At 43.6% G+C, this 115,343-nt stretch carries 92 protein-coding genes and 1 pseudogene (1 of these 93 running past the window's edge); 55 read left to right on the forward strand and 38 right to left on the reverse strand.

Going from position 1 to position 115,343, the window contains the following annotated elements:
- Nucleotides 1-144 precede the first annotated feature (144 nt).
- The 6 genes and pseudogenes from L1D31_RS07120 to L1D31_RS07145 form a co-directional block, all read right to left on the reverse strand.
- Nucleotides 145-1,220, reverse strand: a pseudogene (locus tag L1D31_RS07120) (IS3 family transposase); the annotation flags it as partial.
- 402 nt (nucleotides 1,221-1,622) lie between these two features.
- Nucleotides 1,623-2,141 carry an adenylate kinase gene (locus L1D31_RS07125; protein ID WP_239836403.1) on the reverse strand — a complete coding sequence of 173 codons (519 nt, stop codon included), beginning with the start codon at nucleotides 2,139-2,141 and terminating at the stop codon, nucleotides 1,623-1,625.
- A gap of 207 nt (nucleotides 2,142-2,348) precedes the next feature.
- Nucleotides 2,349-4,745, reverse strand: a complete 2,397-nt coding sequence (locus L1D31_RS07130; protein ID WP_239836404.1) for a hypothetical protein — start codon at nucleotides 4,743-4,745, stop codon at nucleotides 2,349-2,351.
- 86 nt (nucleotides 4,746-4,831) lie between these two features.
- Complete coding sequence (locus tag L1D31_RS07135) at nucleotides 4,832-5,119, reverse strand: hypothetical protein (RefSeq protein ID WP_239836405.1); 288 nt, start codon at nucleotides 5,117-5,119, stop codon at nucleotides 4,832-4,834.
- A 189-nt stretch (nucleotides 5,120-5,308) separates the two neighbouring features.
- Nucleotides 5,309-6,526, reverse strand: a complete 1,218-nt coding sequence (gene alr / locus L1D31_RS07140; protein WP_239836406.1) for an alanine racemase — start codon at nucleotides 6,524-6,526, stop codon at nucleotides 5,309-5,311.
- 37 nt (nucleotides 6,527-6,563) lie between these two features.
- Nucleotides 6,564-8,195: a methyl-accepting chemotaxis protein gene (locus L1D31_RS07145; RefSeq protein ID WP_239836407.1), complete on the reverse strand. Its 1,632-nt coding sequence runs from the start codon at nucleotides 8,193-8,195 to the stop codon at nucleotides 6,564-6,566.
- Nucleotides 8,196-8,622: 427 nt separating this feature from the next.
- Between L1D31_RS07145 and L1D31_RS07150 the strand changes: the two genes are divergently transcribed.
- The 6 genes from L1D31_RS07150 (at nucleotide 8,623) to L1D31_RS07175 (ending at nucleotide 16,595) form a co-directional block, all read left to right on the forward strand.
- Nucleotides 8,623-10,464 (forward strand): carotenoid oxygenase family protein, encoded by a 1,842-nt coding sequence (locus L1D31_RS07150; RefSeq protein WP_239836408.1) that lies wholly within the window; start codon nucleotides 8,623-8,625, stop codon nucleotides 10,462-10,464.
- Nucleotides 10,465-10,528: 64 nt separating this feature from the next.
- Entirely contained in the window at nucleotides 10,529-12,139 is a 1,611-nt protein-coding gene (locus tag L1D31_RS07155) for an FAD-binding protein (RefSeq protein ID WP_239836409.1), read from the forward strand.
- 107 nt (nucleotides 12,140-12,246) lie between these two features.
- Nucleotides 12,247-13,296 carry a hypothetical protein gene (locus L1D31_RS07160; RefSeq protein ID WP_345772833.1) on the forward strand — a complete coding sequence of 350 codons (1,050 nt, stop codon included), beginning with the start codon at nucleotides 12,247-12,249 and terminating at the stop codon, nucleotides 13,294-13,296.
- Between the two features lie 831 nt (nucleotides 13,297-14,127).
- A complete protein-coding gene (locus L1D31_RS07165; protein WP_239836411.1) occupies nucleotides 14,128-14,634 on the forward strand; it encodes a cytolysin secretion protein in 507 nt (168 codons plus the stop codon).
- A 1-nt stretch (nucleotide 14,635) separates the two neighbouring features.
- The gene (locus tag L1D31_RS07170) at nucleotides 14,636-16,051 is read left to right on the forward strand and encodes a leukocidin family pore-forming toxin (RefSeq protein WP_239836412.1); all 1,416 of its coding nucleotides are present in this window, start codon (nucleotides 14,636-14,638) and stop codon (nucleotides 16,049-16,051) included.
- A 361-nt stretch (nucleotides 16,052-16,412) separates the two neighbouring features.
- On the forward strand, nucleotides 16,413-16,595 hold the full coding sequence (locus L1D31_RS07175; protein WP_239836413.1) for a hypothetical protein: 183 nt from the start codon (nucleotides 16,413-16,415) through the stop codon (nucleotides 16,593-16,595).
- A 204-nt stretch (nucleotides 16,596-16,799) separates the two neighbouring features.
- Here L1D31_RS07175 and L1D31_RS07180 read toward each other — a convergent pair whose 3' ends face one another.
- The 3 genes from L1D31_RS07180 to matP form a co-directional block, all read right to left on the reverse strand.
- Nucleotides 16,800-18,044 (reverse strand): HDOD domain-containing protein, encoded by a 1,245-nt coding sequence (locus L1D31_RS07180; RefSeq protein WP_239836414.1) that lies wholly within the window; start codon nucleotides 18,042-18,044, stop codon nucleotides 16,800-16,802.
- Nucleotides 18,045-18,156: 112 nt separating this feature from the next.
- Entirely contained in the window at nucleotides 18,157-18,468 is a 312-nt protein-coding gene (locus tag L1D31_RS07185) for a DUF3634 family protein (RefSeq protein WP_239836415.1), read from the reverse strand.
- A 9-nt stretch (nucleotides 18,469-18,477) separates the two neighbouring features.
- A complete protein-coding gene (gene matP, locus L1D31_RS07190) occupies nucleotides 18,478-18,924 on the reverse strand; it encodes a macrodomain Ter protein MatP (protein WP_239836416.1) in 447 nt (148 codons plus the stop codon).
- A 166-nt stretch (nucleotides 18,925-19,090) separates the two neighbouring features.
- Between matP and L1D31_RS07195 the strand changes: the two genes are divergently transcribed.
- Both L1D31_RS07195 and fabA read left to right on the forward strand, forming a co-directional pair.
- Entirely contained in the window at nucleotides 19,091-20,734 is a 1,644-nt protein-coding gene (locus L1D31_RS07195; protein WP_239836417.1) for a Lon protease family protein, read from the forward strand.
- Nucleotides 20,735-20,825: 91 nt separating this feature from the next.
- Nucleotides 20,826-21,344, forward strand: coding sequence for a bifunctional 3-hydroxydecanoyl-ACP dehydratase/trans-2-decenoyl-ACP isomerase (gene fabA, locus L1D31_RS07200; RefSeq protein WP_004743352.1), 519 nt, complete (start codon nucleotides 20,826-20,828; stop codon nucleotides 21,342-21,344).
- Between the two features lie 138 nt (nucleotides 21,345-21,482).
- Here the strand turns inward: fabA and rmf are convergent, their stop codons facing one another.
- From rmf to L1D31_RS07270, 14 genes are all read right to left on the reverse strand, one after another.
- Nucleotides 21,483-21,656, reverse strand: a complete 174-nt coding sequence (gene rmf / locus L1D31_RS07205; protein ID WP_006962151.1) for a ribosome modulation factor — start codon at nucleotides 21,654-21,656, stop codon at nucleotides 21,483-21,485.
- Nucleotides 21,657-21,820: 164 nt separating this feature from the next.
- Nucleotides 21,821-23,458 (reverse strand): DUF3466 family protein, encoded by a 1,638-nt coding sequence (locus L1D31_RS07210; RefSeq protein WP_239836418.1) that lies wholly within the window; start codon nucleotides 23,456-23,458, stop codon nucleotides 21,821-21,823.
- Nucleotides 23,459-23,464: 6 nt separating this feature from the next.
- Nucleotides 23,465-25,381: an ABC transporter ATP-binding protein gene (locus L1D31_RS07215; RefSeq protein WP_239836419.1), complete on the reverse strand. Its 1,917-nt coding sequence runs from the start codon at nucleotides 25,379-25,381 to the stop codon at nucleotides 23,465-23,467.
- The gene (locus L1D31_RS07220; RefSeq protein ID WP_239836420.1) at nucleotides 25,359-25,601 is read right to left on the reverse strand and encodes a glutaredoxin family protein; all 243 of its coding nucleotides are present in this window, start codon (nucleotides 25,599-25,601) and stop codon (nucleotides 25,359-25,361) included. The genes L1D31_RS07215 and L1D31_RS07220 overlap by 23 nt, the downstream gene beginning before the upstream one ends.
- Before the next feature lie 11 nt (nucleotides 25,602-25,612).
- On the reverse strand, nucleotides 25,613-27,736 hold the full coding sequence (gene rlmKL / locus L1D31_RS07225) for a bifunctional 23S rRNA (guanine(2069)-N(7))-methyltransferase RlmK/23S rRNA (guanine(2445)-N(2))-methyltransferase RlmL (protein WP_239836421.1): 2,124 nt from the start codon (nucleotides 27,734-27,736) through the stop codon (nucleotides 25,613-25,615).
- A gap of 462 nt (nucleotides 27,737-28,198) precedes the next feature.
- Nucleotides 28,199-28,750, reverse strand: coding sequence for a cell division protein ZapC (locus L1D31_RS07230; protein ID WP_239836893.1), 552 nt, complete (start codon nucleotides 28,748-28,750; stop codon nucleotides 28,199-28,201).
- Between the two features lie 174 nt (nucleotides 28,751-28,924).
- A complete protein-coding gene (gene pyrD, locus L1D31_RS07235) occupies nucleotides 28,925-29,935 on the reverse strand; it encodes a quinone-dependent dihydroorotate dehydrogenase (protein ID WP_239836422.1) in 1,011 nt (336 codons plus the stop codon).
- Between the two features lie 85 nt (nucleotides 29,936-30,020).
- A complete protein-coding gene (locus L1D31_RS07240) occupies nucleotides 30,021-34,862 on the reverse strand; it encodes an NAD-glutamate dehydrogenase (RefSeq protein WP_239836423.1) in 4,842 nt (1,613 codons plus the stop codon).
- Nucleotides 34,863-35,050: 188 nt separating this feature from the next.
- On the reverse strand, nucleotides 35,051-35,269 hold the full coding sequence (locus L1D31_RS07245; RefSeq protein ID WP_239836424.1) for a DUF2835 domain-containing protein: 219 nt from the start codon (nucleotides 35,267-35,269) through the stop codon (nucleotides 35,051-35,053).
- 97 nt (nucleotides 35,270-35,366) lie between these two features.
- Nucleotides 35,367-37,973 (reverse strand): aminopeptidase N, encoded by a 2,607-nt coding sequence (pepN, locus tag L1D31_RS07250; protein ID WP_239836425.1) that lies wholly within the window; start codon nucleotides 37,971-37,973, stop codon nucleotides 35,367-35,369.
- A 225-nt stretch (nucleotides 37,974-38,198) separates the two neighbouring features.
- On the reverse strand, nucleotides 38,199-38,861 hold the full coding sequence (locus tag L1D31_RS07255; protein WP_239836426.1) for a hypothetical protein: 663 nt from the start codon (nucleotides 38,859-38,861) through the stop codon (nucleotides 38,199-38,201).
- A gap of 137 nt (nucleotides 38,862-38,998) precedes the next feature.
- Complete coding sequence (prc, locus tag L1D31_RS07260) at nucleotides 38,999-40,993, reverse strand: carboxy terminal-processing peptidase (RefSeq protein ID WP_239836427.1); 1,995 nt, start codon at nucleotides 40,991-40,993, stop codon at nucleotides 38,999-39,001.
- A gap of 17 nt (nucleotides 40,994-41,010) precedes the next feature.
- On the reverse strand, nucleotides 41,011-41,640 hold the full coding sequence (gene proQ / locus L1D31_RS07265; RefSeq protein ID WP_239836428.1) for an RNA chaperone ProQ: 630 nt from the start codon (nucleotides 41,638-41,640) through the stop codon (nucleotides 41,011-41,013).
- A gap of 98 nt (nucleotides 41,641-41,738) precedes the next feature.
- A complete protein-coding gene (locus L1D31_RS07270) occupies nucleotides 41,739-42,212 on the reverse strand; it encodes a GAF domain-containing protein (protein WP_239836429.1) in 474 nt (157 codons plus the stop codon).
- Nucleotides 42,213-42,300: 88 nt separating this feature from the next.
- On the opposite strand from L1D31_RS07270, the gene L1D31_RS07275 reads away from it, so the two are divergent.
- From L1D31_RS07275 to rsmF, 4 genes are all read left to right on the forward strand, one after another.
- A complete protein-coding gene (locus L1D31_RS07275; protein WP_239836430.1) occupies nucleotides 42,301-44,097 on the forward strand; it encodes an ABC transporter ATP-binding protein in 1,797 nt (598 codons plus the stop codon).
- Nucleotides 44,098-44,130: 33 nt separating this feature from the next.
- A complete protein-coding gene (locus L1D31_RS07280) occupies nucleotides 44,131-45,405 on the forward strand; it encodes a paraquat-inducible protein A (RefSeq protein WP_239836431.1) in 1,275 nt (424 codons plus the stop codon).
- Nucleotides 45,398-48,031, forward strand: coding sequence for an MlaD family protein (locus tag L1D31_RS07285; RefSeq protein ID WP_239836432.1), 2,634 nt, complete (start codon nucleotides 45,398-45,400; stop codon nucleotides 48,029-48,031). The genes L1D31_RS07280 and L1D31_RS07285 overlap by 8 nt, the downstream gene beginning before the upstream one ends.
- A gap of 93 nt (nucleotides 48,032-48,124) precedes the next feature.
- Nucleotides 48,125-49,546 (forward strand): 16S rRNA (cytosine(1407)-C(5))-methyltransferase RsmF, encoded by a 1,422-nt coding sequence (gene rsmF / locus L1D31_RS07290; protein WP_239836433.1) that lies wholly within the window; start codon nucleotides 48,125-48,127, stop codon nucleotides 49,544-49,546.
- 169 nt (nucleotides 49,547-49,715) lie between these two features.
- On the opposite strand, the gene L1D31_RS07295 is transcribed toward rsmF, so the two are convergent.
- Complete coding sequence (locus L1D31_RS07295) at nucleotides 49,716-50,552, reverse strand: S1-like domain-containing RNA-binding protein (protein WP_239836434.1); 837 nt, start codon at nucleotides 50,550-50,552, stop codon at nucleotides 49,716-49,718.
- Between the two features lie 89 nt (nucleotides 50,553-50,641).
- Here L1D31_RS07295 and L1D31_RS07300 point away from each other — a divergent pair, with 89 nt between their 5' ends.
- Complete coding sequence (locus tag L1D31_RS07300; RefSeq protein ID WP_239836435.1) at nucleotides 50,642-52,027, forward strand: hypothetical protein; 1,386 nt, start codon at nucleotides 50,642-50,644, stop codon at nucleotides 52,025-52,027.
- Here the strand turns inward: L1D31_RS07300 and L1D31_RS07305 are convergent.
- Together L1D31_RS07305 and L1D31_RS07310 are read right to left on the reverse strand one after the other, a co-directional pair.
- Nucleotides 51,996-52,475 carry a DUF4442 domain-containing protein gene (locus L1D31_RS07305; RefSeq protein WP_239836436.1) on the reverse strand — a complete coding sequence of 160 codons (480 nt, stop codon included), beginning with the start codon at nucleotides 52,473-52,475 and terminating at the stop codon, nucleotides 51,996-51,998. The genes L1D31_RS07300 and L1D31_RS07305 overlap by 32 nt on opposite strands.
- Before the next feature lie 116 nt (nucleotides 52,476-52,591).
- Nucleotides 52,592-53,479: a putative PEP-binding protein gene (locus L1D31_RS07310; protein WP_239836437.1), complete on the reverse strand. Its 888-nt coding sequence runs from the start codon at nucleotides 53,477-53,479 to the stop codon at nucleotides 52,592-52,594.
- 209 nt (nucleotides 53,480-53,688) lie between these two features.
- On the opposite strand from L1D31_RS07310, the gene L1D31_RS07315 reads away from it, so the two are divergent.
- Nucleotides 53,689-54,741: a 3-deoxy-7-phosphoheptulonate synthase gene (locus L1D31_RS07315; protein ID WP_239836894.1), complete on the forward strand. Its 1,053-nt coding sequence runs from the start codon at nucleotides 53,689-53,691 to the stop codon at nucleotides 54,739-54,741.
- Nucleotides 54,742-54,758: 17 nt separating this feature from the next.
- Nucleotides 54,759-55,244 carry a YajQ family cyclic di-GMP-binding protein gene (locus tag L1D31_RS07320; RefSeq protein ID WP_239836438.1) on the forward strand — a complete coding sequence of 162 codons (486 nt, stop codon included), beginning with the start codon at nucleotides 54,759-54,761 and terminating at the stop codon, nucleotides 55,242-55,244.
- A gap of 58 nt (nucleotides 55,245-55,302) precedes the next feature.
- On the opposite strand, the gene L1D31_RS07325 is transcribed toward L1D31_RS07320, so the two are convergent.
- Nucleotides 55,303-56,238 carry a siroheme synthase gene (locus L1D31_RS07325; RefSeq protein WP_239836439.1) on the reverse strand — a complete coding sequence of 312 codons (936 nt, stop codon included), beginning with the start codon at nucleotides 56,236-56,238 and terminating at the stop codon, nucleotides 55,303-55,305.
- 462 nt (nucleotides 56,239-56,700) lie between these two features.
- Here L1D31_RS07325 and L1D31_RS07330 point away from each other — a divergent pair, with 462 nt between their 5' ends.
- From L1D31_RS07330 to L1D31_RS07355, 6 genes are all read left to right on the forward strand, one after another.
- Complete coding sequence (locus L1D31_RS07330) at nucleotides 56,701-57,729, forward strand: amino acid ABC transporter substrate-binding protein (protein WP_099609250.1); 1,029 nt, start codon at nucleotides 56,701-56,703, stop codon at nucleotides 57,727-57,729.
- Between the two features lie 71 nt (nucleotides 57,730-57,800).
- Nucleotides 57,801-59,006, forward strand: coding sequence for an amino acid ABC transporter permease (locus L1D31_RS07335; protein ID WP_239836440.1), 1,206 nt, complete (start codon nucleotides 57,801-57,803; stop codon nucleotides 59,004-59,006).
- Between the two features lies 1 nt (nucleotide 59,007).
- Nucleotides 59,008-60,105, forward strand: coding sequence for an amino acid ABC transporter permease (locus tag L1D31_RS07340; RefSeq protein WP_239836441.1), 1,098 nt, complete (start codon nucleotides 59,008-59,010; stop codon nucleotides 60,103-60,105).
- Between the two features lie 22 nt (nucleotides 60,106-60,127).
- Nucleotides 60,128-60,877: an amino acid ABC transporter ATP-binding protein gene (locus L1D31_RS07345; protein ID WP_239836442.1), complete on the forward strand. Its 750-nt coding sequence runs from the start codon at nucleotides 60,128-60,130 to the stop codon at nucleotides 60,875-60,877.
- A 194-nt stretch (nucleotides 60,878-61,071) separates the two neighbouring features.
- Nucleotides 61,072-61,740, forward strand: coding sequence for a Bax inhibitor-1/YccA family protein (locus tag L1D31_RS07350; protein ID WP_239836443.1), 669 nt, complete (start codon nucleotides 61,072-61,074; stop codon nucleotides 61,738-61,740).
- A 130-nt stretch (nucleotides 61,741-61,870) separates the two neighbouring features.
- A complete protein-coding gene (locus L1D31_RS07355; RefSeq protein ID WP_006962117.1) occupies nucleotides 61,871-62,200 on the forward strand; it encodes a TusE/DsrC/DsvC family sulfur relay protein in 330 nt (109 codons plus the stop codon).
- A gap of 3 nt (nucleotides 62,201-62,203) precedes the next feature.
- Here L1D31_RS07355 and yccX read toward each other — a convergent pair whose 3' ends face one another.
- Nucleotides 62,204-62,476 carry an acylphosphatase gene (yccX, locus tag L1D31_RS07360; protein ID WP_239836444.1) on the reverse strand — a complete coding sequence of 91 codons (273 nt, stop codon included), beginning with the start codon at nucleotides 62,474-62,476 and terminating at the stop codon, nucleotides 62,204-62,206.
- Nucleotides 62,477-62,568: 92 nt separating this feature from the next.
- Between yccX and L1D31_RS07365 the strand changes: the two genes are divergently transcribed.
- From L1D31_RS07365 to L1D31_RS07385, 5 genes are all read left to right on the forward strand, one after another.
- Complete coding sequence (locus L1D31_RS07365; protein ID WP_239836445.1) at nucleotides 62,569-63,972, forward strand: methyl-accepting chemotaxis protein; 1,404 nt, start codon at nucleotides 62,569-62,571, stop codon at nucleotides 63,970-63,972.
- A 98-nt stretch (nucleotides 63,973-64,070) separates the two neighbouring features.
- The gene (locus L1D31_RS07370; protein WP_239836446.1) at nucleotides 64,071-65,264 is read left to right on the forward strand and encodes a class I SAM-dependent methyltransferase; all 1,194 of its coding nucleotides are present in this window, start codon (nucleotides 64,071-64,073) and stop codon (nucleotides 65,262-65,264) included.
- Nucleotides 65,265-65,595: 331 nt separating this feature from the next.
- A complete protein-coding gene (locus tag L1D31_RS07375; RefSeq protein ID WP_239836447.1) occupies nucleotides 65,596-66,900 on the forward strand; it encodes a TolC family outer membrane protein in 1,305 nt (434 codons plus the stop codon).
- A 1-nt stretch (nucleotide 66,901) separates the two neighbouring features.
- Entirely contained in the window at nucleotides 66,902-67,513 is a 612-nt protein-coding gene (locus tag L1D31_RS07380; protein ID WP_239836448.1) for an OmpA family protein, read from the forward strand.
- Nucleotides 67,514-67,619: 106 nt separating this feature from the next.
- Nucleotides 67,620-67,973 (forward strand): DUF2750 domain-containing protein, encoded by a 354-nt coding sequence (locus L1D31_RS07385; protein ID WP_239836449.1) that lies wholly within the window; start codon nucleotides 67,620-67,622, stop codon nucleotides 67,971-67,973.
- Between the two features lie 64 nt (nucleotides 67,974-68,037).
- Here L1D31_RS07385 and queC read toward each other — a convergent pair whose 3' ends face one another.
- Both queC and queE read right to left on the reverse strand, forming a co-directional pair.
- Nucleotides 68,038-68,733, reverse strand: a complete 696-nt coding sequence (gene queC, locus L1D31_RS07390; RefSeq protein WP_239836450.1) for a 7-cyano-7-deazaguanine synthase QueC — start codon at nucleotides 68,731-68,733, stop codon at nucleotides 68,038-68,040.
- A 10-nt stretch (nucleotides 68,734-68,743) separates the two neighbouring features.
- Nucleotides 68,744-69,394: a 7-carboxy-7-deazaguanine synthase QueE gene (gene queE / locus L1D31_RS07395; protein ID WP_239836895.1), complete on the reverse strand. Its 651-nt coding sequence runs from the start codon at nucleotides 69,392-69,394 to the stop codon at nucleotides 68,744-68,746.
- A 175-nt stretch (nucleotides 69,395-69,569) separates the two neighbouring features.
- On the opposite strand from queE, the gene L1D31_RS07400 reads away from it, so the two are divergent.
- Nucleotides 69,570-70,379 carry a Cof-type HAD-IIB family hydrolase gene (locus L1D31_RS07400; protein ID WP_239836451.1) on the forward strand — a complete coding sequence of 270 codons (810 nt, stop codon included), beginning with the start codon at nucleotides 69,570-69,572 and terminating at the stop codon, nucleotides 70,377-70,379.
- A gap of 21 nt (nucleotides 70,380-70,400) precedes the next feature.
- Here the strand turns inward: L1D31_RS07400 and L1D31_RS07405 are convergent, their stop codons facing one another.
- The 8 genes from L1D31_RS07405 to L1D31_RS07440 all read right to left on the reverse strand — a co-directional run bounded on the left by L1D31_RS07405 (nucleotide 70,401) and on the right by L1D31_RS07440 (nucleotide 81,118).
- On the reverse strand, nucleotides 70,401-71,828 hold the full coding sequence (locus tag L1D31_RS07405; RefSeq protein ID WP_239836452.1) for a bifunctional NUDIX hydrolase/phosphatase PAP2 family protein: 1,428 nt from the start codon (nucleotides 71,826-71,828) through the stop codon (nucleotides 70,401-70,403).
- Between the two features lie 15 nt (nucleotides 71,829-71,843).
- On the reverse strand, nucleotides 71,844-72,320 hold the full coding sequence (locus L1D31_RS07410; RefSeq protein WP_239836453.1) for a GNAT family N-acetyltransferase: 477 nt from the start codon (nucleotides 72,318-72,320) through the stop codon (nucleotides 71,844-71,846).
- Between the two features lie 112 nt (nucleotides 72,321-72,432).
- The gene (locus tag L1D31_RS07415; protein ID WP_239836454.1) at nucleotides 72,433-74,310 is read right to left on the reverse strand and encodes a propionyl-CoA synthetase; all 1,878 of its coding nucleotides are present in this window, start codon (nucleotides 74,308-74,310) and stop codon (nucleotides 72,433-72,435) included.
- Between the two features lie 57 nt (nucleotides 74,311-74,367).
- Nucleotides 74,368-75,558: a 2-methylaconitate cis-trans isomerase PrpF gene (prpF, locus tag L1D31_RS07420; protein WP_239836455.1), complete on the reverse strand. Its 1,191-nt coding sequence runs from the start codon at nucleotides 75,556-75,558 to the stop codon at nucleotides 74,368-74,370.
- Nucleotides 75,559-75,567: 9 nt separating this feature from the next.
- Nucleotides 75,568-78,159 carry a Fe/S-dependent 2-methylisocitrate dehydratase AcnD gene (acnD, locus tag L1D31_RS07425; RefSeq protein ID WP_239836456.1) on the reverse strand — a complete coding sequence of 864 codons (2,592 nt, stop codon included), beginning with the start codon at nucleotides 78,157-78,159 and terminating at the stop codon, nucleotides 75,568-75,570.
- Between the two features lie 80 nt (nucleotides 78,160-78,239).
- Nucleotides 78,240-79,382: a 2-methylcitrate synthase gene (prpC, locus tag L1D31_RS07430; RefSeq protein WP_239836457.1), complete on the reverse strand. Its 1,143-nt coding sequence runs from the start codon at nucleotides 79,380-79,382 to the stop codon at nucleotides 78,240-78,242.
- 122 nt (nucleotides 79,383-79,504) lie between these two features.
- Nucleotides 79,505-80,401, reverse strand: a complete 897-nt coding sequence (gene prpB, locus L1D31_RS07435; protein ID WP_239836458.1) for a methylisocitrate lyase — start codon at nucleotides 80,399-80,401, stop codon at nucleotides 79,505-79,507.
- 12 nt (nucleotides 80,402-80,413) lie between these two features.
- Nucleotides 80,414-81,118 (reverse strand): GntR family transcriptional regulator, encoded by a 705-nt coding sequence (locus L1D31_RS07440; protein ID WP_239836459.1) that lies wholly within the window; start codon nucleotides 81,116-81,118, stop codon nucleotides 80,414-80,416.
- Nucleotides 81,119-81,390: 272 nt separating this feature from the next.
- Here L1D31_RS07440 and L1D31_RS07445 point away from each other — a divergent pair, with 272 nt between their 5' ends.
- The 28 genes from L1D31_RS07445 to L1D31_RS07580 all read left to right on the forward strand — a co-directional run.
- Entirely contained in the window at nucleotides 81,391-82,197 is an 807-nt protein-coding gene (locus tag L1D31_RS07445; protein WP_239836460.1) for a hypothetical protein, read from the forward strand.
- Between the two features lie 191 nt (nucleotides 82,198-82,388).
- Nucleotides 82,389-84,371, forward strand: a complete 1,983-nt coding sequence (gene tssI, locus L1D31_RS07450) for a type VI secretion system tip protein TssI/VgrG (RefSeq protein ID WP_239836461.1) — start codon at nucleotides 82,389-82,391, stop codon at nucleotides 84,369-84,371.
- Nucleotides 84,372-84,375: 4 nt separating this feature from the next.
- On the forward strand, nucleotides 84,376-84,945 hold the full coding sequence (locus L1D31_RS07455) for a hypothetical protein (protein WP_239836462.1): 570 nt from the start codon (nucleotides 84,376-84,378) through the stop codon (nucleotides 84,943-84,945).
- Nucleotides 84,942-85,244, forward strand: a complete 303-nt coding sequence (locus tag L1D31_RS07460) for a PAAR domain-containing protein (protein ID WP_239836463.1) — start codon at nucleotides 84,942-84,944, stop codon at nucleotides 85,242-85,244. Before L1D31_RS07455 ends, L1D31_RS07460 begins: the two co-directional genes overlap by 4 nt.
- A 402-nt stretch (nucleotides 85,245-85,646) precedes the next feature.
- Nucleotides 85,647-87,053 (forward strand): type VI secretion system ImpA family N-terminal domain-containing protein, encoded by a 1,407-nt coding sequence (locus L1D31_RS07465; protein ID WP_239836464.1) that lies wholly within the window; start codon nucleotides 85,647-85,649, stop codon nucleotides 87,051-87,053.
- A 35-nt stretch (nucleotides 87,054-87,088) separates the two neighbouring features.
- The gene (locus L1D31_RS07470) at nucleotides 87,089-87,610 is read left to right on the forward strand and encodes a type VI secretion system tube protein Hcp (protein ID WP_239836465.1); all 522 of its coding nucleotides are present in this window, start codon (nucleotides 87,089-87,091) and stop codon (nucleotides 87,608-87,610) included.
- Between the two features lie 19 nt (nucleotides 87,611-87,629).
- Entirely contained in the window at nucleotides 87,630-88,133 is a 504-nt protein-coding gene (tssB, locus tag L1D31_RS07475; protein WP_239836466.1) for a type VI secretion system contractile sheath small subunit, read from the forward strand.
- A complete protein-coding gene (gene tssC / locus L1D31_RS07480; protein ID WP_239836467.1) occupies nucleotides 88,133-89,611 on the forward strand; it encodes a type VI secretion system contractile sheath large subunit in 1,479 nt (492 codons plus the stop codon). The genes tssB and tssC overlap by 1 nt, the downstream gene beginning before the upstream one ends.
- A 60-nt stretch (nucleotides 89,612-89,671) precedes the next feature.
- Nucleotides 89,672-91,066: a type VI secretion system contractile sheath large subunit gene (locus tag L1D31_RS07485; protein ID WP_239836468.1), complete on the forward strand. Its 1,395-nt coding sequence runs from the start codon at nucleotides 89,672-89,674 to the stop codon at nucleotides 91,064-91,066.
- Nucleotides 91,066-91,488: a type VI secretion system baseplate subunit TssE gene (gene tssE, locus L1D31_RS07490; protein ID WP_239836469.1), complete on the forward strand. Its 423-nt coding sequence runs from the start codon at nucleotides 91,066-91,068 to the stop codon at nucleotides 91,486-91,488. The genes L1D31_RS07485 and tssE overlap by 1 nt, the downstream gene beginning before the upstream one ends.
- Entirely contained in the window at nucleotides 91,481-93,232 is a 1,752-nt protein-coding gene (gene tssF / locus L1D31_RS07495) for a type VI secretion system baseplate subunit TssF (protein WP_239836470.1), read from the forward strand. Before tssE ends, tssF begins: the two co-directional genes overlap by 8 nt.
- 20 nt (nucleotides 93,233-93,252) lie before the next feature.
- On the forward strand, nucleotides 93,253-94,182 hold the full coding sequence (locus tag L1D31_RS07500) for a type VI secretion system baseplate subunit TssG (RefSeq protein ID WP_239836471.1): 930 nt from the start codon (nucleotides 93,253-93,255) through the stop codon (nucleotides 94,180-94,182).
- A 73-nt stretch (nucleotides 94,183-94,255) separates the two neighbouring features.
- Nucleotides 94,256-96,868: a type VI secretion system ATPase TssH gene (gene tssH / locus L1D31_RS07505; protein ID WP_239836472.1), complete on the forward strand. Its 2,613-nt coding sequence runs from the start codon at nucleotides 94,256-94,258 to the stop codon at nucleotides 96,866-96,868.
- Nucleotides 96,869-96,889: 21 nt separating this feature from the next.
- Nucleotides 96,890-99,439, forward strand: coding sequence for an MFS transporter (locus L1D31_RS07510; protein WP_239836473.1), 2,550 nt, complete (start codon nucleotides 96,890-96,892; stop codon nucleotides 99,437-99,439).
- Nucleotides 99,436-100,437 (forward strand): ABC transporter substrate-binding protein, encoded by a 1,002-nt coding sequence (locus L1D31_RS07515; RefSeq protein ID WP_239836474.1) that lies wholly within the window; start codon nucleotides 99,436-99,438, stop codon nucleotides 100,435-100,437. The genes L1D31_RS07510 and L1D31_RS07515 overlap by 4 nt, the downstream gene beginning before the upstream one ends.
- Nucleotides 100,434-101,147 (forward strand): transporter substrate-binding domain-containing protein, encoded by a 714-nt coding sequence (locus L1D31_RS07520; RefSeq protein ID WP_239836896.1) that lies wholly within the window; start codon nucleotides 100,434-100,436, stop codon nucleotides 101,145-101,147. The genes L1D31_RS07515 and L1D31_RS07520 overlap by 4 nt, the downstream gene beginning before the upstream one ends.
- A 3-nt stretch (nucleotides 101,148-101,150) precedes the next feature.
- Nucleotides 101,151-102,089: an FHA domain-containing protein gene (locus L1D31_RS07525; protein ID WP_239836475.1), complete on the forward strand. Its 939-nt coding sequence runs from the start codon at nucleotides 101,151-101,153 to the stop codon at nucleotides 102,087-102,089.
- Nucleotides 102,089-102,571: a type VI secretion system lipoprotein TssJ gene (gene tssJ / locus L1D31_RS07530; protein ID WP_239836476.1), complete on the forward strand. Its 483-nt coding sequence runs from the start codon at nucleotides 102,089-102,091 to the stop codon at nucleotides 102,569-102,571. The genes L1D31_RS07525 and tssJ overlap by 1 nt, the downstream gene beginning before the upstream one ends.
- Nucleotides 102,572-102,591: 20 nt before the next feature.
- A complete protein-coding gene (gene tssK / locus L1D31_RS07535; protein WP_239836477.1) occupies nucleotides 102,592-103,923 on the forward strand; it encodes a type VI secretion system baseplate subunit TssK in 1,332 nt (443 codons plus the stop codon).
- 5 nt (nucleotides 103,924-103,928) lie between these two features.
- A complete protein-coding gene (gene icmH / locus L1D31_RS07540) occupies nucleotides 103,929-105,134 on the forward strand; it encodes a type IVB secretion system protein IcmH/DotU (RefSeq protein ID WP_239836478.1) in 1,206 nt (401 codons plus the stop codon).
- Nucleotides 105,135-105,136: 2 nt separating this feature from the next.
- On the forward strand, nucleotides 105,137-108,520 hold the full coding sequence (gene tssM, locus L1D31_RS07545) for a type VI secretion system membrane subunit TssM (protein ID WP_239836479.1): 3,384 nt from the start codon (nucleotides 105,137-105,139) through the stop codon (nucleotides 108,518-108,520).
- Between the two features lie 9 nt (nucleotides 108,521-108,529).
- Nucleotides 108,530-109,270, forward strand: coding sequence for a protein kinase (locus L1D31_RS07550; RefSeq protein ID WP_239836480.1), 741 nt, complete (start codon nucleotides 108,530-108,532; stop codon nucleotides 109,268-109,270).
- A gap of 211 nt (nucleotides 109,271-109,481) precedes the next feature.
- Nucleotides 109,482-110,453, forward strand: a complete 972-nt coding sequence (locus L1D31_RS07555; RefSeq protein WP_239836481.1) for a tripartite tricarboxylate transporter substrate binding protein — start codon at nucleotides 109,482-109,484, stop codon at nucleotides 110,451-110,453.
- A gap of 188 nt (nucleotides 110,454-110,641) precedes the next feature.
- The gene (locus tag L1D31_RS07560) at nucleotides 110,642-111,172 is read left to right on the forward strand and encodes a tripartite tricarboxylate transporter TctB family protein (protein WP_239836482.1); all 531 of its coding nucleotides are present in this window, start codon (nucleotides 110,642-110,644) and stop codon (nucleotides 111,170-111,172) included.
- A gap of 17 nt (nucleotides 111,173-111,189) precedes the next feature.
- Nucleotides 111,190-112,716 carry a tripartite tricarboxylate transporter permease gene (locus L1D31_RS07565; RefSeq protein ID WP_239836483.1) on the forward strand — a complete coding sequence of 509 codons (1,527 nt, stop codon included), beginning with the start codon at nucleotides 111,190-111,192 and terminating at the stop codon, nucleotides 112,714-112,716.
- Between the two features lie 108 nt (nucleotides 112,717-112,824).
- Nucleotides 112,825-114,252: a TolC family protein gene (locus L1D31_RS07570; RefSeq protein WP_239836484.1), complete on the forward strand. Its 1,428-nt coding sequence runs from the start codon at nucleotides 112,825-112,827 to the stop codon at nucleotides 114,250-114,252.
- A gap of 9 nt (nucleotides 114,253-114,261) precedes the next feature.
- Nucleotides 114,262-115,236, forward strand: a complete 975-nt coding sequence (locus L1D31_RS07575) for an efflux RND transporter periplasmic adaptor subunit (RefSeq protein ID WP_239836485.1) — start codon at nucleotides 114,262-114,264, stop codon at nucleotides 115,234-115,236.
- Between the two features lies 1 nt (nucleotide 115,237).
- On the forward strand, nucleotides 115,238-115,343 hold the 5' portion of the coding sequence (locus L1D31_RS07580; protein ID WP_239836486.1) for an ABC transporter permease. It continues 1,052 nt past the right edge of the window; the window shows 106 of its 1,158 coding nt (coding positions 1-106); its start codon is at nucleotides 115,238-115,240; the stop codon falls past the right edge of the window.

The following is a 115,343-nucleotide window of genomic DNA, read 5'->3' on the forward strand; positions in this document are numbered from 1 at the left end:
TACAATGGACAAGTAGGTGAAATATTGGCTAACGTAAAGGCGTTGAACAAACTCACTAGCCTTGGCATGCCTGTTCGTCAGAGACTGAGCTAATAGGCAGCAGCTCAGCGGGTTTCATCGCTCCCAAGGCTGAATTGATCAACAACGCCGTTTAGAGTTATAAAACATCTCGATGTAGTCGAAAATATCTGACCGCGCTTTTTCTCGTGTTGGATAGATCTTTTTACGAATACGCTCACGTTTTAATAACTGGAAGAAGCTTTCTGCCACGGCATTATCATGACAGTTACCCCTTCGACTCATGCTGGCATAGAGATTGTGTTTTTCAAGAAAACTCTGCCATTCATATCCTGTAAATTGACTACCTTGGTCTGAGTGAATCAATACAGGTTCTACTGGCTTACGACGCCAAACTGCTGCCAACAATGCCTGTGTGACCAGTTCTGACTCCATTCTTGAACTCATTGACCATCCGACTACTGCTCGGGAATAGAGATCTAATACAACGGCTAGATAGAGCCAGCCTTCGTGAGTTTTGATGTACGTGATATCGGTAACCCAGGACACATTAGGTTTGGGTGGTGAGAACGCTCTGTTCAATCTGTTAGCGGCAATGATTGCAGGTTGGCCTTTGTACATACCGCGGCGTTTTCTATAACCCACTTGCGCTTGTAACCCTTCATGGCGCATCAGACGCGCAACCTTATGGCGACTGCAGCTTTCTCCTAGGTCCCTCAAGTCTCGATGAACTTTGCGATATCCATATACACATCCGCTTTCCAGCCATGAATGTTTTATGAGCCCAAGTAGTCGGCGATCCTCAATAGTTCTTTGGGAGTCGGGATTTTTTAACCATACGTAGTAACCACTGCGCTCAATATTTAGAACTTGGCACATCAATTTCACGGAGTATTTATGGAGTCGAGACTTTATAAACGTGTATTTTTCTTTGACTCGTCCATGAAAAATACGGCCGCTTCCTTTAGTATATCCCTCTCTTGAGTGACCCGTTTCAGCTGTTTCTCTAGCTCTCTAATACGAGCATTCTGCTCACTCTCAGCAGCGAATTGTGGACTGTTATCACCAAACTGCTTAATCCAGTAGTAGATGCTGTTTGTAGATACACCAAGGCGTTCAGCCACACTAGCTACAGAGTATCCTTCTGCAGTGACTTGCTTAACGGCTTGGATCTTAAATTCATCAGTAAAACGCTTGTTCATAGCTCCTCCTTGGAACACATAATTGTAAAGCAATTAGGTGTTTAGAAAAGCTTGGTCGATTCATTAGAGGCGCCTCCTTGTACATGTACAAAAGTCGTCACAACTGTACATTTAAGGGAAAATATTGACTATACATGTACAAAATACGTACAGAAAACGTTAGTTAAGCCTCTAATTATCTGTAATTCAATGGAATTTATTCAGGTTACTATACGTGTACAAGGTCTAATTCATAGATAAGTTAAATGGTGTGTTTATCTACGCGAAATCTGACTCTGTTATTGCCATTACTCCTCTCTTTTTCGAAATCCATTCAACATAATTGTATTTACCATAAAATACCTAATATACAACTTAACCATCTATCGATGATTAAGCTGTACATTACGAATCTTCTTAAACTCATTGCTTGATGTGGTCACGCGCAAAACTGTTTAACTCGGAAATGGATCGGATGACGTGTAGAGATTTGTTTGTCGAAATAGATTCTAACCTATGCATGAACTTATCATTCCAAAACTTTGGGCTGAGTTTTAAGAATCGATAACTTTGGATTGTGCCATTCCAAACTGAGCTTCCATCTGGCCAACCTTCAGGTTTAACTATTAATCCTTTTAAAAGCCGCTTGGTGACTAGCCAATAACTCGTGATGTACGGAAGATCGATGTAAACCAAGGTGTCGGCTTCATCTAGTCTTTGGTTAAACGACTCTATTGGCCCAAGTCCGTCGATTATCCAACTTTCGGTTTCGAGGATATTGTTATGGGCTTCTTTGAACTTTTCTGCATCAATCTGCTCACCATTTTTCTTGTAGACGATCGAATCAAGTTGATGCAATTCAATGCCTGTCTCGTGTGCCAATTGTTTGCTCAGCGTTGATTTACCGCTTCCTGGCTTGCCGAAAACTGCGATTCTCTTCATGTTACCTCCTTATTGTAGGACTGAACCCACGAGGCAGATACAGAAAACCCACCTCGATTCGGTGGGTTTTAAAAATCTAATGCGTACTGCTTCCCACCATTCCTATGGAATGATGGTAATTCGGTTTGAGTGGCGCTTAAGATCTCTATTCATACTTTCATCCTCGTATACACTCTGAGCAATGTCAATTTGTTCGTTATTCAAAAATTAAGCTTTGTCTAAAGGTCCAAAACTACTTTGATACAAGCCCGAGAAGGTTTCTAATATTAGGCTTTGCTCGCTACACATTGCTTTATATGATGAAACGTAGGCTCCCTCTGCTATTTTTCTAAGTAACTTGGCGCCGTCACAAGGGGCATATAAATTATTTGAACACTCGACTAATTCTTTTCCAGAGGAATGGTAGTCCGTTTTTAGACCGCTTTCTTGAGGAAGAATGACATAGTTGACACTAAACTCTTGAGCTATTGATATCGAACCTTTTCCTTCAGCTAAAACCAAGTTAACTTTCTTTATCAGGTAGTTATTTACACTAGCCGGCAATCTACCTACTGTTACAAATAGAGCCCTATTTGAAGGCCTGTTGAGAGTTTCAATCAGATCAGGACTGTCAATAGAGATAGAGTCGTAAGAGCCCAAATCAGGGATGTGTTTGTCTCCCACAACGAGTACTACGGCTTTCTTATTCAAGTTTTCGAATGCGTAGTGTTGTGTTTCAATCAGATCTTGACGATGCTCTGCTGGTACCTGATGGTAACCATAGTTGTAAACGAGGTAGAGTTGATCGTTATTTAGTATCGAGTTAAGTCCATGCTGAACATCTTGAGGTAACTCAGACTCTTTTATCGCATTGTCGGAAATCAGTGTTCGATAAATTGCGTTGTCATCTATGCCACACGGGTAGTCTTTTTCTTTGCCATTTTCATAGATTGTACGTTTATCGGGCTTGTGATCCTTATCCCTCATGTGTACCTCAATTACCTCACCGGAATCATAGTCTGCAACCTGTGCATAAGAATCCCTTGCACCAGACAATAATAGGGTTTTACCTTGATGAGTTCTTTTATCGATAAGCCTTTCAAAGTCAAACGACTGCTGTTCCCAGTCAGGGCAAAGCTTTTTAAACTTATCTTGTGCGGTATCTTTACCTTCTTGAGTGAGAACGAAAGTAAAAGTGCCTTCAAGTGGGTATTCCGAATAGTTTTCAAACAACCCGGTCTTTTCTGGGCCGTGAGTATCATCGGACATTGTGTAAACTACCGCTTGACCTTCACTAAATGCAGTTAGCGCCTCACCTAGCTCAGACGCATTGGTTGGACAACCTTCAATGTTAGATGCGAGCTTAAGTACGGTTTGTTTTTTTGCGTTTTTCTCGACTATGGCCCCCTCACCGCCAAACTCTTGATAAAACGATTGTAGTTGACTGTCTATTTTGTAGTCGTCTTTCCATTTGGCTTTGAAGCTCACCGTCTGAGTAAAGCCTGTACTTTCCTCGTCATCGTCCGTGAGGATTATAAATCTTGGTGGCTTATTGAAGTAACTTTTGAATTCGTTAATAGCTCTAAGGTTAATTCCTTGCTCACCAAAGTTAGGGGAGTTTGGAAAAAAGAAAATAAAGTTGTCAAACTTTGTACAGTATTGGCGTATCTGTTCCTCTTTCGTGACTGGGAGGATCAATACTGGAACATTGTCAGGAATAGAATGACTCTGCATGACATTAACCATGGTTTCACTGAGCTGATGTTGTTTGAATTGACCCCATATATCGCCAAATGGGTGAACGGCTTTAAACTGCTTTAAAGGGGGCCATACTTCAGCGCCCTGCTCTGTTTCAGGTCGTTTCTCTAATGCTGACGTTCTTGCGGCAACTATGCCGTCCATTTCCAGTTTAAGTGCGTGTTCGTCGAGCCATTGAGTGGTCACTGCATTTAGCTGATCTTGGCTAAGTTTTTCCAAGCGATATAGAAAATGCTGATCAGGTACAGGGGCATCTTCTCGTTTGTATGGAAGCAAAACACTCGTTAATTGATTTTTAGATAACAGCTCATCATCCAGTTTTGATGCTTCAGACAAGGTTGGCTGAAACGTTGAACGCCCTTCTCCAGCTATACGATACTCACGGCTTAGCTTTCCACTAACAAAGTGATAAAAGTAACCCTTTGTCGGAAATGCCAATTTACTCTCGTGTGCTTTAATTGCTAACTTTACCGGTATAAATTCGGCGTTAATGTGTTTGGTACCTTTGGGTTTAGGTATAACGTCGAAGCAAGTCGTATGATGTTTGGCGAAGAGTTCATGGTGGAGCACCTTTTCTTCACTTTGAAAGCAATGAGCGGTCAGAACGCTTGTTTTCTCATGTGCCTCCTCTTTTGACCATTGTGACACTGGCGTTTCAGCCTCAGTGCGGCCCAATGACCATTGGCCAGCCTGGAGAAAATTAAGTTCCTCTTTCGTGCAATGGATTTTTACATTGATTTCATATTCTGGTTCGGGATCGGGTGTCTCTTGTACAGGTTGTTGAGGTTGGACATTGGCGCCATCTTGTTCTTCTTCAACTGGGGCGTACCCCGCTCTCACGACTTTCTTATTATTCTCGTAATACATGCTAATTAGCCTATGATGTTGTGGTTATTTATTGTTGTAATATTTCTTTTATCAGGCGGTTAACGGCCTTGCTTAATTAAACTGAGTTAAATGCCTGTACTTCTGATTTCTCGTAGTTCGTCTCTTAGTCTCAACTGATTGTTGCACTTGGCAAGTTCTTTAAGGTGGGTGATCTTCGCTTGATAAGCCGGCATGCGCTCCGCAGTGATTTTAGAACAGATTGCCCCGAGCTCAGAATTAGCCAACTTCATGAGCTCAGAACGCATAGGGCCTTTACAGAATTTCTTGATGGTGTTTTTGAGAACTACTAACTCGCCAGTCGCGATTTGTTGAGGTGAGCTTTTAGCAATAATTGCAGCTGCTTCATTTTCCATATTTGTCTCCCTGACAATAGGTTTAAAGAAGCATTATTCTCATATCAAAATGATTGAGTATAAAATGAAAAAGTCTAAAAAGAAGTAATGATGTCGCCAACCCTATATATAGCCAGAGTTTATAGCCAATTTGAAGTTTATCTAAATGGCTCACTCACGCTGGCTTTGAACCGCTTTATGTGATCTTGGTTACGGTATGTAAAGCCTTGGATTGGCCGTTCCCCAAACGGTATAAAGCTCTGGGAATATTAATTCGGCATGTTCTTCCATTTCTCCGACACTGATTTTTGCATTCGCTTGTTGGCCAAACAGTGTTACTTCTTGTCCCGTAATTACACCTTTAACATCAGTAACATCGACCATCGTCGTGTTCATCGATGTTTTCCCTACAACCGGAGCACGTTGCCCATTCACGATGACATGGGCGCGGTTACCCATTTTTCTCGGGTAACCATCAGAGTACCCTACGGGTAAATTGGCCAATACACTGTCACGTTTGGTCACGTAGCTACTGTCATAGCCGACGGTAGAATTGGCAGGAACATTGTGTAAAGACGCGACTCGAGTTTTGAAGCTGACGATTGAAGGATATTCCGGGTTAGTTGGCAGATCGCCATACAGCACCCCGCCTGGTCTTACCATATCCAGTTGTGCTTCAGGAACGTTCAATGCTGTATAGGAGTTTGATACATGGAGTAAAACATCATCCCTCTTCAAGTTAGCGTTTTCGATCAGCCATGCTGAGCTTTGATTGAAATCTGCAAGTTTGCTTCTCACTTCGTCAGCATCATAATTTGGGAAATGCGTCATGATGCCCACTATATCGATGCCTTGGTGCTTCGCAATATCAAGTGCTTCTTGCTTACCTTTTTCGGTACTCATATCAATCCCATTTCGAGACATGCCGCCATCATTCAAGGCTAAATGGACTTTGATTGTTTTGTCTGTGCTTAGATATTTGATCTGATTCGCCTGCTCCAAGCTGCCGATAAGCTCTTCAATATCAAGATCCATGGCTTGTTTAATTTCCTGAATATCAGCAGATCGAACACGAACTAGCTGGCCTTCAAACCCACTATCTCGAACAGTCCTCGCCTCAGCATTACTTGCGATTGCGATGCAAGGGACATTGAGCTCAAGAATGGTCGGCATTAAGCCGCGTATTCCATTGCCATAGGCATCGGCCTTCATCACTACACAAAGCTTTGTTTGACTGCTGAGATGAGAACGAAACTGTGCCATGTTTTGTTTGAATTGACCTAGGCTAATCTCAAGCCATGCGTTCGATTGCTGTACTTGGTTCATTGCTGGCGGCGTGTCTGGCAACGCTATAGGTGCAGCTATGGAACCCATTGGAAATAGTGCAGATGCGACTGCAAGTGAAACCAGTGTTGTGCGGAAAACCATAAAACCTCCCTATTCCAGACTGTATTCGTCTGACTCACTAATCCAATTTGAATTTATCCATCGCTTGCTGGAGCGAAGCGGATAAACGGCTTAGCTCCTGACAACCCTGCGCGGTGCTTTCAGAACCAGCGGAAACAGACTGAGCAGACATGTTAATACTCTCAATATTTGAGCTGAGTTCCTCAGCTACACTGTCCTGCTGATTACACGCGCTGGCTATTTGCGTTCCCATGTCAGCTATTTCTGAGATGAAGCCACGAATCGCGGTCATAAGTTCTTGAGACTGATTACCTTGCTCGACGCACGTTTCGATCTGCTGACGCGAACGATCGGTTGTTTCTTTTGCCTGGCTGGCAATAGCCTGAAGTTTCTCGATGATTGCGGTGATTTCACTTGTGGAGGCCTGTGTACGCCCGGCGAGTGTACGAACTTCGTCTGCTACAACAGCGAAACCTCGTCCTGACTCACCCGCTCGTGCAGCCTCAATAGCGGCGTTTAGTGCGAGAAGATTGGTTTGATCGGCAATGTCTCGGATCACGTCAACAATGGTATTAACCTGGTTCGATTGTTGTTCAAGCTCGGCAACACTCTCACCCGCTTCCCCCATGATCTGTGCGACATTTTGAATAGAACCGACCATTGCTTTGGTATTGCGTGCCCCTTCCTGAACCTTGCCATTCGCGTCATTGGCTTTTTCAGCAGAGACTTCTGTGGTTTGAGCTACATTTGCCACAGAGGATTTCATTTCCCCCATCGCCGTCGCAACATGGGTGATCTGTGATTGCTGGTCTTGCATTTCACGCGCAGACTTGTTCGATGTATGCGTCATTTCATCGACCGCGCGTCCTAGCTCGCGAACCACTGTCACGCTCTGGTTGATTAATTCTCTGAGGTTGCTTTGCATTCGGGTCGAAGCATCAGCCAATTCTCCCAGTTCATCATTGCCGATCGCTGAGCGATCCAGTGTTCTGGAGAGATCCCCCTCGGCAATCGCATTGGCTTGCTTAACCACGACAACTAGCGGACCGCATATAAGTCGGGTCAGAAACATCGTCATAATCACCATGACGGCGACAATCAAAACATTGATGATCATCGCTGAACGGCTTAAGCCATCGACTGATGATAAAATCGCTTCCCGATTGCTGTTCATTGCACCTTTGAGAATGTCGACCAAGATATTAATGTCAGCCTCGATGCTCTCAAACTCTCCGAGTGAGTTAGCCAATATGGGGTAAGCGGTTTCCTTGTCCATGTTGGACATGGCTTGATTGAATGAGTCCATCGTCGCCAGATAACCTTGCCACTTCTTATCTAGTCGCTTGAAGGTTTGTTCTTCTTCACCAGGCCAAACGGTCTTTCCGTAGGCGCTAAGCCCTTTATTAATTTCCTGACGAATGTTCTCGTTGCTTGAAATGGTGGATTGAACTTTTGCAGGATCACTCATCGCAAAGGCGGCAAACTGAGCTCTTCGCCATAACGACATCTGGTCTCGAATAGAGTCGACTTTCTCGACAGCAGGCAGTGTATCGTCGGTATAGTTGAGGAGTTCGGCTTTAATGTTCCTTAGTTCACTCAGCATTAAAAAGCCGAAGCCCAAATTCATTACGGCGATAACGACAAACGCTAAGGCAATTTTTTTGCCAATCGAAAGGTTCTTCACATGCATACGTTAGGTACCTTACATCTAAGTTAAGAGTGCCCTGTGTATGACATCCTTCTCTCTTCAAAGAATCGAGGTACACGCACTCTTTATTCAGCACGAGTACAGCCAGTCACAGCCGAATACTCATACTGTTTTAATACTCAATAAAGATAGGCAAGGATAATGTGAATAGCGAGCAGTAATAGACAATGGCTTATGAAAAGATAGTAATTACAACAAATTAAGTGACGTTGTAACTTGGTGGTTTGATAATTGAGTAATGATAAAAGTAACAGGTTTTCAGTATGTTATTGATGCTTTACTGTGTAATCTACTAGAGTCATTGCACCACTTATCTGCCACAATTCATAATTTTTAACATTCCTCAATACACTTTATAAATCTCATCTACTTTCCAATATATGTATGCAATTACTTATTGATGATAGCTATGGAAAGACGTACTTTTTTAAAGGGATTAGCGGGTGTCACACTAGTGCCTGGGCAGCTGTTCGCTTCACCGACTGTGAATCATTCACTTTTTCCAGAGTCGATAATGCAAGCCGACTTCACGCCCTCTTCGGGCAACCTAAATCTGCTTTACGGACAATTACCCGATGACATCATGGGCCATGTGTTCTTTGCTGAAGGCATTCCACTTGAGCGGGATCATCTTAGCCCGAGTGGTCGTGGTGCGCTGACCCGCTTGGATTTCTCCCTTGGGCATGTGTCGTTTATGCGCAAAATGATCGACACCCCCTCAGCTATCATGCAACAGCACATCCACTATTGGCCTGATAGATTCAAATTGCTTGGTGGTATGGCGTATTACAGTCCTTCTATGGGATTTGTGAACTACTGTAATACCGCGCCCAACTATCTCGGTGATAACCGTTTCGCTTTAAGTTATGAAGGCGGCGTTCCTTATGAATTTGATGCGACGACATTAGATCTTATTACGCCCATCGGTCATTACGATGAATGGCGTAGCAGTTTACCACCATGGATGGACGCACTGACCCCAGACAAATGGCTATTCCCGCAGGTACGGACCACTGGGCACCCATACTTTGATCTCGAATCAGACGAGTGTTTTACCATCAACTATGGCGGTAACGTTTCAAATACGGGGACCAAGAATGGATTTATCCGGCTCTTGAAGTGGGATAAGAAAAGCGCCCTTCAAGGTTGGGATATCGTCGGACGAGATGGCCGACCAGCATTTATCGCTGCGACTGCGCATTCACTGGGTGTCACCCGCCATCATGTCCTTATCTTTGAAACAGCTGCACAAGTTGAGCCGTTACGAATGATTGGCATCCGCTCAGTCAACGCTCAGCAACATCGTACGCCAGTATGGGTTATTCGCAAGAAAGACTTGCTCTCAAGTCGTGACATTGTCACAGCCGATTACATTGAGCTTAACTTTGATACCTCGGATGTGATGTGCAATTACGATGATCATGAAAACGAAATTACGCTGTATGGGCAGTATCTGGGCGCGATGGATAAATCTGAGCCGCAATATACCAGAGATAGATTGCTATTCGGTGGAAGAGTCAGTGATTCACTCGCAGGTTATCCTGCCGCACCGATGGATGTCGGTGGCCTCGTTCGAGCTCGAATTCAGGTTCAATCTGATTCCGTGCGTGAAATTACAGGTGATTTTCGTTTAATTCGTGATGACCAGCTTTTTTGGGATATGAACGATCCCGCATACCGAGGTCATTTCCAATTCCCAGATCAGTTTGACCATATCTACTGGGCCGCTGTGGGCTATCGCAAAGATCATGTTGTTGAGCGTGTCGCGGATGCATACGAGCAATACCCTAACCGTCTGTTTACTAATGACTCGTTGCCTCAAGAAGACCAACCTTCCGCGCTCGTCCATATGGATTGCCAAAAGATGGCTGTCACCGACGCTTATCAATTTCCTGCTGACTGTGTAATGCGAACGCCTCAGTTTATGTCTAGGCCCGGTAGCCACGCTCAAGATGACGGCTACATCTTTACTGCGGTAGTTCGTAAAGAGCCAACCAACACCATTGGCAACGGTAAAGAAATCTGGATTTTTGATGCGAAAAACCTCTCTCAAGGCCCGCTTGCCATTTTAGGTCATTCCCAACTCAATTTTGCGACAACGAATCATGCGCTTTGGGTTCCAGAGATAGGGCCAAGACCGATTGACGGATACCAAGCCAATGTTGGCGAGTTCTTCCGCAGTCGAGTTCCTCAACATCGACGTGCCGTTCGGGACGTTATCGAACAACAAATATTGCCTCGATTTGGCTGATACCCATTTCTATTTCGAGCTGATGAAGCTCAATGTCACAGTGTTTTTAAATAAGGAATATTTAATGAGAATAAGAACTCTCGCGCTCGGCGCTACTTTAATATCGGCTGCATTAGGAACAGCCTTTGCGCTTCAAACAAGCGAGCCCGAACGTGAAATCTCCAATTATCAAGGGACCTATACTTGTCATCCTGAAGCGGTTTATGACCCACAATCCATTGAAGGCGTTCAGGCTATCATTAAAGATGCACTGATACGCGGTAAAAAAGTGATGACGGGTAACCGTAAGTTTGCCAGCCAGATCGATGCCGCCTGCGCGGGTGATGATCAAGTTCAACTTACGCTGAAGAATATGGATAAGATCGTCCATTTCGACGCCGCGAACAAACGTGTGACGGTTGAAGCGGGTATGAGGTTTAACGATTTAAATGACTTTCTTCGTGAACAAGGTTATGCGATCAACATGGTCACTGAGTTAGCCATCTTCACAGTCGGCGGTATGCTTGGCAGTGGTACACATGGCTCAACATTGGAAAAACCTAGCAATATGCTAGCGGACTATGTGACAGAGCTTAAAGTCGTTGATGGTCAGGGAGATGTTCGTGTGTTAAACGGCGATTTGCTCAACGCTGCTCGCGTCAACTTGGGCGTGTTAGGTGTCGTCGTTGAAGTCACGTTGGCTATCGAGGAAGCGTTTAAAGTCAAAGCAGAAGTGACAGGGTATCGTGACGATTCTGGATTGGAAGATGTTGTTCTGGACATCGCTCGCAACAACTACTCAGCCAATATTGCCTGGTTCCCTGGCCTTGGCCGCTATACCACCACTTTATACAACCCTGTTCCATTGGAGACGCAAGGTGAAGCGTATAATGCTCAGGCGGATGTGTCTGATGCAGAAGAGTTCTTCTTCGGCTTGCTGTTTAATGCCGCTCACGAATTTCCGGGCACGGGATTGCAATGTCTAGCCGCCGTTGCGCGCTATAACGCCAGAGCGAAGTCTTACTTCCGCGATACTCATACTGGCAAGAAAGTGAGTGAACCTATTGGTTACTCTGATCAAATGCAGTACTTCAAATGTAAAGATCCCAACAAATGTATTTGGGACAGGCTACCTATCGCACTTCAGGAAGTGGCCATTGATATTGAGCGTTTGCCAGACTGGATCAGTGACGTACGAGAGATTGTCGCGGCTCACCCAAGAACGTGCTTCCCCCTCAATGGTATTTACTTCCGATTTGGTCAAGCGTCAGACAGCTATATTGGTATGAGTGCTGGTCGCGAAACCGCATTTGTGGGTATCGAGTACACATTACGTCAAGAAGGTAAAAAGGAACCGAAGAATTACTTTGTGAATCTGGAGATAGAACAGATGTCGCTGCGTAAGTATGATGCGCGACCTCACTGGGGAAAGAACTCGGTTGCGATCTTCGAGGATATGCCTTCTCGATTCCCGATGTGGGCTGAGTTCTTACAGGCGAAAGCAGAGCTGGATCCTTACAATATTTTTACCAACCCTTTCTGGGAGCGCGTAAGTGGAGATATCCCTATGGATGACTATTTGACGCCAGGATGTAACGTCCGTGGGGAATGCTACTGTCAGACAGATGAGCACTGTCAGTCTGGAACGCAATGTCAGGCTGGGCTGCATTTCACCGACGCTCGTATTTGTCGCTAGCTAGTGTCAATTGGCCATAGGGAGAACTCCTTGTGGCCGATTCAGCATCAATACTTATTTCCCTTTACTCATCCTCTATTGATTTAAAGGAACACCAGACGATGAATATGAAATCGATTTTGCTTGCCGTCACAGCTTCATTTTCTCTGTTGAGTCTAACTGTGTCTGCGACTACCTTAGATGATATTCGGCCACATGTACCAAGCTCAGATAAAACTTGGGCAGAACAGTGGTTCTATAATGTTGCGGTACCGGACGTGGGTTATTTCAAAATCAGCCTCCAGAGCTATATAGCGCCTGATTTTGATGAGCCAACGCCCAAAGCATACGTTCACCTTGCTTTTACTCCACTCAATGGAAAAACCATTAAGTACGATATCTTCCGTGACGAACTCATTATGAAAGGTTTTGATGATGCGACACTTTTTCACTATGAAATCCCGGGGGTTGTCGTAGCTAATCAAGACTCGGTTGAAGTGACCTACAATGACTTCCATTTCTCGATGCGTTGGGATGGCGAGCATTCTCATTATTGGCGAGGATTAAACCCAGGGCAAACCCCATTTGGTATCATTCCAGAATTGCCCGGTGTCGGAGGCAAATGGTTTCTTTATACTGTAGGAACACCAATTCAATACAGCTTCTCTGATGGTGACGTGTCTTTGTTTGGAAGCGGTTATGCTCAGGTTGATAAAGGCTGGTATGACAAAGAATCGAGTGCAGGTATGGTTTATAGTATGGGGCTCTCCGATGATCTCTACTACATGTTCACAGGTGCTAAAATTGGAAACTCCAACATAGAGTTATGGGCTGGACGCTACATTTCAGACAACTACGACCTTATTTTCTACCCCGCCATTGGAAACCTATCGGTCAAGCGTGAATATGATTCTTGCGCTGGCTACCTAAAAGTTGAAATGAACAAACTCAGATACAAAATGGTGATGGAGGCAAAATCTGATTTAGATGATTTTTATCCTCTTGAATTTCCTTCCGTTATCATTTTTGGTGGTGAACAAAAGTACATGAAGTCTATGAAAGCGGATGTAAAATTCTCTTTGTATGACTTTGGGCAATTGGAAGAATCCATCGAAATTCCGCAAGCATTGCTTGAGTTCAGTGGTCCTTTCTATTGCGATGCCTTGTCTACAGAATAAGCAGCTGGCCTATATAAAATGGTTGGAAAACCCAGCCATTTTATAGGCCTTATACTTTTAATATTTTTATTAAATAACGGTTTCCTACATTAGGAAATTTTAATTTAGAGGTATTTAAAATATAAACCTTAACTGAACATAATTGTTTTAACATTATTCCTTAAAGCCTGCCTGGTTATTATACCGAACGATAAAAATCATAAAAATACCTGAAGTTTCTTATAAGAAACATTTGTGATCTATGTTTTGATTTTAGCTTAAAATTCCATATTATAATTGAATTTTAATTAGAGCAATTACTTTAATTGACATTTTAACATTATCAATATTGAGACATATGACTGAGAGCACTTTAGCAACACCTGAATGAAGAGCTATTCACTGTTATAACGATCACTTAAAAACTAATGTACAACAAAAAATTTTCCTTTTAAACAGATAGTTATATTAAAATCCATCATCTACTCTTTTTATATTTAACTCATTTAATACTGTTTAAATTAAATAACAAAAGTGGCATTAAGATCATTAAAAGAACAAAGTCTGTATCATTTCCGAGCAAGCATATCATAGGCCAATCATGGGTTTAAACTGAATTAATGTCACACTTTGTGCTGATTGATTAGTATAAGAATTCAATTAATTCACCTAAAAAATCTCTTTTCCACAATCCATTGATCGTGGTACTAAATAAAACACGGGGATTGATTTGGAATATAGCTTGATTCCAAGAGGTATTTATTCTCGTTCAAGGATGACAACAAAATATCATGGAAAGTTAACTAACGTTTAAATTGTTATTAAGTAATAACTCTTTACGAGGATTTTTGTATGCAAAATAACAGAACTAAAGTGTTAGGGACGCTTACCCTACTCTCTTCTTTGTTTGCTGCACATGCGTTTGCTGATATTCAGATACTTGGAAGTGAAAGTGAAATTTCTCAGTCAATTACTGAGCACTATCAGCAATCAACTCAGTTTTACAACGGACACTTGGCCAAGACCGATTTACTCTACATCAATGTAGGAACCGCATCTGATGATGATATAGCCCAGGCAAAATCTCATGTTGTGAAAGGTGATACAGTGGTTATCGACCTAAAACAAGTTTCCGGTGACGATGCAAAAATTGAGTTAAGCCAATCGTTAACAGGGCTTGGTAGTGACGCACCTGTAGTAGTCACTGGAATGTATCAAGGCGACAATATCATCAACTCTATTGTGGCGGACGTGCGTGATGAAAACGGTGAGCCAGTAAATAACCCATCGGCTGAATTAGAAAGCATTAATCAATCATTGGTTCATGCACTTGATCGCCTTGGTTTTGGAGGGGAGTAACATGAAAACTTCTACTATTTTCACTCTTTCCTTGCTTGCGGCTTCTGTCAATGCGTTTGCGGATGATTACGTTCCTGTAGTTGAGAAAGTCTACTACATCACTAGTTCCAAGCTGACGTGTAATTTGTATACCAGTAAAGATTTCGATACGAAACGAGATTGGTGTAACGCGGGGGCCTCGGTTGATATTCGCGTTAACGTATCCCAGATGCGTTCGGTTCAGTCTTCAACTTCACAAGGTTTTACACCTGACGCTAAGATCGTGCGCTTTACTGTTGAAGCGGATAAACCTGGCACAGGCTTCCACCTCGTCGATGACCTTCAACAGGATCACAGTTGGTTCCAAAGCTGGGCGAATCGACGTACATATATAGGTCCATTTGCAAGCAGTTACGAGCTATGGGTAAAACCAGTTTCAGGTTACGTCCCAAAGAAAGTCAGCGACTTTCCTCATAACGAAAATAAGAATTATCAGCATCGTGATACACATGGCTACTCTATCGGTATTAATGGCTCCGCTGGTGCGGAGGTTGGCAAAGATGGCCCTAAAGTCAGCGCAGAAGTCAGTGGTTCATTCAGCTATAAGAATGAAAAAACATTGGTGTTTGATACCAAAGACTATCGTGTAAACAACCGTTCTTCACTCAGTGATTTTGAGGTTGCTTTTGAGCGTGAGTTTGATGAGTGTCAAGAGTTACGCCGTGAAGAACTAGGCTGCTACTTTACATCTGCGCACTGGGGAAGCGGATGGGTATTCGATAAATCGAAATTCAACCCAATCTCTTACGCTAACTTCAAACCTAACTACGACGTCATCTACGAAGCTCCAGTCTCTCAGACAGGAACTACGGATTTTGAAATCGGTGCGAAGTTTATTGCTAAAGCACGCTATGGCGACGTTATTCCATCGGCACTCTTCTCCGTCTATGGACCTGGCGGCTGGGCAACAACAGGTTGGTCCATTCCGCGTACAGTTCGTATAGACTGGAGTCACCCACTGTTTGAAGCTGAGGCACACGTGACCTTGCAGTCGTTAAGCAACAACGACTTGTGCCTAGACGTTTATGGTACCAACGGCGATAAAGAAGCCGAGGGTGGTCAAGTGGATGGCTGGAGCTGTCACGGAAGTTGGAATCAGACTTGGGGCCTAGATAGTAATGAGCGTTACCGCAGCCGTGTTGCACCAGATCGTTGTCTGACGGTTTCTGATGATAAGAACCTAACCGTTGAGTCATGCAGCTCTAACCTTGCTCAAAAATGGTTCTGGGAAGGTGACAAGCTGATAAGTCGCTACGTCGATGGTACCAATAAACGTTATGTGCTTAACATTCTAGACGGTCGTAACGTTGGAGTAACGCCTGAAGATCAAGCAACACACGCGAGATGGAAACCAACACTACAAAAAATCAAACTGTAATTTTGTAATGAAGCTAAAACGGAAGACACTGTCTTCCGTTTTTATTTGGAAACACTCTTTTTAGACAGAGAAGCTCGGATAGAAAACCACTCTAACTTGGCTGATTAATAGTTAGCCTGTTCCAGATGTTTGTTCAAATCGTCGCTTTGATTACACAAAAAACCGAGGACTGGGATCGTTCGTAATAGTACGTTTCTCTTATATCTATAATTAATTTCAAGCCAAATAGCGGTGCGATTCTTGTGCCACAAAATTAGGTGGCAGAAGTTAATCTTATGTTTCATTTTTAGCAGGTGCATAACTTAAACGGCCCTATTATTGTTATCAGTAGGTTTACAAACCGTTACATAGTGAGGGCCAGATGAAAGTACTAATCCAATATACTCAAACCGGTAAATATCGCGATCACGCTTGGGAAGCCTATATTCTTAGAGCTAAAGGCGATATTCATGCGGTCACTCCTTCTTACGCAGCACAGCTCATAAAGCAAAATAAAGCCAACTTGTTCACCACAGAAGATTCTGACATCGTCATTGCGCCATAATAGAAAAGTTCTCAACGATTACGCTGAGAACTTCTTTTTGTTTGATTTACAGAAAAGTGCTTATCATCAGTCAATATAGGCGGCCCTTTATTGGTAGGAGTATGAGTTCAACTATGATGAAGTTGGCGATTATCGTTATGATCTTGATAATATTTTGATATTAAAATATTTAGTTATAGTGCGTTAAATGGTGCTCATCTTAACTCAGACACTCAAGTCAATACGACCAGGATTACAATTACGAATAGCTTTTAATGCCTCTGGTGGCATCTGAACGTTGGCGAACCAAAATGGCTTATGCTTATTAACAAAAACACTACTACGATCAAGCGCATCATATATTGAATAGGCTTGAGCTTGGGCTAAAGCAACCCCGTAAGGGCTTCGCTCTAATATGGGAATGTCATCTAAATCTTCTAGTAAAGCATTCTTTAGATGTATATTTCTGGGTGACCACTCAATATGCTCTACCACTTTACGTGTTAGTAAACTTTCTAAACCAAGAATAACGTCTGGAAGCACACTCATAATGGGTTTAATCTCCGCGCAAGCGTAATATTCTTCACGACGATTCTTATCACGATAGAACTGCATTCGTTCTACTAAGGTATCTTCGAACATCATCGGAAAGTTGTTAACAATAGCAAACTGGCTAATAGTCCGTAAAATGCCGATTGCTATTCCCTGCTCAGGTGATTTTACCCCTGCTTCCTCTAGACGAATACGAGTAACATTTGCTGTCAAAATCATATGTTGCCAAAGTTTTGGAGCTATCAGCTTAGTGGTTGGTTCATCCCAACGTAGCAAAGGCTTAACCATTAAGATTGGAAACAAAACACGACTGTTATCAATACCAAGCAAGCCTATTGCCATCTTCGTGTCAGTGAAACTTCTTACCGTCTTACCCAAGCGAGCACAAAATTTGGGATTCCTGCATAGTTCGAAAAGATTATTCTTTAATTGATTGTCGTTGACGGCTAAAACATCGAGCTTGCTATAACTGACTGAGGGCGAATACGCGATGCTTAAAAAATAAGAAAAGTCGGGGAAACGCCCGAATAACTTTAACACCTCTAGCTCCGCAAGCTTTTCTATCATTCCTTCTGTCGCTAACTTAGAAATGTCCCCTATGACACTCTCATGTATCTTCTGCCTTGCTTCTGCAGCTTGGCGCCTCTCCTCGACTTTACTACTTTCACATTCCAGTAGGAGGCGCTGGTTTTTCATTACTCGCTCTTTTTCATTGAGAATCACTGTGTCGCAAAACTCGCTCTGCCGACTGAGCACTGAATCAACGTCTGACTGATCAAGCACATACTTAATACTAACAAGCCATTTGGCGTAACGTTCTCTGGTTGATGCAGCTATTGCTCCAGCCAGCTGATTTGCTTCTTCATTGTATTTTTTGTTGGTAAGTAGCAAACAGAAATACCCCATGGGAAGAATCATTATTTAACATTAGCACAAACAATTACACCTAAGAGTGCAGACTAAAAACCTAATAGCAAAAGCCCCAGTGATTGATGCCAATCACTGGGGCTTAGGTATAAATGATGTTCTGTTAATGCGCTTTTTTCTTACCTTTGGACTGAAAACCTTGATGAGGGAACACATTTCTTATCCGCTGCTGGATCTTCTTCGGAACTTGTTTAGAGAAGACAAGTTTCATTCCTGTCCGTTGCTGATAGACTTTAAATTCGCCATCGAAAGGATCGCGCTCAGCAATATCGAGAACATTATGGCGAAAAGTAGGAGGAAAGTGACCTTTTTCCTTAGTGATCTGCCCCAACTTAAATTGGACTCGCAAGACTGGTCTATCAACAGCTACCAGCCAAAAGATAACAATGGCCGCCACTAAAATTACATAAAGCATATCTACTCCTTAATCTAGTAACTTACTCAGATCCTCTTTGAGAGAGTTGACTGCTCTGCTTGCCTTTTCACTTCTAGAGGCCTCCGAAAGCAGATATTCAATGGCATCAGACAAAGTACAGCCAAGTTCATTTGCCCGCATTGACAGCTTTTCCCAAACTCGATAGTCCAAGTCAATTGACTTCTTCTTGGTGTGTATCTGTTCGGCATTAAAATGGCGCTTACGCTTTGCTCGAATGGCTTGTTTGAGTTTATTGTCTAACTCAAGAGACATGTGAAGTTCTATCCACTCCAGAACTTTTGTTGGCTCATGCTCAAGGTTACGCAACTCATTCACCGCAGCCTCAGCTTCACTAGTGTCAACGTGACGAGTGATCTCCTCACCGTTTTTCCATTTACTAATGAGATAATTCCACTTCCAACCACATTCTAAATTTTCAAGCTGTTGATATTTCATTGTAAGCAGTTCCATTGAATTTGGGTGACAGCGTAACTCAGCGTCACTATAGATACAATCTTTATTGTAGAAAAATCGACCTAGATCATCACATTAAATTGGCTATGTCATACTTAGCGGTTTTTCTATATAATTTCTGACCTTTTCAAGCACATGAATACTGTCGATGAACCAAGAAAGCTGGCATGCCGTCACACCGCAATACTCCCATTATGACGATGTTATATCGCAATTTGAAAGCCTACCCCATGTTAGCTTTCTCGATGTTCAACCTCGATTAAAGCAAGCCTTGTCAACCTTTGCTGAGATTAAAGGCTTTTCCAGAATTCTCGTAATCAATTCACCTGATAATGCTTTCTACCGCACAAGTATTAAAAACGGTTTATCTTCGTTATCTAACAGCCCCATTATTTCATCTGAAAGCATTAATATAAACGAGTTGCTTGGCACTTATTCATGTAACAAGATTGGTGAAATTGTTTCACAAAAACAAGGTCTTTTAGAAAAAGCAAACGGCGGTTATCTTGTAGTATCGGCGAATATTCTTCTGGCGAATCCAAGTAGTTGGCCAATGCTTAAATCTGTCTTTCTTGGCGAACAGGTTAGCCCAGTCAACGTCACACCAAGCAACATTGCAAACGACTGCCCTATTTCAGCTTACAACGTTAAACTCATTGTCGTAGGCAATAGAGATCAGATCGCTGATTTAGAGTACTTGGATGGTGAACTCTATAATGGCTTGGCTTCTTATACCGAGATCGAACACGAAATCACATTAAGTGAACAATCTATCAGACCGTATTTAGGGTATCTGTCTTCCTTGCTAAAGGAATACGGTTTGCCATCGCTTTCTGCAGCATCTATTCATCGCCTAATGGTCGCTGGTGCAAGGTATACCGAAGATCAACGCTATATGCCGATTGAACCACTGTGGTATCTCTCGCTCTTTCAAGAAGCATCCCTCTACTCCGATGGGCAAAAAATTAGTGAAAGCGCACTAGATAAAGCTATAGAAGCAAAATATCAGCGTGAGTCATATCTTCCGGAGCGTGCATTATCTGATATCTTAGATGGTCAAGTGATTATTGAAACTCAGGGTGAGTGTATTGGCCAAGTAAATGGTCTGACAGTCATCGATGTTTCAGGTCATCCTCTTCCTTACGGTGAGCCCGCACGAATTTCATGTGTTATTCATTTTGGTGATGGCGATATTTCCGATGTTGAACGCAAAGCTGAACTAGGTGGCAACCTTCACGCAAAAGGTATGATGATTATGCAAGCTTTCGTTTCGAGTGCGCTTCAATTGGATGAACCTCTCCCATATTCAGCTTCGGTCGTTTTTGAGCAATCTTATTGTGAAGTTGATGGCGACAGCGCAACGCTCGCTGAGTTGTGCTCTTTTGTCAGTGCACTCTCGGCATATCCAATAAATCAACAAATAGCCGTTACTGGTGCCGTAGATCAATTTGGACGAGTGCAAGCAGTCGGTGGCCTTAACGAGAAGATTGAAGGTTTCTACCATGTTTGTAAACACCAAGGCCTCACTGGCCAACAAGGGGTAATTTTACCCAAAACGAATCTAAAACATTTAGCCCTTCATAAAGATGTAGTAGAAAGCATTAAGAATGATGAGTTCCATATTTGGTCGGTGGAAACGGTTGATGAAGCTATTCCTATCATTATGGGTAAACCATTCCGTGGAGATGATGAAACTAGCGTGATTCATAAAATTGCGGAACGAATTGATAACTATGAAAAACATGAACATCCACAGGGAATTGTGGAACGCATCAAAAACTGGTTCTCTTAGAGCAAAGATTAGTCACATTTAGACTGATCGGAGTTGTTTAGCGTACACGTGTTCACTAACATGCTGCTATCAAAATTTGGAGTAATTGATAATGCAAAACAAACGTGATTCTTATAACCGCGAAGATCTATTAGCTTCTAGCCAAGGTGAGCTATTTGGCCCAGGTTACCCCCAGCTACCTGCACCTAACATGCTAATGATGGACCGCGTCACTAAGATGTCTGAAACTGAAGGTGATTTCGGTAAAGGTCTAATTCTAGCAGAACTCGATATTACTCCTGATCTCTGGTTCTTCGATTGTCACTTCCCTGGTGACCCAGTGATGCCTGGCTGTCTAGGCCTTGATGCGATGTGGCAACTTGTTGGCTTCTTCCTTGGTTGGGTTGGTGGCAAAGGTAAAGGCCGAGCTCTAGGTGTGGGTGAAGTGAAATTCACTGGTCAAATCCTACCTACTGCAAAGAAAGTTACTTATGAAATTCATATGAAACGAGTTGTTAACCGTAAGCTTGTAATGGGTCTAGCTGATGGCCGCGTTCTTGTAGATGGAAAAGAAATCTACGTAGCGAAAGACCTTAAAGTAGGCCTTTTCCAAGATACATCTGCGTTTTAAGCAAGTCTTTTGTAAGCGACTCAATCGAGTCGCTTTTTTGTTGTCAATGCATTTAGTTATAGTGCGTTATAAATGCAAACAAAAGCCCCGAATTTTCGGGGCTTTTGTGTTCCTTATGTCGTATGTGGATTGAGTCTGTTATTTGTAGAGACCAGAGTGTTTGTCTTCCCTGGCATCGCGCCAACCACCGAGCCAATAAGATCGAGCATCCATCTGTTGATATGGACATGAGTCCGTTGAGCGGCCATTTAAGCCTGCTTTGTAGCCTTGAGATTGAGCTCTTTCTAAGCGGTCACGCTTTTGTCTCTTCATAGTGTCGTCCTCATACATAAAGTTTTTCTAACGTACTACTATTAACTTTTTGTGGAGCTTTTATGACTCCACCATTAAGAATCGATCAAAATCTGGTCTTTCTCAAGGCATAAAAAAAGCACAGGCTCAAAAATGTGAACCTGTGCCCTAGATGAAAATTTAATCTATTTTCTACGGAACCCTAAGAAAGCAAGTAGAGTCAGAGCTAAGAAACCAAGCGAAGATCCTTTGCGCTCGACTGTCTCAGTGCGGAAACTTCTCGCTTGAATATCATCTTTTCCACTTCCAGTAATAGGCACTAGTTTAACCGCGACCACCTTTTCAACATTAATAGCACCACCTTGACAGTATGAATCGACTTCAGTGGTGTCGTAACCATTTGTACATTTAAGCGCAGTAGCAGCAATGACACCTGCATCATTGATATCTGCTGCATCAATAATTCGGTATTGGTTATTATTTGAGGAAACAGAACCATCGTTAGTGAGGTCATCTAGAATCCAAGCTTTGCTATTAAATATAGATGAACGACGTGTAGAATTTGTGTCAGTAGCGTTGAGGGGATTTATAAATGCTCGCTTAGCTCGCTCCACTCCATCGACTTCAGCCGAGCTACTGATATCAACGCTACCGACCACTTCATTAAAGTTGTTGATCCCGCCCATGGTTCCACCAGCTCCATCAAAGAAGATTCCACCGCTAAAGTAGGTGGCTGTAGGTGAGCTTGTCACATCAGCAATATAAAACAGCCTATTTGAAGCAGCGCGATTCTCTGGCTTATCACCCGCTCGCTTTGCACTACCAACTGCAACAAGATTCGTATTGATTGATGAAACGACTGAATTGCTATAGATATAGTCATCACCGCTTTCTGTCCCTGAAACCTGAACACCAGTGGTATTTATCAGATCTGAAACATCCCGAGAGAACACAGTTGCATCCATTCGTTGGTCTGAATATGTGTTGTAACCTACACCGTAAAAGGTTGTACCTTTCACTATAAAATCTCTGATACTTCCCTGGCCTAAAACATCAGAGTCAATGGTTGTCCCACCATTACCAAAGCCTAACTCTATCGCATTGGCACCATCCCAAATGGCAGCTTGAGAATAAAAGTGTGACCCATTAGTATTATCTTGTTTACGAGAAATACTACCAACGGTATAGGTACCATCCGTTTTCCAAGCACGTGTTTGCACTACAGTTGGGGCATCTGACGGTATAGTTAAATCCGAAGCACCAACAAATGCCACATTTCTTGTACTGTCATCACGTTTATTACCAACCGGATCCGTTCCATCTAGACTATTAATAACTGCGTTGGTTGTCGAAACTGCCGCCGTTTCCCCCTCGACAAAAGCAATCGAATTTAAATAGGTGCTCGATAGCTCTTTAACATAGCCATTCCATTCATCTGTAGACCAAGTGTCACAATCTGCATAACGAAGCTGAGCATTACAATAGCTTTCAAAATCAGCTTGATCATCCACGTAGTTAAAAGCATTATCCATCGCAAACGGAACTTCTTCTCGGTAGCTAATGCCTTCTTTCCAGTTGCGTGTTTCTGCAGCAATTTTGAAATCAGAATCTGCACAAGTGCCACCAAAACACCCTAATGTCGGATCGGGACCTGCCCCTTGCTCAACCGCTGTTCCGTAATATTCCGTGGTATATCCACCAAGACCGTATGTATCGTTAAGAGACTCATCAATCTCAACAACTTTATATATAGCGGCATTCACCCCAAAAGATGTGGCTACAGCCAATGTAACGGATGATAGTTTAAAGATTTTACTACTCATTGTTTGTTAACTTTCCTGTTGCATTGCTTCGAGTTCTTCCCAACGCTCGAAAGCAATTTCAAGTTCCTGCTCTACGGCAGAAAGCTTATCTAAAATCGGTTGTGTCTGCTCTACTGGTTGAGAGAAGAAATCAGGATCATTGACCTGCTCTTGCAGCGATTCCAACTCAGCTTCCAGTGCTTCAAGTTTTGCCGGCAGTGCTTCTAATTCACGCTGCAGTTTATAGGATAACTTCTTCGGCTTACTCTTTACAGACACTGTTTTGGGAGGTGCCTCAACCTGTTTCTCAGCCTTGTTCAGTTTTTCGACCGTACGAGCTTTCTTTGTTTGTTCACGTTGCTGCTGAGCATCATGGTAACCGCCAACAAACTCTTCTATTCTACCTTCACCTTCAAAGATCCAACTCGTCATAACTGTGTTATCTACAAATTGTCGATCGTGGCTTACAAGCAGCAACGTGCCCTGATAATTGGCAAGTAAATCTTCCAAAAGTTCCAACGTTTCGATATCTAAGTCGTTGGTTGGTTCATCTAAAACTAATAAGTTGTTTGGTTTTAGCAAGATACGAGCAAGTAATAAACGGTTTTTTTCGCCACCGGATAGCGCTTTCACTGGCGTCCGCGCTCGCTTAGGTGCAAATAAGAAGTCCTGAAGATAACTCAAGGCATGGCGCTGACGACCACCTACCATCACTTCTTGTTTCCCATCAGCAAGGTTATCGATAACAGACTTCTCAGGATCGAGCATTTCTCGGTATTGATCGAAATAAGCTACTTCCAACTTGGTCCCACAATGAAGTCGCCCCGAATCAGGTTGAAGATCACCAAGTAATAACTTAAGTAAGGTGCTCTTACCGCAGCCATTAGGTCCAATCAAGGCAATGCGGTCTCCACGCATGATATTGAAAGAAAAGTCCTTCACTATCGGCTTGCCATCAATATTGAAGTTGATACTTTCCGCTTCGAAAACGATCTTTCCAGAACGAGCCGCGTCGTCAACCTGAATATTGGCTTTGCCCTGCACTTCACGACGATCTTTACGCTCTTCACGGAGCTTCTTCAGGGCTCTAACTCGCCCTTCATTGCGGGTTCTTCGAGCTTTAATACCTTGACGTATCCACACTTCTTCCTGAGCGAGTTTTTTATCAAACTCCGCATTTTGCATCTCTTCGACACGCAGCATTTCTTCTTTATCAACGAGGTAATTGTCGTAGTTACCTGGGAATGAGGCTAATTTACCGCGATCAAGATCGACAATACGAGTCGCCATGGACTTAATAAAGGCTCGGTCGTGAGAAATAAAGATAATTGAGCCGCGAAAATCTTTCAGGAAGTTCTCTAGCCATTCGATCGTCGTCACGTCTAGATGGTTAGTCGGCTCGTCGAGCAGCAAAACATCAGGGTCTCGTACTAAAGCTCTGGCCAACGCAGCCTTACGCTGCCATCCACCAGATAGATCCGTCAGCTTTGTATGCCCGTCAAGCTTCAACGCACCAAGAACATTTTTAATCCGATCTTCGAAACGCCAAGCACCTGAATGCTCAAGTTGTTCTTGAATCCGTGCAAGTTTATTAATGTTCTGCTCTGTTGGCTGAGTGGCAATCAGATCGAGCTGATCTTGGTAGATCTTTAAATGTTCCCCGATTTCCGCTAGCCCACCAGCCACATAGTCAAAAACCGTTCCTTCTTGATTACGTGGTGGATCTTGCTCAAGGCGAGACACAACGACATCTTGAGTCACCGTCAGTTTGCCGTCATCCAAAGTTACTTCGCCGGCAAGAACTTTCATTAATGTCGATTTACCCGCTCCATTGCGACCGACTAGACAGACACGTTCATTTTCTTGAAGCGCAAAGTCTGCATTATCAAATAGCGGGTGATCACCGTATGCCAGCAATCCATTATTTATGGTAAGTAATGCCATTTTGTTCCAACCAATGTTGTAATTCTTGTAAATCAAATGGCCAGCTCAACTCTTCACCGTTGATATTAAGAACGGGAATAGTGACGCCGTAACGAGAAAATAGCTCATCATCGAATGCAATATCGACAATCTCTACGTCCTGGCTGACCTTTGCTTGTTGGCAAAGGTCATAGGCCATCTCACAGAGATGGCACCCTTCTGTACTGTAAAGTGTGATCAAATCTTGGCCTACTATTCTGTGTGAGTCACAATCCAGCAGTTGTGAATATGTTTATTGCGAGAAAAGTCTAACGGCAAAGTTTGACTCGATATATTTTTCGCATTGAGATTCAATTCACTCATCGCTTCCATGTCCATTTTGAACTGGCGTTTATTGTTCGAGAATACTATGGTGCCACCTGGACGTAGCAGTCGCTTCAGATTTTTCATCAGCTGAATATGGTCTCTTTGAACATCAAAACTTTGCTGCATCCTCTTCGAGTTAGAGAACGTCGGAGGATCAATAAAAATTAGGTCAAACTGTGAATTTGAACTTTCTAGCCACTGCAAGCAGTCTGCCTGTTCAAATTTGTGCTGCCTCCCTACCTGACCATTAAGCTTCATGTTTTCTTTAGCCCACTCAAGATAGGTATTAGACATATCCACTGTTGTTGTCGATTTCGCACCACCACAGGCCGCATGAACAGTACCTGAACCTGTGTAAGCAAACAAGTTCAAGAAGTCTTTACCTTTGGCCATTTCACCCAACTTGCGACGAGTAAGCTTATGATCAAGGAACAAGCCCGTATCGAGGTAGTCATGCAGATTGACAATCAAATTAACACCATATTCGTTAACATGCATGGTTTCAGATTCTTGGGAGAGTTTTTGATACTGTGAGCGTCCCTTTTGCTTCTCTCGGACCTTAAGCACAACCTTATTTGCTTCCGTACCAGTCACTTGAATTGCTGCACGAATGATATCCGTTAAACGGCGCTTAGCCTTCTCTTCTGGGATATTCTTTGGCGCCGCGTATTCTTGGATCACAAGGTGATCAAGGTAAACATCAATCGCAACATTGTATTCTGGCAAGTCTGCATCATAGATTCGGTAGCAATCGAGCTTTTCTTTACGCGCCCATTTACCAATTTTGGCAATGTTCTTCTTCACGCGGTTAGAAAAATCTGGGGCAATTAGTGACATTGTGACATTGTCACCTATATTCTCAACTGGGCGATCACTAATTGAGTAGTTCTTCTGGTGACACGGTAACGCGCCGTTATTCAGTTTGAACTGTTTATCTGCACGCATGCGCAAACAGCTTAAAAGCTCGTCAGAACTAGAGAATATAGATGCTTGGCAGCCACCAAATTCAGATTTTAGCTGGGCACCAAATGCGGTGTACAGAGCAATTAGGCCTGGATGCGTCCCTAAACGCTCACCATATGGCGGGTTTGAAACAATAACGCCTGCTGCAAACTCTTTAGGACGTTTAACTTGAGCGGCATCGCCAAGATTAAATTCAATCAGAGCATCAACACCTGCTCGACGGGCGTTGTCTTTTGCCGTTTTAAGTACTTTTGCATCGTTGTCAAAGCCGAAAAACTTAGTGTCAACTTTTTTGACGCCCTTTCTCGCCTGTACTGCTGCTTCCGATTTAATCTCAGCCCAAAGCTCAGGTTCAAAGTCTTCTAATGACTCAAAGCCCCATTTTTCACGATTGACGCCTGGTGCCATGTTCGCCGCCATCATGGCTGCTTCAATCAATAGCGTGCCTGAACCACACATAGGGTCTAACAGAGGCTTATCAGCACTCCAGCCACTACGTAGAATAATGGCGGCAGCTAGTGTTTCGCGAAGTGGCGCACGACCAGACTCAGGACGATAACCACGTTGGTGCAGGCCGCCCCCCACCATATCCACGCCAAGAATCGCTTTATCGCGATGCAGGCGAACATGGATACGAAGATCTGAACGATCTTTACTGATCGACGGTCTTGGCAAGTTCTTTTTCTCGAAACTATCCACTACGGCATCTTTCACTTTCATTGCGCCGTATTGGCTATTGCGGATTTCTCGGTTAGTACCATTGAAATCAACAACAAACATCTTCGAACTATGGAATTGGTTTACCCAGTTCACTGAAGAGGTTGCTAGATAGAGATCCATATCATCGTTACAAGTGAACTCGGATAACACACGGACGAAACGCGACGCTAAGCGGCTCCATAAGCAACAACGATAAATCTGCTCATTTGATGCTTTAAAGCGTACCCCTGCTTGAACAGGTTTGGCATTAGTGATCCCTAGCTTAGTTAACTCTTCAACCAACAAGTTTTCCAAACCGTTGGACGTAACCGCAAGATATTGATGCATAGTGTTTTTAAATTCTTGATAAATGACCCTTCATTATACCTGTCCCATAACAATTTCGTTAGCCCAATCCGAGTCAATCTCCCACTCAATTCACTTGATTGAGCAAAACATCATCAATGTTGATTTGATCCATAAATTCCAAAGTACTCATTAGTGTCTTTTCAATTTCCTACCTATCTTTTGGCTTAAGGTGATAGTGAATGCTTATTCACGGCAAATATGGACTATACCAATTCATGTTTAATGTGTAATAAAGTTTCATTTTTGGGCTAATTGGGGAATAAGTAACAACTCGCAGCTCTGCTATCATCAATAATAGGAATATTTTATTGATAGTTAAATCGAAAATTTATGGGTTAATTACGGCTGCACCCTCTCAATACACGAAAATGTAGAGGAGCGAGCAGGCAAAAAAAAGTCGGCACACAGGCCGACGGGGAAATGAAACAAAGGAACGAATGGTTAGCTGACCAGAGCCATGGGCTGTGTCTGACCAGCGAAAAGATGGTTAATATTAGCCATACGGTCATGCATCACTTTTATTGCCTGACCGAATGCGAGAGATTTCACGCCATTAAGAACAAAGGCGTCCAAATTAATAGATGCGCATAGACTTGCGTTATCTCCTACTTCCAGGACCAGGAAGCATCCATCACTGTAGCTATTAGATAACTGGACAAAGTCCCCTTCTTTAGGAGTATCAAGACCATTCGAGAGACAATCAAAAAACCAGCTCTTGGGCTGTACTGGTTTATGGAAACGCTTGGCAGCAACACAGTAAAGTGCAAGTTCTGCTTGGCGAGGTTCTGAAAGGTCTAAATGGGCGATTTGCTCTTTATAGGTTTGATAAGCAGATGCGTCATCAACGGAGAACTCATTCACACCTATTGCACAATCTACAATCAACTTTTTGGAAAGATTTGTCTTGAATACCATATCATCACCCAGATCCAGCATTAGGTGCTGCTCTGCGTCATCATAGTACCAAGTCCATTTGTCACTCGGTTTAAGCATCATTCCAATCTCGTGTAAAAGTTAATTCAGGTAAAACACTCAATTACCTTCCCATACATTTACCGAAATTCTATTCGCTAATAAGCAAAAAAAAAGAGGAAATGATAAATCATCCCCTCTTCAGAAACCGAGTAATTTCAAACTATTTTCTCGTGTGACAATGTCACTAATAGATTATAGGTTTTTAACAATATCTCTGACAAGTGCGGGCCCGTGATAGATGAAACCAGAGTAAACTTGTACAAGTTGCGCTCCAGCCATCATCTTTTCTTTTGCAGCCACGTACGAATCAATGCCACCTACCCCTATGACGGGAATTTGCTCTCCCAACTCTTCATGCAAACGACGTACAACTTCCGTGCTACGAGATTGAACTGGTCGGCCACTTAAACCTCCCGCTTCATTTGCGTGCTTCATACCTTCGACAATACTGCGATCCAATGTCGTATTGGTTGCAATAACACCATCGATTTTATTCTTCAGTAAAGAATCACAAATTTGGCTGATCTCATCGTTACTGAGGTCTGGTGCAATCTTTAGTGCAAGCGGAACATATTTATTGTGTTTCTCAGCTAACTCGGCCTGCTTTACTTTTAATTCGGAAAGCAACTCATCTAGAGCCTCACCATATTGAAGTGAGCGTAATCCAGGAGTATTAGGCGATGAGATATTTACCGCGATGTAACCTGCGTGCTCATACACTTTTTCCATACAGATTAGGTAATCTTCGGCACCCTTTTCAATTGGTGTATCTTTGTTCTTACCGATATTGATACCAAGCACACAATCGAAGTTTGCTTTCTTCACATTATCAACTAGATTATCGACACCTAAGTTGTTAAAACCCATTCGGTTGATAATACCTTCCGCTTCCACCAACCGGAAAAGACGCGGCTTGTCATTACCAGCTTGTGGTCTTGGTGTTACAGTTCCAACTTCAACAAAACCAAAGCCCATCGCATCAAAAGCCTCTATGCATTCACCATTTTTATCCAAGCCAGCGGCAAGGCCAACAGGATTACGAAAAGTGAGACCCATACATTCAACAGGACGATTTGGAAGTTGTTGACGATAAAGAAGATCGAGAGGTGTTCCTGTGAAACGTTTGAAGTTTTGAATTGCGAGATCATGTGCCTTTTCGGCATCAAGTTGAAAAAAGCCAGCTCTGGCTAGACGGTAAAGCATTTTGCCTCCGATAGAAAAAAGCCCCGTATAAACGGGGCTGTATTATTGACTGTTTTACCGAATAATTCAACGAAATATGTGTTGATTACTCGTTAGCCGAACAGTTTAAGTTAAGCAGCATCAATTCACGTAAAGCAACGGAGAACTTGGCAAATTCATGCACCGAGCCAACTTTAAACTCATTAAGGATATTCTCCCAACGATGAAGGGAGACTTCATTATTGGCAATCCAATCATCCAGTGCTTTCATCACATCAAGATCTTCCGGTGCACAACTGCAACTCAGAACTTGACCGGTCAACTGGCGTTGCTGCCAGTCTAGATCTTCACGGAAAGCTGCTCTTGCTAGCGCTTGCCAATGATTGTCTACTGCCTGCCCGTTGATCTGTTTCAAGAACCAATGCAGAGACAAACGATCGCCCAAGTTGTAGTACAGCTTAGCGCTCTGCTCGACTGATTTGCCTTTTTCTCTAGCCACTGTGGAAATATCCAGTACTGAGTATAAACTAGACAAGCGAGAAACATAGTTGGCAATCTCTGGACTGATACCTTGTTCAATCCATGCTTGTGCCATTTCATTATGCTCTTCCACTTCTGATGGAACCAGCATATCGTCAAGCTTGGCTTTGATCGTTTCTACATCGCCTTGATAAAGTTCGATCAATGCTTTCACACATTGACGGCCAGTGCGGTTACGTAACAGCCAGCGAGACAGTCGACGTAAAGTCCGACGAACATAAAACATCATATCGTACTGAGCTTCTGTTGAAGCTTGGTTATCTAGTTCGCGCAGTGATTTGAGTACATCACCTAAACCAAAAATTTCGCGAGAAGCTGCATAGGCATTAGCAATATCTACAACGTGAGCACCTGTCTCTTCTTGTAGACGTGTCACGTAGTTACAACCCATTTCGTTAACCATCTGGTTCGCAAGCGCTGTTGCAATAATCTCAGCACGTAGAGGATGGTTGTCCATTTGTTGAGAGTAGTTACGGCGTAACTCAGTAGGGAAATAATTAACTAGCTGCTGAGCATGATAATCATCGTTTGCGATATCATCATGGACTAACTCTTCTTTCAGAACCATCTTGCCATAAGCGACCAAGACGGAGAGTTCTGGTCGAGTTAATGCTTTGCCCAGCTTTTCTCGCTCCAGTAAGGTTTCATCATCAGGGATATACTCAAGCGCACGATCAAGGTGCCCCGCTTTTTCTAAATCGTGAATAAAGCGAATCTGCTCTTTGACTAGAGAAGTACCCTGCTGTTCAGTTACTGAAATAGACTCAGATTGGCAATATGCATCATCAAGTACGATTTCACCGACTTCATCTTCCATCGATTCGAGAATCTTATTACGCTGCTTGACTGTAAGATCACCATTAGCAACAAGACCATTTAAGAAGATCTTAATGTTAACTTCGTTATCCGAACAATCTACACCACCAACGTTATCGACAAAGTCTGTATTTACGCGACCACCGGTCAATGCATACTCGATACGACCTAACTGAGTCATACCCAAGTTACCGCCTTCACCGACCACTTTTGCGCGCAGGTCACGCCCATCGATACGTAAAACATCGTTAGCACGATCACCAACATCAGTGTGAGTTTCGCTTGATGCTTTCACATAAGTTCCGATACCACCGTTCCATAAAAGATCGACTTTCATTTTCAGTAGCATCTTAATGAGCTCATTTGGTGCCAAAGAAGCTTTCTTGGTGCCAATCATTTTTTGAATTTCTGGCGTTAGTGTAATCGACTTCGCACGACGAGAGAAAATACCACCGCCTTTAGAAATCAGCTTCGCATCGTAATCTTCCCAACTTGAGCGAGGCAATTTGAACAAGCGCTCACGCTCTTTCCAACTCTTCGCTGAATCCGGATTTGGGTCAATGAAGATGTGCATGTGGTTAAACGCTGCTTGAAGACGGATATGCTTAGATAGGAGCATACCGTTACCAAATACGTCACCAGCCATATCGCCGACACCAATCACGGTAAAGTCTGTGGTCTGACAATCAATCCCCATTTCACGGAAATGACGTTTTACAGACTCCCAACCACCTTTTGCCGTGATGCCCATGGCTTTATGGTCATAACCGTTAGAGCCGCCAGAAGCAAACGCATCTCCAAGCCAGAAGTTATATTCATCGGAGACTGAGTTTGCTAAATCAGAGAATGTTGCTGTGCCTTTATCTGCAGCAACCACTAGATATGGATCATCTTCATCATGACGAACCACGCTCTTAGGTGGAACCACTTCCCCTTCGATAATGTTGTCTGACACATCTAGAAGTGCACGAATGAAGCGTTTGTAACAACGCTGGCCTTCTGCGAAAATCTCGTCACGACCACTCAACGTATGCTGACGCTTACAAACAAAGCCACCTTTTGCACCGACTGGCACAATAACGGTATTCTTTACTTGCTGCGCTTTTACTAAGCCGAGGATTTCTGTACGAAAATCTTCCTGACGGTCTGACCAACGTAGACCACCACGAGCTACCTTGCCACCACGTAGATGAACACCTTCGATATCCGGTGCATATACAAAGATCTCAAATGCAGGTACTGGCTGCGGGATCTCCGGAATATCACTCGGCTTCATCTTCAACGATAGCCAAGGTTTATTCTGCTTATTTGCGTCTAGCTGATAATAGTTAGTACGCAACGTTGCAGTGATCATTTCTACATAGCGACGGATGATACGATCATCATCCAAGCTTTCTACATGATCAAGTTGCTCCGTGATCTTTCTCGTCAGTTCAGTCTGACCTTTCTGGCTGCCCTTAAATTTAGGATCAAAACGCTTAGCAAATAATTCAACCAAACCTTTCGCTAGTTCTGGGTAATGGCTTAGCGTTTCTTCAATATATTGTTGACTGAACGGGAAACCGACCTGGCGCATGTAACGCGCGTAGGCACGAAGAATCGAAATTTCACGCCCCGTCAATGAAGCACCAAGTACTAGGCGGTTGAAACCATCGCTCTCCAGTTCACCAGCCCAAATTGCGGCAAACGCCTGTTGGAAACGATCACGAGCTTCACGAAGATCAACTGTCTTTTCACTCTTATGAAGCATTGAGAAGTCGAGGATCCAATACACCTGACCGTTCGCTTTACGAACCTCATAAGGTGACTCACCAATAACTCGTAGACCCAAGTTTTCTAACATTGGCATCACATCGGATAGATGAATAGGCTCATCACGATGATAAAGCTTCAGACGAACTGACTTTGAATCTGAACCCAATTCTTGTGGGCGATAGAAGAGCATGCCTAGTTTATTGTCATCACTCAATGCCTCAAGGCGTTCGATATCTGCAACCGCAGAACCTGGCATAACATCTTCTTTATATGAGCGAGGGAATGCACGTAGATACTCTTTCGATAAAGGCAGACCTTTACTTTCACCTAAGTTCGCTACAATCGCGTCTGATAGGCGATCATCCCAAGTTGAAGATGCTTCCATTAAGTTTTGCTCAATCATTTTTACGTCTACATCCATGTTGTTGTTATCAACACGAACAATGTAATGAGTTCTGGCTAGTGGGCTTTCAGAGAAATAAGTTGTGAATTCTACTTCTTTATCGCAGCCAAAATATTGTTTTAATATTCGCTGAGTCTGACGACGAAGCTCTGTGTTATAACGATCTTTCGTTACGTAGACCATGCAACTGAAGAAGCGACCAAACGGGTCTTTGCGAACAAATAAACGAAGCATGTCACGATCTTGCATCTGCACTACGCCCATGCCCACTTCAAGAAGTTCTTCTTCGTTGGCTTGAAGCAGTTCATCACGCGGATAGTTTTCTAAGATGTTGTGCAGTGCTTTATAGGAGTATGAACCTACGCGGTAGCCACTTGCGGCTAGGATACGTTCTACTTTTTCGCGGATTAATGGGATGCTTTCCACACTTTGATTGTAGACAGCTGAAGTGTAAAGACCCGTAAAGCGATGCTCACCGATGACTTTGCCATCTTTATCAAATTTCTTGATACCGATGTAGTCCGTATATGCCGGACGGTGAATTCGCGAAGGCGTATTGCCTTTAGTCATGATCAACAAAAACGGCTTTTTCGCTTCTAAGCGTGCCGAATCTGGAAAGTCAGAAAGCTTAACGCTGCGGACACGATCGCGATTCGCAAACAGCCCCAGCCCTTTATCAGCCGTTGGACGAAGCTCTGTATCACCATCCACATTGACCAAGTCATATTCTTTGTAGCCCATAAAGGTGAAGTTATGATCGCCTAACCAGCGTAAGAACTTAATCGTTTCCTCATAACGATCACGTTCGACATCAACTTTGCCTTCATGCGCTTCAACTTGGTTCGTTACTTCTTCCAGTTTCTCGACCATCAACAACCAATCTTGCACCACTAGAGCGGTATCCGTCAGGATTTTCAAAAGCTCTTCTTTTAGCGAGCTCATCATCTCCTTCGCACTTAAGCGGTCAACTTCAATATGGAACAGTGACTGAAGAACACCTTCTCCTTCGTTGATACTTATGATCTCACCTTTTTTATTGCGTTCAATTTGTGTAGGGCCATGAAGCATAAGGTGGGAAGCTAAATCTAAACGGCTAAGCGCCATTTTTACCGAATCAACAAGGAATGGACTATCGGGAACGACGATTTCTACAATGGTGTGTGTGGATTGCCATCCTTGACGGCTTACGGTCGGGTTAAAAACTCGAACCGATACATCATCTGCTTTTTTCTCATTAATATGGTGCCAAAGGCTGACTACAGCGCCATACAAATCAGATTCGTTTCGTTCGACTAGATCGTCTTGAGATATGTTATTGAATAAATGCTGAGCAAGTTGAGTGACTAGGGGTTGATGAGCAAGCTCGAGTTTGTCTTGAATCAGTTTGTAGACCTTTTCAAGCAGAACCGGCATCAGAGTTTCACGCGCGGTCATAATCACACTCCACAATTAGAATTGTATATATATTTGGGGGATGTTGTAAGCATAGTGCTTAACACGGGTAATGCCGCTTTATTGTAAAAGCTTTATTGATAAATAGTTAATTCTTTTAGGTGTGGTAGGAGGTGAAATGTTCGATAATGTGACTAAGGCACTATTTAAACTCCTATAAAATCAGTTGCTCACAGAACTTCTAACTTAATAAACTTGTTATTTTGGTCAGTTGTTAAACGAAAGCGCCCTTTAAGGCCGATTTGACTAAGAAAAGGTCTGAACCTCGATGCAGGCAATTGTAAGCGTAAACCATTATCAGTTATCACTAAAACGTTGCTTGCAGCTCCACTGTAATGAGCTAGAAAAGATTGATAAGAGATGTTGAGTGAAAAGTAGTAGTGATTCATTTGTGTTGATTAAAAAAGTAACGGTTTGTTCACACTCACAAAATAACTGTATAAATAAACAGTAGCGCTGTGTGGCGCTACTGTTTCTATTAAAGCCCTAGGATTCTAGTGCTTTATTGAGCTTTTCAAACAGGTCTTTTGCTAAGTTATCCATTGACTTGAGTGCTTCAAGCTCTGCTTTAATTAGCGCTTGGCGCTCTTCATCGTATTTACGAAACTTAAGCAATGGATCAATCAGGCGCGAAGCGACTTGCGGGTTACTGCTGTTCAGCTCTTTTAGAATCTCACCCGTGAACTTGTAGCCCTCACCGGACTTAGCGTGGAACCGCACTGGGTTCATATTCAGGAAAGATCCAACGAGGCTACGAGTTCGGTTCGGGTTTTTCAAACTGAACGCTTCATGACTCATCGTGTCCTTGATGACTTCCAGCACATTTTCCGCTGGGTTTGAACCCTGTAAAGCAAACCATTTATCCATGACCAAGCCATCATGCTTCCACTTATTGCTGTAATCAGCCATTAATTTTTCACGGCATTCAAGTTGGGCACTGTTCGCCGCGCTCATCGCTGCAATCGTATCTGTCATATTGTTGGCTTCAGAATACTGTTTTTCAGTTAATCTGTTGCCTTGATCTGTATACGCAAGATACGCCAAAGCTGTATTTCGCAAAGAGCGCTTGCCGATTGCATCGTGATCAATCGTATATTCTGACTGCGTCAAGCTGTGATAAAGCGCGCCAAACTCATCTTCTAGCTCGAAAGCAAGCTTCATTTTGATGGATTTAAGCACTTTAGCAACAGCGTCTACATCAACCTGCTTGTACCAACCGGATACTTCATTGTGGTTTGGCAATGCCATCATCTCAGCAATAAATGCTGGTTCAAGCTTGTCTGATAGTAAGACACCTCGGAAGGCATCAATTAGCGCTGGAGACAGTTCAACATCTTGACCGTTTTGCACTGCTTCAACGTTACTACGAATGTATTTTGCTAACAGCATTTGACCAGCGTCCCAACGAGCAAATTCGTTACGCGCATGCACCATCAGGAAAATCAGTTCTTCATCGCTGTAATCGTACTCCAGAACAACTGGTGCAGAGAACTCACGTAGCAAGGACGGTACTGGTTGCTCAGATACGTTTTCGAACACGAAGGTTTGCTCAGCTTCGGTAACGTTAAGAACATTATCGACTTTTTCACCGTTACATTGTAACTCAATGACATCACCGTTTTCCGCATACAACTCAACATCAAATGGAATATGAAGCGGCTGCTTTTCTTGCTGCTCATGAGTCGGTTCAGTGTGCTGAGAAACAGTAAGCGAATACGTTTGTGCCGCTGAATCATATTCACTTGTGACGGATAGCGTTGGTGTACCTGATTGGCTGTACCATAAGCGGAATTGTTTCAGATCGACACCTGATGCATCTTCCATAGCCGCGACAAAATCTTCACAGGTTGCCGCAGTACCATCGTGCCGCTCAAAGTAAAGCTTCATACCTTTCTGGAAGGCTTCCTCTCCCAGCAGTGTGTGCATCATTCGGATAACTTCACTACCCTTTTCGTATACCGTTAAAGTATAGAAGTTGTTCATTTCTATAACTTTTTCAGGGCGAATTGGATGTGACATAGGGCTCGCATCTTCCGCGAATTGTGGGCCACGGATAATTCGTACGTTGTTAATACGATTCACCGCTCTAGAACCCAAATCAGAAGAAAATTCCTGATCACGGAAAACCGTTAAGCCCTCTTTTAAACTCAATTGGAACCAGTCCCGGCACGTCACTCGGTTACCCGTCCAGTTGTGAAAGTACTCGTGACCAATGACTGCTTCAATACCTAGGTAGTCAGTATCTGTTGCCGTTTGCTCATTTGCCAAAACAAATTTAGAGTTAAAGATGTTCAGGCCTTTGTTTTCCATTGCCCCCATGTTGAAGAAGTCAACGGCAACAATCATGTAGATATCTAGGTCATACTCAAGCCCAAAACGTTCTTCATCCCACTTCATTGAGTTAATAAGAGACGTCATTGCATGAGGGGCACGATCCAGATTGCCTTTATCAACAAAGATCTCCAACTCAACATTACGACCTGATTTTGTTACGTACCTATCACGAAGAACGTCAAAGTCTCCGGCTACCAATGCGAACAAATAGGCTGGCTTAGGATGAGGATCCTGCCACTGAACCCAGTGACGACCGCCTTCCAGTTCACCTTCATCAATACGGTTACCATTGCTTAACAAGAATGGGTACTCGGATTTATCCGCGATGACTTTGGTGGTGTATTTAGCCAAAACGTCAGGACGATCCATGTAGTAAGTGATACGACGGAAACCTTCCGCTTCACATTGCGTACAAAATGCACCACCAGACTTATATAATCCTTCCAGAGCGGTATTCTCTTCTGGATTAATCTCAGTAACAATTTTTAGTTCGAATTCTTCAGGTAAAGCAGAGATCTCCAATGCACCTTCAAGCTCTTCAAATCGAGCCCAAGCTTCACCATTAACGAAAATACTCACTAGCTTGAGACTTTCGCCATCAAGGCGAAGCGTGCTTTGATCTTTCATTTGTTTAACTTGAGAAACCGCCGTGACTATAGTTGCGGTATCATGAAGCTCAAAGGTTAAATCAATGTCGGAAATAGTGTGTGATGGAGAGGTATAATCTTTACGGTATTTGGCTTGAGGTGTTTGAGCCATGTCGAAATCCTTCTGACTAGATGTAATACATTGTGAACTGCTCTACAAGAGCACTTGGTGAGTATGTTGTTATTTAAAAACACTGCTACTTTCTTTTCAGCTAGCTTAACCTCAGAAAATTAAAAAAACGAGGTATTATGTCTAAATACCTCGCTTTTCAGCTGCTGTGGTTAGTATTTTCAAATTATACGTCTAAATAATCACCATCTTTTAATGCTTGTTATATCATCTGACTCGATTCAAAACAGCATAAAGTGCACCTTCTTCCATCTCTAATGTCAAAATATCACTGTTCAAGCTGTATCTCGTTTCATGCTCACCATTTTCATACAGTAAAACTAAATGCTCACCTTCTGTGTAATAAACACCTTTATGGATTGCTTCATCACCTTCTTCATTGCTGACTCTAAACATGAACACAAAATCTGGCTGCAAAATAAGATCCATACGTTGCACTTCGCTTGCAATCATTTCATGCCCACTTAGCTGAGCACTAGACCACATACCGGCAAGTGAATTAGATAAAGCTTTTGTGAAAACCACGCCATTAAGGTTAAGCATATTATGGTTACTGCTGTAATTGTATATTTGCGGCTCAGACGTGTTTAAACCAAGAATTATCGTATCTTCATTTGCCGCATAAAGCCCCTCCCAATGATCCACAGAGTAATCGCGCTTTTGAATATCAATTTGGAAACTGTAGTTGGAGTCGAGACTAAGTTTGATTGCTAAGAAATTTTCTTCTGATTGTTCTGGGGTTGGGTTCACAAGGTACCAATCCCCAAGTAAGAATGGTTGATCGAATTGAGTCAAATCGCTGTTATCTCTGGTTTCGCTTGCGAACACAGAAACACTTATACAAGTCAGTAGAATTCCAATCCATCTCATATCGCATCCCTCACTCTTTTCTATAAGCTTAGGTGCGGAAATCTGAATAAGCGAAATTTTTTGATCTATATCACGTTAATTATTTAAATAAAAAAAGCGAGCTAATTGGTAGCTCGCTTTTATTTCAAATATTTCAATTACTTAATCATATCAACCATGATAGCTATCGACTCATCCAAGTATGCATCTGGAGCTTCATAATCTTTTGGCACGTCATCAAGAGATTTAAATGGTTTCTCTCCATGAGCAGTTTGCCTTAAATTAATACGAGCCAAGCGATCGTCATCCGCTTTATCACTTTCATCCTTACGAACTTTCTCGTTAAGAGACAAAGTATTATCGTCTTTTTCCGCTTTGTATTTAGAAATATCCTCAGAAATAAACTGGAATTCTAAATCCTTAGCTATTCTTGCCTGATGCTGAGCATCTAGTTTTTTGATTAATTTAGCGTTACGCTGTAACACTTCATATTTAGCCTTATCAATACTATCCCAAGGCAGCGCATTGTCCTCAACGCTTTCACCCGTATCATTTGGTTCGATCGGGGTTGGGAACGCAATATCGGGTGCAACACCTTTGTTCTGAGTACTTCCACCATCGATGCGATAAAACTTTTGAATCGTGTACTGTACATAACCCAGCTCTTTATCAAATAGATCATAAATATGATTTAAAGAGCGATGCTGTTGAACAGTCCCTTTACCAAATGAGTTTTCACCAAGAACGATTGCTCGGCCATAGTCTTGCATTGCAGCAGCAAAAATTTCTGAAGCCGATGCACTGTATCGATTAATAAGAACTGTCATAGGGCCGTCATAACTGATTTTACCATCAGTGTCACTATTCACATTGACACGCCCGTAACTGTCGCGAACTTGCACCACTGGCCCACTGGTAATAAAAAGGCCGGATAAAGCCGTCGCTTCCGTCAGTGCTCCACCACCATTGTTACGAAGATCAACAATGATACCGTCAACACCTTTACCTTTCAGTTCTGTAATCAACTTATCTGTGTCTTTCGCAAGGCCAACATAAAAGCTTGGTACTTCTAGTATACCAATCTTCTTACCATCTTTTTCAACCACCTCAGACTTTACAGCGCGGTCTTCAAGTCGGATTTTATCTCGAATAATGGTAATGACTTCCGCGTTAGCATCTTTACCTTCAGGCAAGATTTGCAGATACACTTTAGTGCCCTTCGGCCCTTTGATTAGTTGAACAACATCATCCAACCTCCAGCCTATAACATCAACGATACCTTCGCCATCCTGACCAACACCGATGATACGATCACCTTCAGCCAATTGTTTGCTCTTGGATGCTGGGCCGCCAACAACTAATGAACGAATAACAGTGTAATCATCTGTCATTTGAAGAACCGCGCCAATACCTTCTAGAGACAAATTCATCTCTGTTTGGAACTGCTCAGCATTTCGAGGAGAAAGGTAACTGGTGTGTGGGTCCACTTCTCGAGCAAACGCATTCATATACAGTTGGAATGCATCCTCATTATGAGTTTGGCTGAGGCGCTTGAGTGCGTTGTTATAACGTTTGCCTAAAACGTCTTTAATTTCATCCCAGTTTTTACCGGTTAGCTTGAGATTCAACGCATCATATTTAACACGTTTTCTCCATAGTTCATTAAGCTCTGCTGTATCTTTCGGCCAAGCCGCTTCACTACGATCAAGCTCAATACTTTCATCTGTATCAAACTTCATTTCGTTATCAAGTAGAGACAACGCATAGACAAACCTTTCGTAGCGACGTTTCATCGACAAGTTATAGATGTCAAAAGCGATTTGGTTATTACCTGACTTTAGTTGGTCATCAATATCCAAAGCTACCTTATTGAATGAATCGATGTCAGCTTGAGTGAATACATTTCTGTTGAAATCAAGAGATTCAATATAGCGCTGAAATATCGCTTGAGAAAACTGATCGTTGAGAGTGAAGTGTTTGTAATGGGAGCGAGTGAAACGTGAGGTAACACGTTTACTTGCAGTTGCATGTTGATCTTCGGGAGTTAAGACAGGTAAGTCTTCGAGGTTAATTTTCGCTTCAAGAGCGCTTGCTGAAGAAGCTGCCAGCCAGAGGCTAGCAGCAATCAGCGACAATTTTGAACGGCATTTCATGCGTAGGAGTATCTCCTTTATGCGCGCAGGTGCTCCGCTTTAACAACCATTTGCAGGCCGTTAGACAGTTGAACACGCACATCTTCCTTATTAATTTCAACGATAGTCGCAGCCATGTTTCCTTTGCCCATATTTACGTTTACTTGATTACCGATCGTCATTTCGTCAGCGTTCAAAGCACGCGTTTCTACTGGTTTGTTGGCTTTCTGTGTTTTATTTTGCTGTGGGCGACGGCTCTGTGGCTTTTTATTCGCCGGTTTAGCTTTCGCTTTACCTTCTTCACGAGCTTTTTGAGCTTGCTCTTTACGACGAGCTTGCACTTTTGCTTTGCTTTCAGCTAGTGCTGTTTTCGCGTGTTCAACATGCTCTTCTTCTAGCTCACCCGCTGGATTGCCATCTAGATCAACACGAGTCGCCCCCGGTTTGACACCGTGTAGGTAACGCCATGATGAAGTGTACTGTCTTAACGCTGCACGAAGCTGAGTTTTACTCACCTTAGGATCGTCACTTAGACGTTCCGCAAGATCTTGAAAAATACCAATTTTAAGTGGTTTTGCTTCACCTTCTAAAGTAAAGCACTTAGGGAAACATTCAGCAATATAGGCAATAACTTCTTTGCTGTTTTTTAACTTTTCAGTGTTTTCCATGAGGAGTCCTGGTTAGTGCGGTCTGTCCGCGAGCATTAAGATAAATATTTCAGGTATTATAGTGACCTGCAAGCGAAAAACCACACTCAATCTGGAAATTATGCACTGATAGCGTGTGAATTAAGCAGCTTTTCCACTTCGCTCATCAAAAAAGTCAAACCTTCTTCATCTGTTTCACTAAATCGGCCGACTTTCGGACTATCAATATCCAGAACACCTACAATATTACCGTTAATGCTAAATGGAATGACGATCTCAGAATTACTCGCCGCATCACACGCAATATGGCCTTCAAACTCATGCACATCATGAATTCTCTGGACAGTATTCGTTGCAACAGCAGTACCGCACACCCCACGACCCACAGGAATTCTTACGCACGCAGGTTTACCTTGAAATGGCCCAAGGACCAGTTCCCCTTCTTTCATTAGATAAAAGCCCACCCAATTAAGTTCCTCAAGCTCCATGTTCAAAAGAGCACTTAAATTAGATAAGTTGGCGATAAGGTCTTTTTCCGATTCTAAAAGTGCGACAGCTTGCTTGGTTAAGCGGTGGTAATGTTCTATTTTCATACTGACTTCCATTTGAAAATGAGAGACTTCCATCATGAATCAACGTACAATCTTCCGTAAATTATAAATAGTAAGCATTCTCATTATAATGTCTGATAACCCCAACACTATTAGCCGTTCTTGGCTAATAACTCAAGTAAAACAACACAAGTCGAAGCTTGTTCTCGCTAATATTATCGCGTTGATAGCCACTCTTGTGAGTGTCCCTATCCCGCTTTTGATGCCTTTAATGGTTGATGAAGTTCTTCTAAACCAGCCTGCAACCGGCCTCGAGTTGATGAATAAAGTGTTACCTGTTTCAATGCACACTCCAACAGGTTATATCTTCTTGACACTACTTCTCGTCATTCTCATGCGCACCGTCAGCCAAGGACTGAATATTCTTCAGGGGCGACAGTTTACGTTAATTTCCAAGACCATCACTTATCAAATGCGAAGTAAAATGATTGATAAGTTGGGGCGTATTAGTATCAGACAATACGAAACTCGTGGTAGTGGTGGCATTAATGCTCACTTAATCACCGATGTGGAAACCATCGATCAATTTATTGGGACGACTCTAAGCAAGTTTCTTATCAGCTTACTTACAGTTATCGGCACCGCTGGTGTATTGCTTTGGTTGGAATGGCGCCTTGGGCTATTTATTCTTCTAGTCAACCCTATTGTTATCTACTTCTCTCGCAAACTCGGCAGTAAAGTTAAGCATCTTAAAAAAAGGGAAAACCAGTCCTTCGAGCGCTTCCAAAACCGGCTGGTCGAGACCTTAGACGGTATTTATCAACTACGAGCAGCTAATCGCGAGCGTGAGTTTCTCGGCGAGTTAAAGCAGCAGGCAAACCAAGTTCGCCTTGATGCGGATAAATACGCATGGCAATCAGAAGCAGCTGGTCGAGTTTCTTTCTTGCTATTCCTCTTGGGCTTTGAACTTTTTCGCGCAGTAGCCATGTTAATGGTCCTGTTTAGTGATTTAACCATCGGACAGATTTTTGCCGTCTTTGGCTACCTTTGGTTTATGCTTAGCCCGGTACAGGAGCTACTCGGTATTCAGTTTTCTTGGTATAGCGCAAAAGCTGCAATGGCCCGTATTAATGCTCTCCTTGATTTAGAAGAAGAGCATCGCCCTATCAGCAAAACCAACCCATTCACTGAAGATAGAGAAGTGGATGTTAGAATCGAAAACGTTGACTTTTCTTACAATGAAGAGAGCCGAGTCCTCAATAATTTGAGTCTTAGTATTCCCGCAGGGAAAAAAGTGGCATTAGTTGGTGCAAGCGGTGGTGGAAAATCGACACTAATTCAGTTGCTCATTGGTGTTTATCGCCAAGACTCAGGCATCATACGATTCAATGGTGAGACAACCGATGATATCAGTTTTGATGTAATTCGTGATCAAATTGCTGTTGTATTACAACAACCTATACTATTCAACGACAGTTTAAGGCATAATTTGACACTCGGTTCCGACTACGATGATCTACAACTATGGCGTGCTCTTGATATCGCACAGATGCAAGATGTCATTAGCCAGTTAAGTGATGGCTTAGATACTCAAGTGGGCCGAAATGGCATTCGTTTATCAGGCGGACAAAGGCAGCGCCTAGCAATCGCTCGTATGATTTTAAGCGATTCTAAGTTTGTCATTCTGGATGAAGCGACTTCTGCTTTAGACACCGCTACCGAGGCAGCACTGCACAAAGCGCTGACAGAGTTTTTGAATGGGCGCACAACCTTGATTGTGGCGCATCGACTCTCGGCAGTAAAACAGGCTGATTTGATCTACGTTTTAGAAGATGGACAAGTTACACAGGCAGGAACGCATGTTGAGTTGGTTGAACAAGAAGGATTATACCAGACGCTTTATGGAAGCGTTCAATCGCACGCCTAAAACCCTGACTGTATGCCATTTAAGGAGGGCGTTATGAGCCCTCCGCAAAAGCTTGCACCGCACTTATCTGAAACGTCTCATATTAGGTTATGCCATGGCTGCGAGTTGCCTATTGATACCGTTGCAGTCGCTCGAGGCAAAAGCGCATTCTGCCCTCGTTGTGGTAGTCAGCTATATAGGGGGGGAACACCTTCTCTATCTGGCAATTTAGCCATCGCAATAACCTGCTTGTTGTTGTTTATCCCCTCTCACTTCTTTGACTTTATTAGCATTCGCTTGTTCGGAGTAATGATTCCAGCGACGCTACCTTCAGGTGTCGTCACATTATTCAATGAAGGGTTTATTTTCCTATCGGTCTTGATTATTTTCTGTAGCTCAATCGCCCCGTTGCTTGTGAGCGGCTCCGTATTAACTGCTCATCTTGCATTAAAACGTCGTGACTTCCAATTGCTCAAACATTCCCTTTATTTGATCCAACATCTTAAAAATTGGGTCATGATCGATGTCTTTCTTGTTAGTGTCGCTATTTCATGTTTCAAACTTCAAGATTATTCCGATATTTATGTTGGTGTAGGCTTATATGGCTTAGTCCTATTGCAAGTCGCCACCGTTATGCTGGTAACTCGTGTTAGTGTTCGACATTATTGGGAAGCGTATGAATCAGAGTTTTCATACCAATTCAAAGAGAAGCAGCTGCACTGTCACCATTGTCACCTATCTCAGCCGGAAGGCTTAGAATGTGTTCGTTGCCATAAACCAATCTATCATCGAAAGCCGCATTCAATACCACTGACATGGTCCTATTTAGTTGCCGCTACCATTGCTATTTTCCCTGCCAACCTCATCCCAATTTCTATCTTAATTACGAATGGCCAACGATTGGAAGACACGATTTTTTCCGGTGTGGCATCACTTGTGAAGAATGGAATGCCAGGCATTGCTGTCATTATATTCGTAGCCAGCATTGTCGTACCTGTAGCAAAAATCATCGGTTTGGCCTATTTATTGTTAGCTATCCAATTAAAACGTAAAGTGTTTCACCGCCAACGAATGACTATTTATTTTGTTATTAAGTGGATTGGACGTTGGTCTATGATGGACCTGTTTGTGATATCCATTATGATGACATTGGTGGATCGTGGTCAGATTCTAGATTTTACCCCTGGATATGGGGCTGTCGCATTTGGAATCGTTGTTGTACTGACTATGCTAGCTGCTGAAAGTATTGATCCCAGGTTACTCTGGGACAATTACTCTGATCCGGCAAAAAATAACTCAGAGAAAAAAGAAGAGCCTTTAAATGACTAATTCATCTTCTAATCAACCTTCTTACTCACCAGATATCAAGCGTAACAAGGGGATATCGCCTTTATGGCTTTTACCTGTTTTAACCATGGTTTTAGCAGGATGGTTAGTAGTTAAGGCAATTAATGATGCGGGTCAGCGAATTCAAATCTATTTCTCTGATGCTCAAGGGCTAGTGGCGGGTAGAACAACGATTCGCTACCAAGGCCTAGAAGTGGGAATGGTGCGTGATATCAACCTCTCCGAAAATTTAGAAAGTATCTATGTCGACGCGGATATTTATCCTGAAGCCACTAAGTTGCTATCAAAAGAAACACGCTTCTGGATGGTGAAGCCCACGGCAAGTCTCTCAGGTATTTCCGGGTTAGATGCTTTGGTCTCCGGTAACTATATTGCTATCCAACCAAGTGATAACTCTTCTGAACCAGAAACCAAATTTACCGCACTGGAACGCGCGCCTTCAGATATTCTGACTCGTGAGGGGCTTAGTATTACTTTACGGGCAGAAGATCTCGGCGGTATTTCCGTCGGTTCTCAGATAGTTTATCGTAAAATCCCAATTGGTGAGGTATACAGCTATCAGCTTGATGAACACGGTAAAAATGTACTAATTCAAGCTTCTATCCGCGATGAATATCGGACAATTATCACTGATGAAAGCCGCTTTTGGAACGTCAGTGGTCTGGGTGCCAATATCGGTTTTGATGGCGTTGATGTGCGATTGGAGAGCTTGAGTGCTTTAATTGGAGGCTCTATTGCGGTTGATTCTCCAGACGGTGGCGAGCCGGTTGCAGATAATACGAGATTTAAACTTTACCCCGATCTAAAAACTGCGGGGCGAGGTATACCAATCAAAATCACACTTCCAGATGATAATCAGATCAGCCCAACTGGCGCTCCCATCATGTATAGAGGGATTGAAATTGGTCAGATTACTGATTTACAACTTAGTAATGGCCGAAAGGAAATTGTCGCCTCAGCAGCCATTCAGCCTGCTTTCTCAGACATGCTGACGAGCGGAAGTAATTTTATCCTCGAAGAAGCGAAAGTCTCTCTTTCTGGTGTAGAAAACCTAACTAACTTGGTGAAAGGCAATTTCCTCACTCTCGTGCCAGGTAAAGGCGAGCGCTCTCGTTACTTCAACGCCATTCGGAAAGAGCAGTTCAACAAGCAACAAGCTAAATCAGTCGCCATTACGTTGATTGCTGACAACTCATTTGGCTTAGGAGCCGGTGCTAATGTTCTTTATCGTGGGATCACGGTCGGTGAAGTAACTAACGTTTCCTTAATCAACGAAAAAGTGCATTTAGATGTGCTGGTGGACAAAGCTTACGCAAAGACGATTAAGTCGCAGAACCGCTTTTTTGTAACAGGCAGCGCCACCGCTGAATTGACAGAATCAGGCCTGAACATTAGCGTTCCTCCCGCCCAACAGCTTTTGACTGGTTCGATTAGCTATGTCAGTGAAGGGGATCAAGACCCTAGAGAGCAATATACTCTCTACCCAAGTAAATCGCTGGCTGAACTCGCCAAATACAACATGTCTGGTTCACAGATGATCACGCTCTTCGCTAATGAGTTGCCACCAATTAGCAAGGGAAGTCCCCTACTTTACCGCAACCTACAGGTTGGAAGTATTTCAGACTTCCACTTAGTCGACGGGGGCATCATTATTTCAGCCAGTATTGAAAACCAATACAAGCACCTTATAACAGAGCAAACGGTTTTCTGGAACCGTTCTGGCGTCGAAGTAGACGCCAGTCTTTCAGGTTTCAGTGTCAAGGCTGCACCGCTAAAATCCTTGATTCAAGGTGGCATCGCGTTTGACTCTTTACCCGGCGTCGAGAATAAACAGAATAACAAATGGCTGCTTTACCAAGATTTTAAAACGGCTAGAAAATTTGGCCATGTCATAACACTCAATGCTGAGGGCGAGAACAACATCACCAAAGGTACCGCTGTCAAATACAACGGCGTCAAAGTTGGTGAAGTGACCTTAGTCATACCTGACTTTAACCACAAACGAGTTGAGATCAAACTTCGTGTGCTTCCAGAGTATGCTGACAAATTGGCAAGAGAAAACAGCTATTTCTGGGTTGAGCAAGCTACGTTAGGCTTAGATGGCGTTAAGAACCTACAAAACCTGCTCACGCAAACGATCAATGTCACCCCAGGTTCAGGTAAGCCAGAGCACGCTTTCACTTTACACAAGGAAGAAAAAGACAGCCAAGGAGTGAGTTTCACATTACAGAGCGAATCTCGCGGCTCAGTCACCAAAGGGACTCCCGTTCTCTACAGAGAGATTGAGGTCGGTAAAGTCACCAATGTCGAACTTGGTGAGTTCGCCGATCGCGTTGTATCAACTATCTCCATCAATCCAAAATACGCTTACCTCGTCCGTCGAAACAGCGTGTTCTGGAACACTTCTGGCGTCGATGTTTCAATCGGTCTTGGTGGGGCCAACATTAAAGCGGGCACCATAGATAGCCTTGTTCGGGGCGGAATTACCTTCTCAACTCCTGAGGGTAATCAACTGCAACCCGCCGCTCAAGAAGGACAATCCTTCTTTCTTTACCCTACACCAGAAGAAAACTGGAATGCATGGCGTACAGCCATACCCAAGCCATAACGTCAGTAACCTAATAAAACGCAGCGATATCTCGCTGCGTTTTGTTTTTCTATCCGCTATAATCCCTGCCTCTTTACAAACCGAGACAGAACCTTGCATCAGAACGTCTACTTACCAGAAGAATTCTTGAAAGAGATGGAGGCTATACTTCCTGATGGCCTCTATATGGACGACTTCATCGCCGCATGCCAACGTCCACTGCGCAAAAGTATCCGCGTCAATACCCTGAAGATTTCCATTGATGATTTTACCCGACGTGCCTCTGATAAAGGTTGGCGCCTTACACCAGTCCCTTGGTGTACCGAAGGCTTTTGGATTGAGGCAGATGAATCTGACACACCTTTAGGTAACACAGCAGAGCATATGTCTGGCTTGTTCTACATTCAGGAAGCCAGCTCCATGATGCCTGCAGCTGCTCTTTTTGAAGGAAAAAACGAATTTCATCGTGTCTTGGACATGGCTGCAGCCCCAGGCTCAAAAACTACTCAAATTGCCGCAAGTATGAGAAATAATGGCGTATTAGTTGCCAATGAATTCTCGGCCAGTCGAGTCAAGGTATTACATGCAAACATTGAACGTTGCGGTGTTCGAAACACTGCATTAAGCAACTATGACGGTCGGGTCTTTGGTGGTTGGTTACCGGAACAGTTTGATGCCGTGTTGATCGATGCTCCGTGTTCTGGCGAAGGTACTGTTCGCAAAGATGCCGATGCGATGAAAAACTGGAGTAAAGAATCCGTTATTTCGATTTCTGATACACAAAAAGATTTGATAGAAAGCGCATTTCACGCTCTAAAACCAGAAGGCACGATGGTCTACTCAACATGCACCTTAAGTATTGAGGAAAACCAACATGTCTGTTTGTACTTGAAAGAAAAGTTTGGTGACCTAATTGAATTTCAGCCACTCAACTCCCTATTCCCCGGCGCCGAAAAAGCACTCACCGAGGAAGGTTTCCTGCATATTTTTCCTCAGATGTACGATTGTGAGGGATTCTTTGTAGCAAAGGTCAAAAAGCTAGGTTCAGCCGAAGCACCACAAGTCAAGAAACGCTTGGGCAAATTCCCATTTGAAAAAGCGTCTAAAAAAGTTCAGCAGGATATTAGTAAACAGCTGAACGAAAGTTTGGGGATTAAACTTCCACAAGATGCTGCAGTATGGCTACGTGATAATGATGTTTGGCTTTTCCCCAATGCATTAGAGCCCATGCTTGGAGAGTTTAGATTCTCTCGAATGGGGATAAAAATCGCCGAATCACATAAGAAAGGCTATCGCTGGCAACACCAAGTGGCAATGGCCTTAGCCTCAGGTAGTGAAGCTAACAGCATTGTATTATCCGTCGATGAGGCTCGTGAGTGGTTCATGGGCAGAGATGTCAGACCGCAAAATCAATCTGGCAAAGGCGAAGTGATCGTCAAACTTGGTAACGATGTGATTGGCTTGGGAAAATGGGTAGGAAATCGAGTGAAGAATGGCCTACCTAGAGAGTTAGTTCGAGATAAAAACCTATTCTAAATGGGTATTTTTCAGTAGAAAACTCCACATATGCCTAGCGAAACGATGATGATGTACTACACTTTAGTTAATGATAAGTCATAGAATATCAAATAGTTAGCGCAGGCTCATAAGAGCCATTCCCCTAGGCCCAAAGCAATATCTGCTTCGGGCCTTTTTTTGGACTCAATTACGAAGCGATACGAATCCCATCTTTCTCTATCGTAATTTTTCCTTGCTTATACAACCCACCAATTGTTTTCTTGAAAGTGCCTTTACTGGTACGAAATGCAGCAAAAATACTTTCCGGTGATGATTTGTCGTTCAATGGAAGAAACCCGCCTTTCTTTTCAAGGAGGTCTAGAACTTTCTGACTCAAGTCATCCATTTTAGCCACACCGACTTTCTGTAGCGATAGATCGATCTTACCGTCTTCTCTAACCGCTTTGATATAACCTTTTAGACGCTTGCCAATGAACAGCTTTCCGAACACATCAGATTTAAAGATCATTCCCCAATGTTCACCTTCCACGATCGCTTTAAAACCAAGGTCACTTCGCTCAGCAATAATGAGATCCACTTGCTGATTACGTGTATAGTTTGCTGGCGTCTTGTCCAACACTTTGTTGAACTTGGTGGTGCCAACAATTCGTCCAGAAGCTTTATCAGTATAAACGTATACAAGGACAGTTTGACCTTCGGAGAAACGCCCACGCTGCTCACTGAATGGAATCAATAGGTCTTTGCCTTTGATGCCCCAATCTGCGAAGGCACCTGTGCTATTAATTCCTTGAATATTCATCAGCCCCCACTCACCCACTTGAGCAATTGGCGTTTCTGTAGTTGCAACCAGCTGATTGTCTGAATCGAAGTATAAAAAAGCATCGATAGACTGACCGACTTCGGTACCTTCGGGAACAAATTTATTTGGTAATAAACTGGTTCCAAAATCCTCCGCATCGAGAAATACGCCAAAATCTGCTTTCTTTACTACTTCTAAGTGGTTTATCTGACCAACTTTAATCATTTCAACTGTCTCTTGCTAAATTTGCGGAGATTATACCGAAACTCTGTTATGCTTTCGCCAGATAATTATAATTTTTTCAGGAGTACTCTTTGCTCACCGTTGATAAGCAGGACGGCATCACTCTCAAGATTTCCCACGCTATGGCTTCCTCTAAGAAGTCAGATCTCGACCTCTACTTTTTCATTCCTGGCGAACTTGGCCTAACGCCCGATGTGCTTAAAGAAAGTGAGATTTACTACGAATCCATCGTACAAAAACGTGCCTACTATAGTGATAAAACACTTCTCCCGCTTGTACACAGTCGATTGGCAAAGCGTGGCCGCCTATCCTCAACTCAATATCGCGTGAGTTTGAGTTTGTTTGCTTATCAATATGTGATTGCTTTAGATAAAGCCGTGAATGAGCTTAATAAGCATAATTCCGATGTCATTACGACAGATGAAGTCGATGAAGTCATTGAGCTTGCTTTAGATATACTGAAAAAACTCAGACGAGGAATTCCTTACGAGGAAAGCCTCAAACGCTACTACGCTAACATTGATAACTACCTTTCTTGGTACACAGGTCAACGATTCATGTCGTTGATTGCGCATATGCCAAGAGACAATGATTATAAGACCATTAAAGATCGATTACTGGCGATTATTGAGAAAGAAGCCGCACACCGCAAGCTCAACAATTACAACTCTGAAAGTGTTCGTGACGATGTAACACGGCTTAGTAACAAAATGCGTTTGCTACGTCGATTGATTGAGCATCCCGTTGTATTGAAAGCAAAGACTCAATCACTCGGGAAAAACATGAAGCGTGTTGTCAAAGGCTCTGCAACCGGCTTTGTTATGGTTTTCGTCACTATTACAGCCATCCTAGCTCGTGACTACTGGGGTGAGATCACCGTTTCTTTCATCATTTTGATGTCGTTCGTTTATGCGTTACGTGAAATATTTAAAGATGATCTACGCGACGTTATGTGGCGCTGGATACGTAAAGGCAGGCCTAAATGGCGTAAATACTACTTGGACCCTACAACCAATAAAGCAGTCGGCCAAAAGCTTGAGTGGTTAGATTATAAAAATATCCTCAAGTTGCCCGATCGGATTCAATTAATCCGCAAAAAACGCGTTGTACAGCGTGAAGAACAAATCCTGCATTATCGTTCAGAAACAGAAATGTCGACGTCCAAGTTTATGAGTGGTTATGAAGAAACTCGCGAGTCCATGATGCTCAGTATGAGACCATTTATGCGTTTAATGGACAAAGGTTCAAATAAGGTTTACACACTCAATAATGGTCAAGTTAGTAAAGAGTCCGTTGAAAAGCGACATCTGATCAACCTGATCGCGAAAGAAGATAATCACAATGGCGAGCCCAACTTTTATCGATGGAAAATTGTTCTTAATCGAAACAAGATTGTGGCAATTGAACAAATGGAGGTCGATGACATCAACCACCCATTCTCTTCAATGAAAGAGTAAGTTGAAACTCTGCCATCGGCTCGTTGCCATGTAGGCTTGGGCATAGCGCAGTGATTTTGACCGGTTGGTTGATTCGTTCTCCAGTTTCTAATGCTTCATCCAACATTTGATCAATAAGCGCGCCGTCGTTGCAAACGAAATGGACATCACTTTCTGGTCGCTTCAAGAACTGTCCATCGACGGCTTTAAATGCCAGTGATACTTTATGCCCACGCTCTTGTGCTTTGCTCATTGCCATGAAACCGCCCGCCACATCAGCCCCTACAGCCAAAACACCAAAATACATACTATTTAGGTGGTTTTTTGTTTTTCGTTTGAGGGGGATTTTAATTTCAACTGACTGAGAGTCGAGTTTTAATATTGTAGGTCGGCATAGCCAGATCAATGGCACTTTGAAGAATCCGAAGAGCTTGAGATATAGATTTGCTTTGGCGATTGGAGAGAGCATTAAACTGGTCCGACATGTTATTATTTGTACGTCTAGTTCATACTGTCCAAAAGAAGATGTCAACACTTTGTTAACATCTTGCTTATGAAATTATAGCCGTATCACCTAACCGTTGGTTACAGCGTCACTACAAGTTCAATATTCGAATGCTCAACCATATAATCTTGAATTTTATGATAACTGGCTAAGCCGCTACTGATCATAACGATTGGCTTGCTACTGCTATTCGCAGCTCTAACAGACTTATCGATAAGATCGATAACCGCTTCACTTTGCGGATCAAATAGGTACTCTAATTCTTCATTAAGTCGGTCAACACCTAAGGTAAATTGAGCTAAGTTCTCTAGGTTAATGACCACACCATCAAAGTAGTGCAGTAAGCGCTCCGACATAAGAGCAGCAGAAGGGACATCAACGGTATACAGTACTTTCAAACCATTTAGCCCACGAGGTAAACCCTGCTCAGCTAATAAATCTATGATTTTTGCAGCATCTGATAGCGCTCTAACAAATGGGATGACAATATCCACTTGTACACCCTGCTGTTGCAGTGTCTTAATCACCTTACATTCGAGAGCAAAAACTGAATTGAAAGGCTCTGATGCGTAACGAGATACGCCACGAAGCCCCAAGGCAGGGTTTATCTCTGTGCTCTCTACTTTACCGCCAAGAAGAGAACCAAGTTCATAGCTATCGGCACTGCTCAATGCAACTCGGATTGACTGGTGGTTCGGTTGAATAGCTTGCAACACCTGTTCGGTTAACGTCGCTACAAAATGATCCTCAGCAGAAGCGCTGCCCAGTATCGCTTCGATAGAGTTGCGTTCCACATCATCCAAAGTCGACTTCACAGTCTTATAACATGGGTGATAGAAAATATGTTCTGAGGCTAAATCTGATAAAGAAACAAAGAGATGAGGGCTATCAGAAGTGTTTTCTGGCCCCGGCAGTGCATCGCCGATGTTCAGCTCTGAATGCAAATTGTCTGAAGTTTTAATGCTCATTACTGCTCCGTGCATTTTTACTGTGTTGTTCTACACCGAACATACCGACAGTCCTCTTCTAAAACAAGTTAAAAAGCATCTTTAGTAACAATAAGTGAATAAAATTTCACTCTAGAGTAATGAGCACTCTAAGAATGCAGATAAGAGGTTTATTCCTACTGACGTTTCCGTTATCTTTACCGCTTCGCAATAAAAGAACAGGCTGTCGTATGCCACTCAAAACCGATGAACTAAGAACTCAACCACTGGGGCCAATGCCGACTCCGGCAGAGCTTGGAAGCGCCCATCCAATTACGGAAGATGTCGCAGAACGCATAGCTGAGTCTCGCCGTCAAATTGAAAAGATTCTTGTAGGGGAAGATAACCGTCTGTTGGTGATCGTCGGCCCTTGTTCAGTCCATGACACAGAAGCAGCTCTTGATTACGCTGAGCGTCTTGCAAGTATCCAAGAACAATACAAAGACGAATTGTTTGTTGTCATGCGAACTTATTTTGAAAAGCCTCGCACCGTTGTCGGTTGGAAAGGCTTAATCACAGATCCTAATTTAGATGGGTCATACGCACTGGAAGCGGGCCTCAATAAAGCACGTAAATTGCTTTTAGATATCAACAAGCTAGGATTAGCGACTGCGACCGAGTTCCTCGACATGATCACTGGTCAATATATTGCAGATTTGATTACTTGGGGAGCCATTGGTGCACGTACTACAGAGTCACAGATTCACCGCGAAATGGCCTCTGCTTTATCCTGTCCTGTAGGCTTTAAGAACGGCACCAACGGAAACATTAAGATTGCTATCGATGCGATTCGTGCGTCCAAAGCTTCACACTACTTCTACTCACCCGATAAAAATGGCCGCATGACTGTTTATCGCACAAGTGGTAATCCATTCGGACACGTGATTCTTCGTGGTGGTGATAAAGGCCCGAATTTTGACGCTGATTCTGTTGAAGCCGCTTGTCAGCAATTAGCAGAGTTTGATCTACCTCCACGTCTGGTTGTCGATTTCAGTCATGCTAACTGCCAAAAGCAACACCGCAAGCAACTTGATGTCGCACAAAATATTTGCGAACAAATCACATCGGGTAAAAATCAGATTGCGGGTATTATGGCCGAAAGCTTTATTATCGAAGGCAATCAGCCAATGAAGGACATCAGCAACCTCAAATACGGACAGTCAATCACAGATCCGTGTTTGAGCTGGGAAGATACTGTAACTATGCTAGATATGCTGGCATCAGCAGTAAGATCACGCGGTTAAAGAAAGGAAATTGAGCAATGCCATCTTTTGATATTATATCTGAAATCGATACGGTTGAACTTCGTAACGCAGTAGATAACGCATCTCGTGAATTGTCTACTCGCTTTGACTTCCGTGGTGTTGAAGCGTCATTCGAAATACAGAAAGATGAATCGGTACGCTTAAATGCGGAAGGTGACTTCCAACTAAAGCAAATGCGCGATATTTTACGTTCACATTTAACCAAGCGTGGTGTTGACGTTAATGCAATGGAAGCAAAAGCGGAAGAAGCGTCAGGCAAAAACTGGCATCAAATTGTTGTTTTCAAACAAGGTATTGATACCCCGACAGCAAAAAAAGTGGTTAAAGCGATTAAGGATGCCAAGCTGAAAGTGCAAGCGTCAATTCAAGGTGAGAAGGTTCGAGTCACTGGCAAAAAACGTGATGATCTCCAGTCAACCATCGCCATGATTCGCGAAGCCGACCTCGGCCAACCGTTCCAGTACGACAATTTTCGTGACTAACTTTTTTATTCATAATCCTCACAGAGCCCGCTAACGGCGGGCTCAGTTTTTTCTGACTTCAGGCTGAACCCAATCGAATATGAATATCGCTGCTTTTCAGCAAATTATACTGAGAAGAACTTGGGGCAACTAAGATTACCACTCTCAAATTCTCACTTTTTGCCATTGCTAATCTCTCTGATAAGTCCACATCATCACGATACTCCTTTCTTTCTGCATCCCTTCTAATCAAATCAACAAACTCGAACGGACAAGCGTTATCAAAAAATACAAGTTCAGCTTGCTGCATGATTCGTAATGCCTTGATAGGAAGCAGTTCAACGTCATGACCATAGTCTATCCAAGTGACTGAGCCTTGGGCTTCAAGCTTATTTTCAAGCGTGTTTAAATAGACGTCCTCTAGCTGCGATCGCTTTGTTGCCATTTCAGTTTCAGGACGATTAAAGAACGACTCCCAAAACTTTCGTCGAAGATCAACCGAAGGTAATCGCTGTTTGATGTCAGTACGCTTTGATGCTCCAAAGTCAGCCAGTAATGACAAGTTCTGAGGCAAAGTGGCTTCAAATTGCTCTCTGATATTACGCACCAAAACAGGAGAAGCTCCACCACTCGAAATCGCAATCTGGATTCTTCCACGATTTATCATCGAGGGTGTAATAAAATCACAATATGGCTGATCATCGACTACATTCACTAATAAACCTAACGCTTTCGCATCATGGTAAACACGATGATTAAGCTCCGGGTTGTCTGTCGTTGCCCATACCTGTAGATATTTACGGTCTAGTAGTTCCTCTGAGTAAAAGTTCTGTACCCACAAACACTCGTCATTTTCGGCAAGTTTTTGGAGATAAGGCTCAATATTGGGCGACACTATGGTGACTTCCGCCCCCGCACGAATCAGGCTGTCTACTTTTCGACAAGCAACCTCTCCTCCCCCCACAACCAGAACGGGTTTGTCGGTGAGATTCATAAACAGAGGAAAATACTGCATTTTTATCCTTGAGCAATGTTACGACCTATACAGACGATACTACCAAAAATGGGGCACATCGATAAACCCAACAATGCGAAACGTATAATTTATCACCAAATTTAATGCTATTTATAGAATTATATTTTAATCCTAACTCAATGCGCGAAATGTAAATATTGTGTAAACACTAACTTATAGAGAGTCTCTATGTTTGCACCATTAGTGTGAAGTCTTGCACTATTTACATTCGTGTAACATTTGGTCATTCTATTCACAGGTTGGATTCGTAGATTCGTTTAATAAATCTTTTTAAATTATATATTTGAGAATTTACAGATCCTTTCCTACTCTTATAAACGGTTGATTTATATACAACTCAAATTTGAGTAATCAGCCAATAACTATTGAAACACAACAATTTTTTCATTCGTTGTATCAGGTGTTACCTGGTTTAACATGGATCATACAGGAAGGATACAAATGGCGAACAAACTAACACTTCTTGCTTCTGTAGTAGCGGCTTCTACTGCTCTAATGTCTACGAGCGCTTCTGCAGCAGATAGCACTTTGGATAAAGTGACTAAGCAGGGTTTCCTAACTTGTGGTGTAAGTACCGGTCTACCAGGATTCTCTAACCCAAACTCCAAAGGCGAATGGGAAGGTATTGACGTTGAATACTGTCAAGCTCTTGCAGCCGCTGTTCTTGGTGATAAATCTAAAGTTAAGTATGTGCCCCTCACTGCAAAAGAGCGTTTCACTGCACTACAGTCTGGTGAAATTGATGTGCTGTCTCGTAACACTACGTGGACTCTACATCGTGATACAGCATTGGGTCTGAACTTCGTAGGCGTCAATTACTACGACGGTCAAGGTTTCATGGTCAAGAAAGACTTGGGTCTGAAGAGCGCGAAAGAACTTGACGGTGCATCTGTATGTGTTCAGTCCGGTACCACCACTGAACTAAACCTTGCGGATTACTTCCGCAACAATGGTATGTCATACAAACCCGTTGTATTTGATACAGCAGCTCAAACTTCAAAAGGTTTTGATGCAGGTCGTTGTGATGTCCTAACCACAGACCAATCTGGTCTGTATGCCCTTCGCCTGAATCTTCAAGATCCAAGCTCAGCAGAAGTTCTTCCTGAAATTATCTCTAAAGAACCACTAGGCCCAGTGGTACGTCAAGGTGATGATCAATGGTTCAACATTGCCAAGTGGACGCTTTCGGCGATGGTGAATGCTGAAGAATATGGTATTTCCTCTAAAAATGCTGACGAGATGCTAAAATCTAAAGATCCGAATGTAAAACGTATTTTGGGTGTGGATGGTCCTAAGGGTAAAGGCCTTGGTATCCGCGATGACTGGGGTTACCAGGTAATCAAACAAGTTGGTAACTACGGTGAAAGCTTTGAACGTACTGTAGGTAAGGGCTCTCCACTACAAATCTCACGTGGTGTAAACGCACTATGGAATGCGGGCGGCTTTATGTACGCTCCACCAATCCGTTAAGCAATACATTACAACAAAATGGGCGGTGTAAGCCGCCCTTTTTACAAAAATGGATTTGAGGTTATAGCTGTATGAAACCTACTAATACTGTTGCGTCGAAGGCGGATAACGGACCGACTTCTAACGCTAGCCTTTTTTACAATCCCACCTTTCGATCAGTCGTATTTCAGATTATCGCAATACTTGCACTGATCTTTTTCTTTTACACTATTGTAAACAATGCACTGACAAACTTGGAGGCACGCGGTATCGCCACAGGTTTTGGATTTCTGACGCAAGAAGCTGGCTTTGGGATTGGCCTAACGCTGATTGAATATGATGAAACCTTCTCTTATGGCCACACTTTCATCGTTGGCCTACTCAACACAGCCCTAGTATCCGTGCTCGGCATTATACTTGCGACTGTTATTGGGTTTGTTATGGGTATTGCCCGCCTTTCATCCAACTGGTTGGTGAGCAGACTGGCAGCCGTATATATCGAAACGTTCCGCAACATCCCCCTACTTCTGCAAATCTTCTTCTGGTACTTTGCCGTTCTGCAGGCGTTACCTTCTGCTAGACAAAGTTTGAGCCTTGGTGAAGCTATCTTCTTAAATGTTCGAGGTTTGTACTTCCCTGCTCCAATCTTTGAAGCTGGCTCATCCGTGGTGATTGCGTCTCTGGTTATTGGTATTATTGCGACCATCTTTATTGGCATTTGGGCTCGCAACAAACAGCGTTTAACAGGCCAACAAACACCAATGGGTCGCATTGCGCTTGCCTTAGTGTTTGTGCTTCCGGTTGTTGTCTATTTTATTATGGGTTCGCCAATTTCGGCAGAATATCCAGAACTGAAAGGCTTCAACTTTAAAGGTGGTGTCAGCATCATCCCTGAACTTGCTGCTTTATTGCTTGCGTTAAGTATTTATACTGCATCTTTCATTGCAGAGATTGTTCGTTCAGGTATTAATGCCGTCAACCACGGTCAAACTGAAGCCGCGATGTCTCTTGGTCTCCCTCGTTCTAGAACGTTGAAACTGGTTATTGTTCCTCAGGCGTTGAGAATCATTATTCCACCTTTGACCAGTCAGTATCTGAACTTAACCAAGAACTCATCATTGGCGATGGCCATTGGTTACCCAGATTTGGTCTCCGTATTTGCTGGTACAACTCTTAACCAAACTGGCCAGGCGATTGAAATTATCGCAATGACCATGGCGGTATACCTATCATTGAGCTTAATTACTTCTGCTCTGATGAATATCTACAACCGTAAAGTTGCTTTGGTGGAGAGATAGCATGAAGATACATCAATTTCAGCCAGATCTACCACCACCAGCTAATACGGTGGGCGTTGTGGGCTGGCTACGTAAAAACCTGTTTAATGGCCCAGTAAATTCGATCCTGACCGTGATTTTGGCCTATCTTGCCTTATCACTGTTATGGACTGTTTTCGATTGGGGAATTTTAAAAGCCGACTGGGTCGGAACCACACGTGATGCCTGTTCGCGTGATGGCGCTTGTTGGGTATTTATCAGTGTACGCTGGGAACAGTTCATGTACGGATTCTACCCTCAAGAAGAGCTTTGGCGCCCTCGCCTTTTTTACATTACGTTAGCAATCTTTACAGTATTGTTAGCCTACGAGAAGACTCCAAAACGTTTGTGGATATGGCTGTTTTTCGTCAACATTTACCCATTCATTATCGCTGCACTGCTGTACGGTGGCGTATTTGGGCTAGAAGTGGTAGAAACACACAAATGGGGCGGACTACTAGTAACACTTATCATAGCGCTTGTCGGTATTGTTGTGTCTCTCCCTATTGGTGTAGCACTGGCGCTGGGTCGACGTTCTGAAATGCCAATCATTCGAAGCATCTGTACCGTCTACATAGAGATTTGGCGTGGCGTACCGCTCATCACGGTTCTTTTCATGGCATCAGTAATGCTGCCATTGTTCCTTGCGGAAGGGTCTGAAACCGACAAGCTCATTCGCGCTCTCATTGGTGTGGTTATGTTTAGTGCTGCGTATATGGCGGAAGTCGTTCGTGGTGGATTGCAGGCAATCCCTAAAGGACAATATGAGGCGGCTGATGCATTAGGGCTAAGTTACTGGAAGAAAATGGGCTTGATTGTTCTTCCTCAAGCATTGAAGATTACCATTCCATCCATTGTAAATACCTTTATTGGGCTGTTTAAAGACACCAGTCTAGTACTAATTATTGGTATGTTTGATGTACTAGGAATCGGCCAAGCAGCAAACACTGACCCAGAGTGGCTTGGGTTTGCAACGGAAAGTTATGTATTTGTCGCGTTAGTGTTCTGGGTATTTTGTTTCGGCATGTCGAGATATTCGATATGGCTAGAGAACAAACTTCATACCGGTCACAAACGATAATCAGAAAGCTCAAGGACGTATTATGACGCAACAACAAGAACACATGATCCAAATTAAGGATATGAACAAGTGGTACGGCGAGTTTCACGTACTGAAAAACATCAACCTCGATGTTAAAAAAGGCGAAAAGATCGTAATTTGTGGCCCTTCTGGTTCTGGTAAATCCACCATGATTCGCTGTATCAACCGTCTTGAAGAACATCAGCAAGGGCAAATTATCGTTTCTGGCAACGAGTTGACCGAAGATTTGAAGAACATTGAAGCAGTTCGACGCGAAGTGGGTATGTGTTTCCAGCACTTCAACCTCTTCCCTCATCTGACGGTTCTGGAAAACTGTACTTTGGCGCCTATATGGGTGAAAAAGATGCCAAAAGACGAAGCGAAAAAAGTCGCAATGAAGTACTTGGAGCGAGTGAAGATCCCTGATCAAGCGGAGAAATACCCTGGTCAGCTATCTGGTGGTCAACAGCAACGTGTGGCTATCGCTCGCTCACTATGCATGAGCCCACAAGTGATGCTGTTTGACGAGCCAACGTCTGCACTTGACCCTGAAATGGTACGTGAAGTACTGGATGTTATGGTCGAGCTCGCTGAAGAAGGGATGACCATGCTCTGCGTGACTCACGAGATGGGTTTTGCGAAAGAAGTGGCTGACCGAGTTATCTTTATGGATGCGGGAGAGATAATTGAAGAGAACAATCCTGTCGATTTCTTTGAAAACCCTCAGTCTGATCGAACGCAAAACTTCCTTGCTCAAATCTTAAGTCACTAAGAAAGAAGAGCAAATTTTTAAAGAGGCGATTAAGATCGCCTCTTTTTATTTGTTATATTGTGTTACATCTTTCAAAATACATCGCTTTGTAATTCAATTATTATTTACTCTACTGCATGCATTAGCAGGGCTTGATTTTTCACTGTTCGCCCTCATAAATGTAGATATAAACATAAAACCTTACGAGGAAGATTATGAACAGCCCTATGTTTACACGTTCTACAAGCGCTCCTAGCACACTTGAGATCAATAAGACACTGAAAAACACTTATTTCTTATTGTCTATGACACTAGTAACAAGTGCCATTGCAGCAATAGCTACGATGGCGATTGGTATTTCTCCAATCATGGCTATCGTTATGCAAGTCGCGGCTATTGGTATTCTATTCTTTGCACTACCTAGAAGTATCAACTCATCAATGGGTATTGTTTGGACGTTTGTTTTTACAACATTAATGGGCGGTGCTCTTGGCCCAATGCTCACTTATTACGCATCCATTGCTAATGGTCCTTCAATCATTGCACAAGCCCTTGGTCTGACGGGTATGGTGTTCCTTGGTCTTTCAGCGTACACAATCAGTAGCAAAAAAGACTTTTCTTTCATGCGTAACTTCCTGATCGCAGGGCTTATCATTGTTATCGTCGCTGCAATAATCAATATCTTTGTTGGTTCTACAATCGGTCAGCTAGCCATCAGTAGCATGTCGGCTTTAGTATTCTCAGGTTTTATTCTGTATGACACTAGCCGTATTGTGCGTGGCGAAGAAACTAACTACGTTAGTGCGACTATCTCAATGTATCTAAATATTCTGAATCTGTTTACTAGCCTACTTAGCATTCTAGGCATCATGAATGACGATTAATTCATAGACTTAAGTTGATTAAATAGAGCCCGGAAGATGAAACTTCCGGGCTTTTTCTTTTCTTACATATTGTTGTCCCAACCTAAGCTGCGCTACCCTATCCCATATCTGATTTTTGAGACCTACAACAATGTTTGAATACAACGGTAAATCAATCGAAACTGATGCACAGGGTTACCTACTCGATCATACTCAGTGGGAAGAAGGCATGATTCAAATCCTTGCAGAGCAAGAAGGTATCGAACTGACTGAAGCTCATTTGGAAGTTGTCCATTTTGTTCGAGAGTTTTATGAGGAGTTCAACACATCCCCAGCGGTGAGAATGCTAGTGAAAGCCATGGAAAAAGCGCATGGCCCAGAGAAAGGTAATAGTAAATACCTTTTTAAGCTGTTTAAGCAAGGCCCTGCGAAACAGGCAACCAAACTCGCAGGCCTACCAAAACCCGCGAAATGTTTGTAAATATCAAAGAATTTTGAATCCGCTAAACGGTTTAAAAGACATTGGCTCTGAGACTACTGAATCAACATGTGACGTCTTAGGGCCAGCTTCCAACCACTTTGCCATGTCGGCGATTTGTTCTTCATTGCCACACACCACCACTTCAACATCTCCATTATTTAAGTTCCTCGCATAGCCTGTTAAACCCAATTTCATGCCATAGTGAGAGGTGTGATAACGAAAACCAACTCCTTGCACAACACCTGACACTGTGAACTTCTCGCACTTTTGATTCATTACTCATTCCTCAAGACAAGGTCCGTGATATATTCGCTTGGCATGTTTTACGCCCCATAAGGAACTACGGGGTTTCATCGGAAGTTGCCATTATGAAAGAAATACCATTTCGCTGGATTGATAAATATCTCATTCATTTAAAGATACAGGAAAAATTCTACCTCCTATTTTTCCTTCCCGTTATCGCACTACTCGTTCTCACCTTCGTTTTCGATAATGCCGCAGATCAAATGCTAACTCACTTATATCAAGATGAACTAGTTTTGATAAAAAATCTAATAGAAGCAGGGAATCTCACTCAAAGTCAGGTCGCTAGCTTATTAGCCAGTTCTGAAACCATCGCTCTTGGTAATGGACCTAGCGCTATCAATATAAACAATGGTGCTTTTAGCCTCGTTGCTAAGCCAAGCATCAATCTATGGTCAGCTCTTTCTACAACCCATATCGTTGTTGTTCTGGTTACACTGTCTCTTATTGCATTGGGGGTCTACTACATCATGACCTTTATTGGCGGAGCTATGTTTACAATGAACAAGGCACTCAGCACTCTGGCAGATGGTGATTTGACGAGTCGAATGAACTTTTTCAAGGTTCGCGATGAATTCAGTGAAATCGCGATCACCATAGACAAAGTCGCAGAGCGTGAACAATCGCTGGTGCTCTCCATTCAAGAGTCAGTAGCGTTAATGCAACAAATAAGCTCAGAACTTAATCAATCTAACCAGCACAGTGCTGAAATTTCCGGAACTCAACAGGAACACCTAAATTCACTGGCAAGTGCCACGGAAGAAATGGCTTCCACCATTCGTGAAGTCGCAAACCTAGCTCATGACTCCAGCACACAGACTGAAAACGCGCGTTCTGTTGCTCAACAAGGGCAGCAGAAAGTTGGACACACGTTAGCCTCTATTTCCCAACTTTCCAACGAAGTTCAGTCAGCCTCACAAGCGGTTGCCGAACTTGATGCTAATGCCGCCCAAATCGACGAGGTGGTCACCGCCATTAACGGTATCTCTGAGCAAACGAACCTACTAGCACTCAACGCGGCCATCGAAGCTGCTCGAGCGGGAGAACAAGGCAGAGGTTTTGCCGTTGTTGCCGATGAAGTACGAGCATTAGCAGCAAGAACTCAGCAATCTACCGTTGAAATTCAATCTATGATCGAAGCCTTACAGCGCAACAGTCAGTCTTTGACAAAACTGATGGAAACCACCGTGGTGAACTCTAGCGAGGGCCAAACATTGATGTCAGAGGTGAATACAGAAATCGCATCCTTGGCAGACAAGAACCAAGCTATATCTGATGCCAGTGTTCAAATTGCCACCGCAGCTGAAGAGCAAGGTGTCGTTGCAGACAGCATTGCCGCTAGTGTGGAAGAAGTTCGCACTCAGTCCAATCAAGTCTGTGAAATGATCAACGCGACCAACCGCAATATTGAACAGCTTCGTAATCAGAGTGATTCAATGGAGAACTTACTCACCGGGCTTAGAGCTTAATGCATTGAGCCGCCGGACAGGCGGCTCTTTTATTTGCTTTTCACTCCTACTTCCCTGAAAATACCCAGCCTTCCAAAACCAACCTATTGAGTAAACACATGACTCCAGCTATTTACCTTGAAAAGGGCCGCGATAAATCCCTAAGACGTCGACACCCATGGATTTTTTCTCGTGGTATTCGAAAAGTGGAAGGCGAACCTTCATTAGGTGAAACCGTGGATATCTTTACTCATGATGGAAAATGGTTGGCAAAAGGCGCTTATTCTCCCCATTCTCAAATTCGTGCTCGCGTTTGGAGCTTTGTGAAAACCGATATAAATGAAGACTTCTTTGTTAAGCGTATCCAAGACGCGCTACTGCTCCGTCAAGACGTGATTGAGCGTGACGGTCTCACAGGTTATCGATTGATCGCAGCAGAATCAGATGGTCTGCCTGGTATTACCATCGATAAATATCAAGACTATCTCGTATGTCAGCTCCTAAGTGCAGGCGCAGAATTCCAGAAACAGTCACTGATAAATGCTCTCCTAAAAGTTTTCCCGCAATGCAACATTTATGAGCGCTCAGATGTAGCCGTTCGCAAGAAAGAAGGCCTAGAAGAACGCACTGGTGTTTTACACGGTGAAGTGCCACCCAAATCTGTTGTCATTGAGGAAAATGGTGTCAGGATCAGCGTCGACATCGTTGGCGGACATAAAACAGGTTTCTACTTAGATCAGCGTGACAGCCGCCAACAAGCGATGAAATACGTGAAAAACAAAGAAGTACTTAACTGCTTCTCTTACACCGGTGGATTTGGCTTATATGCGTTAAAAGGTGAAGCAAAGCGTGTGATTAACGCGGATGTTTCTCAGCCAGCACTAGACACAGCAAAACTCAATGCCGAACTAAACGAGTTTGATATCTCTAAGAAACGAGCTGTATTCCTCAATGCTGACGTGTTTAAGTTGCTACGTGAATATCGCGATCAAGGCACCCTGTTTGATGTGGTCATTATGGATCCACCAAAGTTTGCAGAAAGTAAAGCTCAGCTCAATGGTGCATGTCGCGGCTACAAAGACATCAACATGTTGGCGATGCAGATTCTAAAACCCGGTGGTACCCTGCTGACGTATTCATGCTCAGGCCTTATGGACCAAGTTCTATTCCAGAAAATCATTGCGGATGCTGCAGTCGATGCGGGTAGAAAGGTCAAGTTTGTCGAGCGCTTTGAGCAAGCGTCGGATCACCCTACTGATACCGCTTACCCGGAAGGCTTTTACCTTAAAGGTTTTGCTTGTAAAGTCATCTAAGTAGACAAACTCATTAGCAGAAAAGGGCCTTACGGCCCTTTTTTAATCGTACGATTTTATGATGCCGTTAAGTAGGTTGGTCAAATCGTTACTCGTGATACTGCTTTGGCTGGGGCTAACACCATTGAGTTTATCGACGACGTTAGCAAGCCATCATAATCCGTGGGATACATTTTGTTAACGAGTTAGTACAGCAATATAGAAAGTGATGTTAGTCATCATTCTGAGTATAGTGTTAAGTTATTCACGCCACAGATGGATAATTCTCAAAAATGAGACCGAACAATTGAGTAATATCCCTCGAACAAGATGTACCCGAGGAGCCCCCATAGTGAAATGGAACCGGATTAAACTGCTGAGCATCGCTACTGCGTTCGCTTTCCCAGTACAAAGCCAAACCTTAGAACAAGCTGTCGCCCTTACAATTGCTAATAACCCAAACGTTAAAGCCTCTTATAATGAGTACATGAGCAAACTTTACGATGCCGAAGCATCATCAGGTGCTTATTTACCATCGATCGATCTCGATGCAGGCATTGGCTATGAACAAGTCGACTTAGCATCGGGAACAGAAGATGAACTGACTCGTAAAGAAGCAACATTAAGCCTGACACAGCTTATATGGGATGGTTCTGCCACGTTGAACGACATGGATAGAACCGCAGCTGACGCTGAATCCGTTCGATTCCAACTACTCGCCGATTCTCAAGACATCGCTCTCGAAGTAACAAAAATTTACCTCGATGCGACCAAAGCTCACGAAGTGCTAGCTCTTTCAGAAAGCAATTTAGCGGTTCATAAAGAGATTTACAGTGATATCAAGAAACGGGTCGAATCAGGAATAGGTTCAACCGCAGACCTATCACAAGTGGAGGCCCGCTTAGCGAAAGCTCAAGGTAACCTACTGGCTGCGCAAAATAACCTTTATGACGTACACACTCAGTTCAAAAGAATTGTCGGCCAGGCACCACAAGGGCTTATTTTCCCTAGAGCAGACGAAAATGCCATTCCATTCTCTATCGATGAAGCCCTTGATATTGCAGTTAAGAATCACCCAGTAGTTAAGATTGCACAAGCGGACGTAGATTCAGCTCGTTTTCAATATCAACAGTCAAAAGGTGTCAACTACCCAACTCTCTCTATTGAGGCAAACCAAATATGGCGTGATGATGCTGGAGGTATACGAGGCAGTAGCAACGAATCTTCTGCCATGCTGCGTATGCGCTATAACTTGTACAATGGAGGCTCTGACTCTGATCGTACCGAAAGTGCAGCGTATCAGTTGAATAAAGCGAAAGATTTTCGTGACCGTACATTCCGTAGCCTTGAAGAAGGCCTGCGTTTGTCTTGGAGTGCTCTTGACCTAACTCTACAGCAAAAAGAATTTCTTGCTGACCACGTAGACTCGGCATCCGATACTGTTATTGCTTACGAAAAACAATACAAGCTTGGCAAGCGTACTCTTCTCGACCTCCTCAACACTGAAAACGAGCTGTTCGAAGCACGTAAAGATTACCTAGACGCCAAATACGATGAGCAGTATGCCAAGTACCGGGTTATGAATGCTACGGGTGGATTGCTAACAGCACTTCGTGTTGACACGCCTGAAGATTGGAACAAAGTGGTTGAGTACTAATATGAAAAAGTCGATTATTTCTACAGCTATCATCGCTCTGACATTTTCTGCCACTACTTACGCTGAAGATGTTTACAGTTACCGCGAGACACCAATAGCGAACCAAGTATCGGATCTCTATGATGATGACAAGGATGGAGTTATTAATGCACGAGATCTCTGCCCAGAAACGCCTCTGGGTGCAGATATCGACAATGAAGGTTGCGGTACATACGTAAAGTCTGAAGAGGAGTTAAACCTTCACATTTTATTTGCCAATGACTCAAGTGATATTCAGCCAGTGTTCTTAACTCAAATTCGTGAAATGGCAGATTTTTTGAAAGTGTACCCTTCAACGTCTATTGAATTACAAGGGTATGCCAGCAAAGTTGGTAACCATAACCACAATATGGAGCTTTCCAAAGATCGCGCTCAGGAAGTGGAGTCCGCTCTGATTAATAATGGCGTGAGCCATCAAAGAATTAAGATCGTCGGTTTTGGAGACACCAACCTAGACGACAGCGGTAATGATGAAATTACTCACGCTAAAAACCGAAAGGTGGTTGCGACTGTGATTGGGCACAAAGGTAACTTCAAAAAAGAATGGACGATTTTCACTAAGAAATCTCGCTAGTTAATTTTTCTTTTACATCGAATGGGCACTCAATGTGCCCATTTTTATTTAGCTTTCATAGCAACAGTGGTACCCTATCCGCGATTCTACTTATGAGATAAAACCTATGAGCAAATTAACTGCTGATATCCAGGCTAACCTTGAACTTTTTGTAGCTGAAACCAAAACAAATAGCTTGGTTTGGGGCTTACGCAATGAAGAAGGCTGGCTGTCTTGTGACTCAACTGAATTTGAAAACAGCGAAGTCATGCCCTTTTGGTCTTCTAAAGAGGATGCGCAAGCACACAATGTTGAAGAATGGGCAGACTTTGAAGTATTGGAAATCCCGCTAGACATTTTCGTTGAAGACTGGCTGCTAACACTTGCGGAAGATGGTGTTCTTGTGGGTACAAACTGGAATGCACAGCTTGAAGGGAAAGAAATCGAACCTTCTGATCTTGCGAAAATGTATCTAGATTAATCATTCCTGATTAGAAAAACGCCCTCATTTGAGGGCGTTGTGTTTTGGCTATCTTAGAGAAACGCTACGCTTCACTGCTTTGCTTACTGACTAATGAGGCCATAACGGCTTCTCGATTGTCGATGTAATCATTCAAGCCCGCTTTTCTTAAATCACAGGCTGGGCAATCACCGCAGCCATCACCAATAATGCCGTTGTAACAGGTCAGTGTTTTCTCTCTCACCAACTGCAGTGCATCGTATTGGTCAGCTAGGGCCCAAGTCTCCGCCTTGTTTAACCACATCAGCGGCGTAACAATGTCTAGATTACGATCCATACCTTGCACTAAGGCACTGTTCATCGCTTTAACGAAGTCATTGCGACAATCAGGGTAGCCCGAGAAGTCCGTCTCACATACGCCAGTAATCACAGCCTGAGCACCAATTTGATACGCGTAAATGCCTGCTAGGGTCAGAAAAAGAATGTTACGGCCAGGGACGAAAGAGTTAGGGAGCCCATTTTCCTGCAACTCATGTGAAACCGGAATGTCATCACGAGTCAATGAGCTAATGGCAAGTTCGTTCAGCAAGCCCACATCCATCACTTTATGCGCTTTAACGCCTAGCTCTTTTGCAAGGTCTTGAGCCACTTCGATTTCGAGTTTATGTCGCTGACCGTAATCGAAAGTGATCGCATGCACTTCATCAAAATCCTTAAGTGCCTGCACGAGACATGTAGTGGAATCTTGACCACCACTAAATACTACTACCGCTTTTTTCATTTCGTTTCCCTTACGCAATACTTAGATACTTATGTGTCTGGATAGAGAGTCTCCAGTTACGCGCAATACAAGTATCAATACATAGCTGAGTGGCGCGTGGCTTCTGGCTGATTGGTTGCAAGGCAATAGTCGTGCTTTCAGGCACGCCTGCGCGCTCAATCAAAGCATCGAGTTGCTCAATGTCTTTATCGGTTGCCACTGGATGCTTGATCTCATTTGCTCGGAGTAAAGCACTGTCCAACACTGGCAGTTTACCTTTCATAGCCACTTTTGGTGACACTGTCACCCAGGTATTCTCACTTGCTAAAACTGGTGATGTACCACTGGTTTCAATTTGGCAACGACATCCAATAGATTCGAATGCTTCTGTGAGCGGACGCAAGTCATAAATGCATGGCTCGCCGCCAGTAATAACAATATGCTTAGCCTGATAACCTTGTTGACGATACTGCTCGATAATGTCACCTCCAGAGACACTACACCATGCTGGCGAGTCTTCCGTTTTCGCGAGTATTTCCGCTAACGGGCGTTCGTCTTGAGGTGTCGCATCCCAGGTTTGTTTAGTATCGCACCAAGCACATCCTACCGGACATATCTGCAGACGAACAAACACCGAAGGAACGCCAGTAAAGACGCCTTCACCCTGAATGGTTTCGAACATTTCGTTTAATTTGTACAACTTTGTCTCAGCCTAACTCATCATCAATATTTAGCAGGAACGAGACCATAAATGACTGCAATGCGTAGGTCAACTAAATCAGAAATTGATCATTCTATTTGACTCATTTAATCTGCTTCTTTTGCTAGTGATAACTTTAAAACTATTAGGTAAGTATATGTACAAGCTGATTGCTTTGGATATGGATGGCACTTTGCTAACCAGCGGCAAGTCCATTTCAGAAAGAACAAAAACCTCTATAGAAAAAGCGCGAGCTCAGGGAGTCAAAATCGTTCTTGCTTCAGGCCGCCCTCTTGCGGGTATGCAAGAGAAACTGACAGAACTTGGCATAGACGGACACAATGAATTTGTTGTTTTTTACAACGGAAGTACCGTGAAAGAAATTGGCACTGGAAAAGTGATTCATCAAGCCTACATTGATGGTCGACGTGCGAAACAAGTGGCGAAGCTCGCTAAAGAGTTAGGATTGTACTGCCATGCATTCAGTACTGAACTCGGCTTAATTACGCCTGAAAATAACGAATTTACTACCTTGGAGTCCGATATTAACCAAGTGCCGATTACGGAAATGGCATTCGATTCATTGGAGGATGACCACCCTATCATCAAAGCCATGATCGTCGGTGAACCATCAAAACTAACAAAAGCGGCGAAAGCCATTCCAGATATACTCCATCAGGAATTCACGATAGTGCAAAGCGCACCGTTCTTTCTAGAGTTTCTCAACCTTGAGAGTAATAAGGGTGTGGGTGTTAAAGCGATTGCAGACTACCTTGGTATCCACGCTGACGAAGTTATTTGTATGGGAGACGCGGAAAACGATCACCATATGATTCGCTATGCAGGGCTTGGAGTCGCGATGGAAAATGCAATGGATCAAACCAAAGCTATTGCCGACCATATTACCGCAAGTAATGATAACGATGGCGTGGCTTTAGTGATCGAACAATATGTATTAAATTCGTAATGCGGTTAATAAAAGCTGCCATTAGGCAGCTTTTGCAAATTTCCTAACACTGACCACAAACAGAATCATGAGCACTGGGTAACGAATTGCATCTAACCCAAACGACAAGACACTACTTCTCGCAACAAACACTTCACTGAACTCAAACAACCAATAGATTGCGACCATTAAAATGGTGAGCGGGATAATAAATTCAGACGTGATATTTTTATCACTCGCATCCGATGTATAGATAATACCTAACGTCGTAACCATAATGCCAAGCCAGATACTAAACACAGGGATTGGCCATACAGAGACCATCACCACTCCCGCTGCAATCAATATAGCCCAAAGCGCCTTAGATTGTATCAATGCCATCAAATCGACTCCGGGTTTGTTATCTAGACGAATTAGGTGCCATGCGCACAACCCGCCAATGAGTAAACCGCCAAACATATCAACAATGAAATGCGTGCCTGTGTAAAAACTCGCCACAGCAAGCCACAAAATAAGAGCGATGCTTGTAACAGCAAGATGATCAGGCCGGTTTTCTCTCATTTTATTCAGTAATAAGGTTACAACGCACATCCAAACAGCGAAAGGCAGACTCGGTAAGCTATAGCCAGCAAACTGGGGTAACGCACGACTTGCCAAATATACTTGCGGCGGCGGGAGCTGGAAACCTTGCTTAGCCAGTAACACGATCAAAGATGTACTCGTTACAGCGAAGAACACCTTATAACTAAACTCTTTTCCAAATCGCCAGTACAAGTATGGAAAAAGTATCAATAGGATAATGGGGTGATTAAGCTGAAGGCTCAACTTAAACAACTCTTCGATTATCTCTTCAGCCTGCGTTGGCAACATGTCCAGAAGCAAGTGAAACTCGTTCAGCCATCCAAGCTCAATTTGATTTATTATCGGCGCAGCTTCGACTAAATTATCAACATACCGAACCATTTGCGGTGTGGCCTGTTCAAAGTAGCCTGCAATACGTTTAAGCTGTTCAGGAAAACGATACTCTTGCGCATTGATCATTTCTGGCGATATGAGCATCGCAGAGGCTATTTCAACGCCGTAATGTGGTGCAAACCAAATTGGGAGTTGGTGAGCATCCAATGAATTATCGATATGGAAAGCAACAATTTCGGAGTCCGGAATACAATCATAATAAATGGTATTGTTTCTCTGCCCCAGCACTTTGTTGATAGAAACAACAAGCCCCGTTTCTTCCCAAGTTTCCCTTTGTGCTGCCAATTCAGGCTTTTCACCATGTTTGACATTACCCGCGGGTAACCAGGATTTGCCCGTCAAAATTTCGTTGACTAGAACCAACTTATTGTCAGCCCTAATGACGCAAGCTGCGCCTTCAATTTCAGGCTGCTTTTGCTCTGCCAACACTAATGATGAAAAAAAAGCGAGAGCAAAGAATAGGAACACTCGTTCCAATTGCTTAAAAATGATCATTTACTACTTCTTGATTTAACCCACTGGTTTACGCAGCCAATGGATATGATGTTCGAATCCGACTTCTTTATAAAAATTCAATGCAACGCTATTGAAGTTCCATACTTCAACAAATATCTGTTTCACTCCGTAGTCGTCAAAACGTTGTTCTATCGACTCACAAAGCTGTTTGGCAATGCCCAACTTACGACATTCAGGCAATACATAAAGTTCATCAACACTGCCCATTTGCACGGGTTTACTGACACTAGAAATCAATTCACAAAAGTGACCGGATACAAATCCCACAACCTGTTGCTGACTAGACGCAACAAGCACAATGCATTCTGGATCATCTAGGTATCGAGCGATGCTTTTTTCCTGCTCAATTTCCTCAGCCGCCTTGAAATGCTCCGAGCATTGGTTATGGTGCTCATCATGCAATCTGAACATCAGATCATTAAGCCGCTCTATATCCCGCGCTTGAGCCACTCTGATTTCTACTTTGTGCATAATTATTTTCGCGTCACAAATAAAGGCACAGTGTGAGTCGAATGTGAAAAATTATCAACAAAAAAGCCCCTTTAAAAAGGAGCTAATTCGTGATTATGGGACGCCGTCTCAACTATGATTCGAGCACTTTTTGGATTTCTTCCAAACTTGTTGGATCGTCAATGGTTGAAGGAATTGTGTATTTCTCCCCATCGGCTATTTGTCGAATAGTCTTGCGAAGGATTTTACCAGAGCGAGTTTTTGGTAAACGCTCGACGACCAGCGCGTGCTTAAAGCAAGCAACTGCGCCTATTTCATCTCGTACCTTACCCACGAGCTCACCTTCAAGTTGCATGTCAGCGACTTTGACGCCGTCTTTTAGTACCACAAACCCTAATGGTAGCTGACCTTTTAAGTCATCATGCACACCAACAACCGCACATTCCGCGATAGCCGGATGGCCACCAACAATTTCTTCCATTTCACCGGTCGACAATCGATGTCCGGCGACATTAATCACATCATCGATACGGCCCATAATAAACAGGTAGCCGTCTTCGTCTAGGTAACCACCATCACCTGACACATAGTAGCCTGGGAACTGGCTCAGATATCCAGATTCGAATCGGTCGTGGCTGCGCCACACGGTAGGTAAACAGCTGGGTGGTAATGGGCGTTTCAACGCAACAAAACCTTGTTTATTCGGCGCGACAGGCTCACCTAGCTCATCCAATATTTCAACCTGATAACCGGGGATGGGTTTAGTCGCTGAACCTGCTTTAACAGGCATCAACTCAATCCCCATTGGGTTACCCGCAATTGCCCAACCTGTCTCCGTTTGCCACCAATGGTCTACAACCGGTTTGACGGTTTTACTTTCTACCCACTCCAAGGTTGGAGGGTCTAAACGTTCCCCCGCCATAAAGATGGTTTTTAGATTCGACAGGTGATATTGCTTGAGGTACTCACCATCTGGGTCTTCTTTCTTGATGGCACGGAAAGCAGTTGGCGCGGAGAACAATACATCGACCTTGTACTCTTCACACACCCGCCAAAAGGCGCCTGGGTTTGGCGTTCTCACGGGCTTGCCTTCAAACAAGATAGTCGTACAACCATGAATCAGCGGCGCATACACAATATAAGAATGCCCTACTACCCAACCCACATCAGAAGCCGCCCAATAAACACCGTCTTGGGGAACGTTATAAATGGCACTCATTGAGTACTTCATCGCGACAGCGTGGCCTCCGTTGTCACGCACGACTCCTTTTGGTTTTCCGGTTGTACCCGACGTATAAAGAATATAGAGCGGATCAGTGGCCAGAACCGGTACACACGCGTGAGGTAAAGCGTTGTTATACGCCTGCATCCAATCCACGTCTCTCGCCTGATTTAATTCAGCCTCACACTGTGGGCGTTGTAATACCAAAACCTTTTCTGGTTTCCAACGGCTATCCATCACTGCTTTATCAACCATAGGTTTATAAGGGATGACTTTATTGATCTCGATACCACAAGACGCTGTCATGATAACTTTTGGCTCTGCGTCTTCTATCCGTACCGCAAGCTCGTTTGGGGCAAAGCCGCCAAATACCACAGAGTGAATGGCCCCTAATCGTGCACATGCCAACATCGCCATTGCGGCTTCTGGAATCATTGGCATGTAGATAACAACCCGATCGCCTTTCTCCACCCCTTGTTCTGCTAGCATCCCTGCGATCTTAGCGACCTTATCCCTAAGTTCTATATATGTGTACTTTTGCTTGCTACCAGTGACAGGAGAATCATAGATCAGCGCTGTTGTCTCCCCTCTTCCTTGTTCACAGTGGTAATCGAGTGCCAGCCAACAAGTGTTAAGCACACCATCAGGGAACCAACGTTCAATACCGTTCTCATCATTTTGCAAAATGGTCTTTGGTTGCTCAAACCAGTCCAATTGCTCGGCTTGCGTTTTCCAAAATTGCTGTGGGTTTTCCTGTGCCCAAAGGTATTCTTTCTGATATGCAGACATAATGCTTCCTCCAGTATGTCCTGACATTACTTACATCGGGTTTGTTACCGACGAGATTTATTCTTCAAAGACATTGGAGGGAACACGCACAAAGCCCTCCATCAAAATACGAGCGCTTCGGCTCATTGCGGCTTTTTCTACTACCCAGCCTTGGTTTGACTGAGTGGCTCTAGCGCCTACTTTTAGCGTTCCGGACGGATGCCCAAAAGTCACTGAATGCTTCTCACCGCCTCCAGCGGCCAAATTGACTAATGTCCCCGGCACACAAGAAGCTGACGCAATAGCGACTGCGGCCGTTCCCATCATCGCGTGATGTAATTGGCCCATAGATAAAGCTCTCACCAGCAGATCTACGTCATTTTCATCAACCTGTTTTCCGCTTGAGGCTTGATAGCTCTTCGCTTTACTGACAAAAGCCACCTTAGGGGTGTGTTGGCGAGATTCAGCTTCTTCGACCTTATCGATAAGCCCCATTTTTAGTGCGCCGTAAGCTCGTATTTTTTCAAATCGCGCTAATGCCAACTCATCACTATTGATATCTTGTTGAAGCTCAGTGCCAGAGTAACCAAGGGCGTCGGCATCAATAAAAATCGTTGGGATACCAGCATTAATTAAGGTGGCGATAAATGTTCCAACCTCAGGTACTTCAAGATCATCGACTAAATTCCCCGTTGGAAACATACTTCCATCACCCGCAGCAGGGCGCATGAAGTCGACTTGAATTTCAGCAGAAGGAAAAGTCACCCCGTCTAGCTCAAAGTCTCCAGTTTCTTGAACAAGCCCGTTGCGGATAGGCACGTGGATGACAATCGTTTTTCCAATATTGGCCTGCCACACTCTCACAGCAACCACACCATTTTCCGGGATACGCTCTGCAGGGATTAGCCCAGCATGAATCGCGAATGGGCCAACCGCTGCCGATAGGTTTCCGCAATTTCCGCTCCAATCAACAAAAGGCTTATCAATGGAAACTTGCCCAAATAGGTAATCTACATCGTGCTCTGGCTGACTGCTCGGAGAAACAATAACGGTTTTGCTTGTACTCGAAGTTGCCCCTCCCATACCGTCGATTTGTTTGGCATAGGGATCTGGGCTACCAATGACTCTTAGCAGCAACGCATCGCGGACCTTTCCCGGTTTTTGCGCCACCTCGGGTAAATCAGAAAGATTAAAGAACACACCTTTACTCGTACCACCTCGCATATAGGTCGCGGCAATTTTTATCTGGCTCGGTCTAATGTTACTCATAATCACTCCTTATTGAGCCAGAAAGTCTTGAGCGAAGCGTTGCAATACACCACCCGCGTTGTAAACAGAGACTTCGTCGGCAGTATCGAGTCGACACGTGACCGGCACGTCCAACTTCTCACCGTTTTGGCGTGTTACAACTAAAGCAAGGTCAGTCCCCGGCTTAATCTCACCAATCACATCATAAAGTTCTGTGCCATCAAGCATTAATGACTGGCGATTAACACCTTCTTTAAACTGCAAAGGAAGTACGCCCATCCCCACAAGATTGGTTCTGTGGATACGTTCAAAACCTTCGGCAACGATAGCTTCGACGCCTGCCAAGCGAACGCCTTTTGCCGCCCAGTCACGAGATGAGCCTTGACCATAATCGGCTCCTGCAACAACAATAAGAGGTTGTTTTCGGTTCATATAGGTTTCGATAGCTTCCCACATACGCGTGACTTTTCCTTCAGGCTCAATACGAGCCAGAGAACCTTGCACAACCTCGCCTTCGTCTTTAACCATTTCGTTAAATAACTTAGGATTCGCAAAGGTCGCACGCTGCGCGGTAAGGTGGTCTCCACGGTGAGTCGCGTAGGAGTTAAAGTCTTCTTCAGGAACTCCCATTTTCGCTAGGTACTCACCTGCAGCACTGGACGCAAGAATAGCGTTAGAGGGAGACAAATGGTCGGTTGTAATATTGTCACCGAGTATTGCTAGAGGCCTCATTGAAGACAGTGTTCTTTCACCCGCCAATGCGCCTTCCCAATAAGGAGGTCTGCGAATGTATGTACTTTGCGGCCGCCAGTCATACAAAGGATTGCTGTTGCTTTGTTCATCATCAAGCTTAAACATTTGAATATAAACTTGATTAAACTGCTCAGGTCTAACGTACTTACCCACTACCGCGTCAATTTCTTCGTCAGTTGGCCAAAGGTCATTTAGGTAGATAGGCTTGCCCTCAGCGTCTGTACCCAAAGCGTCTCGCTCGATATCGAAGCGAATCGTTCCTGCCAACGCATAAGCGACAACCAAAGGCGGTGACGCTAAAAAGGCTTGTTTCGCGTAAGGATGGATACGCCCGTCGAAGTTGCGGTTACCAGAAAGTACAGCCGTCGAATACAAATCTCGGTCAATGATTTCTTGCTGAATCTCAGGGTCTAACGCCCCACTCATCCCGTTACATGTCGTACACGCATACGCGACGATACCAAAGCCGAGTTTTTCCATCTCTTCAAGTAAACCGGCTTCTTCAAGATACAACTTCGCAACTTTTGAACCCGGAGCGAAAGACGATTTCACCCATGGCTTGCGTACAAGGCCCAATTGGTTGGCTTTCTTGGCAACCAAACCTGCGGCGACAACGTTTCTTGGGTTACTGGTGTTAGTACAAGAGGTGATCGCTGCAATAATTACCGCACCATCTGGCAATTGATCTTCACTCTCTTGCCACTGGCCTGCAATACCTTGTGAAGCTAGCTCTGACGTTGGTAAGCGGCGATGTGGATTCGAAGGGCCGGCCATATTGCGTGTCACTGCAGACAAATCAAACTCAAGCACTCGTTCGTATTGCGCCGTATCTAAATCATCAGCCCAAAGGCCTGTTTGCTTGGCGTAGTTCTCAACCAGTTCAACTTGCTTTTCATCTCGCCCCGTCAATTTTAGGTAGGTAAGCGTTTGTTCATCAATATAGAACATGCCTGCTGTTGCACCGTATTCAGGCGTCATGTTGGAGATGGTTGCGCGATCACCAATTGTCAGATCACTAGCACCCTCACCGAAGAACTCAAGGTACGATGAGACAACACGCTCATTTCGCAGGAACTCAGTGATAGCTAGAACGATATCCGTTGCCGTAATACCGGGCTGGCGTTTACCGGTGAGCTTAACACCCACAATATCCGGTAGGCGCATCATTGATGGTCGGCCTAACATTACCGTTTCAGCTTCAAGCCCGCCAACACCAATGGCAATAACACCTAACGCGTCTACATGCGGGGTATGACTGTCAGTCCCGACACAGGTATCTGGGTAAGCAATACCTTGCTTGGCTTGCACTACAGGCGACATTTTTTCCAGATTAATCTGATGCATAATGCCGTTCCCTGCAGGAATAACACTGACGTTTTCGAATGCCGTTTTACACCACTCGATAAAATGAAAACGGTCTTCATTGCGACGCTCTTCAATCGCGCGGTTTTTCTCGAACGCATCGGGTTCAAAACCTGCATGCTCCACCGCTAGAGAGTGGTCGACGATCAGTTGGGTTTCCACTACAGGGTTCACTTTGGCAGGGTCACCTCCTTGGTCTGCAATTGCATCACGCAAACCAGCTAAATCAACCAAAGCGGTTTGTCCCAAAATATCGTGACAAACCACGCGTGCTGGGTACCAAGGAAAATCTAAATCGCGTTTGCGATCAATCAGTTGTTTAAGAGAGGCCGTGAGAGACTCAGGATCACATCGTCGCACTAATTGTTCTGCAAGAACTCTCGACGTGTAAGGGAGCGTCTCATAAGCTCCAGGCGTAATATCATTGACTGCTTCTCGGGCATCGAAAAAATCAAGATCAGATCCCGGAAGCGGCTTACGATATTTTGAATTCACTGTACTACTCATATCATTGCTTCCATTCAGATAATATTCGGGTATCCGAGTCTCCCTACTAGCAGGTAAGGAGACTCTTGGGTAACTGGGTGTTACCTCTTTTCGATAGGAACCCAATCCTGATGCTCAGGACCTGTGTAATCCGCACTTGGGCGAATAATGCGGTTGTTAGCACGCTGCTCATAAACGTGCGCAGCCCAGCCAGTCAGGCGGCTCATGACGAAGATAGGTGTAAACAGCTTGGTTGGAATGTCCATGAAGTGGTACGCCGAAGCGTGGAAGAAATCGGCGTTACAGAACAAGCCCTTTTCGCGCTTCATCACCGATTCGACTCGCTCAGAGACAGCATAGAGGTGTGTATCGCCCACTTTATCTGAGAGCTCTTTCGACCAACGTTTGATTAATGCATTTCGAGGGTCACTTTCACGATAGATAGCATGGCCAAAGCCCATAATTTTGTCTTTATTGGCTAGCATCTGCATGATGTTGGTTTCTGCCTCATCAGGCGTCTGCCAGTTTTCGATCATTTCCATCGCAGCTTCGTTTGCCCCACCATGGAGTGGTCCACGCAAAGTACCAATGGCAGCCGTAATACAAGAATGGATATCCGACAACGTCGAGGCACACACACGAGCCGCAAACGTTGAAGCGTTAAACTCGTGCTCCGCATAGAGAATCAGCGAGCAGTGCATGACCTGCTTATGCAGTTCACTCGGATCTTTGTCCGTGAGCATTTTAAGAAAATAGCCACCAATACAATCTTGAGACTGATCTTCGGTATCAATTCGAACGCCATCATGACTGAAGCGGTACCAGTAACAAATGATTGCTGGGAATAGCGCTAACATTCGCTCCGTCGCGTCTTGTTGCTCAGAAAAATCCATTTCCTGTTCAAGGTTGCCAAGAACCGAGCAACCTGTTCGCATCACATCCATTGGGTGAGCGCTTGCTGGAACCAGTTCCAAAGCTTGTTTTAGCTCAGCAGGTAAACCACGTAAGCCAATCAGACGTGTTTTGTATGCATCCAACTCCTGCTGTGTTGGTAAGTGACCGCGTAACAGTAGATGGGCTACTTCTTCAAACTGTGCGTTATTGGCCAAGTCAGTGATATCGTAGCCACGATACGTCAGACCTGTACCTGTTTTACCGACGGTACATAATGCAGTGCTTCCGGCGCTTTGACCTCGTAGGCCTGCGCCACCTAACTCTTCATTCTTTTTCGATGATAGAGGCATGTTGAACTCCTTTTCTGTCCGCTCTGCCCTCTGAATGGAGCATTTTCTGTTCGAACAAGTTTCACGTTATTGAATTAAAAGTTTTCCGATACTTTTCTTGGGCTTCCGTTTGTTTCCGTTGGCTATTTTCCTTCTGAAAACAGCTGATCTAATTTGTCTTCGTAATCATGGTACTTAAGGTGCGCATAGAGCTCTTTACGCGTTTGCATCGAATCAAGCAGTGCTTCTTGACTTCCCTCTTTCAACAGGTGGGCATAAACCATTTCTGCGGCCTTATTCATCGCTCTGAAAGCACTTAGTGGATACAGCACCATATCAACATTTGATTTGGCTAACTCTTCACCACCGTACAATGGCGTTTGGCCAAATTCGGTAATGTTCGCCAATATAGACACGTGTTTTCCGGTCGCTTGCTTTAGCGCTTCAGAGAACTGTGAATACTGCTCTAATTTGTTCATCGCCTCTGGGAAGATCATGTCCGCGCCAGCTTCAACACAGGCAATCGCTCGTTCAATGGCGCTATCCATTCCTTCAACTGCAAGCGCATCGGTGCGAGCCATGATGACGAAACTCTCGTCATTGCGCGCATCTACCGCTGCTTTAACGCGATCAACCATTTCCTGTTGACTGACAATGGCTTTGTTTGGTCTGTGACCACAACGCTTTTGGGCCACCTGATCTTCCATATGAACAGCGGCAGCACCGGCCTTTTCCATCGCTTTGATCGTGCGACCAATATTGAATGCGCCACCAAACCCAGTGTCGATATCCACCAATAAAGGCAGATCACACGCGTTAGTAATGCGGTCAACATCGACCAAGACGTCATTGAGGGTCGTGATTCCTAAATCAGGGAGACCGTAAGATGCATTGGCAATACCGCCGCCTGACAAATAGATCGCTTGGTGACCTATGTTTTTCGCCATCATGGCGCAGTATGGGTTAATCGTACCGACAATCTGCAAAGGATCATTTTGCTTTACGGCGGCTCTGAATTTCGCCCCTGGAGATAAACTCATGACAGTTTCCTTCTAGTCATTTTCAGCAAATAAAATTTGTTGCTCTATTAACCGTCTGCTGCCTGAGATATGTCTTCTCATCAACATTTCGGCCAACTCTTCATCGCGATTACGAATCGCCTGAAGGATAAATTTATGTTCGTTTAGCGCTTCTTTTGGTCTGGATTGAGCACGCGGCGATTGGTATCGATACATACGCAGCAAGTGATACAGCTCATCACATAAGAGCGCGATCAACTTACTATTGCGGCTCGCCTGAATAATGCGATAGTGAAAATCAAAGTCGCCTTCCTGATGAAAGTAAGAAGCGCCTGCAACTTCATCAATGTGCTTTGAGTGTTTGGCAAGCAATAGCTCCAAACTCAGCAGCTCTTCCTGCGAGATATAACGTGCCGCCAAGCGCGCAGCCATACCCTCTAAAGCCTCTCTAACCGCATAGATTTCAACCAGTTTTTCAGGGGAGAAGGCAATCACTCGTGCCCCCACATGAGGAATGCGCTCAATCAACCCCAGTCCCTCAAGTCGCATGATGGCTTCTCGCAGTGGACCTCGGCTTACCTCAAATCGTTTCGCCAACTCAGGTTCGGAGATCTTACTTCCGGGAGCTAATTGCCCCTCAACAATCGCCTCAATCAGTATCGAAGTCAGGTTTTCAGACTTAGTATGCTCTTTTTCAGCCGTTATACTTTTCATACGAGTCATTAATTCATCATTCATATGTCGCCCACTCGTGTTTTCGACTTAAATCTGTCAACAATCTCTGTGCAATGATTATAAAATAGCCGATCAAACTGTCGACAATCAAGATCATTGTCGACAATTTAGACTAAGGTATTACGAAAACGGGTAATCACATCTGAATTTGAAACAATAAACAGAAGGGTTCTCATCATAGTTTGTGAAGTCTATTAGCAAGAATAAAATGAGAACAATGACTTAGCTCACTCGCAGCATTAGTATCTTTTATGTAGAAGAAACCATGGGAATCAATGGCAAGGATGCTGAATTCACTCACGAAGATATCTATAGGTATAGTGCTAGGCCTTGGATTGACGGCCTGCTCATTCTTTTCGGCACCAGAAAGAGAGCCTTACTATCCAACTCTAAGAGATGCAGTCTATTCCGATGAAGACATTAGGGTAATAGAATCAAACAACATCCTTAAAACCGCAATTAAATCCAACCATTATGTTCAGGTCGCTGACCGCGCTGCCGTCAACAATAATGCGCACAAAATCTTCGCCGAAATACTCAATAGTTCCACTATTCTCCTTAGCGATATTCAGAACTCACGTTTCCATGACGGACTGGAATTCATCATTAAGCAGTTCACCTGTGAGCTGTATGCAAGCCAGCAGCCTTCAAATTCTGTTCAGCTTTGTCCGTTTTCCTCTCAGATTGTCGACAATAATCTTCATTATCTCCCATTTGAAGATGGCTTGAGGCTGACTCAAAGGTTGAGCACCACATTGCATGACAACGAGGATACCTTACAGCTAGAGTTGTTCCTTAAGAGCACATATGAACGCCCCCTAACCTCTCTATGGGGGGCGGTTCACGAATTAGGTCGATTTAAGTACAGCCAGCTTGCAGAAGACAACCTTGTACTCACTGTAAATATGAAGGTCTACAAGAAGTCAGAGTCAAGCTTGCGCTGGATGCACCTTCACCCAGATCCACTCATCTTCTTTGTAGTAATCCCCTCGGTTGACTCAATTCTAGCTCACCCTAATGAGTTGGAAGGTATGCACTTCTCCTATCAAAATGCAAAACTACTCGTTGTGGATAGTCGATAAAACTTGGGAATTCAGAAAGCGGCTCACACATTCAGCCATTTTAGTCGCAAACCATCTTATATAAGCAGTGGTAGGATTTATTTACGCTTAGTTTACTGCTACTTTTTATAAATCCAACAAATTATACCTTATGTATCAGTATAATTTTTAAGGTCTTTTTTCATACAGACTCATCATTTCAAGGATAATATATGGCTGATAAGTATTCAGCGTCGGCTAGCTTAATTTCAGCAAAGGACTATAAGAATCAAGAGCATACGGTAAGCGAGTTTACTGTAACTCAATCTTTGTCTACTCCTTTTGAGATTACCGCGACTCTTGTCTCTTCTAATTTCAGCGTTAAAGATCAACTAGGCCAGCTGTTGACGATTAACCGATATTCCAATGAATCTGGCAGTAATACACTGCAGCGCTCTTTTAACGGTATTGTCGCTCGTATCGAGCAAATGGGATTGGATGCCAACCTGCAATTCATGCAGTATCGAATCACTCTTCGACCATGGTTTTGGCTACTCACACACACGCACTCTTTTCGTGTTTATCAAACTCAGTCAACAAAAGACATCATTAGTGACATCTTTGATAACGCAGGATTTAAAGGCAAATATAAGCTTTCAAGCTTACCGTCGACCAAACGAGAATACTGCTTGCAATATAACGAATCTGATTTTGACTTTGTTACACGATTACTTGCCGAAGAAGGGCTGCACTACTATTTCGAGCATGAGTCAGGCGACCATACAATGGCCATTCAAGATGCTCAGTCTCCTTTCGACAAAGCCGACGTCGCCAAATTCGATATGCAGGAGACCCCTTCTGGCAGCTTACCTCTAATTAAGTCGTGGTCTCCTGTGATGTCCTTCCACGGCGCAAGTGTCGAACTCACAGCCTACGACTATTCGCAATCTAAGTTGGTCACAAGTAAAGCGAAAACCAGCAGTAACACTATCGCGAACAATACTAAACTTGCTTCTGTTCACTACCCTGAGCTAGGTATTAGTGGAGATATGACGGATCTTTCTAGTAATTTAGCAAAGCGCCGTATTGAGCAAATTGAGCAAGACTACCAATCTATCATTGCTCACGCAGAACACGATATGTTCGAAATCGCGACTTGGTTTTCTCTATCCAGTCACCTAGACAAATCTCAGCTCGGTGATTTTTCCGTCGTTAGTACATCCACACATTATTCTGATGATGTCCGTTGTGCAACGGAAGTTAAACTTATACCGAAAGCAACGCCAACCTATCCGAAACCTAGATCTAAACAAGTCGTCAATGGCTTGCAAAGTGCGACAGTAGCAGGCTCAACCGCTGGCGAGATAAATCAAGATGAACAAGGCCGAGTACGTATTCAGTTCCATTGGGACACCGAGGCTAGCGGTGACAAAACTAGTTGCTATGTACGTGTCGCACAAATGATGGCTGGAAGCGGTTATGGAACACAGTTTATCCCACGAGTTGGGCAAGAAGTTTTGGTTTCCTTCATTGATGGCGACCCAGATCAACCAATCATCACAGGAAGCGTCTATAACAGCAAAAATGCCCCCCCTTACAAAGAAGCGAATACGACCAAGACGGGGATTAAAACTAAACTAACTGGCCAAACCAACGAGCTCTACTTCGACGATAAGAAAGACAACGAGCTGGTATATATTCATGCTGCCAAAGACATTACACAAGAAGTCGAAAATAATCATACCGAAACGGTGAAAGGTGAACTTAGTCAGTCTGTAACCAAAGCTATGACAATAGCCACTGAAGACAACTACACGCTCAATGTCACTAAAGCGATGAGTGGCTCAGCGAAATCAATCACACTTGAAGCAGATGACTCTATCGAGCTCAAGGTGGGTTCTAGTAAAATTTCAATCTCCTCATCCTCAATTTCCATAGAGGCGACCAACATTGATATCAAAGCAAGTAGTGCTCTAAACTTGGAAGGGACGAATGTCACTAGCAAGGCAACCTCTGCGAATAAGATTTCCGGTACGACTACAGCACTTGAAGCGACAAGTTCAAACAGTATTAAAGGGCTTAGCATCGCTATGAAAGCCAGTACAACACTAAGTGCTGAAGGCTCGCTCAGCGCTGAATTTAAGTCGGGCCTCAAAGGTACATTCGATGGTGGCGTATTAGGCGAGTTGAAAGGCGCCATTGTAAAAGTGAACTAAATCTATGTATAAAAAAATCCCTTACCAGAACAGCGCTCAAATATTGCCAAGGTTTCAAGCCTCTAATGAAGCAAAAGAAATCATTGGAGAAGAGTTACCGATCGACCAAGTGATAAGCAAACTTCAACAGGCTCGCTTGCACTATGATTTAGTACAGTTCCTCGCGCATGCACTTCCTGTTCGAGAAAGCATCTGGTGGGCCCTATGCTGCGTATCTACAAGAAATGATGTCTGGAGCGACGCTCAAAAAATGGCTCTTGATACCGTCAAGCAATGGGCTCTCTCCCCATCAGAAGAACTGCGCAGACGAGCAGAATTGTTGGCAAACCGTTTGGAGCTCAATTGCGGCCCATCATGGCTAACTCAAGCCGTTTTTTGGAATGGTTCTGGCAGTATCGTCGCTCCAGATCTACCGGCAGTGCTACCTGACCCATTTCTTTATGCAAAAGCGGTCAGCGGTGCTATCAATCATGCGGCTTCACTGCCTGAGTGGGATAAATCTGAACAATATTATGAAAGTGCAATTGAAGTTGCACTTGATATTGCTTCTGGAGGAAACGGAGGTCTCAAATGACGCTACCAGCAGCAAGACTAACCGATATGCACGTTTGCCCAATGCAAACCCCAGCCGTTCCGCCAATCCCTCACGTTGGCGGCCCCATCACAGGCCCAGGAGCACCGACCGTTTTGATTGGTGGTATGCCGGCAGCTACCGTTGGTGATGTATGCGTCTGTGTAGGTACACCAGATTCAATAGTCAAAGGAAGTGCGACTGTTATGCTAACGAGTAAACCAGCAGCCAGAATGGGAGATACAACCTCTCACGGCGGCAGTATCGTATTAGGTATGCCCACCGTTTTGATAGGCGGATAGCTAACTGCTAAATTTGAGCTGTTGTTGCGAAACGACAGCTCAATATGCCCTTCTGACTAGAAAACATCTCCTGAAGCATTTCATTTCGTCACGCAAATAGAACATTCGACTTACAGGGCGATGAAATACAAATGCCAAACGGTTCAAAAAAACGCCACAAAAAGAACAAAAAACCGACACTTTTATTTCCTGTAAACCACATAGAAAACAAGACATTGATAAAAAATATACGTCATCCGGCCAATTTTCTAGAAGTGGATCACCTTTCAAGGTAAATAATGAATTTGGACGAGCCTTTTCAAAAAATAAGCCTAGACTATGAAAGGTGCAGTTTTATTTACTAATAATAAGCAAGAACACTTTTTATAAACTTTTTTGTGAACAACTAGCAACGGGCAATGTATGGTTGATATTGAAGCATTATTGAAACCTATATCAGAAGAGCAACCATCAGGAACTTACCTGAAGTTAGATCGTAGTGCCTACCGTACGTTAAGAAATCACTACAACACGGCTCAATCATCGTTCCGTCAACTGATTGAAACGCCCGATGCCTCGAGTGATGAAGCTTTAATCGACACCAATCAAAACAACTGGGACTTGTTGCGCACTTCAACATTCGATGCCCTCGTTTCTCAAACAAAAGATACAGAATTCTTAGGTTGGTACATTGCAAGCCAACTCTTTACTTCCGCACCTTATGAAAATCTCGCCAGCTCCACTAAGGTTTTGGTGGGTTTTGTTGAATCTTTCTGGACAACTCTTAATCCTCACCCTCCAATTGAAAAGTTAAAGAGCAGCGAGGAGGCAGATCAAACTAAAGAGCTGATCGAATTTAGGACCAAACCTTTATTACAGTTAGTTGGGGAAAGCCAAGATTCGACAGCACTGTACATGCCTCTGCAAATGATTGGCCTTATCGATGAGCTATCTTTTGGTGATTTTCTACGTGCAGAACGAGCGGGAACCATCGCCGATCTAAAAGGCCGAGCTCAATCTCTATTTTCTAAAGAAGTAGAAGACACACTCAATGCTCTTTCTGAAAGCTATCAAAATTTTGATGAGGCAGAGAAGCGAATTGCAAAAGAATGCCAATCTGCTGGTGTCGCTCCGGTTAGCTTTAAGTTTGTCAAAGCCAACCTTGCGGACTTAATCAATGCTATCCAGTATTTAGTTGGGGATAAATTCACCCGTTGGCCACTAGATAGTGAATACAAGCAAGCTGTCGATGAAGCAGCTACTGAATCTATTGCTGTGCCTCAGCCAAGCAATAGCCTTGAAGCTCCTCAATCAGAGTCAATAACATCAGACACAGTTATTGAGCAACCGGCAACACAAAGCCAAGTACAGCAAGCAATTCAAGCTACCAATGAACAACCAGTTAACATAGCAACGGGTGTAATAACGAATCGAGATCAAGCTTTTCACGAGCTGCGTAAGATTTCTGAGTTTTTCCAACAAACAGAGCCTCATAGCCCTATTCCATTCCTACTTGAAAGAGCAATTCGATGGGGTTACATGAGTTTGCCAGAACTGTTGAATGAAATGACGGGGGGTAACTCCGGCGTTATTGCCCATATCAACCAAATATCAGGTATGGACAACTTAGCTCAAACAGATCTAAGCAATAGGCCAATGAGTTCAACACAAACTTTATCCTCTGCATCTGTGCTAGCACAGGCAGGTGCTCATGTTCCGTCTCCGCAGACTTCCGCTCCTTCGGAGCCAGTCACAACGAGCGAACAAAATACTCAACCTGAAGCGAACACTACTCAGCCTGAAAGCGGTATTAGTAACTTCGAGTGGTAAATACACTACATGCTTAATTAGCGAAGGAGATCAACATGGCTTCTATTTTCATGAGAATTGATGGTACTACACCTAAAGGTGCGGCAACAGTAGAAAAGATCGGTGGTAAAGATGGCTTCTTTGCTATTGACACCGTTACTTGGAACGCAGTACGTGGGGTAGGTATCGATGTAGGTAATGCAAACAACGCAGACCAAGGTATGGTGGCACTAGGCGAAGTCAACATTACTCGTGGCTGTGATGGCGCGACGCCTCACCTAACGACTTTCCTTTACGCTCCTGGCGGTGAAGGCAAAACAGTTGAGATCGTGATGACTAAACCTAACCGTGAAGGTTCTGGTGCAGATCCATATCTAATCCTAACGTTGAAAGCTGCTCGTATGTCTAGCTACAACATGGCTGGTTCTGACGGCACTCTACCAAACGAATCTTTCTCTCTAACTTACACTGAAATCTCGAAAGCTTACTACATCGAAGGTGAAGGCGGTAAGATCGAGAAAGGTCCAGAAGTAGGCTTTGATGCAACCACTGCAAAAGTTACTTCGACTGCTGCTTAATTAGTTAAGGAGAACCATTGTGGCACTAAATTCCCAACACAAACGTGTAAGTAAAAACCGCGTAAGTATTACTTACGATGTGGAAACTAATGGCGCTGTAGAAACCAAAGAACTCCCATTTGTGGTTGGGGTAATTGGTGACTACTCTGGCCATAAACAAGACAAGGAAGACGTTGAAGATCGTACTTTCTACAACGTTGATAAAGACAACTTTGACACTGTGATGAAGCGCGTGGGTCCAGAGTTGTCTTTGAAAGTCGATAACGTACTTGCAGACGATGACAGTCAGTTTGAAGCAAACTTGAAGTTCAATTCGATGAAAGACTTTGAACCGGAAGCCATCGTCGAGCAAGTAGAACCTCTAAAGAAACTTGTTGAAACCCGCAATCAGCTTAAGGTTCTACTTTCAAAAGCAGACCGCTCTCGTGATCTAGAGAAGCTACTGAAAGAAGTTCTGCAAAGTGCCGATACAATCAATGCACTGTCTGAAGAGCTTGGTGTCAATAAGGAAGGAGGCGAATAATGAGTACAGAAGCTGAAAATCAAACGCAAACCGAAGCAGCAGAAGGTTCGTTAAGTTTTCTTGACCGAGCTATTGAGGCAACCACTCAGACACCAGCTGATACAACGAAAGAACTGTTTTCAGTCCTTACAGAACAAGCGCTTTCAGGTACTGTAACGTGGGATAAAAACGTTACTAAAACTATCGAGAATGCCATTTCTGAAATCGATAAGAAGCTTTCTAAGCAGCTTTCAGAAGTTATGCAGCAGAAAGAGCTTCAAAAACTCGAAGGTTCATGGCGAGGATTACAAAAACTGGTTAAGGAAAGCGAACTTGGACGCGATCTGAAAATCAAGATGGTCGACTTTTCACAAGAGGAGTTGCTTGACCAATTTGAGGATGCACCAGCTATCGACCGTAGCCCTCTATTTAATGCTGTTTATCAGGGTGAATTTGGTACAGCAGGCGGTGAGCCTTACGGTACATTCATCGGTGACTACGAATTCAGTGCTAAAGACGAAGATGTTGCTCTACTTCGCTATATGGGTGAAGTTGCCGCTGCGTGTCATGCACCATTTGTAGCCGCAGCAAACGCTCAAATGTTTGAGTTTAATGACTTCACTACTTTTGACGAAGGTAAACCTGTTGCTGCTGGTTTTGACTCACCTGCTTATGCCGCTTGGAATGCATTCCGTGAAAGTGACGACGCTCGATACGTAACGCTGACTCTGCCAAGAACCCTAGCCCGTTTGCCTTATGGTGCTAAAGGTCTTGGTACAGAGCTATTTGACTACGAAGAGCTTGATACAGACATGGATGGTAATCCAAACCCATCAAGTAATGATCAGCTAGTATGGTCTAACGCCGCTTATGACCTTGGTTTGAAAATGACTCAGGCATACACGGCTTCTGGCTGGTGTACTTCTATCCGTGGTCTTGATAACGGTGGTAAAGTAGAAAACCTACCAAACCTAACTTACAAAACAGAAGCTGGTGACTTAGTTCAACAGTGTCCAACAGAAGTGAACCTTACTGATGAGCGTGAAAAAGAACTCAGCGATCTAGGCTTTCTGCCTCTCGTTCATTATAAGAATTCGAACTACGGTGTATTTATTGGTGGTCAAACAACTCAGAAGCCAAAAACTTACACTGATCCAGATGCAACAGCTAACGCTGCTATTTCTGCACGTCTTCCATACATCATGGCAAGTAGCCGCATCGCGCACTACTTGAAAGTAATGGGACGTGACAAACTAGGTTCAAATTTAGAAGCGCCAGACATTCAACGTGAACTTCAACTTTGGATCGATCAATACACCAATGCTGGTGCGATTGGTAACGAGCAACGTGCGAAAACTCCGCTTTGTGAATCTAGAATCGAAGTGGTTGAGCAACCAGGTCGTCCTGGTTCATATTCCGCTGTCGCTCACCTACGCCCATGGCTACAACTGGAAGAGCTAACAACCTCAGTACGCATGGTTGCTAAAATTCCAGGTTAACCAAAACTAAGGCCGGAACCATCCGGCCTTCCTTTCTGTTATTTACCACCTAAGGAAAATATGAAACTGAATTTTGATGCGGGTTGGCAACAAAGGTTTACCGCCTTAGACAGCAAAAAAAGCGACTTTCTAAGAGACGCGCTCTTTTTGCTGTCCGAAGCTAATCCAGCTGCCTTAGAAAATAAACCGTCACTAGTTAATTTCATTTCTCGACTTGTCGCTTTTTTAGATGATGCGCTGTCAAAACAGCTCGATGAAATCCTTCATGATAGAGACTTTGAGCACCTTCATAGCAGTTGGCTAGGTTTACAAGGCCTCGCCACATTACCTGTAAACAAACAACGCACTAAACTAAAACTCCTTGATATGGACTGGAGTGAAGTGTCTGCGGACGTTAACCAAGCCTACAATATCAAGGCTTCCAATCTGTTCAACAAAATCGGTAATCAAGAATTAAATACTCTAGGCGGTCATCCATTTGGTTGTATTGTTTACACACACCCAATTGCAATCGATATGGATTTTGATGCCGACTATGATGATCTTTTCACTGTAGAGCTTCTCAGTAAACTTGGGGAGTCAACACTTTGCCCAATGATCTTTTCACCCGATGAGCAATTTTTTGTCGATTCCGGTGCCGATTGGCTTTCAGATATCAATCGAATAGATAAAATTCTCACAGGACCAGACTACCAAGCTTGGCAATCACTCCGTAGTAAGCAAAGCTCACGGTTTGTTGGCTTTGTGATGCCTTCGATACGTATGCGGCATTGCTATCGCAACGCTAAGGCAGGTTTTATCTACAACGAGGTAGGAACTGGTCTGTGGGGTAGAGCGAACTTTGCGTTTGCAGCAACCATAATGCGAGAGTACCATCGCGTAAACTGGTTTGGCTTTCTCAAGTCACGCTGGAACGATAAATCTCAGGGTGCCGTTGTAAATATTGAACAGCAGAACAGTCTGTTTCTACGAGAGCCTCAGACAAGTGTTGTGCTCTTTGGCCAAATATCTACCTTTTATGCACAACATGGGTTTATCCCTCTCACTAAGAGTCCACTTAGCAACAAATTCTTTTTCAATGGAAATAACTCCATTTGGCAAAGTGGTACTTCAGACAACGAAAAGATATTAACTCAGATTCAAACCTGCTTAATGTCTTGCCGCGTCGCCCACTATTTAAAAGTTCAAGTTCGCGAAATGCTTGGTAGCTTTAATACTGCTGCGGAATGTGAGTTATTTTTAACCCAGTGGGTTGAAAAGTTTGCCAGTAATGTCACCTACGCAAACGAAGAGACGCTGGCTAAATACCCACTCAGTTTTGCCAAAATAAGTGTTTCAGAATCGGATAATCAACCCGGCAGTTTTGTCTGTACACTGAGAATTGTCCCTCAGTATCAATATGATCACTTTACAGGCGAAGTTGTTTTAACCACTGAGCTGGATGAGGCTGCGTGATGGGCTTTTGGAAAACATTTATTGACCCTAAGAGTTCAAGCCAAAGCGAAGAGATTGATGATATCAAGTACCACCTAACTAAGCTTCTTGAGTCTGAGTCCTCTCTAATCGATATTGATGACCGATTCACAGAGCTCCAACGCTCTAATTTGCGTTTTGGAATCGAAGATGTACAACTTCTAAGTGCCAGCTTGGATCAAACTCAACTCGCATTACGGTTAGAAAGCTATATTCGACATTTCGAGCCTCGACTTACTCAGATTATGGTTGAGTTACTTGAACGCAAAGAAAATGAAAACACATTAGTTTTCAACATTATAGCCAAGGCTAAAACGTCTAAAGGGGAACAAGATCTGGTATTCGATTCTAAGATTTCACTCAATGATCTGACAACTGTAATGACGGAGGATAGCTATGACTGATCCTTTAATGCGTTACTTTGAGCAAGAACTGACTTTTGTAAGACGGGCTTTAGGTCAATTTGGTCAACAGCATTCAGAACATGCCGAGCGCCTTAATATCCATCAAGGCCAAATCGAAGACCCCAGCCTTGCTCGGTTGCTAGATGGTGTTGCTCTGCTAAATGCCACTGTAGAAAAGCAGCTTTCCGAACAGCTACCTGAAGTTGTAGAAGGTTTACTTGGCGTACTCTACCCTAGTTATACTCAAACCATCCCAAGCGTTGCTTATTTGCAATTATCCCAAGAAGAGGATGTTCCGGAGTCCGTACTGCTTCCTAAAGGAGCGCATTTTACTTCGGAAGCAAAAGGAAAACTTTGTCAGTTTACAACGGTAGATGACCTCAAGACAGCGCCATTCACCTTAACCGATACAACAGCATCCAGCGCACCATTTAAGTTTAATCGTCCTGCTGGCACCGAGCAATCAACAGCGGTTATCCAACTTTCACTCGCTACGGGCGATCCAGATAAATATTTTTCTCAACTGGATCACCAAGATTTAGATCTTTTCGTACAAGGTTTTGAAAATAATGCGGACTCACTTGTCGAGCTGCTCTTGGGTCAGACTAAAGCCATTTCTATCTCTGATAGCGACTGCGAAAAGCATGTTGTTTTATTGGCAGAAAAACTGAAAAGCCGAATCAGTGATCTCAATTTTTTATTTCTTCCTCAAAAAGGCAATCAGTTCTCTGGCTTCCAGCTCATCAGTGAATTTTTCTTTTTCAAAGAGAAGCGTCAGTTTTTCCGATTAAAGGACTTTGGGCAAGCGATCAAGCAATTTGAATGCGCGGAAATCAAATTAAATCTATTTATGAATTCGATACCAACAGAATTCATGCGTCTATTTGATAATCAAGTATTTAAGCTCGATATTGTCCCTGCTGTTAATCTATTTGAGCAAACTGGTGAGCCGACCCATTATGATCAACGATGCCTCAGCATACCTGTCAATGCAGACGCACACAGTGAAAGTGACATTGAGGTCGTTGAAGTAAAAGAAGTGTTCGAGATCACGCCTCAAGGTGAAAAACCATTGATCCCTCTATTTAGGGACAGCTACAAATCAAACCCAAATGCCGATTACTGGCAGAGCTCCCGGGATATCAACGGTCAGTTTAAGCTTGCGATCAGCCTAAAACCTAACCATGACTTAGAGTTCAACAAACTCTATGGTACCCACCTACTGTGTACCAATGGAAAACAATCGTGCGGTATTAATGGTGATATGGAGTGCTTGGAAAGCATAGATTTGCCCGGTTCTTTTAAAGCGATTTATCCACCGACAGCTCCCATTGAACGAGAACAAAACCTCAACTTGCACTGGCAATTTGTTGGCTTGTTGAATGGTAACTTTTCTTCCTTGCTGCACTCTGATAACCCAACAGAAAAGCTAAAGCAGATGCTGCAGCTTTGCAGCAGAGAGCAAATCTCAGCGGAGGAGATTCAAACCATTCACAGCGTTTCTATTCGGTCTCAGGTTTCTGCGATACGAATTATGGGTAAAAACGTCTTCTCCCCTGGCACTGAAATTGAGTTAACACTCGATACACAAAGCGGATTCCTCGTATTTAGCGATGTCCTTAACCGCTTTTTCCAACAGTTTTGTAGCTTTGACCGGTATATTCAATTATCCATTCGAATTTACGGTAGAGATGGCATTGCAAAACGCTACCCTAAAATCCATGGGAGCCAACTAGCTATGTAATCGCTAGTTGAGGAATATGTATGTCATTGATTAACGATTTAACCCAATACCCACAACAGTACGATTTCGCTCAAGCGATGAGGTTATTAACCCACTGGGTTAATCAAAATCCGAACCGGGTAAAACTCGAACTCAAAGCTGAGGCAATGCCAACAGGTGATGCCAGTGAGATACAGTATTTTTCACTAAAAAATAATCGATTAAAGCTAAGACTAGCAAAGCAAGCTTTATCTGGCGTAAAAGGCGTTATACCCAATTATATCTATGAAGAACTTCTTGCGGCACTTCACAATGACGATCATGCGCTCAAAGACTTCCTTGATGTGTTCAATCAGCGCTATTTCGAAATTGTAGGTCAGCTTGAAACAGGCTCTTGGCTTGTGGTCCAGAATGAACTTCAGCCCGAGAAAACTGCCTTGTTGAATCACATTGCCACACTCAAAAATAACCATGGTAAGTATTTTCAGTATTCGATGCTGTTGAGCCAAGGCCAGAGGAACCTCAGCACATTGAGCCAAATGCTCAATGACTACTTCCCATTCGACGTTAAAGTGTCAACCAAGACTCATGAGAGAAGACAACTTCCGTCTGACTCATTGACTCGTTTAGGCCAAAAAGAACATTTTAACAGTCGTATTGGACAAGGCTTTTTGATCGGAAAAACTTGTTTGACGCACTTTAGCCACTTGATGGTTTATATCACGCCAAAAACCGAGAGTGAGCTGATTGCTATTCAATCTGATCCCTTGCTCGCTAGCCACATGAAAGAATTGATTCAGCATTATTTAAAAGATAACACCTCAACTTCCGTTTATCTCAACGTCAAACGGGAGTATCTGAATAGACCTCGTCTGTCCAGTAACAAGTATAACGCGGCTAAACTAGGCGAAGTTGATTGCCTAGCGCCTGAAAGGAAACCTCAACAAATAGTAAGTATTCTTCTGAAGTGATGAGACTTCAGAATCAGATAAGAGCTAGGTATTAAAGACGTATTGATGCCTCTTGAGATACAAGGAAAACGGTATGACGCAAGTTACGCTAACAAATCTAGTCGCTAAGTTGTCACCAGAGCTGAAACAAGCACTTGAAGTTTCTGCTGGGGCCGCGATGAACCAAAATGTACCTTCTATTGAGACTGAGCACTGGCTATTACAGCTACTCTCACAGCAAGATAAACATTTGAATAGTCTCATTCAGTCCCAGAACCTCTCGCAGGACAATTTAGTGAATGAGTTGTCCTCAAGAATTGCACGTTTTCCTAAAGGAAATGAAGGCCAACCGACTCTCAGTCAAGCTCTTACCGAAATCGTAAAAGATGCCTGGATGATTGCCTCTGTAAACTATGGTCATGGCGAAGTGATCAGCCTTCATTTGATTCAGGCTATGTTGCAACAAAACGTGCTTGGAATGAATACACTGCAGCTAGAAAGCTTGCAAAATGTATCACTGGAATCCTTACAAGGCTTAATCAATAAAACAGCGGTAGCACGTTCTAAAACCAGCGCTGCAGCTACCGATGGTACTAGTGGAGCACCTGTCGGTAACGATGCGTTAAGTAAGTACACCACAAACCTAACTCAGCAAGCCTTGGATGGTAATATTGACCCAATTTCTGGTCGCAACTCCGAAGTACGTAAAGCGATAGACATACTGTGCAGAAAGCGTCAGAACAACCCAATTATGGTAGGTGAGCCTGGGGTTGGTAAGACCGCTGTTGTCGAAGGTTTAGCACTACGTATTGCAGAGAATGAAGTTCCAGGGGCACTGCAAGGTGTACAAATTCACTCTTTGGATCTTGGTCTGCTTCAGGCTGGGGCTAGTGTAAAAGGCGAATTCGAAAACCGACTCAAGGACGTCATCAATGAAGTCAAAAATAGCGAAAAACCTATTATTGTTTTCATTGATGAAGCTCACACCTTAATTGGGGCTGGCGGCGCTGCTGGTCAAAATGATGCTGCAAACTTATTGAAACCAGCTCTAGCGCGTGGCGAATTCAAGACCATTGCAGCAACGACTTGGGCAGAATATAAGAAGTATTTTGAAAAAGACCCTGCGTTAACTCGACGCTTCCAAGTTGTATCGATCGAAGAGCCTAACGCTGAAGATGCCAAGCAGATGCTTCGTGGAATCGCGGCTTCGCTTCAAAAACACCACGGTGCATTTATTGCAGAATCAGCCATAGATGCAGCCGTTCACTTATCCATTCGCTATCTACCAAGTCGCCAACTTCCTGACAAGGCCATTAGCTTACTCGATACAGCAAGTGCTCGTATCGCTCTGACTCAAGGAGCAAAACCCGAAGTTATTGAAGCACTTGAACAAACTATTCGTTACCAAAAAAATGAAAAAACCGCGTTAGAAAAAGAAAATGCGCTATTTGGTATTGCGGAAGATGAAATTGCCGAACTTGCTACCGAAATTGCGGATAACGAGAAAAAGCTGGAAGATTATCAAACCCGCTGGAAGCAAGAAATAGACTTGGTCGAGCAAATCAAAGAGCTTCAGCAAGAAATCGGCGATGAGCAAACCGGGGAATCCGTCGATAAAGCAAAACAAGACAAACTCAACGCACTCATTGATCAGCTTAGTGAATTACAAGGTGAAGAGCCTTTGGTCAACGCAATGGTTGATGACAACACCATTGCTCAGGTCATTGCTAACTGGACAGGAATTCCTGTTGGGAACATGATGAGTGATGAAATCGCCCGTCTTTTATCCTTAGAAGAAGAGCTAGACAATCGAGTCATCGGCCAAGATGTAGCAAAACAGGAACTTGCCAAAGCGATCCGCATTTCTCGTGCTGGCCTCACCGATAGCCGAAAACCAATTGGGGTATTTCTAATGTGCGGTCCTAGTGGTGTAGGTAAAACAGAAACCGCAATGGCACTTGCAGAGCAGCTATATGGTGGTAGCAACGACCTTACTATCATCAATATGACCGAGTTTAAAGAAGAGCATAAAATTTCTATGCTACTAGGTTCTCCCGCCGGCTATGTAGGCTTTGGTGAAGGTGGAGTATTAACAGAAGCCATTCGCCGTAACCCCTACTCGGTCTTACTGTTAGATGAAATGGAGAAAGCTCACCCTGGCGTGCATGATCTCTTCTATCAGATTTTTGATAAAGGGCATATCAAAGATAGCGAAGGTCGAACTGTCGATTTTAAAAACACCATCATTATTATGACGTCAAACGCAGCGGATCAAGCTATTTGTGATGCTTGTGCAGATAATAGTGAACGCCTAAGTAACGAAAAACTCCTTGAAGCGATACGCCCAGATCTTCAGCACTATTTTAAGCCAGCGTTTTTGGGCCGTACAACGATTGTTCCTTACTACCCACTAAACGACGAAGAGTTAGCTAAAATCACTGAGATATCTCTAAATAGGATCAAGAAGAAGCTTGCCGAACAGTATCAAGCATCGTTCACTTGGGATGAAGGCTTCGTTGAATACGTTGTAGGTAAAAATACAGATCCAACCACTGGTGGTCGAGCAGTTGAGCAAATCATTAACCGTTCTTTGATGCCTAAGCTAGCTGAAGAGTGTATCAGCAGGTTAAGCCAACAACAGCCAATCACACAAGTGTCTGTTACTGCAGCTAACAATGAGGAAGGATTCGAACTTACTATTCAGTAAGTTCGGTAGATGAACAGCAAGATGGATACTGGATACATGGTTAAAGCTCAACGATTTATCTCACTGCGAGCCAAGCTTATTTTGGCCATTGTGGCTGTCTTGCTGTTTTCTAACGGGTTAAATACAACATTAAACTACCTCAACTTCGATAAACGTCTAACCCAGACAAGTGACTCAACTTATCAGGTGGTACTGGACGAGACTGATAATGACATTCGACAGGCAATGAGTTTGGGGCTCCCCCTTTCTTCTATCTCGAATATCCAATCTCTCATCGAAAGACGCCTAGAGCTTGTTGATGGTATCAGTAAGATTCAAGTCGTAAACAGTTCTGACGACGTCCTGTTTACTACAGGAGTAGCTAAATTCGACACTGACAGGCTGCTGACTACCGATATTGTAAATACATTCAATGTAAAAGAAGGGGAGTTGCGACTTTACTACTCGCCACTTTATCTTGAGCAAATCAAACAAACTTTGCTTTATCAACAAGTCATGGACACCCTTTTATGGGTTTTAGTCGCTGCGGTCATTGGATATTTGGCACTAAACTCTTTGCTTGATTTTCTGCTGAAAAAAGTCAAATCAGCGACCAGTGTAATAAATACTGAAAGGATGACCGAAAAACAACTGCTAACCTCAGTTAAAAGCCATATTATCGCTGACCGAACTAGTTCTAAGTGGAACAAAGTCCGTGCAAAGTATTTTCCACTTCTTATCATTCTTCTCGCGATTGTTTTAACAGTAGCTTCAAACTTAGGAAGTTCCTATCAATCATTGAATAACTTCTCCGTTGTTTATGAAAATCAGCTAGAACAAAAGTCTAACCTTATCGGCGATACACTCTCCCATATGATTGGACGCATCATTAATGAAGGAGTACCTCTCGAACGATTAATGGGTCTAGAAGAAGAATTTTCATCTTATATTGAACATCACCCTGAATTGCTTTCTATTCGTTTGGAACGTAACGAAACGGCTCTCTATCAACATCCCGACTTTTTCCCAGATTATGTCGAAGCAAGCGAGTTGTCTATTCCGATAGATACTACTGGAATGATTAAGCTTCAAATGATGGCTGATACTAATATCATCCCACAGATGATCAAAGATAGTATTATGGATATGATCACAGTCCTTGTTGCCTCAGGATTGTTCGTTATTGAAATCATTTTATTTATCTGTCACTTCATGATCATCAAACCATGGAGGCAGATTAAACAGTTGATTGCGATGGGCGAACATAAACAAATCCCATATCTTGTTAAGGTTCAATCCAATGACGAGCTTGGCTCTCTCATCGGTAAGCTAAATGCCCTCATAAAGAGTACTTTTGACAGCAAAACGCTCCCTGAGAAAAACATTCAGGACTACCGTTTTGTTAGACTTCCTCTATTTATCTTAATATTCTCAGAGGCCGCCTCCCTAGCCTTTTTCCCTAACTTTGTAGCCAGCTTGCCAAGCACGCAGAATTGGATCCCAACAGACTTAGTCACCAGTTTACCTATTTCACTCTTTATGTTGTGTTGGGCCCTATCTCTTCCCTTTGCTGGCTACTGGTCTGACAAAGTCGGCCGAAGAAAGTCTCTCATCGGTGGTGGTCTTCTAACTGCTGTGGGGCTAGTGGCAACCGCCCTAAGTCCCAACCTTGAGTTGCTGCTTGTTGCTAGAGCAGTAACCGCTGTTGGTTACGGTATCGTATTCATTTCGGCTCAAGGCTATGTCACTGATACAACAAATACGCAAAACAGAACTAAAGGGATGTCGACCTTCTTATCAGCCTTTTTCTCGGGTTCACTTTGTGGGGCGGCAATTGGTGGCGTTCTAGCGGACAAACTTGGCTACTCGATGACATTTATGCTTGCCGCCGCTTTAGCGATCGTTGGGGTAATGCTAGTCATCATCTTCTTTGATCGTGGAGAAACCAATAGTGAAAGCAAGCCTGTACAGTTAACTGACTTTAAAATACTGTTGAGTAATAAGTATTTTGCACTCATTACCTTCTTTAGTGCCATTCCTGCAAAAGTGGTTTTAACAGGCTTCTTATATTACATCTGTCCGGTTTATTTGCAGTCGCTAGGAGAAAGTAGCGCTGTTTCGGGTCGTGTAATGATGACATATGGGCTTGCCATTATCATCATCTCACCTCTCGCTGCGTCGCTAGTTGACAAGTGGAATAACAAAATTGCCTTTATCTTTGCCGGTGGTATCTTGTCTGCCGCCGCATTGATCAATATTATGATGCTCCCGGGGACATTTGGCTTACTCATGATAGTTATACTCGTGGGTATCGCACACGGCCTATGTGTTTCTCCGCAAGTTCCACTCATAATAGAGCTATTGTCAGGTTCTGGGCTGGATAAAGGCAAGACGATTGGTATATTCCGACTGACCGAACGTATTGGCAATATCGCAGGCCCATTAGTCGCTGGGCTTGCTTTAAGTGTTTTAGGTTTCCAAAGCACCATTATGCTGTTTGGTATTGCATTACTAATAAGTTCTATTGTTCTGCTGAGCTTCTATAGCTTGTTTGTCCGCAGAGACAGAAACCAAGTGGAGGTGGTAAAATGAAGGCTTTGCTTTTGTGTTTGCTAATTCTTCTGCCGTTTGCTGTGCCAGCGGCAGATTCAGGAAGCGAAAAACATGTCGTAATGGTGTTATGGCGCGGCATCACCGATGCTGAGCGTGGATTTATGGATTACTTATCCGAAAAAATGAACATACGCTATACAGTGCTAGATGCAAAACGTGACAAAGCAACCTTAAGCCAGCACTTAGAAAGCATAGATAATTTAAACCCAGATTTAATCTATACATTTGGCACCACAATCACTCTTAACCTTTTAGGCACAGAACACAACCCAAGCCTTTTCCGAGAAGAAAGTGATACCCCCGTTGTGTTCAGTATCGTCACTGATCCCGTGGGTTCAAAAATAGTGAGCTCTTTAGAAGAAGATGGACGAAATTTTACTGGTGTTAGCCATATTGTTCCACATAATGTACAGTTCAACGCCATCAGTCAGCTAAACGGTATCGAAACTATCGGCATTATTTTCAACCCTTTAGAAAACAATGCAGTAGTAACAGCGCGCAGCATACAAACACTTTCAGCAAAATTCAAAAAGGATGTGTATTTGTATCCTCTCAGAACAATAAACGACAAACCTGATTCCAGCTCAGTTGGAAAGGTCGTCGATCTTATGTTGGAAGATGGTGTTCAACTCGCCTACCTTCCACCAGATTCATACATTATCAGTCAGGGCAAAGATATTGTAGACAGCTTACATCGACAAGGTATTGCGACGTTTTCTGCAACCGAATCACCAATAAGAAAACATGACGCTCTTTTTGGCATTGTGAGCCGTTATTACAATGTCGGCCAGTTTGCTGGCCACAAAGCAGAGCAAATACTGAGTGGAAGATACGAACCTAGTGATGTGCCTATTGAGCCACTGACTCAGTACTCATACATAGTCAATGTCGGCGCAGCTCGTGCCCTCGATTATTATCCACCAGTTTCAATATTAAAGATTTCCGAGCTTATTGGAGGAAATGAATGGTCAGAATGATGCCGCATTTTACTTTCTGCCTAGCAATTCTACTTGGTCTTATCACTGTGGCCAATGCATCCGCACAAACAACATTTGGCCCTGCGCGATTGCATTTAACCACTCAGGATTGGCCGCCCTATCAAGACTATAAACATGGCCAGATGCAGGGAATCGCTCTGGGTAAAGTAAAGTGCGCCCTAAGCCATATGGGTCAGCCTTACCAGATCACAATGACGATTTGGTCTGATGCACAGCTGCGAGTTCAAAGCGGTACACAGCATGGCTTTTTTGTTGCAACTCAAACGGCAGAACGAGATGAATACGCAACACTATCAGCACCGATCGCTCAACAAGAGTTACGCTGGTACTTTGGGCCCGGTGTAGAGCCCAAAATGGATGAACTTACCAAAGTAAACCTTAAGTTTTCAGCTAAATTTGGGTCCAACAAGTGGTTTTGGCTAAAGCGCAACGGATTCAACGTAGTCAAACAGCCCCGAGATGCTAAAGTATTACTAAAGCTTTTAAAACAAAGGGAAATTGATGTTGCATTGGAGGATGAAAAAGTCTTCCGGGGTGAACTAAAGGAAGCTTCACTACCTGAGGATTTCTTTCAATCACAATTGATGGACACCAAACCAATGGGCGTCTACTTTTCAAATCGATTCCTTAACAAGTACTCAGGTTTCCTATCTGCATTTAATGCAGCGATTTTAAAGTGTGAGGGGTAACAAGTGACAATTAGCATTCATTTGATTTCAGTACCCTCTGATGAGGTAGTCACTTCTCGTGTCGTGTACTTACCAAAAACAGGTGGTGAATTTGGACGGGCGACTTCTTGTGATATCTCTTTACCCGACCAAAGCAAACGCATTTCAAGAGTACATGGCAGTATTCGCCTTACCGATAATGGATACAGTGTAAAGAGTACAGGCCAAAACAGTGCCGTACTGAACGATAAATCAATGGCGAAAGGAAAAGAATACCCGCTCAGCGATGGCGATATTCTTAAGGTCGAGAATTATACCATGCTGGTCTCCACTCTCATCACCTCCGAGCAACCTCAAGATGAGAAGAAAGATGACGAGCTGTTTTCTGAACCTTTTTCGCTTCAACTAGATAATGATGATATTGACTTTTTAGAGGAAGAACCCTCTCCCGTGGAAAGTAAAAAGAACAACCATTTTTCTGAAGATAACATCTTAAGTGATGATCCATTTGCTGCGGACCCTTTTGAAGACTTAGATGAAGATCTGATTGCTCAACACGTCGAAGTTGATGATATCAACTCGAAAGTGGCCCAAAACCCAGAAGAACCTGAGTTTTTACCTGTACATTCGAAAGCAGGTGTACCCATAGAAGCATCGCTAGAAAAACTTCTTTCTATGACAGAGAAGAACAATAAATACCTGAGAAACCCGACCTTGCATCATGAAGCGCTGTTTGATGCCCTCGAAAAAACGGTTGATCAGTTCTTGAACGAATTCGCACCGACTCAGCTTGAGAGACAGTTTAGCGATTATATCTCTGGCGGAATGTTTACCAATAAAGAGAAGAAATACTGGAAAATTTATCGCAAACACTTCCAGCACAGACAAGAGAATGGAGATTTTAGACGCCAATTCAAAGCTCTTTTTATGGAGAACATGCAGAAACAAAGAGAGGAAAGTTAATGGCCAAGTGGTGTGTTGTTTTGGCCCTGTTTCTGATCGGTTGTTCGTCAGATCCTGCGCCTGTTGTAACTCAATACTCTTTAGCAATTAAGTCAGATAAATCGGCCAACCCTTCGGATTCCAATGAATCGAACCCCGTTGTGGTTAGATTATATCAATTGACTGATGCACAGATGTTTAAGCAGCAGCCTTTTATTGACCTATACAGTAATGATGTGCAACTGCTCAGCGCCAATTTAGTCTCGAAACAAATACTACCGATTGTTATTCCCGGTAGTGAACAAAAGATAGCGTTAGATATTAATAATCAAACACAATACGTTGCAGTGTTGGTCGAATTTATCGATTACCAGCAAAGTGAGCCTAAGTCAGTATCTATGTTGCCAAAAACCTCAGACGAGTATTTGCAGCTCAGTATTTCAGGTGACAAGGCCAAGCTAGAAGTTATTACGCCAGATTCTCCCTGGTGGAAGTTATTTTAATCATAAAGTAGGGAAAGTACGTGGACGCATTCAAAAAAGTAGTATGGCAAGAAGGTATGTTCATTGCCCCACAGCATTTTCAACAGCAGGATCGATATGTTCAAAACTATGTTCGCCAAAATATCGAGACATTAGCTGGATTTGCTCCCTTTTATGGTGTGACTGAATTAACCATCAATCACGATTTGCTTAAAATCGGCAAGCTCTCTGTCGCGTCTTCGGCTGGCGTATTCCCCGATGGAACCCATTTTGAGTTAAGAGAAGAAGTCGCCCGAGATATCCCACAAGGCACTATTGAGACTATCGCTTATCTCGCTTTGCCAATTTCGTTACAAGGTAATAATGACTACGGTAGTGACGAAGCAGAGCAAAGTCGCTATATAACCCAATCGATCAGTGTCTTCGATACTTCAACATCAGAAAATGCCAGCGTAGAGATTGATGTTGCGCAGCTCAACATTTCCATCAAATTAGAAGGTGAAGACACCTCTGGTTTTACACTGATCCCTATTTCCAAAATTCTGGAAAGTAGTGAATCTGGGGATGTGGTGCTTGACCGAGCATTTATTCCAGCTTGCCTCCACTATGGGGCTTCAACACTATTAGTGGAACGTATGAAAGAGATACACGCCCTATCTTCTAATCGAGCCACCAACCTACTCAAACGTATTCAAGCTGGTCAAGGGCAAAAAAGCCCTCAGTCAATGATGCAAGACTACCTCTGGCTACAGACATTGAATACTTGGCTTCCCTGGTTCGATCTCACAATTAACAACCCCAAATTCCAAACTCATGATTTGTACCTCGAACTACGCAAGTTTGAAGCTCAAATCATGGCATTAACGCCGGCAATACCGGATCCATGCAGTAACCTGCAATATCACAGGCTTTATGACAGCTTTAATCCGCTGTTTTCTAGCCTACGCAATATGCTGACTCTGGTTCAGCAGGATTCTGTGATTGAATTTAACTGGGATTCTTCCCTATTCGAACGCCGTCGACTTCTAAGAACCTTGATAAAAGATACGGCAAGTGTCTCTAATCGTCGTTTCGTATTGGCCGTCAAATCCAATATCAGTAGCGCCGAATTGAATGAGCTTTTCCCAGTCGCAGCCAAGCTAGGTAACAATGCTCGTATCGTTGAGCTGGTTAGAAACAGCTTGTCCGGAATCGCGTTGTCACCACTACCCGTTGCTCCAAGCGAGCTTAAACCAATGCAAGGTGTTTCCTATTTTGAAGTCGACACCTCAGACAGAATGTGGCTAGAGATGCTTGAAAACCGTGATGCGATAGCGCTTCACGTCGATACTCGCATTGGTGAATTAGAAGTCATGTTGTACGCGTTGAGATAATGCCTATGGACTACTTAGACGAAGAAACACTGGTTTGGGATACCAACAAATCAGACTTTACAGACAAAAACAGTGACGATACAACAACCCATTGGGCTCCTGTTCACGCGAGCAAAAGCCATCATGACTTTCTGAATTTTTTCGATAAAGCTGAAAATCAGCTGATTAATATTAGTAGTGAATTATTGGCGACAACGCTCAAAGTTTCGACTCTTCCTGAACCTGAAGATGTCACTACATTACGCCACCAGCTTGTCAGCAATATCAATGAAATCAAGTCTAAAGGGGCAGAGTTAACTTACCCTGTCGCTGTCATCGATAAGCTCTGCTTTCTGTATGCTGTCGTGCTGGATGAGCTTATTATCTACAGCGAATGGGGTGAGAAACGGGGTTGGGAAAATAAAACGCTACTCAGCGAGTTATTTGGGATGCGTAACGGCGGAGAGTTATTTTTCACTGTTGCGGAAAAGGCAATACGCCAGCCTCATAAACTTATCGATTTACTTGAAATCATCTACATTTTTCTCAACATTGGCTTCAAAGGCCAATATCGCGAAACAGGTAGCGAACAGTTAAAAAGCTTTATTCACCAATTAGAGCAAGTCATTAGTCAATACCGGCAAAGTAACAGTATCCATTGCCGTACAAGAGTAAAACTGCCCAAAGCGCGTAAACCAACTCGCAGAAAACGTTACCTACTTACCACGTTGTTTTTTAGTACGTTAGTGGCGCTAAGCATTGGGTTAACACACTTCTGGTATGAAAAGACCATGTCTCAACGAGCGCGAGATTTTAGCTTGCTGCCTGACTTTAGTGAACGCTACATCTTATCGGGAGAGGTCAACGACATCGTTTTCATTAGTAACGACGATGATTTAGTTAATCCTCCCCAAAGAGCCAGTAAGGTCGAAATGGTAGATGCAACACCTCCGCCTTCCATGCTCACAAGTAAATCAGATTGGCTGGTGCAATTGGCTACTTTCTCATCACAAAAAAATGCCAATGCGTTTATTAACACACTATCGCCTTCTGCATATACGCCTTTAGTGGAACCATTCCACTCTTACTTCCGCGTTATTGTACGTAGCAACTCTTCTCAACAAGCACGTGAAATCAAAGCTTGGTACCTAGAGAAAGACGCGATTAAAGCCATCATTGTGCAAAACAGAAAAACGACAAAAGACACAAAGAAAACTTCAGAGGCTCCTTAGGAATGGCAGAATCAACTTCATCTAAACCTGTAAGCAACAAACGAAGTACCATACTTTGGACCCTGCTCTTAGTATTCGTTATTGTTGTGGTCGGTGGCGTTCTGACATGGCAGCTCGCCTATCCCGATCATACGTCGGTCGGCGTTTTATCGACAATATTGGTGGCCATTGTTCTAGGCTATATTTGTTACTGGCTGCTCTCCAGAAGAAAGAACAAACCACAAACCTCAGATCAAGAAAAAGCGCTCATCAACAAGCGCTGTAAGCTTTTAGCACAAAACTTTAAGTTAATGCTCAATGTTCAAAAGCGTAAAAAGAGACTCACTAGTCGCTATGATCAACCGACATACTTATTCCTCAGTGAGGACCCACGTAAAGATAAGAGCATCATCACTCAGATGGGCTATGAAGCTTATAAAGTGGACGATTTCGGGAACGATATAGAATTCCCAATTCTATTTTGGTTAAGTGAACATTCCATTCTAATTTCAGTGAGTTTAGGGGAAGACCAAAACCCAGCCTATATCAAAACATTATGTCAAAGCTTGAATAAGTGGCGCCCTCGTCAGGCTCTGAATGGACTCATTCTGACTACAGATGTCAAACAGTTACTAAGCACAACGGAAGCATTGACTCAAAAAGCGGATCAGATCAAGTCTGAAATCAAAGGTTTTAATCGCGCTTTTGGCTTAAACCTTCCCATATATAACATTGTCACTCAAATGGGCCAGATCAACGATTTCTGTCAGTTTTTCTCTGCCTTTGATGAAACAAAACGCAACGAAGTCTTTGGTGCTACCTCCCCAATTCAAAAACATGGTGGCATTGATGGAGACTGGTTTAATAAAGAATATGACAGTCTAATTAGTCAATTGATTGCCAATATGAGCACGGCTCTGGCTTCGCAGCTTAACCAAGACTATCGTAATGCTATATGCGCCGCTCCCTATCAATTTGGGCTACTCAAGCAAAGCTTATGGCAGTTCCTACATCGCCTGTATCGCGGTGATCAGCTCCAAGATGGTTTAAACTTTCGCGGATTCTACTTTACGCATAGTGGCACAGTTCAAAGTCAGCACGATGTCTTGGCCAATGTTGTCAACCAGTCTTTAGGTAACGAGCAGTTCCAACAACAGCAACAGATACCGGTACAACAGACTTTGTTTGCACAGCATTTGATGACTCATACCATCATTAATGAACATGAGCTGGTGGGGGTAAACCGTCGCAAAGAGAATATGCTTCTTACTATGCAAACCGCCTACACCTTGTTTTGGCTTGGTTTGTTTGCAAGCGTTCTCTTGATCATTAAGCTGGATTTTGATTATCAAAACCAGAGGGAGGCAAGAGCTGATAATATGCTTGAGCGCTACAAAGAAGCCATTGCCGCTCAACCTTATGACATCGAAAACATGTCGGATAACATCCCGAATCTGTATTCGCTGAATAGAATTTACTCTCTCTATTTAGAGCCCAAGCCTTGGTACAGCCTGCCATTCATGCCAAGCTCTAGCATAATGAATGACGTGCAGAAAGCTTACTTTAGTGAGCTGCAACGTGTGTTAATTCCTTCAATGGAGAATACCCTAGAAAAAGACCTTTTTGTCTACGTGAATCTTGAAGATCAAGCGAAAACTTTGTCTTTACTAAATAACTACCGACTGTTATTTAATGCAGAGCGGACAAATATCGCGGAGCTTAAAAACTATTTCATCAACACATTGGAAGAACAAGGTGAGGCTGATAGTGTTAATTTAGCTCAACTGAGGGTCTTACTTGATGATGTCTTCGCTCAGGACTTAGTCCCACTCAAGCCAAACTTTGATTTAGAAAGCTTAGCGAAGAAAGTGATCAATCAAACCGGTATCGAGACATTACTTTATGAGCATATCCTAAACTCTCCAACTTATTCGAAGCGTATCGATGTACGACAAGAGCTGGGTAGCAACTTTGATCAATTGCTATCTTTTTCACCAAACTATGTCGGCTATTTAGTCCCCTATTTATTTACACCTTCTGGTTTTAACGATCTAGATTTGTCTGTTGACTCGCCAGTATTGAAAGAAGCACTCAAAGCTTATGAAGGCGTTGCAGGTACGTCTCCAAGTGCACTAGAAATGTATCGCATCAGTCGTGACCTTAAACAAATGTACCAGAACGACTACATTAATTACTGGCGTGATTTTTCCTCACATATTCAAGTCAAGAGCCTAGCAAATGCAGATCAACTTAAACAAACCTTATCTGTCCTGACCACAGCCTCGAACAACCCTTTGGCGCAGTTATATAACACGGTAAGTAAGTACACTTCTGTGGAGCTCGTTCAACCTGAAACTACCAGTGAAGGAGAGCAGCCACCCGAACAAGATGTCGATAAGAAAGAATCTGCACGACAGATCTTTATTGCCTTTTCCCAATACCACAAGCAGGTAACGGCAGATGAACAGGGCAACAAACCTATTGACTCTTTGCTGGGGCAATTTACCGAAGCTGAAACTTGGCTAGGGAAGTTCTACGAGGCAGAAGAACCACAAAAAGTGGCCTATCAAGCGCTAACCGCTGAAATAAAAACCAGTAACCCAATTACTTTGCTGGCTCAGCAAGAGTCGTCACAACCCAATATTTCAAAACAAATACTGACTCAGGTGACGCAACAAGCCAATGACTTAGTAATGGGCTTGGCGCATGCCTACCTCAACAGCACGTGGACGTCAGAAGTCTACCAACCTTATGAAACAACCATTGCAGCCTATTACCCATTTAACAAAAGTGCGAGTTTAGATGCGAGTACCGCAGACGTAGCCGCATTCTTTAAAACAAACGGGACCTTAGATCAGTTTTATCAAAGCAAGCTGAAAAGTTTCTCTACTGAAGAGCGCTCTCCCTATCTTTATGGTTTGCTGCCAAACACTGGCTTAGCTTTAGACCCTGCCGTTTGGCAAATGATTGAGAAAGCTCGTGATATTCGAAATGCTTTGTTCTTAGCTGACCCGCAAAACATGTCTTTGCAGTTCCAGCTAAAAGCCAAAGAAATGAGCTCCGATGTTACAGAGTTCGTTATTCGTGGAGAAAAGCCTCTGTTTACATACCAGCATGGGCCACGTCTATGGAGTAAGCAGAGTTGGAATGCTGCAGCGATTGAGCAAGATACGTTAGGCTTCCAGATTATGGCTCAGGCTAATTCTATCGCCAACGAGAAGTTTGAAGGTAACTGGGCTTGGTTTAAGCTTATTGAGCCAAGAGTCGCCTCATCGACATCTCAGCAAACCGAAGTTGCCATTAAATATGGTGACAGCCAAGTACAACTGAGCATTAAAACTCAAGGACAAAATAATCCATTTGTACCGAACTTCTTCTCGGCTTTTTCGCTACCTTCGAGTATATAAATTGTGGAGATGAACCATGAAGCAGAAAGCAAAATAGCGGCTTGCTTTAGAGTACTGGGTGTCACCCAGTACTCATTACTTCGCAGTGGAGCCTACCTTGCTACTCACCCTCACTTTGGTTCAACCATTATCAAATTTGCTTGGTCGCTTCATGCGAAGCAACAACTCAAGGCCGAGGCCGAGTTTCTCCACCATCACTCTTCACCATACTGGCCTAAGTATCTCGATTACGGCTCAAGCTTAGGGGTTGACTGGCTTATATTAGAGTTTGTGGAATCTTTATCGGCAGACTTTTCTTTATTGGATCAACCTTTAAAAAAAGAAATTACGCACAATGCCGAACAAGCACTTAAAGCACTTCATGCCGCAGGCTTTGTTCATGGTGATATAAAGCCATCCAATCTACTCGTCACTCCCTGCTACCGAACACTTTTGGTAGATTTTGGCAGCATTCTCCCCATAAATTCATACTATGAAATACAGACCAACCCTTCCCTATCACCTATGTTCTCTCCTTTAAATTCTCTCCTTCGTTGTGGAGAAGTCTCATCGCAAAATGACTTCTTTTCACTCGCTATCACGCTTCAGACGATGTGGGAAAAGCATCCATTTTCAGAGCTAACTTTGCTCGATTTCGCTAAAACAGAAAAGCGTCCACTACTAAACCACCTCTCTAGCAGTTACCAAATATTGGTTGCTCAACAACTTAAACGCGCTAAACAACACGTGATGCACTCAGGTGCTGAGTAATACCATTTCAGGAAAAAAGAGCCGTGAACTTTATGAACAAAATCGACAGAATAAACAGTATTGTTTTTATCAACGTATTAACGACAATTATTTAACACACCATTAACCTTGAACGTATCTATTGACGAGTCTCCCTCCCTTGTTAATGGAAAACTGATAACGATAAGTGCAATCTCAATGAAGATGCATCTGAACATAAGGAACGTGAATCATGTTTAAGGTACTCAAGCCAACACTGGCAGCTTCAATCATCGCTGCGTCTTTTTCTTTCAACACTTTTGCAGCTGATCTTGAAAAAATACATTTCTTAATCCCTGGCGGTGCTGGTGGTGGCTGGGATATGACGGCTCGTGGAACAGGTGATGTTCTCGTTAAGTCAGATATCGTCGATAACGTCTCATTCCAAAACCTATCCGGCGGTGGTGGCGGTAAAGCCATTGCTCACCTGATAGAAACCGCTCAGCGTCAGGAAGACACCTTGATGGTGAACTCTACTCCAATCGTTGTGCGCTCCCTGACAGGCATTTTCCCTCAGTCATTTCGTGATCTGACACCGGTCGCAGCCACCATTGCAGACTATGGCGCAATCGTGACTTCTGTCGATTCCAAGTACAACACTTGGGAAGACGTAGTTAAAGACTTTAAATCTAACCCTCGTAAAGTCAAAATTGCCGGCGGCTCAGCTCGTGGCAGTATGGATCATCTGGTCGTAGCGGCAGCGTTCAAAGGTGAAGGTTTCGATGCACGTAAAGTTCGCTACATCGCTTACGATGCAGGTGGCAAAGCCATGGCGGCTCTACTCTCTGGCGAAACGCAACTGCTTTCCACCGGTCTAGGTGAAGTACTGGAGATGTCAAAATCTGGGCAAGTTAAAATCCTAGCGGTCACAGCTCCTAAGCGCCTAGATGCCGCCCCAGAGATTCCAACTTTAACTGAATATGGGAATGACACTGTCTTCGCTAACTGGCGCGGTTTCTTCGCTGCTCCAGGCACCAGCCAAGAGAAACTGGATGAGTGGAACACCGCACTTCAGAAAATGTATAACACCGACGAGTGGCAGGTCGTTCGAGATCGCAATGGCTGGATTGATAACTACAAGGCAGATAAAGATTTTTACGCATTCCTTGAAGATCAAGAAAAGCAAATGGGCGACCTGATGCGCGAGCTGGGCTTCCTCAAGTAATCCTGTTGAGGGCAAACTTGCACTTGCCCTCTTTCCTTTTTTCCGTACCTGAGGTAACGACACAATCTCCTTTGTTTAGAAATAAACAGCTAAGCCTCTTTGACTAGCAACAAATGGCTTATTGGTTAGTGATACATGCTCATTAATCCCTCTTGTACGGCTTTTTTCTTCCCTCAATGTGAATGCAAATGGAGTTGGATATGTCGGACTTGCCAACGAACTCTCTCAATAAAGGTCAGCTTTTCTCTAAAGAGAATTTGTTATGCCGTGATCGCGTCGGCGCAATGATCTTTCTTGCGGTATGCCTCTGTTACGGTTACCAAACCTCACAAATTCCCCTATTTCCCGGGGATGAATACGAACCTTTCACGGCTCGAACACTGCCCACCATTCTTACCTTTGTTGGTATTGGTTTATCACTACTCCTTTTAGCAACTGGGCAACCTGACAAACAAAGCGGGGCTGTGGTCGGTTTTAACTGGAAATTACTAGCCGCATTCCTTGCTTTGATGGCGCTATATGGCTTAGGCCTAACCTACATTGGCTTTGTGCTTGCGACTGGCTTATTCCTTCTGGCCGGATTCTATCTGCTCGGTGAACGCCGTAAAAAAGTACTACTTGGTGCCTCTTTCCCTTTTGTCATCGCATTTTACCTATTGCTCACTCAAGGACTGGATATTTACCTGGAACCGGGCGTCATTTTCACCATGTGGTCGTAAACAGTAAGGAATAACAAATGTTAGATGGAATCTTACAAGGTCTTTCGACCGCAGTTATGCCGATGAACATCATGATGGTGATCGTCGGATGTTTCGTTGGTACCTTCATCGGTATGCTTCCGGGGCTTGGTCCCATATCAGCTATTGCTCTGATGATCCCGATCACCTATGGGCTAGACCCTTCTTCTGGTCTAATTCTAATGGCAGGTGTCTATTATGGTGCAGTATTCGGAGGCTCTACTTCTTCAATTCTTATCAATGCCCCAGGTTGTTCATCAACAGTTGTAACGGCATTTGATGGTTATCCAATGGCACAAAAAGGCCAAGCAGGTAAAGCTTTAGCGCTCGCGGCCTACTCGTCATTCACAGGTGGTACCCTATCTGCGATTATGCTGCTTGTAGCGGCTCCTGCCCTGGCAAGTGTGTCACTTAGCTTCCAATCATCGGATTACTTTGCACTGATGTTATTGGGCCTATCAGCCGTTGCGGCCTTTGCTGGTAAAGGTCAGGTAATCAAAGCTTGGATGATGACCATACTAGGCCTGATGCTTTCAACAGTGGGGATTGACAAAGGCGTCGGCGTTGAGCGTTTCACTTTTGGTCTCACAGATTTAATGGATGGCTTCAGTTTCTTACTATTGGCTATGGCGACATTTGCGCTAGGTGAAACTCTGATGGGCATACTCAAACCAGAGAAAGACACTCGCAATGAAGAGCAAAGTCAAATGAGCGACATTGGCAGCATGAAAGTCACCAAGGAAGAGGTCAAGGAAGTCGCGCCAGTATCGATCCGCTCTTCTATCTTAGGCTTTTTTACTGGCGTGTTGCCAGGCGCTGGTGCGACTATCGCAGCCTTCCTAAGCTATGGTATGGAACGGAATCTCGCCCCAAAGGAGAAGAAAGAAGAATTTGGTAAAGGCAGCATCCGCGGCCTGGTCGCACCGGAATCGGCTAACAACGCAGCCTCCAGCGGTTCGTTTGTCCCGCTTTTGACGCTAGGGATCCCAGGCTCAGGGACAACCGCCATCATGTTAGGTGCACTAATTGCCTATGGTATCCAACCTGGCCCTCGCTTATTTGTCGAGCATCCTGATGTATTCTGGTCGGTGATCATCTCAATGTACTTTGGCAACATCGTATTGGTTATCCTCAACCTACCGCTCATCCCTTACATTTCGAAGTTGCTGGCAGTTCCCAGAACGGTTCTTCTACCAATGATATTGTTCTTCTCGATCACTGGTGTCTATCTGGTCTCTTTCAACACAATGGACGTCTTTATCATGTTGTTGATTGCCATAGGTGCGATAGCACTGAGGCTGGCTAATTTCCCACTCGCCCCCCTTCTTCTCGGGTTCATTCTCGGAGGATTAATGGAGGAGAACCTACGCCGAGCATTAATGATAAGCGATGGAGAGCTTAGCTTCCTTTGGGAAAGGCCAATTACAATGGCATTTACAGTACTAGCAATAATGGTTTTAAGCAGCCCTATCCTTATTGGTTTATTTAAAAGGTTCAAGCCAGAACCAGTCAAAATAGAGCAATAGACATAACTAGACTAAGAAGGCAATAGTGCCTTCTTTTTCATTAGCGCAATTTGCAAACCCAACCATTTAGAGTTTAAACTCTATTTTTTAACGAATAGAGTAAATACTATGTCGCTGCGCCCTATCGCATTGATCATCGCTTGCCTTAGCTGTCAGCCAATAGCCGCTCATTCGGCTGCTATCAGCTTTGCAGAAGCTTGGCAGTTGTTGCAGAGTGAAAACAATTCTCTTGCAGCACAAAGGGCCAATGTCGACCGATATCAGCATCTCGAAAACGCAACCGACAACCTTCATCTTCCTTCTGTGACCGTCGGTGCAAATTATACCCGGCTAGATACCGACGTAACGCTATCTGGTAACCAATTGATAGAAAGTACTCATGGAACGCTTCCCAGCGTTGGTAGCCTTGCCCTACCGACTTCCTTACTATCAAGCCTGAGTCAACTCTTTAGCGATCTTGGTAATACTACATCCACCATCAGCGAACGAGATATTTTCACTTCTTCTATAAGAGCCATTTGGCCTGTTTTTACCGGAGGCCGAATTAATGCAGCACAATCGGCATCCCGAGGTAAAACCGAAGAAGCACAGAGCCAGTTGGCAATGGAGACACAAGCCCGATACGAAGACCTAAGTAAATACTATTTCAGCGTATTACTGGCAAAAGAGGTCGTTCAAACACGCCAACTTGTTGAAAGTGGACTTAAAAAGCACCGGGATAATGCCCTTAAGCTGGAGCAGCAAGGTCAGATTGCGCGTGTTGAGCGCCTCCAAGCTGAATCAGCCTTAGATCAAGCCAGGATAGAGCGAAAGAAAGCGCAGAAAAACCTCGATATTGCCCAAACTGCATTAACCCAAATACTGAGCCAAAATGCCACAGTCGAGCCAAGGGATCACTTATTCATCAATGAAACACTTCCTCCGATTGAGGCATTTATTGATCAAACATTAAACACCTACCCTGGGCTTTCCTTACTTGATGCCAAAGAGAAGCAAGCACGCAGTCTTATCAAAGCAGAGCAAGGCAAGTACTACCCTGAAGTGTATCTATACGGTGACTACAGTTTGCATGAAGACGACTCTCTTGCTAGTCAGATGAAACCAGACTGGCTGGTCGGTGTAGGTGTGAGCATTCCACTGATAGAATCAAGCGGCCGCTCTGAACAGGTCAAAGCCGCACACAGTGCCGTTTCACAAGTCCAGTACCTCAAAGCTCAGGCGAAACAAGATTTGACCGTGTTAGTGCAAAAGACCTACTTGGAAGCCCAGCAAGCACAAGAAGAAGTATTGGGTTTGAGTTCAAGCATTGAACTTGCGAAAGAAAACATAAAACTGCGAGAGAAAGGGTTCTCTCAGGGTCTCTCAACATCGACAGATGTGGTCGATGCTCAACTTTATCTGGCCAACGTACAAACCCAAAAGTCTGCTGCAAGCTTTAACTATCTGTTATCACTATCAAAACTTTTAGCACTATCGAGCGAAATGGCCACATTTCAACAATACCAGCAGGACTCGATTAACACGTCAACTCTCTAGGACACTAAGATGAAAAAAGCCAAACCGATTATCCTAACTGCCGCTGCTTTAGCCATATCATCTTGGGTTGGATACCAATTCTATACAGCTTATTTGCCTAAGCCGGTTCGACTGCAAGGTCAAATCGAGTCACAACAGTATAGTATTTCTTCTAAAGTCCCCGGACGAATTGATCAGGTATTGGTCCGCAAAGGCGACAAGGTGCAAAAAGGCGAATTAATCTTCACTCTGCATAGTCCAGAAATTGAAGCAAAACTTGAGCAAGCTATAGCAGGAGAAAAGGCAGCTGGTGCCATCGCTCAAGAAGCAGAAAAAGGGGCGCGCACCCAGCAAATTCAAGCTGCTAAAGACCAATGGCAAAAAGCCAAAGCAGCGTCTCAGCTTATGGAGAAAACCTACCTTCGAGTCAACAACCTCTATAAAGATGGCGTGGTTGCAGAGCAAAAGCGGGATGAAGCAAAAACCCAATGGGATGCTGCGAAATACACGGAAAGTGCAGCATATCAAATGTACCAAATGGCGCGTGAAGGGGCGCGTGATGAGACCAAAATCGCCGCTGCAGAAAAAGCCCGTATGGCAGCAGGCGCTGTGGCTGAAGTAGAAGCTTATGCCAAAGACACTCAAATCGAAAGCTGGTTTGATGGCGAAGTGTCACAAGTCTTACTTCAAAGTGGAGAGCTTGCCCCGCAAGGCTTTCCTGTAGTGACCGTTATTGATACAGCGGATTCTTGGGCTGTCTTGAATGTCAGAGAAGATCAACTCAAGCATTTTTCTAAAGGCCAGACATTCAATGCTTACCTGCCAGCGCTTGATAAGTCATTGGAATTTGAAGTCACTCATATCGCGGTAATGGGGGATTTCGCAACTTGGCGTTCAACCGACTCGTCACAGGGTTTTGATCTTCGAACCTTTGAAGTTGAAGCTAGACCTTTGACGCATGATGACGCCCTTCGAATGGGGATGAGCTTGGCAGTCGAGCTTTAACATGAACGATCTGTTTTCCACTCAGTGGGCCATCATCAGGCGCGATAAATGGTTGTTGTCCTGTCTTACATGGATACCTATTGCTCTCGTCATCTCAATTTGGGCAA

This window comes from Vibrio sp. Isolate23 (genome assembly GCF_022398095.1).
Taxonomy (GTDB): Bacteria; Pseudomonadota; Gammaproteobacteria; order Enterobacterales; family Vibrionaceae; genus Vibrio; species Vibrio coralliilyticus_A.

Coding starts and splice junctions, on each gene's coding strand:
- L1D31_RS07125 (WP_239836403.1), bottom strand. CDS start 2,141: ATGAAGAGAATCGCAGTTTTCGGCAAGCCAGGAAGCGGTAAATCAACG.
- L1D31_RS07130 (WP_239836404.1), bottom strand. CDS start 4,745: ATGTATTACGAGAATAATAAGAAAGTCGTGAGAGCGGGGTACGCCCCA.
- L1D31_RS07135 (WP_239836405.1), bottom strand. CDS start 5,119: ATGGAAAATGAAGCAGCTGCAATTATTGCTAAAAGCTCACCTCAACAA.
- alr (WP_239836406.1), bottom strand. CDS start 6,526: ATGGTTTTCCGCACAACACTGGTTTCACTTGCAGTCGCATCTGCACTA.
- L1D31_RS07145 (WP_239836407.1), bottom strand. CDS start 8,195: ATGCATGTGAAGAACCTTTCGATTGGCAAAAAAATTGCCTTAGCGTTT.
- L1D31_RS07150 (WP_239836408.1), top strand. CDS start 8,623: ATGGAAAGACGTACTTTTTTAAAGGGATTAGCGGGTGTCACACTAGTG.
- L1D31_RS07155 (WP_239836409.1), top strand. CDS start 10,529: ATGAGAATAAGAACTCTCGCGCTCGGCGCTACTTTAATATCGGCTGCA.
- L1D31_RS07160 (WP_345772833.1), top strand. CDS start 12,247: ATGAAATCGATTTTGCTTGCCGTCACAGCTTCATTTTCTCTGTTGAGT.
- L1D31_RS07165 (WP_239836411.1), top strand. CDS start 14,128: ATGCAAAATAACAGAACTAAAGTGTTAGGGACGCTTACCCTACTCTCT.
- L1D31_RS07170 (WP_239836412.1), top strand. CDS start 14,636: ATGAAAACTTCTACTATTTTCACTCTTTCCTTGCTTGCGGCTTCTGTC.
- L1D31_RS07175 (WP_239836413.1), top strand. CDS start 16,413: ATGAAAGTACTAATCCAATATACTCAAACCGGTAAATATCGCGATCAC.
- L1D31_RS07180 (WP_239836414.1), bottom strand. CDS start 18,044: ATGATTCTTCCCATGGGGTATTTCTGTTTGCTACTTACCAACAAAAAA.
- L1D31_RS07185 (WP_239836415.1), bottom strand. CDS start 18,468: ATGCTTTATGTAATTTTAGTGGCGGCCATTGTTATCTTTTGGCTGGTA.
- matP (WP_239836416.1), bottom strand. CDS start 18,924: ATGAAATATCAACAGCTTGAAAATTTAGAATGTGGTTGGAAGTGGAAT.
- L1D31_RS07195 (WP_239836417.1), top strand. CDS start 19,091: ATGAACCAAGAAAGCTGGCATGCCGTCACACCGCAATACTCCCATTAT.
- fabA (WP_004743352.1), top strand. CDS start 20,826: ATGCAAAACAAACGTGATTCTTATAACCGCGAAGATCTATTAGCTTCT.
- rmf (WP_006962151.1), bottom strand. CDS start 21,656: ATGAAGAGACAAAAGCGTGACCGCTTAGAAAGAGCTCAATCTCAAGGC.
- L1D31_RS07210 (WP_239836418.1), bottom strand. CDS start 23,458: ATGAGTAGTAAAATCTTTAAACTATCATCCGTTACATTGGCTGTAGCC.
- L1D31_RS07215 (WP_239836419.1), bottom strand. CDS start 25,381: ATGGCATTACTTACCATAAATAATGGATTGCTGGCATACGGTGATCAC.
- rlmKL (WP_239836421.1), bottom strand. CDS start 27,736: ATGCATCAATATCTTGCGGTTACGTCCAACGGTTTGGAAAACTTGTTG.
- L1D31_RS07230 (WP_239836893.1), bottom strand. CDS start 28,750: ATGCTTAAACCGAGTGACAAATGGACTTGGTACTATGATGACGCAGAG.
- pyrD (WP_239836422.1), bottom strand. CDS start 29,935: ATGCTTTACCGTCTAGCCAGAGCTGGCTTTTTTCAACTTGATGCCGAA.
- L1D31_RS07240 (WP_239836423.1), bottom strand. CDS start 34,862: ATGACCGCGCGTGAAACTCTGATGCCGGTTCTGCTTGAAAAGGTCTAC.
- L1D31_RS07245 (WP_239836424.1), bottom strand. CDS start 35,269: ATGAATCACTACTACTTTTCACTCAACATCTCTTATCAATCTTTTCTA.
- pepN (WP_239836425.1), bottom strand. CDS start 37,973: ATGGCTCAAACACCTCAAGCCAAATACCGTAAAGATTATACCTCTCCA.
- L1D31_RS07255 (WP_239836426.1), bottom strand. CDS start 38,861: ATGAGATGGATTGGAATTCTACTGACTTGTATAAGTGTTTCTGTGTTC.
- prc (WP_239836427.1), bottom strand. CDS start 40,993: ATGAAATGCCGTTCAAAATTGTCGCTGATTGCTGCTAGCCTCTGGCTG.
- proQ (WP_239836428.1), bottom strand. CDS start 41,640: ATGGAAAACACTGAAAAGTTAAAAAACAGCAAAGAAGTTATTGCCTAT.
- L1D31_RS07270 (WP_239836429.1), bottom strand. CDS start 42,212: ATGAAAATAGAACATTACCACCGCTTAACCAAGCAAGCTGTCGCACTT.
- L1D31_RS07275 (WP_239836430.1), top strand. CDS start 42,301: ATGTCTGATAACCCCAACACTATTAGCCGTTCTTGGCTAATAACTCAA.
- L1D31_RS07280 (WP_239836431.1), top strand. CDS start 44,131: ATGAGCCCTCCGCAAAAGCTTGCACCGCACTTATCTGAAACGTCTCAT.
- L1D31_RS07285 (WP_239836432.1), top strand. CDS start 45,398: ATGACTAATTCATCTTCTAATCAACCTTCTTACTCACCAGATATCAAG.
- L1D31_RS07295 (WP_239836434.1), bottom strand. CDS start 50,552: ATGATTAAAGTTGGTCAGATAAACCACTTAGAAGTAGTAAAGAAAGCA.
- L1D31_RS07305 (WP_239836436.1), bottom strand. CDS start 52,475: ATGCTCTCTCCAATCGCCAAAGCAAATCTATATCTCAAGCTCTTCGGA.
- L1D31_RS07310 (WP_239836437.1), bottom strand. CDS start 53,479: ATGAGCATTAAAACTTCAGACAATTTGCATTCAGAGCTGAACATCGGC.
- L1D31_RS07315 (WP_239836894.1), top strand. CDS start 53,689: ATGCCACTCAAAACCGATGAACTAAGAACTCAACCACTGGGGCCAATG.
- L1D31_RS07320 (WP_239836438.1), top strand. CDS start 54,759: ATGCCATCTTTTGATATTATATCTGAAATCGATACGGTTGAACTTCGT.
- L1D31_RS07325 (WP_239836439.1), bottom strand. CDS start 56,238: ATGCAGTATTTTCCTCTGTTTATGAATCTCACCGACAAACCCGTTCTG.
- L1D31_RS07330 (WP_099609250.1), top strand. CDS start 56,701: ATGGCGAACAAACTAACACTTCTTGCTTCTGTAGTAGCGGCTTCTACT.
- L1D31_RS07335 (WP_239836440.1), top strand. CDS start 57,801: ATGAAACCTACTAATACTGTTGCGTCGAAGGCGGATAACGGACCGACT.
- L1D31_RS07340 (WP_239836441.1), top strand. CDS start 59,008: ATGAAGATACATCAATTTCAGCCAGATCTACCACCACCAGCTAATACG.
- L1D31_RS07345 (WP_239836442.1), top strand. CDS start 60,128: ATGACGCAACAACAAGAACACATGATCCAAATTAAGGATATGAACAAG.
- L1D31_RS07350 (WP_239836443.1), top strand. CDS start 61,072: ATGAACAGCCCTATGTTTACACGTTCTACAAGCGCTCCTAGCACACTT.
- L1D31_RS07355 (WP_006962117.1), top strand. CDS start 61,871: ATGTTTGAATACAACGGTAAATCAATCGAAACTGATGCACAGGGTTAC.
- yccX (WP_239836444.1), bottom strand. CDS start 62,476: ATGAATCAAAAGTGCGAGAAGTTCACAGTGTCAGGTGTTGTGCAAGGA.
- L1D31_RS07365 (WP_239836445.1), top strand. CDS start 62,569: ATGAAAGAAATACCATTTCGCTGGATTGATAAATATCTCATTCATTTA.
- L1D31_RS07370 (WP_239836446.1), top strand. CDS start 64,071: ATGACTCCAGCTATTTACCTTGAAAAGGGCCGCGATAAATCCCTAAGA.
- L1D31_RS07380 (WP_239836448.1), top strand. CDS start 66,902: ATGAAAAAGTCGATTATTTCTACAGCTATCATCGCTCTGACATTTTCT.
- L1D31_RS07385 (WP_239836449.1), top strand. CDS start 67,620: ATGAGCAAATTAACTGCTGATATCCAGGCTAACCTTGAACTTTTTGTA.
- queC (WP_239836450.1), bottom strand. CDS start 68,733: ATGAAAAAAGCGGTAGTAGTATTTAGTGGTGGTCAAGATTCCACTACA.
- queE (WP_239836895.1), bottom strand. CDS start 69,394: ATGTTCGAAACCATTCAGGGTGAAGGCGTCTTTACTGGCGTTCCTTCG.
- L1D31_RS07400 (WP_239836451.1), top strand. CDS start 69,570: ATGTACAAGCTGATTGCTTTGGATATGGATGGCACTTTGCTAACCAGC.
- L1D31_RS07405 (WP_239836452.1), bottom strand. CDS start 71,828: ATGATCATTTTTAAGCAATTGGAACGAGTGTTCCTATTCTTTGCTCTC.
- L1D31_RS07410 (WP_239836453.1), bottom strand. CDS start 72,320: ATGCACAAAGTAGAAATCAGAGTGGCTCAAGCGCGGGATATAGAGCGG.
- L1D31_RS07415 (WP_239836454.1), bottom strand. CDS start 74,310: ATGTCTGCATATCAGAAAGAATACCTTTGGGCACAGGAAAACCCACAG.
- prpF (WP_239836455.1), bottom strand. CDS start 75,558: ATGAGTAACATTAGACCGAGCCAGATAAAAATTGCCGCGACCTATATG.
- acnD (WP_239836456.1), bottom strand. CDS start 78,159: ATGAGTAGTACAGTGAATTCAAAATATCGTAAGCCGCTTCCGGGATCT.
- prpC (WP_239836457.1), bottom strand. CDS start 79,382: ATGCCTCTATCATCGAAAAAGAATGAAGAGTTAGGTGGCGCAGGCCTA.
- prpB (WP_239836458.1), bottom strand. CDS start 80,401: ATGAGTTTATCTCCAGGGGCGAAATTCAGAGCCGCCGTAAAGCAAAAT.
- L1D31_RS07440 (WP_239836459.1), bottom strand. CDS start 81,118: ATGAATGATGAATTAATGACTCGTATGAAAAGTATAACGGCTGAAAAA.
- L1D31_RS07445 (WP_239836460.1), top strand. CDS start 81,391: ATGGCAAGGATGCTGAATTCACTCACGAAGATATCTATAGGTATAGTG.
- tssI (WP_239836461.1), top strand. CDS start 82,389: ATGGCTGATAAGTATTCAGCGTCGGCTAGCTTAATTTCAGCAAAGGAC.
- L1D31_RS07455 (WP_239836462.1), top strand. CDS start 84,376: ATGTATAAAAAAATCCCTTACCAGAACAGCGCTCAAATATTGCCAAGG.
- L1D31_RS07460 (WP_239836463.1), top strand. CDS start 84,942: ATGACGCTACCAGCAGCAAGACTAACCGATATGCACGTTTGCCCAATG.
- L1D31_RS07465 (WP_239836464.1), top strand. CDS start 85,647: ATGGTTGATATTGAAGCATTATTGAAACCTATATCAGAAGAGCAACCA.
- L1D31_RS07470 (WP_239836465.1), top strand. CDS start 87,089: ATGGCTTCTATTTTCATGAGAATTGATGGTACTACACCTAAAGGTGCG.
- tssC (WP_239836467.1), top strand. CDS start 88,133: ATGAGTACAGAAGCTGAAAATCAAACGCAAACCGAAGCAGCAGAAGGT.
- L1D31_RS07485 (WP_239836468.1), top strand. CDS start 89,672: ATGAAACTGAATTTTGATGCGGGTTGGCAACAAAGGTTTACCGCCTTA.
- tssE (WP_239836469.1), top strand. CDS start 91,066: ATGGGCTTTTGGAAAACATTTATTGACCCTAAGAGTTCAAGCCAAAGC.
- tssF (WP_239836470.1), top strand. CDS start 91,481: ATGACTGATCCTTTAATGCGTTACTTTGAGCAAGAACTGACTTTTGTA.
- L1D31_RS07500 (WP_239836471.1), top strand. CDS start 93,253: ATGTCATTGATTAACGATTTAACCCAATACCCACAACAGTACGATTTC.
- tssH (WP_239836472.1), top strand. CDS start 94,256: ATGACGCAAGTTACGCTAACAAATCTAGTCGCTAAGTTGTCACCAGAG.
- L1D31_RS07510 (WP_239836473.1), top strand. CDS start 96,890: ATGGATACTGGATACATGGTTAAAGCTCAACGATTTATCTCACTGCGA.
- L1D31_RS07515 (WP_239836474.1), top strand. CDS start 99,436: ATGAAGGCTTTGCTTTTGTGTTTGCTAATTCTTCTGCCGTTTGCTGTG.
- L1D31_RS07520 (WP_239836896.1), top strand. CDS start 100,434: ATGATGCCGCATTTTACTTTCTGCCTAGCAATTCTACTTGGTCTTATC.
- tssJ (WP_239836476.1), top strand. CDS start 102,089: ATGGCCAAGTGGTGTGTTGTTTTGGCCCTGTTTCTGATCGGTTGTTCG.
- icmH (WP_239836478.1), top strand. CDS start 103,929: ATGGACTACTTAGACGAAGAAACACTGGTTTGGGATACCAACAAATCA.
- tssM (WP_239836479.1), top strand. CDS start 105,137: ATGGCAGAATCAACTTCATCTAAACCTGTAAGCAACAAACGAAGTACC.
- L1D31_RS07550 (WP_239836480.1), top strand. CDS start 108,530: ATGAACCATGAAGCAGAAAGCAAAATAGCGGCTTGCTTTAGAGTACTG.
- L1D31_RS07555 (WP_239836481.1), top strand. CDS start 109,482: ATGTTTAAGGTACTCAAGCCAACACTGGCAGCTTCAATCATCGCTGCG.
- L1D31_RS07560 (WP_239836482.1), top strand. CDS start 110,642: ATGGAGTTGGATATGTCGGACTTGCCAACGAACTCTCTCAATAAAGGT.
- L1D31_RS07565 (WP_239836483.1), top strand. CDS start 111,190: ATGTTAGATGGAATCTTACAAGGTCTTTCGACCGCAGTTATGCCGATG.
- L1D31_RS07570 (WP_239836484.1), top strand. CDS start 112,825: ATGTCGCTGCGCCCTATCGCATTGATCATCGCTTGCCTTAGCTGTCAG.
- L1D31_RS07575 (WP_239836485.1), top strand. CDS start 114,262: ATGAAAAAAGCCAAACCGATTATCCTAACTGCCGCTGCTTTAGCCATA.